Source organism: Coprococcus sp. BIOML-A2 (genome assembly GCF_009875795.1).
In the GTDB taxonomy this organism is placed as follows: Bacteria; Bacillota; Clostridia; order Lachnospirales; family Lachnospiraceae; genus Coprococcus; species Coprococcus aceti.
In genome coordinates this window covers 514661-602506 of sequence record NZ_WWSI01000002.1, presented here as the reverse complement: position 1 = coordinate 602506, position 87846 = coordinate 514661, and the positions used below count along the sequence as shown (strand labels likewise).

General features: G+C 43.3%; 80 protein-coding genes and 1 tRNA gene (1 of these 81 running past the window's edge). 15 read left to right on the top strand and 66 right to left on the bottom strand.

Translation table 11 applies throughout. From position 1 onward, the window contains the following. Window positions 1-88: 88 nt before the first annotated feature. From GT575_RS06990 to GT575_RS06975, 4 genes are all read right to left on the bottom strand, one after another. The gene (locus GT575_RS06990) at window positions 89-268 is read right to left on the bottom strand and encodes a hypothetical protein (protein ID WP_055232879.1); all 180 of its coding nucleotides are present in this window, start codon (window positions 266-268) and stop codon (window positions 89-91) included. Window positions 269-521: 253 nt separating this feature from the next. Beyond that, entirely contained in the window at window positions 522-3158 is a 2637-nt protein-coding gene (gene ppdK, locus GT575_RS06985; protein WP_119999173.1) for a pyruvate, phosphate dikinase, read from the bottom strand. Between the two features lie 436 nt (window positions 3159-3594). After that, window positions 3595-4839 carry an aspartate aminotransferase family protein gene (locus GT575_RS06980; protein ID WP_022216005.1) on the bottom strand — a complete coding sequence of 415 codons (1245 nt, stop codon included), beginning with the start codon at window positions 4837-4839 and terminating at the stop codon, window positions 3595-3597. A gap of 53 nt (window positions 4840-4892) precedes the next feature. Then, the gene (locus tag GT575_RS06975; protein WP_022057995.1) at window positions 4893-6290 is read right to left on the bottom strand and encodes a glycine--tRNA ligase; all 1398 of its coding nucleotides are present in this window, start codon (window positions 6288-6290) and stop codon (window positions 4893-4895) included. Between the two features lie 347 nt (window positions 6291-6637). Here GT575_RS06975 and pdxR point away from each other — a divergent pair, with 347 nt between their 5' ends. Continuing rightward, window positions 6638-8044: a MocR-like pyridoxine biosynthesis transcription factor PdxR gene (pdxR, locus tag GT575_RS06970; protein WP_015534136.1), complete on the top strand. Its 1407-nt coding sequence runs from the start codon at window positions 6638-6640 to the stop codon at window positions 8042-8044. A gap of 69 nt (window positions 8045-8113) precedes the next feature. Here the strand turns inward: pdxR and recO are convergent, their stop codons facing one another. The 8 genes from recO to GT575_RS06930 form a co-directional block, all read right to left on the bottom strand. Next, complete coding sequence (recO, locus tag GT575_RS06965; RefSeq protein WP_022216007.1) at window positions 8114-8857, bottom strand: DNA repair protein RecO; 744 nt, start codon at window positions 8855-8857, stop codon at window positions 8114-8116. 97 nt (window positions 8858-8954) lie between these two features. Then, a complete protein-coding gene (era, locus tag GT575_RS06960; protein WP_015534137.1) occupies window positions 8955-9854 on the bottom strand; it encodes a GTPase Era in 900 nt (299 codons plus the stop codon). Between the two features lie 140 nt (window positions 9855-9994). Next, complete coding sequence (locus GT575_RS06955) at window positions 9995-12904, bottom strand: insulinase family protein (protein WP_055144205.1); 2910 nt, start codon at window positions 12902-12904, stop codon at window positions 9995-9997. A gap of 36 nt (window positions 12905-12940) precedes the next feature. Beyond that, the gene (locus GT575_RS06950) at window positions 12941-13444 is read right to left on the bottom strand and encodes a cytidine deaminase (RefSeq protein WP_161171773.1); all 504 of its coding nucleotides are present in this window, start codon (window positions 13442-13444) and stop codon (window positions 12941-12943) included. A gap of 185 nt (window positions 13445-13629) precedes the next feature. Further along, window positions 13630-14298: a DUF4190 domain-containing protein gene (locus GT575_RS06945; protein ID WP_243147851.1), complete on the bottom strand. Its 669-nt coding sequence runs from the start codon at window positions 14296-14298 to the stop codon at window positions 13630-13632. 165 nt (window positions 14299-14463) lie between these two features. Beyond that, window positions 14464-16095, bottom strand: a complete 1632-nt coding sequence (gene groL / locus GT575_RS06940) for a chaperonin GroEL (RefSeq protein ID WP_004853959.1) — start codon at window positions 16093-16095, stop codon at window positions 14464-14466. A gap of 80 nt (window positions 16096-16175) precedes the next feature. Beyond that, window positions 16176-16463, bottom strand: a complete 288-nt coding sequence (locus GT575_RS06935) for a co-chaperone GroES (protein ID WP_015534141.1) — start codon at window positions 16461-16463, stop codon at window positions 16176-16178. A gap of 170 nt (window positions 16464-16633) precedes the next feature. Beyond that, a complete protein-coding gene (locus GT575_RS06930; RefSeq protein ID WP_161171771.1) occupies window positions 16634-17509 on the bottom strand; it encodes a DNA-3-methyladenine glycosylase family protein in 876 nt (291 codons plus the stop codon). A 147-nt stretch (window positions 17510-17656) separates the two neighbouring features. On the opposite strand from GT575_RS06930, the gene GT575_RS06925 reads away from it, so the two are divergent. Next, window positions 17657-18376, top strand: a complete 720-nt coding sequence (locus GT575_RS06925) for a DUF6062 family protein (RefSeq protein WP_015534143.1) — start codon at window positions 17657-17659, stop codon at window positions 18374-18376. Window positions 18377-18430: 54 nt separating this feature from the next. Here the strand turns inward: GT575_RS06925 and GT575_RS06920 are convergent, their stop codons facing one another. Both GT575_RS06920 and GT575_RS06915 read right to left on the bottom strand, forming a co-directional pair. Beyond that, window positions 18431-19078: a hypothetical protein gene (locus tag GT575_RS06920; RefSeq protein ID WP_015534144.1), complete on the bottom strand. Its 648-nt coding sequence runs from the start codon at window positions 19076-19078 to the stop codon at window positions 18431-18433. A 96-nt stretch (window positions 19079-19174) separates the two neighbouring features. Then, window positions 19175-20851 carry a glutamine--tRNA ligase/YqeY domain fusion protein gene (locus tag GT575_RS06915; RefSeq protein WP_055144198.1) on the bottom strand — a complete coding sequence of 559 codons (1677 nt, stop codon included), beginning with the start codon at window positions 20849-20851 and terminating at the stop codon, window positions 19175-19177. A 201-nt stretch (window positions 20852-21052) separates the two neighbouring features. Between GT575_RS06915 and GT575_RS06910 the strand changes: the two genes are divergently transcribed. After that, window positions 21053-21125: transfer RNA gene (locus tag GT575_RS06910), tRNA-Thr, on the top strand. A 1800-nt stretch (window positions 21126-22925) separates the two neighbouring features. On the opposite strand, the gene GT575_RS15315 is transcribed toward GT575_RS06910, so the two are convergent. The 3 genes from GT575_RS15315 to GT575_RS06900 all read right to left on the bottom strand — a co-directional run bounded on the left by GT575_RS15315 (window position 22926) and on the right by GT575_RS06900 (window position 24489). Beyond that, window positions 22926-23054: a hypothetical protein gene (locus GT575_RS15315; protein WP_279284570.1), complete on the bottom strand. Its 129-nt coding sequence runs from the start codon at window positions 23052-23054 to the stop codon at window positions 22926-22928. Window positions 23055-23396: 342 nt separating this feature from the next. Then, entirely contained in the window at window positions 23397-24005 is a 609-nt protein-coding gene (locus GT575_RS06905) for a hypothetical protein (RefSeq protein WP_161171770.1), read from the bottom strand. A gap of 265 nt (window positions 24006-24270) precedes the next feature. Next, window positions 24271-24489 carry a hypothetical protein gene (locus tag GT575_RS06900; RefSeq protein ID WP_117784946.1) on the bottom strand — a complete coding sequence of 73 codons (219 nt, stop codon included), beginning with the start codon at window positions 24487-24489 and terminating at the stop codon, window positions 24271-24273. Between the two features lie 204 nt (window positions 24490-24693). On the opposite strand from GT575_RS06900, the gene GT575_RS06895 reads away from it, so the two are divergent. The 3 genes from GT575_RS06895 (at window position 24694) to GT575_RS06885 (ending at window position 25699) form a co-directional block, all read left to right on the top strand. Beyond that, window positions 24694-24864 (top strand): hypothetical protein, encoded by a 171-nt coding sequence (locus GT575_RS06895; RefSeq protein WP_161171769.1) that lies wholly within the window; start codon window positions 24694-24696, stop codon window positions 24862-24864. After that, complete coding sequence (locus GT575_RS06890) at window positions 24845-25282, top strand: HIRAN domain-containing protein (protein WP_161171768.1); 438 nt, start codon at window positions 24845-24847, stop codon at window positions 25280-25282. The genes GT575_RS06895 and GT575_RS06890 overlap by 20 nt, the downstream gene beginning before the upstream one ends. A gap of 147 nt (window positions 25283-25429) precedes the next feature. Further along, window positions 25430-25699 (top strand): hypothetical protein, encoded by a 270-nt coding sequence (locus GT575_RS06885; RefSeq protein WP_161171767.1) that lies wholly within the window; start codon window positions 25430-25432, stop codon window positions 25697-25699. A gap of 212 nt (window positions 25700-25911) precedes the next feature. On the opposite strand, the gene GT575_RS06880 is transcribed toward GT575_RS06885, so the two are convergent. Continuing rightward, on the bottom strand, window positions 25912-26109 hold the full coding sequence (locus tag GT575_RS06880; protein ID WP_442872220.1) for a BRO-N domain-containing protein: 198 nt from the start codon (window positions 26107-26109) through the stop codon (window positions 25912-25914). Between the two features lie 149 nt (window positions 26110-26258). Here GT575_RS06880 and GT575_RS06875 point away from each other — a divergent pair, with 149 nt between their 5' ends. Then, the gene (locus tag GT575_RS06875) at window positions 26259-27038 is read left to right on the top strand and encodes a site-specific integrase (protein WP_161171766.1); all 780 of its coding nucleotides are present in this window, start codon (window positions 26259-26261) and stop codon (window positions 27036-27038) included. A gap of 319 nt (window positions 27039-27357) precedes the next feature. On the opposite strand, the gene GT575_RS06870 is transcribed toward GT575_RS06875, so the two are convergent. From GT575_RS06870 to cysS, 5 genes are all read right to left on the bottom strand, one after another. Continuing rightward, window positions 27358-27537 carry a hypothetical protein gene (locus GT575_RS06870; RefSeq protein WP_015534147.1) on the bottom strand — a complete coding sequence of 60 codons (180 nt, stop codon included), beginning with the start codon at window positions 27535-27537 and terminating at the stop codon, window positions 27358-27360. 200 nt (window positions 27538-27737) lie between these two features. Then, complete coding sequence (locus tag GT575_RS06865; protein ID WP_055144193.1) at window positions 27738-28328, bottom strand: sigma-70 family RNA polymerase sigma factor; 591 nt, start codon at window positions 28326-28328, stop codon at window positions 27738-27740. 11 nt (window positions 28329-28339) lie between these two features. Next, entirely contained in the window at window positions 28340-29122 is a 783-nt protein-coding gene (gene rlmB / locus GT575_RS06860) for a 23S rRNA (guanosine(2251)-2'-O)-methyltransferase RlmB (RefSeq protein WP_015534148.1), read from the bottom strand. After that, window positions 29112-29669, bottom strand: a complete 558-nt coding sequence (locus GT575_RS06855) for a Mini-ribonuclease 3 (RefSeq protein WP_055272798.1) — start codon at window positions 29667-29669, stop codon at window positions 29112-29114. The genes rlmB and GT575_RS06855 overlap by 11 nt, the downstream gene beginning before the upstream one ends. Further along, window positions 29654-31045, bottom strand: a complete 1392-nt coding sequence (gene cysS, locus GT575_RS06850) for a cysteine--tRNA ligase (protein WP_055272796.1) — start codon at window positions 31043-31045, stop codon at window positions 29654-29656. The genes GT575_RS06855 and cysS overlap by 16 nt, the downstream gene beginning before the upstream one ends. 276 nt (window positions 31046-31321) lie before the next feature. Between cysS and GT575_RS06845 the strand changes: the two genes are divergently transcribed. Further along, window positions 31322-31624: a DUF1292 domain-containing protein gene (locus GT575_RS06845; protein WP_015534151.1), complete on the top strand. Its 303-nt coding sequence runs from the start codon at window positions 31322-31324 to the stop codon at window positions 31622-31624. 11 nt (window positions 31625-31635) lie between these two features. Here the strand turns inward: GT575_RS06845 and GT575_RS06840 are convergent, their stop codons facing one another. The 13 genes from GT575_RS06840 to rho all read right to left on the bottom strand — a co-directional run bounded on the left by GT575_RS06840 (window position 31636) and on the right by rho (window position 44229). Then, complete coding sequence (locus GT575_RS06840; RefSeq protein ID WP_161171765.1) at window positions 31636-33633, bottom strand: ATP-dependent helicase; 1998 nt, start codon at window positions 33631-33633, stop codon at window positions 31636-31638. A gap of 96 nt (window positions 33634-33729) precedes the next feature. Next, entirely contained in the window at window positions 33730-34233 is a 504-nt protein-coding gene (locus GT575_RS06835) for an SEC-C metal-binding domain-containing protein (protein ID WP_055144187.1), read from the bottom strand. 80 nt (window positions 34234-34313) lie between these two features. Next, a complete protein-coding gene (locus GT575_RS06830; RefSeq protein ID WP_015534154.1) occupies window positions 34314-34526 on the bottom strand; it encodes a hypothetical protein in 213 nt (70 codons plus the stop codon). Window position 34527: 1 nt separating this feature from the next. Continuing rightward, window positions 34528-35844, bottom strand: coding sequence for a replication-associated recombination protein A (locus GT575_RS06825; RefSeq protein WP_022216021.1), 1317 nt, complete (start codon window positions 35842-35844; stop codon window positions 34528-34530). 96 nt (window positions 35845-35940) lie between these two features. Continuing rightward, window positions 35941-36336 (bottom strand): response regulator, encoded by a 396-nt coding sequence (locus GT575_RS06820; RefSeq protein WP_015534155.1) that lies wholly within the window; start codon window positions 36334-36336, stop codon window positions 35941-35943. 18 nt (window positions 36337-36354) lie between these two features. Further along, a complete protein-coding gene (locus GT575_RS06815) occupies window positions 36355-36942 on the bottom strand; it encodes a TetR/AcrR family transcriptional regulator (RefSeq protein WP_022216022.1) in 588 nt (195 codons plus the stop codon). An 82-nt stretch (window positions 36943-37024) separates the two neighbouring features. Next, window positions 37025-37924 carry a DUF5688 family protein gene (locus GT575_RS06810; protein WP_015534156.1) on the bottom strand — a complete coding sequence of 300 codons (900 nt, stop codon included), beginning with the start codon at window positions 37922-37924 and terminating at the stop codon, window positions 37025-37027. 213 nt (window positions 37925-38137) lie between these two features. After that, window positions 38138-39193, bottom strand: coding sequence for a histidinol-phosphate transaminase (gene hisC / locus GT575_RS06805; RefSeq protein WP_161171764.1), 1056 nt, complete (start codon window positions 39191-39193; stop codon window positions 38138-38140). A 1-nt stretch (window position 39194) separates the two neighbouring features. After that, on the bottom strand, window positions 39195-40271 hold the full coding sequence (gene prfA, locus GT575_RS06800; protein WP_015534158.1) for a peptide chain release factor 1: 1077 nt from the start codon (window positions 40269-40271) through the stop codon (window positions 39195-39197). A gap of 52 nt (window positions 40272-40323) precedes the next feature. Continuing rightward, window positions 40324-41187 (bottom strand): peptide chain release factor N(5)-glutamine methyltransferase, encoded by an 864-nt coding sequence (gene prmC, locus GT575_RS06795; RefSeq protein WP_015534159.1) that lies wholly within the window; start codon window positions 41185-41187, stop codon window positions 40324-40326. A gap of 15 nt (window positions 41188-41202) precedes the next feature. After that, window positions 41203-42159, bottom strand: coding sequence for a DUF1385 domain-containing protein (locus GT575_RS06790; protein WP_022216026.1), 957 nt, complete (start codon window positions 42157-42159; stop codon window positions 41203-41205). A gap of 87 nt (window positions 42160-42246) precedes the next feature. Then, window positions 42247-42453, bottom strand: a complete 207-nt coding sequence (gene rpmE / locus GT575_RS06785) for a 50S ribosomal protein L31 (RefSeq protein ID WP_004853176.1) — start codon at window positions 42451-42453, stop codon at window positions 42247-42249. Between the two features lie 153 nt (window positions 42454-42606). Then, the gene (gene rho, locus GT575_RS06780) at window positions 42607-44229 is read right to left on the bottom strand and encodes a transcription termination factor Rho (protein WP_055144179.1); all 1623 of its coding nucleotides are present in this window, start codon (window positions 44227-44229) and stop codon (window positions 42607-42609) included. A 277-nt stretch (window positions 44230-44506) separates the two neighbouring features. Between rho and GT575_RS06775 the strand changes: the two genes are divergently transcribed. After that, window positions 44507-45040, top strand: a complete 534-nt coding sequence (locus GT575_RS06775) for a DUF4364 family protein (protein ID WP_015534160.1) — start codon at window positions 44507-44509, stop codon at window positions 45038-45040. A gap of 100 nt (window positions 45041-45140) precedes the next feature. Here GT575_RS06775 and yihA read toward each other — a convergent pair whose 3' ends face one another. The 24 genes from yihA to GT575_RS06655 all read right to left on the bottom strand — a co-directional run bounded on the left by yihA (window position 45141) and on the right by GT575_RS06655 (window position 75907). Continuing rightward, window positions 45141-45737 carry a ribosome biogenesis GTP-binding protein YihA/YsxC gene (gene yihA / locus GT575_RS06770; RefSeq protein ID WP_015534161.1) on the bottom strand — a complete coding sequence of 199 codons (597 nt, stop codon included), beginning with the start codon at window positions 45735-45737 and terminating at the stop codon, window positions 45141-45143. Window positions 45738-45747: 10 nt separating this feature from the next. Then, on the bottom strand, window positions 45748-48051 hold the full coding sequence (gene lon / locus GT575_RS06765) for an endopeptidase La (RefSeq protein WP_161171763.1): 2304 nt from the start codon (window positions 48049-48051) through the stop codon (window positions 45748-45750). A 118-nt stretch (window positions 48052-48169) separates the two neighbouring features. Beyond that, the gene (clpX, locus tag GT575_RS06760) at window positions 48170-49480 is read right to left on the bottom strand and encodes an ATP-dependent Clp protease ATP-binding subunit ClpX (protein ID WP_022216030.1); all 1311 of its coding nucleotides are present in this window, start codon (window positions 49478-49480) and stop codon (window positions 48170-48172) included. Window positions 49481-49616: 136 nt separating this feature from the next. Further along, window positions 49617-50198: an ATP-dependent Clp endopeptidase proteolytic subunit ClpP gene (gene clpP, locus GT575_RS06755; RefSeq protein ID WP_015534163.1), complete on the bottom strand. Its 582-nt coding sequence runs from the start codon at window positions 50196-50198 to the stop codon at window positions 49617-49619. Between the two features lie 46 nt (window positions 50199-50244). Beyond that, the gene (gene tig, locus GT575_RS06750) at window positions 50245-51531 is read right to left on the bottom strand and encodes a trigger factor (RefSeq protein ID WP_015534164.1); all 1287 of its coding nucleotides are present in this window, start codon (window positions 51529-51531) and stop codon (window positions 50245-50247) included. Between the two features lie 267 nt (window positions 51532-51798). Beyond that, a complete protein-coding gene (locus GT575_RS06745; protein ID WP_015534165.1) occupies window positions 51799-52005 on the bottom strand; it encodes an alpha/beta-type small acid-soluble spore protein in 207 nt (68 codons plus the stop codon). A gap of 132 nt (window positions 52006-52137) precedes the next feature. After that, window positions 52138-53205: a butyrate kinase gene (gene buk, locus GT575_RS06740; protein WP_022216031.1), complete on the bottom strand. Its 1068-nt coding sequence runs from the start codon at window positions 53203-53205 to the stop codon at window positions 52138-52140. Between the two features lie 33 nt (window positions 53206-53238). Then, window positions 53239-54159, bottom strand: a complete 921-nt coding sequence (gene ptb, locus GT575_RS06735; RefSeq protein WP_022216032.1) for a phosphate butyryltransferase — start codon at window positions 54157-54159, stop codon at window positions 53239-53241. Window positions 54160-54262: 103 nt separating this feature from the next. Further along, the gene (locus GT575_RS06730; protein ID WP_161171762.1) at window positions 54263-57502 is read right to left on the bottom strand and encodes a SpaA isopeptide-forming pilin-related protein; all 3240 of its coding nucleotides are present in this window, start codon (window positions 57500-57502) and stop codon (window positions 54263-54265) included. Between the two features lie 235 nt (window positions 57503-57737). Further along, a complete protein-coding gene (locus GT575_RS06725) occupies window positions 57738-58220 on the bottom strand; it encodes an S-ribosylhomocysteine lyase (protein WP_015534167.1) in 483 nt (160 codons plus the stop codon). A gap of 2 nt (window positions 58221-58222) precedes the next feature. Next, a complete protein-coding gene (locus GT575_RS06720; RefSeq protein ID WP_022216034.1) occupies window positions 58223-58924 on the bottom strand; it encodes a 5'-methylthioadenosine/adenosylhomocysteine nucleosidase in 702 nt (233 codons plus the stop codon). Window positions 58925-58964: 40 nt separating this feature from the next. Continuing rightward, on the bottom strand, window positions 58965-61325 hold the full coding sequence (locus tag GT575_RS06715; RefSeq protein WP_161171761.1) for a transglutaminase-like domain-containing protein: 2361 nt from the start codon (window positions 61323-61325) through the stop codon (window positions 58965-58967). After that, complete coding sequence (locus GT575_RS06710; RefSeq protein ID WP_161171760.1) at window positions 61318-62379, bottom strand: DUF58 domain-containing protein; 1062 nt, start codon at window positions 62377-62379, stop codon at window positions 61318-61320. The genes GT575_RS06715 and GT575_RS06710 overlap by 8 nt, the downstream gene beginning before the upstream one ends. Before the next feature lie 41 nt (window positions 62380-62420). Next, window positions 62421-63347 carry an AAA family ATPase gene (locus GT575_RS06705; RefSeq protein WP_022216037.1) on the bottom strand — a complete coding sequence of 309 codons (927 nt, stop codon included), beginning with the start codon at window positions 63345-63347 and terminating at the stop codon, window positions 62421-62423. Between the two features lie 15 nt (window positions 63348-63362). After that, window positions 63363-65291 carry an EAL domain-containing protein gene (locus GT575_RS06700; RefSeq protein ID WP_055144168.1) on the bottom strand — a complete coding sequence of 643 codons (1929 nt, stop codon included), beginning with the start codon at window positions 65289-65291 and terminating at the stop codon, window positions 63363-63365. Between the two features lie 62 nt (window positions 65292-65353). Next, complete coding sequence (locus tag GT575_RS06695; RefSeq protein WP_055222819.1) at window positions 65354-66046, bottom strand: glycerophosphodiester phosphodiesterase; 693 nt, start codon at window positions 66044-66046, stop codon at window positions 65354-65356. Next, window positions 66039-66467: a hypothetical protein gene (locus GT575_RS06690; RefSeq protein ID WP_055144164.1), complete on the bottom strand. Its 429-nt coding sequence runs from the start codon at window positions 66465-66467 to the stop codon at window positions 66039-66041. The genes GT575_RS06695 and GT575_RS06690 overlap by 8 nt, the downstream gene beginning before the upstream one ends. A gap of 9 nt (window positions 66468-66476) precedes the next feature. Then, window positions 66477-68012 carry a Y-family DNA polymerase gene (locus GT575_RS06685; RefSeq protein ID WP_161171759.1) on the bottom strand — a complete coding sequence of 512 codons (1536 nt, stop codon included), beginning with the start codon at window positions 68010-68012 and terminating at the stop codon, window positions 66477-66479. Between the two features lie 73 nt (window positions 68013-68085). Next, window positions 68086-69627, bottom strand: coding sequence for an MATE family efflux transporter (locus GT575_RS06680; protein ID WP_243147850.1), 1542 nt, complete (start codon window positions 69625-69627; stop codon window positions 68086-68088). A 25-nt stretch (window positions 69628-69652) separates the two neighbouring features. Continuing rightward, window positions 69653-70648, bottom strand: coding sequence for an ROK family protein (locus tag GT575_RS06675; protein WP_161171758.1), 996 nt, complete (start codon window positions 70646-70648; stop codon window positions 69653-69655). Window positions 70649-70879: 231 nt separating this feature from the next. Next, on the bottom strand, window positions 70880-72271 hold the full coding sequence (locus GT575_RS06670) for a uracil-xanthine permease family protein (protein ID WP_022216044.1): 1392 nt from the start codon (window positions 72269-72271) through the stop codon (window positions 70880-70882). Window positions 72272-72338: 67 nt separating this feature from the next. Continuing rightward, on the bottom strand, window positions 72339-74633 hold the full coding sequence (locus GT575_RS06665; protein WP_161171757.1) for a xanthine dehydrogenase family protein molybdopterin-binding subunit: 2295 nt from the start codon (window positions 74631-74633) through the stop codon (window positions 72339-72341). A gap of 12 nt (window positions 74634-74645) precedes the next feature. Beyond that, window positions 74646-75116, bottom strand: coding sequence for a 2Fe-2S iron-sulfur cluster-binding protein (locus GT575_RS06660; RefSeq protein WP_161171756.1), 471 nt, complete (start codon window positions 75114-75116; stop codon window positions 74646-74648). After that, window positions 75107-75907 (bottom strand): FAD binding domain-containing protein, encoded by an 801-nt coding sequence (locus GT575_RS06655; RefSeq protein ID WP_161171755.1) that lies wholly within the window; start codon window positions 75905-75907, stop codon window positions 75107-75109. Before GT575_RS06655 ends, GT575_RS06660 begins: the two co-directional genes overlap by 10 nt. A 129-nt stretch (window positions 75908-76036) precedes the next feature. Here GT575_RS06655 and GT575_RS06650 point away from each other — a divergent pair, with 129 nt between their 5' ends. The 5 genes from GT575_RS06650 to GT575_RS06630 are packed head-to-tail and all read left to right on the top strand — an operon-like array spanning window position 76037 to window position 80308. Beyond that, the gene (locus GT575_RS06650; RefSeq protein ID WP_161171754.1) at window positions 76037-77155 is read left to right on the top strand and encodes an ABC transporter substrate-binding protein; all 1119 of its coding nucleotides are present in this window, start codon (window positions 76037-76039) and stop codon (window positions 77153-77155) included. Beyond that, window positions 77127-78140 carry a FecCD family ABC transporter permease gene (locus GT575_RS06645; RefSeq protein WP_243147849.1) on the top strand — a complete coding sequence of 338 codons (1014 nt, stop codon included), beginning with the start codon at window positions 77127-77129 and terminating at the stop codon, window positions 78138-78140. Before GT575_RS06650 ends, GT575_RS06645 begins: the two co-directional genes overlap by 29 nt. Then, window positions 78137-78961, top strand: coding sequence for an ABC transporter ATP-binding protein (locus GT575_RS06640; protein WP_055279897.1), 825 nt, complete (start codon window positions 78137-78139; stop codon window positions 78959-78961). The genes GT575_RS06645 and GT575_RS06640 overlap by 4 nt, the downstream gene beginning before the upstream one ends. After that, complete coding sequence (locus GT575_RS06635) at window positions 78958-79293, top strand: winged helix-turn-helix domain-containing protein (protein ID WP_055144136.1); 336 nt, start codon at window positions 78958-78960, stop codon at window positions 79291-79293. The genes GT575_RS06640 and GT575_RS06635 overlap by 4 nt, the downstream gene beginning before the upstream one ends. Further along, complete coding sequence (locus GT575_RS06630; protein WP_243147848.1) at window positions 79226-80308, top strand: NTP transferase domain-containing protein; 1083 nt, start codon at window positions 79226-79228, stop codon at window positions 80306-80308. The genes GT575_RS06635 and GT575_RS06630 overlap by 68 nt, the downstream gene beginning before the upstream one ends. A gap of 84 nt (window positions 80309-80392) precedes the next feature. Here GT575_RS06630 and GT575_RS06625 read toward each other — a convergent pair whose 3' ends face one another. The 4 genes from GT575_RS06625 to GT575_RS15540 form a co-directional block, all read right to left on the bottom strand. Then, window positions 80393-81085 carry a hypothetical protein gene (locus tag GT575_RS06625; protein WP_022216052.1) on the bottom strand — a complete coding sequence of 231 codons (693 nt, stop codon included), beginning with the start codon at window positions 81083-81085 and terminating at the stop codon, window positions 80393-80395. Then, window positions 81082-81471 carry an RNA polymerase sigma factor gene (locus GT575_RS06620; RefSeq protein ID WP_442872222.1) on the bottom strand — a complete coding sequence of 130 codons (390 nt, stop codon included), beginning with the start codon at window positions 81469-81471 and terminating at the stop codon, window positions 81082-81084. The genes GT575_RS06625 and GT575_RS06620 overlap by 4 nt, the downstream gene beginning before the upstream one ends. Before the next feature lie 172 nt (window positions 81472-81643). Continuing rightward, window positions 81644-81874: a type III toxin-antitoxin system ToxN/AbiQ family toxin gene (locus tag GT575_RS15545; RefSeq protein WP_015534180.1), complete on the bottom strand. Its 231-nt coding sequence runs from the start codon at window positions 81872-81874 to the stop codon at window positions 81644-81646. A gap of 261 nt (window positions 81875-82135) precedes the next feature. Further along, window positions 82136-82426 (bottom strand): DUF3021 domain-containing protein, encoded by a 291-nt coding sequence (locus GT575_RS15540; RefSeq protein ID WP_334296677.1) that lies wholly within the window; start codon window positions 82424-82426, stop codon window positions 82136-82138. Window positions 82427-82668: 242 nt separating this feature from the next. Between GT575_RS15540 and GT575_RS06605 the strand changes: the two genes are divergently transcribed. Continuing rightward, window positions 82669-82917: an acyl carrier protein gene (locus GT575_RS06605; RefSeq protein ID WP_055222831.1), complete on the top strand. Its 249-nt coding sequence runs from the start codon at window positions 82669-82671 to the stop codon at window positions 82915-82917. Window positions 82918-82919: 2 nt separating this feature from the next. On the opposite strand, the gene pglX is transcribed toward GT575_RS06605, so the two are convergent. Then, window positions 82920-85979: a BREX-1 system adenine-specific DNA-methyltransferase PglX gene (pglX, locus tag GT575_RS06600; protein ID WP_161171752.1), complete on the bottom strand. Its 3060-nt coding sequence runs from the start codon at window positions 85977-85979 to the stop codon at window positions 82920-82922. Window positions 85980-86004: 25 nt separating this feature from the next. After that, window positions 86005-87846 carry the 3' portion of a BREX system P-loop protein BrxC gene (gene brxC, locus GT575_RS06595; protein WP_161171751.1) on the bottom strand. 1749 nt of this gene lie beyond the right edge of the window, so 1842 of the gene's 3591 nt are visible here — the last part of the coding sequence; the start codon falls outside the window, past its right edge; its stop codon occupies window positions 86005-86007.

The window sequence follows — 87846 nt, the reverse complement described above, 5'->3', positions numbered from 1 at the left end:
TCAAGGTGGCTATGTAAACAGTACCAGAGAACGCAAAAAAGCCGCCTACTCTTAAAATCAATAAGAATAAGCGGCTTCGTAATTTGCCTTAGACATATTCAATTTTCATTCTCTTGGACGGTGCATTTATGACCTTAAAAATAAGCTCGTCAATACAATCCGTATATCTGCCTTGCTGAATGAGCTGATTTTTTAACTCTACAAGGCTATGTATCAAAAGTATTCTTTCGTGGCTATCCAAATACAGATGATTAAAATTCTCTCTCATAAGCACACCTCCACTTCTTTAGCTTCATTATATTTGAAAGCAGGGGAAAGGACAAATCTGCAAAAAGGGACAAAAAAATAAGCGTACCACTATTTCTAATGATACGCTTATCGTATTTAACTGTTAATCAAGGTCTATGAATACCCTTACAGTGGTATCTCTCCACTGATTTTTCCTTACATACTGTCCGTTAGCCTTTCGGTAGGCTGCTGCCTGCTCAAAACTAAGCGGCAATTCAAAGGAAAGAGAACTCCTACCTATTTGCGATAGCTGCCTGAGCAGCAGCAAGTCTAGCGATAGGTACTCTGAATGGTGAACATGATACATAATCAAGACCAATCTTGTGGCAGAACTCAACTGATGAAGGATCTCCACCGTGCTCACCACAGATACCGATGTGAAGCTTTGGATTAACTGGCTTACCAAGCTTAACTGCCATATCCATGAGCTTACCAACACCTGTCTGATCAAGCTTAGCAAATGGATCGTTCTCGAAGATCTTAGCATCATAGTAAGCATTTAAGAACTTACCAGCATCATCTCTTGAGAATCCGAATGTCATCTGTGTAAGGTCGTTTGTACCGAAGCAGAAGAAGTCAGCTTCCTTAGCGATCTCATCAGCTGTAAGAGCTGCTCTTGGGATCTCGATCATTGTACCAACCTCATACTTAAGATCTACGCCAGCAGCAGCGATCTCAGCGTCAGCTGTCTCAACAACTACCTTCTTAACGTACTTAAGCTCCTTAACCTCACATACAAGTGGGATCATGATCTCTGGCTCAACTGTCCAATCTGGATGCTCCTTCTGAACCTCGATTGCTGCACGGATAACAGCCTTTGTCTGCATCTTAGCGATCTCTGGATATGTTACAGCAAGACGGCATCCTCTGTGACCCATCATAGGGTTGAACTCATGGAGTGAGTTGCAAAGTGCCTTAATCTCCTCAACGCTCTTGTTCTTAGCAGCAGCAAGCTTCTCAATGTCAGCCTCCTCTGTTGGAACGAACTCATGAAGAGGTGGATCCAGGAATCTGATAGTAACTGGGTTACCCTCAAGTGCCTCATAAAGAGCCTTGAAGTCTCCCTGCTGATATGGAAGGATCTTATTAAGAGCTTCCTCTCTCTCTTCTACTGTATCAGAGCAGATCATCTCACGGAATGCTGCGATTCTCTCTGGATCAAAGAACATATGCTCTGTACGGCAAAGACCGATACCCTCTGCACCAAGCTCACGTGCCTTCTTAGCATCTGCTGGTGTATCTGCATTTGTTCTAACCTTAAGTGTTCTATACTTATCAGCCCATGCCATAACACGGCCGAATGTTCCTGCGATCTGAGCATCAACTGTCTTGATAACTCCATCGTAAATGTTACCTGTTGTACCATCGATTGAGATGTAATCTCCCTCATGGAATTCCTTGCCAGCGAGTGTGAACTTCTTGTTCTCCTCGTCCATAACGATATCGCCACAACCTGATACACAGCATGTACCCATACCACGGGCAACAACTGCAGCGTGTGATGTCATACCACCACGAACTGTAAGAATACCCTGTGCTGACTTCATACCTGTGATATCCTCTGGTGATGTCTCAAGACGTACAAGAACTACCTTCTCGCCTCTAGCTGCCCATGCCTCAGCATCGTCAGCTGTGAATACGATCTTACCACAAGCAGCACCTGGTGAAGCGCCAAGTCCCTTGCCCATTGGTGTAGCTGCCTTAAGAGCTGCTGCATCAAACTGTGGGTGAAGAAGTGTATCAAGGTTACGAGGATCGATCATTGCAACTGCCTCTTCCTCTGTCTTATGTCCCTCATCAACAAGGTCACAAGCGATCTGAAGAGCTGCCTGAGCTGTTCTCTTACCATTTCTACACTGAAGCATGTAAAGCTTCTTGTTCTCAACTGTGAACTCCATATCCTGCATATCATGGTAGTGATTCTCAAGAGTCTCACAAACCTTGATGAACTCTGCATAAGCATCTGGGAACTCCTGCTCCATCTGAGCGATTGGCATTGGTGTACGAACACCGGCAACAACGTCCTCGCCCTGTGCATTGATAAGGAACTCACCCATAAGCTTCTTCTCACCTGTTGCAGGGTCACGAGTAAATGCAACACCTGTACCAGACTCATTGTTCAGGTTACCGAATACCATAGGCATTACGTTAACTGCTGTACCCCATGAATAAGGGATATCGTTGTCTCTTCTGTATACGTTCGCACGTGGGTTATCCCATGAACGGAATACAGCCTCGATAGCTAACTTTAACTGCTCAACTGGGTCTGAAGGGAAATCTGTTCCTAACTGGTTCTTGTACTCTGCCTTGAACTGCTCAGCAAGTGTCTTGAGATCCTGTGCTGTAAGCTCTACATCGAACTTAACACCCTTCTCTTCCTTCATCTTGTCGATGAGCTGCTCGAAGTACTTCTTACCAACTTCCATAACAACGTCTGAGAACATCTGGATGAAACGTCTGTATGAATCGTATACGAAACGCTCGAATGCTGGATCTGGGTTGTGTGCTATCATAGCTGCAACAACGTCATCGTTAAGACCAAGGTTAAGGATTGTATCCATCATACCTGGCATAGATGCTCTTGCACCTGAACGAACTGATACAAGTAATGGATTCTCAAGATCTCCGAACTTCTTGCCGTTGATCTCCTCCATCTTCTTAACGCCATCCATAGCCTGAGCCATGATCTCGTCATTGATCTTACGGCCATCCTCATAGTACTGAGTACAAGCCTCTGTTGTAATTGTGAAACCCTGTGGAACTGGAAGACCAATTGCTGTCATCTCTGCAAGGTTTGCACCCTTACCACCGAGAAGATTACGCATGGTCATGTCGCCTTCGCTAAACATATAAACCCACTTGTTTGCCATTTGTTTGTTACCTCCTACGTAAACTTTATATTTCATGGTGTGAAGTCCCCGTGAAGTCTCCACACGCGCTAGACTGATTATAACATATATGTCAACATTAGCAAACTCTTTTTTCTATATTTTGTGTATAAACCAGTCCATTTTTACATATAGTTGAATTATATGTATATTCCATTATATTACGCTTAATTACAGCAACATTTGTGTGCCGACCTGAAACAGACTGGCAACTGATCTTCGCTGACCAGTATTCAAAAATTTTCAAATTGGCAAACTGCCCGCACAGCCCTATTCATCCCGTAAAAAACATAGGCTGCGGAAAACTCCGCAGCCTATGTTTAACTTTATATCATGTCGCCTATCGGCTTCATGTGGATATTCGCATTATATCAGTCTTACGCAATTACAACTGTCACAATGCACATTTTATTACAAATTACTCACCATCAATAGCTGCCTTGAGAATATCAAGACCTGCAATAAGATCCTCATCTGAGATGATAAGTGGTGGCATGATCTTGATGACCGCGTTGTCACGGCCAGCTCTCTCTATTACAAGCCCCTTCTTGAAAGCTCTTGCTGTGATGGCACCAGCTGTTGCATCGTCCTTAACCTCTACGCCCCAGAGGAGTCCGATACCACGTGTTGCAATTACATTTGGATCGCCGTCTATATTCTTCTCAAGATACTCTCTAACTATCTCGCCCTTACGTCTTGTCTCTGCCTCGATGTTGTTGTCAAGCATGAACTCAAGTCCTGCCTTTGCAGCTACCATTGAGAGCTGGATTCCACGGAATGTACCTGAATGCTCACCCGGCTTCCAGAGATCATACTCCGGCTTGAACATTGCAAGTCCCATAGGGAATGGGTATCCGCCGATTGACTTTGAAAGTGAGAACATATCAGGCTTGATTCCTGCTCTCTCAAATGAGAAGAATGTACCTGTTCTTGCACAGCCTACCTGTACGTCATCAACAACCATAAGGATATCGTTCTTATCACAGAACTCACGGAGTGCCTTGAGGTACTCTACTGAGAATACATTTACACCACCATCTGCCTGTACTGTCTCGATAAAGATTGCTGCAGGCTTCTCAACACCTGAATGATCGTCATCAAGAAGTGTCTGCATGAACTTGATCGTATCAAGCTCTGGGAACATGTAAGGAGCTGGAATGTGGTATACGTTGTCAAGTCCAACGCCTGCTCCTGCACGGCTTGCAGCATCACTTGTAAGTGATATTGAGCCAAGTGTCATACCATGGAAACAACCCATATATGCCCAGATCATCTCTCTCTTCTTGACCTTACGTGCAAGCTTTAAGAGCGACTCAACTGCATTTGTTCCTGTAGGACCTGCGAACATGATCTTGTAATCAAGTCCTCTAGGCTCAAGGACCTTTTTCTCAAAAAACTCGATGAATTCAGCCTTTGGTGCTGTCATCATGTCAAGAGAATGCATGATTCCATCGCTCTGGATGTAATCGATAACCTTCTCCTTTATATAATCATTGTTATGACCATAGTTCAGCGCGCCTGCTCCTGCGAAGAAGTCTATATACTCCTTACCATTCTCGTCATACATCTTGGCTCCCTTGGCCTTTGTAAATATCTCTGGGAAACTTCTGCTGTACGATCTTACATTTGCCTCGTATTCTGAAAATAACTCTTTACTATGCATCTTAATGCCTCCTGTAATTCAGTGTCCCGTATTATCTCCGGTCACACCATCAATTAATATTCAAATTTCTTCTCAAAGTAAGCCTTCAGATCTTCAATCTTGACTCTCTCCTGCTCCATGGTATCTCTGTCACGAACTGTGACTGCTCCATCCTCAACAGAATCGAAATCATATGTTACACAGAACGGTGTTCCTATCTCATCCTGTCTTCTATATCTCTTACCTATGTTGCCTCTGTCATCGAACTCACAGTTGTAGTACTTTGAAAGCTCTGCATAAATCTTCTCTGCACCCTCGTTGAGCTTCTTGGAAAGTGGAAGCACACCGATCTTAACCGGTGCAAGCTGTGGGTGGAAATGAAGGACTGTACGGATGTCTGGCTTCTCCTCTGTTCCGATGTTCTCCTCGTCATATGCAGCACACAGGAATGCCAGTGTAACACGGTCAGCACCAAGTGATGGCTCGATTACATATGGAATGTACTTCTCCTTTGTCTCGTCATCGAAGTACTCCATGGACTCTCCTGATGTATTCTGGTGCTGTGTCAGATCGTAATCTGTTCTGTCAGCGATTCCCCAGAGCTCACCCCATCCAAATGGGAATAAATACTCGATATCTGTTGTTCCCTTGGAGTAGAAACAAAGCTCCTCAGGTGAATGGTCACGGGCTCTCATCTCATCATCCTTGATTCCGAGATCCTTGAGCCAGTTGATACAGAAGCTTCTCCAGTACTCAAACCACTCCATATCTGTACCCGGCTTGCAGAAGAACTCAAGCTCCATCTGCTCGAACTCTCTTGTTCTGAATGTGAAGTTACCAGGTGTTATCTCATTTCTGAATGACTTTCCTATCTGGCCAATTCCAAATGGAACCTTCTTTCTTGAAGTTCTCTGTACATTCTTGAAGTTGACAAATATACCCTGTGCAGTCTCCGGTCTCAGGTATACAGTGTTCTTGGCATCCTCAGTTACACCCTGGAATGTCTTGAACATAAGGTTGAACTGTCTGATGCCTGTGAAGTTGTGCTTACCACATGTTGGACAGCAGATATTGTTCTTCTCAACGTACTCTTCCATCTGCTCGTTGCTCCATCCGTCTACTGCGCCCTCTGGAACAACTCCGTTTTCAGCCATAAAGTCCTCTATAAGTTTATCTGCACGGAATCTCTCATGACACTCTTTGCAATCCATAAGAGGATCAGCAAATCCTCCAAGGTGGCCTGAAGCAACCCATGTCTGTGGGTTCATAAGGATAGCACAGTCAACTCCTACATTGTAAGGGTTCTCCTGGATGAATTTCTTCCACCATGCTCTCTTAACGTTGTTCTTGAGTTCAACTCCGAGATTACCATAGTCCCATGTATTTGCGAGACCACCGTAAATCTCTGAACCTGGATAAACAAATCCTCTGCTCTTTGCCAATGCAACGATCTTGTCTAATGTCTTTTCCATTGTAATCCTCCAAATCATATTCGAATTTACATTTTTTTCGCTCTATCCGCCTTATTTTATACTCATTCAAATATTTTTGCAAGGTTCACGGCATATTTTGTAATATTATTTATACAAAGCTACTATAATTTGTGCCGCCAGACATCACCTTATGACTTCTTCTTATTGCTTACTCGTTATGACTCTTGTATAATAGCACCAGATTGGTTCTTTCTAAAGCTCCAATTTTAAGTATTTTTATAGTACCAATTTGCAGTATTAGAATATGAATAAATCAAGTCACACGCAAATATCCAATGATACAACGTATTTTTAACGCTTATAATATGCAGGAAAGGAACACGGAAATGATATCAATAGACAAGGCCTCCGATAAGTCTCTATACGAACAATTATATGAACAAATGAAATCCGAGATACTTAATGAGCACTATGCTGCAGGTGAAAAGCTCCCTGCAACAAGGCAGCTAGCCGCCGAACATAAACTGAGCCGCAACACAGTAGTATCTGCTTACAACCAGCTTGAACTTGAAGGATATATACGCTCCGTGACAGGCTCAGGCTACTATGTTGAGAACATCTCTGCATTTTCTCCGGACAAAAAGCCAAGACAAAGCCACAATATACAGCATTCTTCCAGACAATCAGGAAAGACATTTGACTACACGTTCAGCTACGGCAATCTGGACTACAACTGCTATCACTCCAGGGCATGGCGCAAATGCCTTATGAACGCCTGGGACATGATATCCATGGCCGATACCGCCTCCTACCAGATGTCACAGGGAAGTTACACCCTCCGCAGTCTTATCACCGAATATCTGTACATGTCCAGAGGTGTAAACTGCACACCGGAGCAGATCATTCTCACGAGCGGCCACCAGAGATCAATAGATATAATCACGCATATATTCAGTCCGTCAGACTATTCATTTGCCATAGAGGACCCTGGCTACAACGGAACATGGGAGATCGTCAGCCAGAGTCCGTTCAGGATCATCCCCATACCTCTTGAGAATGACGGTGTATCAATAGACCATATACAGAGGCTCAGAGACACGCTGTTATATGTGACCCCATCCCACCAATTCCCTATGGGAAGCATATTGCCTATCAGCAAGAGGCTGGAGCTCATAGAGTGGGCGGCTCAATCGGGAAGTTATATCATCGAGGATGATTACGACAGCGAGCTCAGATACCAAAGCAGACCAATTCCATCCCTGCAATCCATCGATAACAGCGACCACACTATATATCTCGGGACATTTTCCAAATCCATGTCACCGGATCTTCGAATATCATATATGGTGCTTCCAGCAGATCTGATGAAGGCATATGAATCCAGATATTCACACACCAACTGCACAGTTCCAACGGTTCTGCAGCTTGCACTTATTGAATTTATACAGAGTGGTAATTATCAGCGCCACATAGGCGCCATGAAGAATCACTATAAAAAGAAGCATGATTATATATTGAATTATGTGAAACAGAATCTTGAAGATGATGTGATCATGTATGGTGCCGGAGCCGGTCTCCACTTTGTGGCAGAGGTTAAGAACTCAAAGCTTACCCAGACAGAGCTCATATCAGCTTTTGAACAGAAAGGCATACGAATCTTCTCCACAGAACCATTCTGGATAAGAAAGAATCTCTGTCCTGAGAACCAGCTTCTGTTTGGTTTCAGCGCCATACCATATGAAAAACTTCCCGGCGCGATGAAGGCGTTCTCTAAAATAATACACTCTCTGTGATTTGTATTTTAGACAGGTAATATACAAAAAGAAGAGAATCTCACGTCATGTAGGATTCTCTTCTTTTTTTCATGGCAGCGAGTCTATGATCTCCACCGATTTGAACTTCCTGTCCACATACATATCCATGAACTGCTTCGACACTAGCTGTATCTCCGCCAGTACAGGATCTGACACATTGAAGTTGTACATCTTGCCAAGCGGTGCACCATTTATGTATTGTATCGTGTATACTGCGTCATCCGATAGATGAAGCGGATGTTTTGCCCGGCCTTTGCATCCATCGCAGAGCAGTCCACCCGATGCTGCATCGAATACATTTGACACCTCAGCCTTGCCACATACCGGACAGTGGAAGCTCTGTATTCCCTGTCCGAACACATCCATAAGCTTTATCTCGTACACGCACCTGATGAGCTTTGCTGGCATCTGCCCCTTCTCCAGAGCCTTAAGACTCACATACAGAAGATTGAGGTAATCTGCTGCCCTGTCTCCCTCATGGGTCATGAAGCCCATGACCTCGCAGAAATACGATGCATAACAGTATGCATCTATGTCCATGGTGAGCTGATGGAAATATTCATCCACATCTATATTCACAAGCCTGTATGAATCCCGCGCCGGGATCAATGTAAAACTTCCCATGACAAACATCTGTGTCTTGGACTGGAGCGGATTCGTTCCTCTCCTCACACCTGTTGCAAATACTGTGATCCTGCCCCGTTCTTTGGTGAGGACCACCATTCTCCTGTCATATTCGCTCTGGAGGCTGCTGGACAGTACAATTCCATGCAATGTTACTTCTTCTCTCAATTGTATATCCACCTCCATAACAAATTTAACATGACAAGATCGGCAAACTATGCACTGCCCGCAGCAACTGCACATTTACCGATCCTGTTTGCACACACTACTCGTCTCTAAACCCAAAGTTCCTTAGCAATGTATCTGTATCTCTCCAGTCCTTCTTGACCTTTACCCAAAGCTTCAGATTGACCTTGGTGTCAAGAAGTCTCTCTATTCCATATCTCGCATGAGTACCGATCTTCTTCAGCATGACGCCCTGCTTTCCTATGATGATTCCCTTGTGGGAGTCCCTCTCACATATGATTGTCGCATCGATATCGATCAGGCCGCCATCCGGTCTCTCTTTCATGGAATCAATCACAACTGCAATACCATGGGGAACCTCTTTATCAAGCTGACGGAGCGCCTGCTCCCTGATGAGTTCGGCAACTATCTGTCTCTCCGGCTGGTCAGTGATCGTGTCCTCATCATAATACTGTGGTCCATACGGAAGATACTTCATAATGGTATCTATGAGCTCATCTGTGTTCTTGCCCTTTAATGCCGACACAGGAACTATTTCCGCAAAGTCACAGGCATCTTTATAGGTATTTATCGCCTCAAATACCTTGCTCTCCTCCACGTTGTCTATCTTGTTCACAACCACAATTATAGGTGTCTTTACATGCTGGAGCTGTTCTATGATATACCGCTCTCCTGCACCGATAAATGTTGTGGCCTCAACTATCCAGAGAACCACATCGACCTCATCCAGCGTACTCTCAGCAACCTTGAGCATGTACTCTCCAAGCTTGTTCTTCGCCCTGTTTATTCCCGGTGTGTCCAGGAAGATAATCTGTCCCTTATCGCTGGTATACACGGTCTGTATCCTGTTTCTCGTGGTCTGCGCCTTGTTGCTTGTTATCGCTATCTTCTGTCCTATCAGTCTGTTCATAAGTGTCGACTTTCCAACGTTTGGTCTGCCTATGATGGACACGAAGCCTGATTTGTATTCTTTATTCATATATCTCCTTCATCCTGCATGCGCAGGCTAACCTACGCATACGCATCTAGCTTTACTATGTCATGACCCTAATTCGCCGCTCGCAAGTCATGCAAGCACGCCCACTCACTTGCGCTCATTATATCGACTGTCGGCTATACCTAGAAAATCGCAAGTACATCCTTGAAGTTGTCCTTATTCTCCTCTATCTTGCTCTCTCCGCCGATGGCGCAGATGATTCCTGAATCCGTAACAGCCTTCACAAGTGGTGCAAGGGCTCTGATGGCATCTCTGTCTGTGGAGAGGATCTTGTCACGCTCGCTCTGGATCTGCTCATCTGTAACACCCATAAAGTATCTCGCCATGTGGCTTATACCCTCCGCAACAGGAGTCGTCGGCGCATCTATCTGAGCCATGGTTCCAATGATATACTTGGTCATATCTCTGTCTGAGCACTCAAAGTTCTCCACGAACTTATATGCATTCTTGAATATGTCATATGTCTCCATGAGGTTTGGATCTCTGTATGAGCTCATATAGCAGGTTCCATTCCTGAGGAATGAGCACATGGCACCATATGCGCCGCCCTTCACACGGACATTTTCCCACAGATAACCATATGAGAATATGATTTTGAGAACGCTCAGTGAGCTGTCGTACTTGTATCCCGCATCCTCAAAATTACCCGCTATGGCAACATACTGAACCTGGCTGGCTGTCTTGAAGCCCTCATTCTTGAGATCCTTCTCAAAAGGCTTCACATCCTTATGTGCAGGTCTTGTAGAGAGTGCCATGCCAAAGTCCGCAAATGATTCCTCAAGCAGATCTGTCACGTCCTCATTTCCTGTATATGAAACCGTAAGTGCCCCCTTTCTGAGTACCTCTGCAAGGGCATACTGAAGCTTCTCAATGAAGTCATCGTACTTCTCATCGAAGTGATCCACTATGTCACACAGGAATTCATAATAAGCGATTCCACAGGTCTCATCCGTGAATCTTGCTCCCTCATCTATATAGGACATGGCTCTGGTGTATGCGGTCACATGTCCCGATGCAGCCATGCCATTCTTCATGCTGGACTTCTCCTCCGTCAGGAGCTCCTTCAGTCTCTTCCTGTCATCGATCTTAGATGAGAACATAATCTCCTTCATCAGTTCAACGGCATATGGAAGCTTCTCATAGAGTGCCTTCATTGACACGTAAAAGAACTTCTTGATATCCGTGTCACTGGCATATCCAACCATATCAAATTCTATTCCACCTATATTACTGTCTATCTCATTTGAAAGCTGTCCATAGGTATGCTTCTCTGTGTCAATATATTTAAACAGGCATGACAGCACAGCAAGATATGGCACAAGGTCATTATCTATATCATTTATATTGAAATAGAACCTCAGATATCCTATACCGTTTGTAAATATATCGTGGCTTACAACCGGAAGTCCGCCGATCTCAGACTCAACATTCTTGAGCTTCTCAGCCTCTTTGTCAATGTCATCTATCGCCAGAAGCGGAACCTTGGCAAGATCCTCTGCGGATGAAGGAGTCGCCTGATACTCCTTGAGCGCCTTTGTATCCTCCACGATCTTCTCAAGCTCCTCACGGCTGAGCGTAGCCTTGTATGCCGCAAGCTCATCAGCGATCTTCTTCTCATTCTCCTGGTCAAGACCCTTCTTAGGGTTCATGGTGAGATACAGGCCAAATGTATTATCAATGAAACATTCCTTTATAAGCTGCTCAAAGTATCCATTCTGAAGATCCTCTCTCAGCTCCTTATACACATCATTCATCTCAAAAAACATGAGTGCCTTGGTATCGTCATACAGCCAGCTGTTAAATGCATCCAGTCCGTACATAAGTCCCTTAGGAAACCTTCCAAAATTGGCCTCCTTGTGCTTGAACTCAAACTTGTTGATTGCAGCCTCAACCGCATCCTTATCTATACCATGGCTGAGTTCTTCAAATGTATCATCTATTATCTTTATGAATCTGTCCTTATCGTTCTTATCCGCGCCTCTTGCTATGATAGAGAATGTGGTCTGCTGACAGCCATTGTCAAATGAGCTGTAGACCTCCTCGCCTATACCCGCATCAGTCAGAGCTTTCTTCAGGACAGCTCCCGGCGCATCCATGAGCACGTACTCAAGTATTTCAAGGGCTGTAACCTTCTTCTTTTCGGTGCTGAGCCCTGTTATCTTGCTGTATGTGAGTATGGAATTGTTCTCCTCTGGATCAGTATCAGCTATGGAGTACTCCTTAGTGATATCCTTCATCTCGTCAAATGGCTTCTGAAGAGGGATCGCTGAATCTATCTCCTTGTAATCGTAATGTGACAGATACTCCTCATCTATAAATTCCAGCTCCTTCGCCATATCACAGTCACCATACAGATAAATATAACTGTTCGATGGATGATAATATGTCCTGTGGAAATCTCTGAATCTCTCAAGGGTGAGTGTAGGTATGGATACCGGATCACCGCCTGAATCATTGCCATATGGAGTGTCCGGCATGAGTGATGACTCTATCTCTCTGTACATAATCGACTCAGGACTTGAGTACACGCCCTTCATCTCATTATACACAACTCCGTTGTACTTCAGGTCTCCGTCCATAGAGTCAAGCTCGTAGTGCCAGCCCTCCTGCTTCATGATCTCATCATGTATATAGATATCCGGATAGAACACTGCATCCAGATACACACTCATGATGTTCTCAAAGTCCTTCTGATTGAAGCTCGCTATAGGATATACCGTCTTGTCTGAATAAGTCATGGCGTTTAGGAAGGTGTTCAGAGAACCTTTTGCCAGCTCAACAAATGGATCCTTTACCGGATATTTCTTTGAACCACAAAGCACTGAGTGCTCAATTATATGAGGTATTCCTGAATCATCATATGGAGGTGTCCTGAAGCCTATATTGAATACCTTATTCACATCGTCATTCTCAATGATGAGAACCCTTGCCTTTGTCTTTATATGCTCCAGCACATATCCCTTGCCATGTACCTCCGGTAGATCCTTCTCCTCAACTATTCTGTAAGCCTTTAAATCTTTGATATTTCCCAATTCATATTCTCCTTCTATATAAATTTTCAACGCTCACTATTCCATCTGTCCGGCACCAAACGAAGCCGGAAGAAACTCTGACAATCTTCTCATGTCGTAATCATCCTCTGAATGTGCTGCGATAACATACATATCCTCAGAAAATTCCGAGAGCACCTGTCTGCATATCCCACATGGATATGTTATTCCATTTATCCCTGTACTATTCAGGCCACCGACAATAGCAATCGCTTTGAAATCTTTATAGCCACTACTCACTGCATTACACACCGCTGCACGTTCTGCGCATATAGTTGCACCATACGAGGAATTTTCTATATTACAGCCCGTGAACACTCTGTATTCATTCGCATTTCTATCGCGGCTGTCTGTCTCTCTGCCAACGACTTCATCTGCATCCGAAGAATTCTCCCGGCCAGCCAGGAGTGCTGCCCCAACCTTAAACTGTGAGTACCTGGCATATGCCATTTCTCTCGCCTCTACCGCTTTCACAATAAGACGCCTGATGTCTGTATCTTCAATAATATAATCACTCTCCATAATACAGGACCTCCTTTCTGATACCTTCTACGCACTTCCATAATAATAACACTAATCCACCTTTAGATTCAATCACCCACACAGTATTAAACGTTCAAATATTATCAGCTTGGTGCACATAACAAGAGGCCGCCCGAAATCCGGCGGCCTCTCGATCACTTCTCTTTATTCAATTTATTACATTTTTAATAGCTTCCTGACTGTATCTGTCTGAGTATTTCGTCCACCATATCCTGATATGTGTCCGATGTAAGAACCAGGATAATACAGAACACCAGGAACACAAGTGCTATTGCGCTCATTATAATACCTGCGATAGCCATTCCCTTGCCAGGCTTCTTATCCTTAAGACTTATGATACCTGTTATCAGTCCCGCAATGGCTGTGGCAATTCCCACATATGTGATACAACATCCAAATGTAAGAGAAAAGATACCAAGCACCATAGATGCTATGGATACGCCTTTGCTCTCCTGTGGCTGCATATTATTCTGTGGATATGCCGGACCTCCGCCCATATTCATGTCCTGGTTAGCATAATTCTGTCCGTATGGATCTCCCGGCTGTCCGTAGCCCTGACCATACTGACCATATCCCTGTCCGTACTGGCCACCTGGCTGACCATAATTCTGTCCATACTGGCCGTCTGACTGACCATAGTTCTGGTCGTTCTGTCCATACTGGCCGTCTGACTGACCATAGTTCTGGTCGTTCTGTCCATACTGAGGCGCACCGGCATATGGATTCTGCTGTCCCGCCTGTCTGTTGTCTTCTGTTGGCTGATAGCCGCCAAAGCTGTTGTTATCTTCTCCCATCTCTTCCTGCCTTTCATTTATAACTTTTTTGTAACCCATACTTTCCCTTAGTCGAAAAATATCTGTTCTGATTATCTCACACATGCCGGTTAGTGTCAATTAACCTACATAAAAAAAGAAACACATCACCCGATTACGAATGATGTGATCCTTTTTTATCTTAGTCTTTGTATTTTACTGCGAAATCGTGTCTGACTCTATTCCTTAGAAGCCCATTCCGCCGCCCATTCCTGCTCCGCCTGCTGGCATTGCTGGAGCGTCTTCCTTGATATCAGCTACAACTGACTCTGTTGTGAGCATTGTTGAAGCAACTGATGTAGCGTTCTGAAGTGCACTTCTTGTAACCTTAACAGGATCAATGATTCCTGCCTCGATCATGTTGACATATGTCTCATTGTATGCATCAAAGCCCACACCAACCTCAGACTCTTTGATCTTGTTGATGATGACTGATCCCTCAAGTCCTGCATTGGCTGCGATGTGGAACAGTGGAGCCTCCATAGCCTTGAGAACTACCTTAGCGCCTGTCTTCTCATCGCCCTCAAGATCCTTTACAAGCTCTGCAACCTTCTTTGCAGCGTGGATGTATGCTGAACCACCACCTGAGATGATTCCCTCTTCAACTGCAGCTCTTGTGGCATTAAGGGCATCCTCCATACGGAGCTTAGCTTCCTTCATCTCTGTCTCTGTAGCTGCGCCGACTCTGATAACTGCAACTCCACCGGCAAGCTTTGCGAGTCTCTCCTGAAGCTTCTCTTTATCAAACTCTGATGTTGTCTCCTCAAGCTGAGCCTTGATGACATTTACACGACCTGCGATGTCTTCCTTAGCGCCCATACCATCAACGATAACTGTGTTCTCCTTTGTGATCTTAGCACTCTTTGCACGTCCAAGGTCATCAAGAGTAGCATCCTTGAGCTCATATCCAAGCTCCTCTGAGATTACCTTACCGCCTGTAAGAATAGCGATATCCTGAAGCATCTCTTTTCTTCTGTCGCCATAACCAGGAGCCTTTACAGCTACTACCTGGAATGTACCACGCAGCTTGTTGACGATAAGTGTTGTGAGAGCCTCACCCTCGATATCCTCAGCGATGATCAGTAGCTTTGATCCGCTCTGAACGATCTGCTCAAGAAGTGGAAGGATCTCCTGGATATTTGAGATCTTCTTATCTGTAATAAGTATATATGGGTTATCAAGCTCTGCAACCATCTTCTCCATATCTGTTGCCATGTAAGCTGAAATATAACCTCTGTCGAACTGCATACCTTCTACAAGGTCGAGCTCTGTCTTCATTGACTTTGACTCTTCGATTGTGATGACTCCATCCTTTGACACTTTCTCCATAGCGTCGGCAACCATCTGTCCAACCTCATCGTCACCAGCTGAGATAGATGCAACTCTTGCGATCTGATCCTTTCCGCTGATAGTCTCACTCATATCAAGAATAGCCTCAACTGCCTTGTCGCAAGCCTTCTTCATTCCCTTTCTGAGAACGATAGGATTAGCACCTGCTGCCAGATTCTTCATTCCTTCATTGATCATAGCCTGTGCAAGAACTGTAGCTGTTGTAGTACCATCACCTGCAACATCGTTTGTCTTTGTTGCAACTTCCTTGACGATCTGAGCACCCATGTTCTCAAATGCATCCTCAAGCTCGATGTCCTTTGCTATTGTAACACCATCATTTGTGATGAGTGGTGAACCGTATGACTTTGCAAGTACAACGTTTCTTCCTTTAGGTCCAAGTGTAACTCTTACTGTATCTGCTAACTGATTAACTCCTGCCTCAAGTGCCTTTCTAGCCTCAGCACCGTACTTAATTTCCTTTGCCATTTCTATCTACCTCCATGTTATATTACATATATATCATCCGCATATGTCTCCCACAGCTCACGCTGTCTGGATATATGCTTTTACTTCTCAACGATTGCAAGGATGCTGTCCTGCTTGATAACTATGTACTCTTCGTCGTCAAGCTTAACCTCTGAACCAGCGAACTTCTGATATATAACTGTATCTCCAACCTTAACGTCCATAGGAACCAGCTTGCCATCAACAACTGCTCCAGGGCCAACCTCTATAACCTCTGCATACTGTGGCTTCTCCTTTGCCTGGCCTGGTAATACGATTCCTGACTTTGTTGTCTCCTCTGCTACTGACTGCTTTAATACTACTCTGTCTCCAAGTGGTCTTAACTTCATGATATATACCTCCTGATTTATTTTTTCTTTTATTTTCTCATCTTCGTTCTTAGCACTCAATTTATGTGAGTGCTAACACTGTTTTATATTCTATCCATTTCTATAAAAAAATCAACCCTTATTTTCTAAAAAATATATAAAAATATGTCTGTCATCTACAGTAATACATATCACTTAAAAAGAGTCGTTCTTGCATAGTCAAACAGATACTGCTGCGCATATCCCCCGAGATTTCCGAACTTTTTCATGGCAAATGCCTCTATCTCCAGTTTTTTTGTGTCCTTGCCATCAAAGTACATGCTCTCCATGATCCTCTTCATCCACACATCCACAGGGAAAGCCTCACGTCTTCCAAGTCCAAAGAGCAGGACACAGTTGGCAACTTTCTCTCCTACTCCCTTTATAGTCATGAGAAGTTCCCTTGCCTGTTCTATGTCAAGTGCGTCAAGCTTCTCCTTTGTGACATTTCCCGAGTACACCGCCTCCGTCGCATTCATTATGTATGGAGCACGGAATCCGACCTTGCACTCCCTGAGCTCATCCTCTGTGACCTCATGAAGTCTGTCTACATCAGGGAACACATAAAATGCCTCGCCATTATATCCTATGACCTCATCACCAAATCTATGCGATATATTTTTCACACACTGTTTTATCTGAGGGATATTCTTGTTCTGGGATATGATAAATGATATAAGCGTCTCAAAGAAGTCCTGATTGAGTATACGTATTCCATCCTTCTCATTCACAGCCGTCTGAAGTGCGCTGTCCGCCTTTATGACACTCTCCTTGATGAGCCCGTAATCGTTGTCCATATCCAGATAAGGACGCCATATTCCTTCATAGTCTTCCATGGATGAACCATATATCCTGAGCACGCCGCCTGACTGTTCCATCTTCACAGCCCTGCCAAATGCTATGACCTCATACACTTCATCATCAAGCTTGTCAAAATGAAAGCACTGACCACACTCAAGTATCTGAGAAAGTCTGAAATCCTTCACTCCGTCTACCGTAACTATATTGCCATCACAACTTACATTCATCTTCCGTACACCTGCCATTTCATATTTGTATAATTGTGCTTTTTGTCTTATAAATTTCTCCAGGCTATTGTATAATACCTGTATATTATTTTCAATGTCACATAAGCAGTGTGGCAAAAACTGACACTATCACAAACAGGAGGATCTATGGCTGAACAGATATACACTATACCAGTAAACGATGCATTTGACAGCGGCTGCGAATGCCCTATGTGCCAGATGCAGAAGGATCTTGAACGAAATGCAATTGAATATACGATGGGGCCAAGCTACATGGAGGACGACAACCGTGCCATGACTGACAAGCTTGGTTTTTGCAGTCATCATCTGAGAATGCTCTATCAGGAAAAGAATCGTCTGGGTCTGGCACTCATGATGAACACCCATATGAATAAGACTATACAAGATATGAGGGCGCTGGCTGCCAAAGGTCCCGCCGCCAAAGCCGGTCTGTTCGGCAAGAACACACCAAATGCACCTGTTGTCGATTATATAGAGAATATGGAGAAAAGCTGCTTCATTTGTGGACGTATGGATGACATGTTCGTACGCTATGTAGACACTATCTTCCATATGTGGAAAAGAGATTCCGAGTTCAGGGACAAATTTGCTACGAGCAAAGGCTTCTGTACATACCACTACGGAATACTGTACAAGACAGGCCAGAACAAACTGAGCAAGGAACAGTATGCGCAGTTCATCGAAATCCTCAACAAGGTATACTTTGACAATATGGAACGTGTCAATGGTGACCTGAGCTGGTTCATAGACAAGTTTGACTACAGATACAAGAACGAGCCATGGAAGAATTCCAAGGACGCCCTCCCGAGAGGGATCATCAAGATTGGCCACACATTTGTAGAATAATAAACACATGACAATAAATAAAAGCCGCCTTACATATCTGTAAAGCGGCTTATTTTAACTGACTCTCCATGCAATGAGACCATCCGGAAGCGCCGGCTTTATCATGCCAGGCCTTCTGCCTGTGTTCTCTATGCCATGAGCCTGTTTCATTCTCTCATGGAGATATGCTCTGTATTCTGTGAGAAGCCCGGTAAATATCGGTCTGAGCTCAGGGCACCTTCTGAAATCCCCCGGCTTGACAAGTCCCGGTTTCTTGTGGAATATATCCACACCGGCATTTTTCAACACCGATGCCACGAACTGTGAACAGAAGAAACTGTATTCCCTCTCATACGCAAGATGGAAAAATACGCTGAATACACCCATGAAGTTATATCCGTATCTGTCCGGATGCTTCTTGAATCTGGCGAGCTCCTGCTGTATCCTGTCATACTGCTTACTCGTGACCTTCAGCTCATACACAGCGCATCTGGTTCCCTTGTGCTTTCCAAATATTCCCTTTTCTATGTTCTCACTGATAAATCCACTGTTAAATGGATTGTATACACCTTTCCTTGCAAAACTGTACATCTCATCAAGACTTATGTCCAGTGCCAGAGATGTGTGACAATACGGCTCTCTGGTCATAAGCTTTATGAGATTTGAAGGAACTGTTTTTGTCTTTGACAAAAGTATGTATACCTTCTTACTCTCATCTTTCATATTTTTGTTTCCAATCACCTATTTTGATGTACGCATATCCCCCCACAGGATAAGCGCCAATCCCCACATCATAAATTATAAACGCATCCCCGGTAATTACTTGCCCGGCTTGTAAGAACTCTTGAGTGACACGATCCTGTTGTATACAGGATGCTCCGCTGTAGAATCCTTTGAGTCAACACAGAAGAAACCATTTCTCAGGAACTGGAATGCCTCTCCCGGCTGAGCCTCCTCAAATGCCTTCTCAAGCTTACATCCCTGTTTGATAACAAGTGAGTTTGGATTGAGATTCAATGTACCATCGTCGTTGAGCTTCCCCTTCTCCTCATCGATGATATTCTCATACAGACGAACCTCTGCATCTATTGCGCTCTCTGCCGATACCCAGTGAATGGTTCCCTTGACCTTACGTCCCTCAAAGCCTGAACCGCTTCTTGTCTCTGGGTCATATGTACAATGTACTGTTGTGACATTGCCGTCCTCGTCCTTCTCAAATCCCACGCACTTTACGAAATATGCATTCTTAAGACGAACCTCGTTGCCAGGGAACAGTCTGAAATACTTCTTAGGAGGCTCCTCCATGAAGTCCTCTCTCTCTATATACAGATACTTGCTGAATGCTACCTTTCTGCTTCCGAGCTCCTCGTTCTCCTGATTGTTCTCGACATCGAGGTACTCAACCTGATCCTCAGGATAGTTGTCGATGACAAGCTTTACAGGATCAACAACTGCCATGTATCTCTTGGCTGTGAGCTTCAGGTCGTCTCTCACGCAATACTCAAGCATAGCGTAATCAACAGACGACTGGCTCTTGGATATTCCAACCAGCTCCATGAACTTCTTAATAGCTGATGGTGTGAAGCCTCTTCTTCTGAGGGCTGCAATACTTACAAGACGTGGGTCATCCCATCCGTCTACTATTCCGTCCTCGACAAGCTTCTTGATGTATCTCTTACCTGTTATGACATTTGTCAGGTAAAGCTTTGCGAACTCTATCTGCTTTGGTGTGCCCTCAGGTGAATCCTTGTAACCGAGCTCCATAACCACCCAGTCATACAGAGGTCTGTGATCCTCAAACTCAAGTGTACATATAGAATGTGTAACACCCTCGATGGCATCCTCGATAGGATGTGCAAAGTCATACATAGGGTAAATGCACCACTTGTCACCTGTGTTGTGGTGGTTCATTCTCGCTATTCTGTAGATAATAGGATCTCTCATGTTGATGTTAGGGCTTGCCATATCTATCTTTGCACGGAGTACCTTACTTCCGTCAGGGAACTCACCGTTCTTCATTCTCTCGAACAGATCAAGATTCTCCTCTATGCTTCTGTCTCTGTATGGGCTGTTCTTTCCCGGCTCAGTGAGAGTTCCTCTGTACTCTCTGATTTCATCTGCTGTGAGGTCACACACATATGCCTTGCCCTTCTTGATGAGCTTTATGGCAGCCTCGTACATCTGGTCAAAGTAATTTGATGCAAAGAACACTCTGTCTCCAAAGTCTGCTCCCAGCCACTTGACATCTGCAAGTATTGACTCTACGAACTCTGTCTTCTCCTTTGTAGGGTTGGTATCGTCAAATCTGAGATTAAACTGTCCGCCATACTGCTGTGCCAGTCCGTAATTCAAAAGTATTGACTTGGCATGTCCTATATGTAAATATCCATTTGGCTCTGGTGGGAATCTGGTAACGATCTTCGGCACCTTACCCTCTGCGATATCTTTCTCAATTATCTGTTCAATGAAATTCTTACCTGTCATCTCTTCAGCCATTTCCAAACTGCCTCCCGCTTTTTTTGATAATTCTAAATGTCTGCAACCGAATTTGCACACGATTACAGTTAGTTTACCATACTTTTACTGCTTGTACCACAATTATCTTTTGATTTGTCATTATTTTTCGCACAAATGTAAATATTTTACTTGATTTTTGATGTCCATTTTGTTATAGTTATTATTGCTTTTGAAAAGCAAGCTACTATAGCTCAGGTGGTAGAGCGCAACATTGGTAATGTTGAGGTCACGGGTCCGACTCCCGTTAGTAGCTTTTATAAAATCTTCAGTGTTTATGCCGCTTTGAGCGGTTTTTTTATTGTTTGAACTTCTATATAAATCATGCAAAAATCTGTTTTTGTCTACTATTTGTCTACTATTTCTAATTTTTTATGATCTGCTGCCTTAATCAGCATGTTTTCCCATCGGCAGCAGTCCAGATAATATCTATCAATCGGTCATGCGCCGGATCCATCGCTATCCTTGACGATGTAAGTTAGTCTTACACCGCTCTCCTTCACTGCTACCATTGTCACCACGCTGTTCCAAGCTAGGCGGCATTTTGTCGCTGAGTTTGCCATATTTTTTATCTTTTGTATACACTCTCCGTTTATAAGAAAAGGATGTCCATACTATGGACACACATAAAAAAGGGAAATGATGGCGCAACCCAAAATGCGGGGGTCACGTATCACTTCCCTATGTATGTAATTTATTATACACACATGCTCCACAATGTCAACATTTGTCAACATCTCAAAGTCGGCGTTTTACCGACTTTGACGTTAGCATTTGTTAGCAATTAAGGGTGTCGCATTTTGCTACTCCCTGAACAACCGTACCCAAGGTACACTTGTACTCTGACAGAACGATTCGTTCGGGGAGCTCTGTATATTGGTTTTTCTTGGCCTATATATTCTCTAATGTTGGGTTTTGCCAAGTTTTAGGGCTGCCCTAATTCGGGGTACTCCCTAGCTTCGTTATAGGTTCGAACCTTAACATTTATTAACATCTGACCTGTAGTTTTCTGTAGTAAAACTGAAGTTTTCTGAAGTAGTTTATGAATACCGTCACGAATCGTTACGGTATATACAGATGGGGGCACGAATCGTTACCCCATACACCGATGGCCTCGCCAGTACCGACCTCATACCTCAGATACCAAAACGGTACTTGAGATCCTGATTCAGGACTCCATCCAGAACGATACATTCGTATTCCCCAAATGGGAATACGGTCAGAACACACAAGGAGCACAGATGCAACACTGCCTAGATTAAATCTAGGTAGTCATCAAGCACTACCCCAATTTAGGGGAGTGAACAAAACGTTCACCCCTTCAGCACATGAAAAGTCCCTACAGGTCTGCAAATGTTCTTTTTGAATATTACATGTGTATATTGTTTTTTTCTTGGCCTATATATCCCCAGATGTAAAGTTTTGTAAGGTTGTATATATTCTTTGACTACAAGTTTTGACAAGCTCTATATACTCTCCAACCTTAACATTTATTAACACCCTATACACGGAAAACCCTGGAAGATCACACACGGCCGAACCTCATCACCATTACATCTCTCACCTGCTGCCGGATGTGCTATAGTTGCTGTGCACCTATAGATACGGAGCATTATAAGGGTGTACCAAATGTGACACAACCTACCAGCTATCTACTCATATTTCCTTGGCAGCAGATCATACATTTTTGTATATCGAACCTGCAATTTTATGTAATTTTTGTGTGATAATATGTGGATTTTATGCCAAAATCTGCATGTTTTATTCTGTTTTCTGCAATATATACGCCTCATTATTCTCCTATGCACAATCGAATCTAGTAATTTGTAGTATTCCCTGCTGCCTATGTAACACCAACTAGTATCATTCCAAATAAAAAGCACCCTGATATTACAGAGTGCTCAATCACTTATCTTTTCAAAACATTCCGGCGGATATAGATAATCCTCTCCACTATCATCAATTATCCTATACCAACCTCTTTCTACGGACACAACCTCATATATCTTACCTTCCGTCAAAATAAAAGAATTGGTTTTGCCTGTATATTTTATTTTCATTCTATCCATTCTATTAAATTTTTACTTTCTTCCTCTAGTTTCCTTAAAATCTCTTCTCTTTTCTCTGGAGACATTTCTTCATGTATTATTGTGTCTTTGACAATATCTCTATTTTTATCCATCATTGCATACCACCTATCTAAAATCAGCAAACATAACAGCTTGTTTATTTGCCGTATAAGCCATTTTATTTTTGAATACATACACTTTTCATGCATTTATATCCATATTTGCTATATAAGGCTATCAGCCATATCATTTCGCACACCAGTATATAGCTCGTGTACAGAGATGTCAAATGCACGCCATTGAATTATTGCTTTTTCTGCCATCACGCTATATACTACTAACAAATAAGAGCGTTCTGTTCCCCCATTTGCCTCTACCTTGTAGAGTTGCCGGGAGTGGAATAGCTCTTATTGTTTTGCTCATATGGCAGCAGTCCATATATCTTTCACATGATACACTCAACTGTTATCCCTATTGAACCAACCCATGAGCTTATCTATCACTTTTGGATCATCCGAATAAATAAATACTCCCTCGTCATCATTGAAAACTATATCAAACTCTCCCGCACTGCCTTGGCAATGAAAAGATTGCTCCAATGAACCGACTAATGATCTCTGCCGGTCACCGACAATATAGCCTGCTGTCTTAAGGTCATCTATAAATATGTCCTGTACATGCTCCGATGGCATTATATCAAAATTCAAAAAATATATATGTTCCTCGTCTCCTGCATCCTGGTATACTTCCATCCACAGAGATCTAATCTCCTGTTCGTCCATCTCGTCATAATCGCCATAAGGAGAGAACATGATGCTGCCATCGTCTATAGTTATAATGTCTCCATAATCCTTGTGGAATATTGCCATATCAGCACCGGCCAGCTTATCCTTCAGACTTTCAGATCCAAGCATTCCATTCTCGAACAGATCATCTATATTCTTGAACCTATATAGCTCCTCTGTATCACAGCGGCTTATCTCTGCCGGCTTGTAAGATATAATATAGTCATCTATGCGAAGAACTCTATCCTGTTTCAGTTTATGCAAAAACGTGCTTTTTAACATGCTCTCCCTCCTTTGTCTATGTAGTAAAATGGCCATTTGCTATCTGCATCCATTCAATCACTGTTTGATTTTATCACTTAGCATTTGTATATAGATTCTCGAATAAGAATCCATGGTCACCAGCTATATGTTCTCGATGATCTATTTTATTCCAAAATACACCAACTGGTATTCCTCCAGGATATGCCTTGCAATAGAATACATCTTCTGTCAATTTTCCTATAAAGTTTTTACAATCCATGCATTGTGAGAATATAACCATATATTACTTGCTTCTATCCCTCTCCATAGTCTCATCTATGGCTCGAATAACAAATGCATTCATACTCTCGCCCTGTTTCTCGGCATGTTCCTTTATTACTGCCTTCTGACCCTTTGGAACTCTTATTCTGACATCTTCTACCGTTTCTTTTAGATATTTGGCAGATGCTTTTCTTCTTGCGTCTGTTTGTCCAGTATATGCGCTTTTTTTATCTTCCTGCATAAGTCCTACCCTCTCCGTATAATATTCTCAATCTATTTCACCTTACAATCAAATTATATCATTTGTATATATATGTGTCCATATACACTTTACACAATCTTTTCAAGTATATGGGTACACATATTTGTTTATTATGTCAATGGATATATATGGGCACATATAGTATAATATATTCATAAGATACAGAAAGGAGCAACACACAACATGTTAATGAGATCAATAATCCTTGCTCTCTCATTATCAGATGAGAGCTACGAAGAGGCAAAGGCACAGATCAGGGAAAGCAAAACAATAAGCCAGCATTTTGCTGAAACATTTATAGAGCTCACCGAAGAGCTCAGAAAGGAAGGATCCTATGAAAAAGCACATTGTTAATATCCGTAGAGCCGTTTGTATAATGGCCAACGAATTGCACAAAGCCGGTTATAGCTTATCCAGAGCATTCAAGAAAGCATGGAGAACCGCCAAGGGAACAGCCATCAAGGCAGCAGGCGTTACTTATAAGGGCAGACAGGAGGTTTTAAAGTACCTCGCCCAGTTCAGACCTGAGAACCTCACTGTTACGCTTGAGAGAGAGCCACACAACACATTTGACCGAAACGCCATACGAATAGTGGTACATATCCCATATCTGAAAAAGAAAGCCAAGATCGGCTATGTGCCAAAGGCGTATAGTTCAGAGATTGCCAAACTTATGGACCAGGGCGTTAATGTCAAAGCCCGCCTGCTGTGTATTATAGGCGGTTACAGTTACAAAGAGACCTACGGAGCATTACTTGACGTTGCAATATAAAAATAGCCCTTCTGCTGGTGACACAACAGAGGGGCACATGATAAGAGGTATCAGGTGATACCATCCCACCAAATCAATGAGATTGTATCACCTGTTGCCCCAATATAAAAGCACAAATATAATATTTTAAACTCAGGAGGAAACAACATGGCAACAATACCAGTATACGGAAATATTGCAATCAATGAAGATGTGAGCGTTTATGACACCAACGACACCATGTGCATGATAGGGAGGGTTGCATTGGGCGACAATGTAAAATTCTCATATATACAAGATGTACTAGATGCACGCATGCCAAATGCATCGCCACGCTTGCGCCGTCTCATGTTTGAGTATGGCGTGGATGTGCTCGCATTGGGCTTTATATGTGGCAAAAGAGCCGATAGAGCAAGGAGGGCTAAAAGACGGCCATAATCCGCCCGGTAACTGCATATACAAGACAACGCAAAGGTGCTGGAACACCTGAGGGAAGTTACCCACAAACCGAAGGCTTATGACTAACGTTTCAACAAACTACATTAGGCCAACAAAAGGCAATGTACTCTTTTGAATAAACCCAAATGACATATGAATAACCGTGATTGCACAGAGGGCAGCAGGTCAAGTATCTGCTGCCTTTCTGTATGTTACAATAATGATCCGGCATTTGGCAGCTTACTGCCAAGAATCAAGCTGTAAAGTCCACTTTCGTTTATAAGGGTCAGTCCTCTAGTTGGAATATCAAAGGTCGGGAAATGCGACCTTTGGATTACTGTCCTATCATCCTCGTCTATATGAGTTGAAATTGCATCTTTGGTGTTGCTATACCCCAGTATTTCAGCCACATCCTTGCCGACAAACCAAGGCTCACCGTTCTCTATTACTGTTCTGAAATTTGTTTTTCCCTAGCGGCCTAAGTCTAACTTAGTGCGTTCGCCCAATTCCTCATAAAGCTTATAAATGGAATCTTATAGAGGACAATCCCTGCAAGCGTGTGGAACTTCCTTCTGTAGATAACAATGATGCAGAAAATTGCTTTAATGTTGAACAGGCCAAGCGATTCCTGGAATACCTAGAACAACCATATGAAGTGAAATACCGGCCACGGATGAGGAATGGGCGCATTGTGGCAGCAGGCTATACCACAACTATGACTACTCCAGAACAAATGATATTGTATTTCAATCTGGCCATATATGGCGGTTTCAGACGTGGTGAGCTCATTGCTCTCACATGGAATGATGTAAACTTTGATAAAGGCTATATATCTGTCAATAAATCATGCTCCAAGGTCAAGGGTGGCCAGATCCAAAAGGATCCTAAATCAAAAGCCGGTATAAGGTGCGTTCCTCTTCCACCAAACTGTATGTCCATGCTAAAAAACTGGAGACAGCATGAAAGAGAATATGCATTTAGTCTTGGCTCATACTGGAAAGGTGCGCCATTATCAGACTTCGGCTGCTGCCACCTGTTCATACAGGAAGATGGAAAACAGATGTATATTGATACACCCACCCACAAATTCAGGGAGATAATTCTTAGATACAATGACACCTGCAGAGACGAGAAGTTACTTCTCCCAGAAATACACCTGCATGGACTACGGCACACGTTTGCTACACTGATGATCTCTCTTGGCTATGATGTTGTGACCATATCGAAAATGCTTGGACATGCCAAGGTCTCAATAACTCTTGATGTATATTCTCACGCATTCAAAGAAAATGAGGTCAAGGCCAGCAATGACATGTACAAGCTCCTTGCAATAAATTAAAACTTTCTATTCCCCGGTAGGCTTACAGCCAATATATACCGGGGTTTTTTATGCCCTTTTTCTGTCTACTATTTGTCTACTGTTATCAAAAAAACTTAGGAAATATGAATTTACAATATTGAACGATATTGAACGGAGACCGCATAAAATATGGTTTCTTTGGTACACTATAGAACGCTATGAAACGTCCTGAAAAGTGGTACTAACAATTGGTAATGTTGAGGTCACGGGGCCGACTCCCGTTAGTAGCTTTTATTTTTTTGTCCGTATTTACGCCGCCTTGAGCGGCTTTATTTTTATCCACCGCAGACCGGATCACTTACTTTCCGCCCGCAGTCTCAGCTTCATATATTCCATCCCAGTCCGTCAAACTGTTCTTAAACATATCCACAAATGGTATATAAGTGAATACGATAAGAAGCAATACCGGCAAAGCCAGGAACAATACGATCGTTCCCACCTTACCTTTACCTTTTTTAGCTTTGCTCTCCGCTCTCATGCCACCACTCCTTAATCTGATGATCAATAAAAAATAATCATTTTTACCTTTTGTTACTTTCGATTAAGGTTGGCTATACATTTATTTTAGTTTATTTCAAGCTAATATGCAGGCTTATTAGCAAATTCTTTGCAAAAAAGGAAGCGGCACTATGCCGCTTCCTGTCTTTGATTAAACAACATAAAATTTTATTATTCTAATTACACATCCCTGAGCTTAGCTCTGATCCTCTGAACCGCATTGTCTATGGATTTTGCCGGTTTGCAGAGTCTCTCCCCTATCACTTCATAAGAAGCGCCTGTTAGATATTCGTCAAGAACACGCTTCTCAAGCTTAGAAAGCTTACTGTCGATGAGCTTTATAAGATCTGACTCACGCAGCTTCGCCATCATGATATCCTCAGGATTAGTTATGACACCCGAATCTATCTCATCAAGCGGGCTGGAGTAATCTCCCCCGCCATCGCCATAGATCGATATATAGTAGTTCAACGGTCCGTTTTTCTTGTTGTTTGAATTGTTCACCGCGGTAATGAGCTGCCTTCTCACGCACATGAACGCAAAGGTCTTGAATGTCGCGCCCTTGTCAGGTCTGTAATTATTCACAGCCTTGACCAGTCCGATCATGCCCTCCTGTATAAGATCCTCCTCATCAGCACCTATGATATAAAGGCTTCTGCTCTGTCCCGTTATCATTGGGCCATAGCGCTTGATAAGTGTCTCCATAGCATCGTTATCCTTTTGTTCATTTATAAGCTCCAGCAGTTCATTATCTGATAATTCCGAATACATATACTCTACCTTTACTTGTTCATCCTCTGTCTTACGACCTCATAAGCCAGAACTCCGGCAGCAACTGACGCGTTGAGTGAGTCTATGTCTCCCTTCATAGGAACAGATACGACATAATCACACTTCTCCTTGACCAGTCTGCTGACGCCGCTTCCCTCATTACCTATGACAAGTCCAAGGGAACCTGTGAGGTTACACTTGTACATGAGTTCTCCGTCCATATCCGCACAGGCGAACCACATGCCTCTATCTTTCAGCTCCTCTATGGTCTTGCTGATATTTGTCACCTTTGCAACAGGTGTATAATTGATAGCTCCCGCTGATGCCTTTACAACTGTAGCTGTGATTCCGACTGCACGCCTCTTAGGTATGATCACACCGTGGGCACCACAGAGATTCGCTGTTCTGATGATCGCACCAAGATTGTGTGGATCCTCTATCTCATCAAGTATGAAGAAAAATGGATCCTCTCCTCTGCTCTCAGCCAGTGCAAACATATCCTCTATCTCTGCGTACTTATATGCCGCTGCATGTGCAATCACTCCCTGATGCTTGCCAGCCTGTGACATCTGGTTTAACTTTTCCTTTGAGAGGTAGTTTATCACTGTATCCTGCTTCTTTGCCTCTCTGACTATACTGTTCACAATTCCATCCCTGCATCCGTCAAGGACATACAGCTTATCTATGGTCTTGCCTGATCTGAAAGCCTCGAGGACTGCATTTCTTCCCTCTATGACAAATGCTTCCTCATCGCTCTCTGTCTTAATGTTATTCTCAAATTCTCTATTCTGCATCTTTTTCTCCATCTGTACTCTCTGTACTCTGTTCAAGTGTTGAGGTATCCTCTATTGTATCTTCCTGTACTGCTTTGCCCGGATCCTTGTGCTGCTGTTCTGCCCTGTCCGTTTCAACTGGATCATGGTTCAGTATGATCCTCGTGATCTCAAACATCCTGTCATACTGCTTATCAAGATACAGAAAGCCTATAAGGCACTCAAAGCCCGTTGCCATTCGGTACTGTCCCACAGTCGCATTCTTGGCTGTTGAATGAGTCTTGGTGTTCCTGCCTCTCTTGTATATCCACTCTTCCTCCTCGGTGAGCAGTCCGTTGTCCAGAAGATACATTATATATCCCGCCTGAGCCTCCGCCTTCACAAGCTGGCTCACCTCTTTGTGGTATTTGTATGCCTGCTTGTTATCCTTTGTGACAGCAAGGGTCTTTATGAGAAGATCAAACACGCTGTCACCTATATATGCAAGTGAAAGCGGTGAATACTCCCTTGGATTAGTGTATGTCACCCCGAGTATCTCAGTAAAGTAACTGTCTATGCTCTTTTCCATTTTACGCCCTCTCTGGTATCCTCAAGGATAATTCCCATATCACTGAGCTGGTCACGGATCTCATCTGCCCTAGCAAAGTTCTTTGCCTTTCTTGCAGACTGTCTCTCCTCGATAAGAGCCTCTATATCTGAATCAAGTATCTCTTTCTTCTTCTCTGTGATGATTCCAAGTATGTCGCAGAGCTTTGTCACTGTATTGAGCACAAGCTCCACAGTAGCCTTTGTTGACTCCTCTGTCACATTTACATTTGCATATTTTACGAGCTCAAATATAACTGAGATCGCATCTGCAGTGTTGAGGTCGTCATCCATGGCTGCCTCATATTTCTTCACAAATGCATCCATCTCGTCTGCAACTGCCTTATCTACTTCTCCTTCTGTTCCGCTTATAGACTTCAGTCTGTCAACTGCTGTAAGGATTCTCTCAAGGCCGTTCTTTGAAGCCTCAACAAGGTCTGCTGAGAAGTTGAGCGGACTTCTGTAATGGGCTGACAGCATGAAGAATCTAATGACCTGAAGAGGGTACTTCTCTGCTATCTCTCTGACTGTGAAGAAGTTGCCAAGTGACTTGGACATCTTCTCATTGTTGATCTTGAGGAAGCCGTTGTGCATCCAGTATCTTGCGAACTCTGTGCCATTTGCAGCCTCACTCTGTGCTATCTCGTTCTCATGGTGTGGGAATACAAGATCCTCTCCACCCGCATGTATATCTATTACATCTCCGATATATTTCTTGGACATAACCGAGCACTCAAGATGCCAGCCTGGTCTTCCATCGCCCCATGGTGATGGCCATGATGGCTCGCCCTCCTTCTTTGGCTTCCAGAGAACGAAATCAAGCGGATCCTCCTTCTCATCAACACCTGATACAAGAAGGTCTCTGTTACCTGAACGGAGGTCATCGATATTCTTCTTGGACAGCTTGCCGTAGTCCTTGAACTTTCTGGTTCTGAAGTATACGGTTCCATTCACCTCGTAAGCGTATCCCTTCTCTATAAGAGTCTTTACCATCTCAATCATATCCGGTATCTCTTCTGTTGCCTTTGGATGTGTTGTCGCCTCACGCACATTGAGAGCCGCCATATCCTTCTTGACCTCTGCGATATATCGCTCTGATATAACGCTGGCATCCACACCCTCCTCATTTGCACGCTTTATGATCTTGTCATCGACATCAGTAAAATTCGATACATAATTGACATCATAGCCCTTGTACTCCAGATATCTTCTGAGCGTATCAAATACTATCATTGGTCTGGCATTTCCTATATGGATATAATCATATACAGTAGGACCACATACATATATTCCCACCTTACCCTCGTTGATAGGCACAAACTCTTCTTTTCTTCTTGTGAGCGTGTTTAAAATCTTCATAAATATAATGTCCTTTCTATATTGGTCGATAATATATCTGTAAGCAAACAAAAAACTTCGTCCCAATATACATATGATATGCATATAGAGACGAAGTATTATCTCCGCGGTTCCACTCTGATTGTATTAAATACTACAATTCCTGTTCTTCGCCTTTTGTGTCTAGTATATGTGCGGGTGCAGGCTTTGTCAATAATTTCATTTTATAATTGTACTGGACATAGCACCAATTATTTACTAGAATAAACTGAATAAAACAATCAGGAGGATACCTATATGTCAGATATAAACAATAACGAAACCGACGAAATGGATATCGAGATGATCGATATAACATACGAGGATGGAACATCCTGCACATGTGAGATCATTGCCAAATTCGAGGTAAATGACATCTCTTATGCCGCTCTGCTTCCTGCAGATGACGAGGATGCCGATATCATCGTATACAGATACAGCGAGCAGGGAGACGATGTCACCCTCGACGAGATCACCGACGAGGCTGAGTTCAACGATGTCGCTGACGCCCTCGACGAGATCCTGGACGATCTGGAATTCAATTCAGATGACGAGGAATAATATCCGTACATCTATGCGTTTTCTATAAGCTCGTTATTTATCGTGTATTCAAGGCTGAGCGTCTTTGTTTCATGTATATCATCGAAGTGGACACACAGCTTTCTGTCATCTACATATGTGATGACTCCACGTCCATACCGCTTGTGGATTATGGTGTTTCCTGTTTTTATCAGAGACCTGTCCACAAGCATTTCCTGGACAAATCTCGAGGTCACCGCTTTTCTTCCATACATTTTCTGGGGAACATACACATACAGTCCATACTTAGCCCTCGTGACTGCCACATAGAACAGCCTGCGTTCCTCCTCTATATTTCCATCTCCGACCGATTTCTTATGAGGCGTTATGTCCTCAACAGCATCCATTATGAATACATATGAATACTCAAGTCCCTTTGAACAGTGCATAGTCGAAAGTGTGACTGTATCACCTGCCACACTGCCCTGCCTGCTCTGCTCTCTGAGCTGTTTTGTGTATTCGTCTATATACTCCATCCAGTCGTCGAAGCTCAGGAAGTCTTTTGCACTGTCCTGTATCTCCTCCAGGATATCAATATAATCATCCTCACTCACGCCCCTGTAATCAGCATATTCCCTCACATACGCATCCAGTCCAACCGCTTTCCTTATATAATTCACAGCCGCGTACGGTGCAAGTCTGCTTATCCTCTCCAGATCGTTCTCAAGGACATTTATGTTGTTGACTATCCTATACTTATCCTTATAATTCTGCCTCAACTCCTCAAAGTTCACCACCGGCGAATCAAATGCATCCCTGCTTATATACCTGTTCGGCTTATTGATGATCCTGAGGACCGTTCTCCTGTCCCTGCTGCCCCTTGCAAGCCTTATATAGTCAAATATGTTCTCAGCTAGGAAGTGCGTGAAGATATTTGGTATGTTATCCTTCATCAAAAATGGTATGCCATTTTCCATGAGCTTTGAAGCCAGCGCCCTCGGCTCGGTATTCGTCCTGAATATGATCGCCATTTCACGGTATGGAATACCAGCCCGGTTAAGCTCTGTTATCCTGTCTATGATCTTCTTATTCTGCTCCGTCATGCTGTCCGTCTTAACTATATGGACTCTGTCGCTCTGTCCCGCGGCAAATGCCGACCTGAGCTGCTTCTCATATCTGTCCCGGTTGTTCTGTATTATCCGCTTCGAGCACTCAACTATATCGTAGCTGCAGCGGTAATTGACATTCAGGTATTCTATGACCGTACCATGGAAATCCTCCGGGAACTTCTTCATTATAGCCGGAGCAGCCCCCCTGAAGCCATACACCGACTGATCATCGTCACCCACGGAAAATACGTTCTGTCTCTCTCCGGCTAGCAGCTTCACAATGTCATACTGGATCATATTTATATCCTGGAACTCATCTATGAGTATGTACCGAAACTTGTTCTGCCACATCTTAAGTATGTCTGGTCTCTCCGACAATAGCTCATATGTGAACACCAGCATATCGTCAAAATCTATCTTCCCGCATCTTCTCAGGAAATTCTCATACTCATCGTACACAACTCGGAAATCCTCAGGCTTCATCGTTGTGCTCTCATAGTTCTCAAGACTCACTCTCCCGCTCTTGACATTGCCTATCTCCCCGACAACATTCTTGGCAAAATCCTCCTGACTGTCATACCTAAAGCCGTGCCTGTCTATGCTGTCCCTTATGACTCCATACTTTTCTGAATCCGTAACGATATTCGCCGCTGTGTAATTATATGCATTTCTGAGCATCCAGAAAAATACAGAGTGAAACGTGCCAAAGGTTACCCCGCGGACGCCCGGACACAGCTCCTGAAACCGCCCCTTCATCTCATTTGCCGCAGCCTTCGTGAAGGTTATGACCAGAATATTGTCAGGTCTCACACCATGTTCTTCTGTAATGTATTTTATCCTGTGGGTGATGACCGTAGTCTTACCTGAACCAGGCCCCGCTAGCAGCAGCATCGGCCCATCGCAGTGTCTCACCGCTCTCTTCTGGGATTCATTAAATTCCATCTGTATATCCTTTCACGCAAATATAAAAGGCGGTCAAAAGTTTACCCTTTAACCGCCTTCTCATATCTGCCAGTTATATCAGCATGATATATATCATTACTTACCGCAGCACTTCTTGTACTTAAGTCCGCTTCCACATGGACATGGATCGTTTCTTCCAACCTTTGGTGCCTTGATGATAGTCTTAGATGACTTCTGTATCTTGTAGAGCTCGTCTCTCTTTGCCTTGGAGAATATTCCATCCCACTGAGGAAGAGTGTAGAGCCACTCTGCATTGCACTCAACCATGTTCATATAAAGCTTCTCATAATCTATAGGAAGCTTAACCTCTGAGTCCTCTGTCACATCATCAAGATTGTTTGATTCTGCAAGACTGTCATCTATTCCGTCGAGGAATCCGATCATATACTGAATAGTGAGTCCGTACTTCTCAGCAAGCTCTTTTACAGTTCCATGTACAGGGTCTGCAAGAGGATTAGCAAGAAGCTGCTCATATACGCCCTTCTCTGCCTGGAAATAACTAACCCAGAATTCCTTTCCCTCAGGTGTTCTGTCATCTAATCCGTATGCGTAATCACGCCATTCTTTTAATAAACTCATTTCATCTACCTCTTAAGTATTTTTTGAACTTTAAAGAGTATATCAAATTATGTAATTTTTTTCAACACATTTGTACTGTTCTACTTGTTCTGATCTCTCATATCTTCGCCCTTGCGTCTGAGCACCCTGGCGATGAGCCATATTCCCCAGCACACAACAGGAATGACCACATCAAGGAATATCATACCCATCAGATTATCACTTCCGGTTATTCCCATTATAAATGTAGCAACATACATTCCGATGAGCACAAGTACAAGCACTATAGCTCCAATTCTCTTCAATATATCCATATCAGTCTCTCTTCTTTATCTTATCAAAATACGCCTTGATATCTCTCTCATAACCATTGTCCGACGGCTCATAGAATACCCTGCCTGCAATCTTATCAGGAAGATACTGCTGGTCAACGTAATTATTCGGATAATCATGCGCGTATTTGTATCCTGAGTGTCCAAGCTTTGCTGCACCGCCGTAATGTGCATCTCTGAGATACACCGGAACCTGACCCGTGTCCTCATGCTTTACCGCATCCATAGCCGAAAATATCGCATTCACCACAGAATTGCTCTTCGGTGCACACGCAACGTAGGAAGCCGCATGGGCAAGTATTATCTGTGCCTCAGGCATTCCGACTCTCTCCACAGCCTGTGCACATGCCGACGCCACCACGATAGCATTCGGATCAGCATTGCCCACATCCTCACTGGCACATATCATGATCCTTCTGGCAATAAACTTTATATCCTCACCTCCGTAAAGCATCTTTGCAAGGTAGAATATCGCCGCATCAGGATCTGATCCACGCATGCTCTTTATAAATGCGGATATTATATCATAATGATTATCTCCGTCCTTGTCATATCTTATAGCTCTCTTCTGGATACATTCCTCCGCCACTTCAAGCGTTATGTGTATCCTGCCATCCTCGCTTCTCTCCGTCGACAGAACCCCGAGCTCTATGGCATTTAACGCACTTCTCGCATCTCCCGACGCCATGTCTGCAAGAAAGTCCTCGGCATCCTCATCAATGTCTGCATCAAATGCACCCATGCCATTTTCTGAGTACACTGCCTTGTGGATGAGCTTCTTGATGTCCTCCCTGGACAATGGATTGAGCTGGAATATATGGGATCTGGATATAAGAGCCCCGTTAACCTCAAAATAAGGATTCTCCGTGGTCGCTCCTATGAGTACCACCGTTCCATCCTCAACAAATGGCAGGAGATAATCCTGCTGTGACTTGTTGAATCTGTGGATCTCATCGATGAACAGTATAGTCCGTCTGCCATACATAGCCTTGGTATTCTTCGCCTCTTCCACAACCTTTTCCATGTCCTTCTTGCCCGCCGTTGTGGCGTTGAGCTGTCTGAACTCCGCTTTGGTTGTATTGGCTATGACCATGGCAAGCGTAGTCTTGCCGGTCCCCGGAGGGCCATAAAATATAAGCGAACTTATCTTATCCGCTTTTATCGCCCTGTACAAAAGCTTGTCCTTGCCTATAATATGTTCCTGTCCAACCACGTCATCAAGGCTGGTCGGTCTCATTCTTTTTGCCAGAGGAGAATCATCCTCCGAGAAATTCTCCCTCATATACTCAAATAAATCCATCTTTATGTCCCTGCCATCTAATATTCAGTGTCATAAGACACTTCGAAGCCCGATATCTTACAATAACGGGCTTCGCATGTATCAATATCATATCATCTACTTGATAATGTCCAGTTTCTTCAGCATGTCATTAAACTTCATGATATCAATCGGCTTACATATGTAATCATCATAATCGTCGCTGGCGAGATTACTGTCAAAGCTTGCCTCGTCAAGTGCGCTGGTCATTATGACCTTCGATCTGAGCATCCTTGACACTCCGTGCTTTCTCTCTGCACTTCTTATGGATGCCAGAACTTTATACCCATCTATCTTTGGCATCATGATATCAAGACACACCAGCTCGAACAGTTCGCCCTTCTCAAGAGCATTTACAAATTCATCAACCGCTGCGATTCCATCAGGTGTTATGACCACATCACCAAACTTACTCAAATACTTGGATAAAAATTTTGCATTTGCAACATCATCCTCAGCTATTAATATCTTCATGACAATTCCTCCCTAATTTTACAACCTAAGTACTTTCTCAAGATGACTGAGCATCTCCTTGATCTCACCCCTGAAACTCTTCCTTGAGTATTGGTTTCTCCGTTCAAGCAATCCCTCTGTAAAAATTCCGTTGAACATGAGCGTAAGTTCCTTCGGTGAGAAAACCGCTCGTATCTCCTTGCTGTCAATCGCACTCTGAAACAATGTGCATACAAAATCATTACGCTTCAACATACACTCAGAGATGATCTCTCTCGTCTCTGACATGTGAAGCAATTCTTCATAATGCAGCATTATCGCACCCATACCAATATAGTTATCATAATATGTTGCATATGTATCTGCATAATACTTGATCTTATCCAGGTATGTCCCGTCAAGTCTCTCAACAGTCCTCTGGATATTGACATCAAATGCCGCATATTCGTTCACAACCGCTATAAGTACCTCATCTATACCCCCAAAATACTTATATATCAGTGTATCAGATATATTCTGCTTTCGTGCAAGGTTCTTCGGTGTAAGAGCATGTAATCCCAAATCTCCAATTAGTTCGATAGCTGAAGCGACAATTTTATCTCTGCGCGAAATATAACTATCCTCCAATGTCTGTTCCTCCCATTACACATAATTTTGCCCTTAGAACACTGATTTTATTCTATGTCATGGGATATATTTTGTCAACATTTTAGACTATCAAGAGTTTTCCTTTTTCCCTGCTGTACATATACAGACTGTCAGACAGATAATCCATGGCAGACACTGTTACCTTGTTCGCCTCTCTTATGAGATCCTTGTAATAATCCTCTGTGTAATCCGCACTTGCCCTGATAAACAGCAGCTCATGCACACTGGATGGCAGGATATATATGTCATCACCCACCATATTCGCACACTCCTCAAGCATTCCATCATACAGTACGGCCGTGGCCCCATTGATACCGTGCGTGTTTGACAACATGTACAGTTCGTCCACATTGTCACAGTCGTCATCGAAATCTATCCCTTCATATCTGCCCTTCAGCGCATCAAAAAGGTTCTGCCTTACACACGGAAACATTCTCTGGGTGTTCTTAAGTGCATTCTTATACAATGTATCCAGACTGACTCTCCACCTCTTCACATCATTATTGTTGACTATCGTGGTTGCCAGGCCGTCGTTATCCAGACTCAGCACCCTTCTGAAAGTTATCGCAAGATCATTAAACTCTATAAATGGTGCACTCTCAAGCAGCCGGCTATTTCGCTCCCTGTTGACAAGCCGCAATATTATGTTGTCCATAACCTTCGTCTCATCCACCACATCGCGTATATCAAGCTTCCTGCACCTGCAGTTCGCCTCTCTGAGCCTGCATATATCTTCCATAACAACATCAAAATCCATCCCCTGCTCATAATCCCTGTAAAACGGATCAAGATATATCGTAGGACACACCTCTTCAGAGCTCTTGCACACATTCATCGCAGTGAGCTCCACCCCATTATTCTTCAAAACCTTATTGACCCGGATGTCTGATCCATCTCCCTGTCTGAGAAGTCTGCTTCTCATTTCATCCACTACTCTGGCTATAAATTCATCAAAATTCATTCAATTCTCCTTTTACAAACAAAATCAAACGAAACGTCCCGATATTTTTTCCTGAAATATTTCATGGGTGAATTCTATAGAAAAACTCTGCCAAATTCAATAGTTTTGGTGCGCTTTATAGTGGAATCCTGCGCTTTATAGTGGAATCCTGGCACAGTTGTTGCCGCCATATCAAGAAAAAACCGCCATGCCTTCGGCACAGCGGTCTGTTTATTATCTCTCCTGTATATAATTTGTAAGGAACTCTGTGAATTTATCCATCTCTTCATCCGTACCAATGGATATCCTCAGATAATTGTCTATACGTGGTTTGTCAAAATATCTGACATATATATGGGCATCCTTCGCAGCCTGGAATATCTCCTTTGCCGGAATATCCTTATGCATTGCAAATACAAAGTTTGCAGACGAAGGAAGGCATGTAAAATCAAGTGGCTTTATAGCTTCCACGAATCTCTCTCTCGTGGCGACCACCTTTGAAACAGTCTCCTTAAAATACTCATCGTCCTTAACTGACTCTGTTCCCATTATCAGTGATGGTCTGTTCATTGTATATGAGTTGTATGAATACTTTACGTCATTGAGGGCCTTTATCAGAACCGGGTTGCTTATTGCATATCCTATCCTGAGTCCCGCCATGGATCTCGACTTTGAGAACGTTCTTACAACCACAAGATTGTCATATTTGTCTATAAGGCCAAGTGCCGACTCGCCGCCGAAATCTATATACGCCTCGTCTACTATGACTATCGAATCTTTGTTGTGGCTGACTATATCCTCCACATTCTTTATGTCCTCGTATATTCCTGTAGGGGCATTTGGATTAGGGAATACGATTCCCCCGTTCTCTCTGTAGTAATTCTCCTTCACCAGCCTGAAGTTTTCGTCAAGTGCCGGTCTCTCGTAAGGGATACTGAAAAGCTCTGCCCACACATCATAGAAGGAATATGTAATGTCAGGGAACAATATTGGTTTGTCAGAGTTGAAAAATGTAAGAAACGACATGGCAAGCACATCATCCGAACCCACTCCCACAAATACCTGTGAAGGATCAACTCCGTGATACTCTGCAAGCACATCGACAAGTGCCGATGCTGTTGGATCCGGATATAATCTGAGTGTATCGATATCCACTATTGCATTCTTCACTCTCTGTGACGGGCCGTACGGATTCTCATTCGTATTGAGCTTTATCACATCTGTATCCTTAGGCTGTTCACCCGGAACATAAGGTTCTACTTTTCTTATATTGTCGCTCCACGCTGCCATATTATTCCTCCTCATTCACCTGTGCCAGCTTTGCTGTCTGGTCAGCCGCTATAAGACTGTCTATAAGTTCATTCAGATCTCCGTTCATGATCTGGTCAAGCTTGTATAATGTGAGCTTGATCCTGTGATCTGTAACTCTTCCCTCAGGGAAATTGTATGTTCTGATCTTCTCTGATCTGTCTCCTGTTCCTATCTGGCTTCTTCTGTCCGCAGCCTCTGCGTCATGCTGCTTCTGGAGCTCCATGTCGTACAGCTTTGATCTCAGAAGGGCAAATGCCTTTGCCTTGTTCTGGAGCTGTGATTTCTCTGTCTGGCTGTAGATCACTATTCCTGTAGGTATATGTGTAAGACGTACTGCCGAATCGGTTGTATTGACACACTGTCCACCGTTTCCGGATGCTCGCATTACATCTATCCTTATATCATTCTCATTTATCTCTACATCAACTTCCTCAGCCTCAGGCATAACCGCAACTGTTATGGTCGATGTATGGATTCTTCCGCCTGACTCTGTCTTAGGTATACGCTGTACTCTGTGTACACCACTCTCGTACTTCATCTTGGAGTACGCACCGTCTCCGGTGATCATGAACACAGCCTCCTTGAATCCTCCGATACCGTTCTCGTTGACACTCATAAGTTCAACCTTCCACTTAAACTGGTCAACATATTTCTGGTACATTCTGTACACCTCATATGCGAACAGAGCAGCCTCATCTCCGCCTGCACCGGCACGGATCTCCACGATTACGTTCTTGGAATCGTTAGGATCCTTTGGAAGCAGAAGAATCTTGAGTTCCTGCTCTATGGTCTCGAGATTCGCCTTTGCCTCATTCATCTCTTCCTTTGCCATCTCGCGGAGCTCCTCGTCGCTCTCCTCCTCAAGAATCTCAAGACTGTCCTCTATGGTAGTCTTTGCATCCTTGTACTCATGGTACTTCTCAACTATAGGTGAGAGATCGCTCTGCTCCTTCATGAGCTTTCTGAATTTGTTCTGATCTGACACAACATCAGGATCGGTGAGCTGATTATTTATCGTATCAAGCTTATCTACAAGTTCTTCTAATCTGTCAAACATATCTATACCTCTCTATATTCATTCTGTCACGCTGTCTCCTGCAGCGTTAAATCTACCGGTTATCTTCTCTGTCATATCTGCCGTACACCACCCGGTCATTACCACTCAGATCCTGTACAACATGTATATCGTCATAACCTGAATCTACAAGGAGGTACTGTACATCTTCTGCCTGATCATTGCCAATCTCGAATACAACATATCCTTCATCCTTTATATATTCTCTCGCCTTATCGGCTATTATTCTATAAAAATACAATCCATCCGCCGTTCCGTCAAGTGCCAGATGTGGTTCATGCTCCCTGACCTCCGGCATGAGTGTCTCTATGACATCACTTCTTATATATGGAGGATTCGACAGTATGAGGTCATATTTCCCGGATATCTGCTCAAAGAGATCCGTCCTGACCACTTCAAATCTATCATCCCCTGCACACAGTTTCGCTACATTTCTCCTTGCAAGACCGATCGCTGCCTCAGATACATCGGCAAGTACGATCCTGCTGTTCTTGTTCCAGAGTCCAAACGATACTCCTATGCAGCCCGAACCGCAACACATGTCCAGAACATCAACGTTATGGTCAGCGTCCTTTACAAGCTTCAATGCCGTCTCAACAAGAGTCTCTGTGTCCATCCTTGGAATGAGCACATCTTCTGCAGTATCAAAATCATATCCCATGAAATTCTGCTCACCTGTGATATACTGAAGCGGAATCCTTGTGCTCCTCTTTTCTATGAGCTTCATGTAGGCTTCCGATTTATCATCATCCACATCATCTTCTCTGGCCATGATCATATCCATACGGTTCATACCCGACAGGTACTGCCACAATATATCAGCGTCTATATCCGCATCAGGAACATCACTTTTCTCCAGCCTGTCCCGTCCCATTCTCAAAAGTTCACACAGCTTCATCTCTATCGAAATCCTTTAATCTTCTATCTCGCCCTTGTGCATGGCGTCCTGGTATGCCTCCCAGTCTATAACTGCCTCCACGGACTTTATCGCAACTGCTATCATGTCAAGATCCGGCTCCCTTGTGGTGAGTCTCTGAACCCACATTCCCGGAACTGACAGCGCATTTGCAAGCTTTGAATCACTCTTGCCAGCAAACATTATAAATTCGTATGATATACCGGCGATTACCGGAACCAGCAGCAGTCTTATGACAAGTCTGAGCCATGCCGTATCTGCGCTTATAAACATGAAAACAATTATGCTTATTATCATTACGATGAACAGAAAGCTTGTTCCGCATCTCTTATGATATCTTGAATACTTCTTCACGTTCTCCGGAGTCAGTGGCACCCCAGCCTCAAAACAGTTGATCGTCTTGTGCTCTGCCCCATGGTACATGAACACTCTCTGTATATCCTTCATAAGCGATATAAGTGCCACATATCCCAGGAATATTCCAAGTCTTATAACTCCCTCTATGGCAGACATGATGATCCTGTTATCTATAACCTTGTCTATGAGTTCCCCGATAAATGCAGGAAGCATCATGAATAACGCGATGGCAAATACAAGTGAAAATAACACTGTACCTATCATCGCCGCATCGTCCGCTCTTTTCTGCTGCTCAGGTGTCCTCTCTTTTTTCTTTTCTTTTTTCTCTTTCTCCGCCTTCTCAGGCTCCTCGTCATCGTAAAACGATGCTGAGTATGTGAGGGTCTTCACTCCTATCACGAGGGATTCCACGAAATTGACAACTCCCCTGATTATAGGAACTCTGAAAAATACACTTCTCGATGCCATGGACACATAATCCACAACTTTCACTTCTATATCTTTATCCGGTTTTCTGACTGCCACCGCATATCTGTCGCCATTTTTCATCATGACACCTTCCATGACAGCCTGACCGCCTATTCTTACTCTCTTCACGCCAATCTCCTATCGGTATATTTAACTGGATAATAAAAAAACAGCTTGAGATTATTGTAAAATAACCTCAAGCTATCAACGTTTTTATTAGTTGGCCTGAACGCCATACTTCTTATTAAACATATCAATTCTACCACGTGCTTTGATTGCCTTCTGCTGACCTGTGTAGAATGAATGACACTTTGAGCAAATTTCTACGTGAATCTCTTCCTTTGTTGATCCTGTAACGAACTCGTTACCACAGTTACATACAACCTTTGCCTGATAGTAATCTGGATGTATTCCTTTACGCATTCTTTTTCACCTCTTTACATATATATTTATATATGAGAACAGGCATAAAGCCAGGGTTCTTCATAACACAACTTCTGTATTCTAACATAGTGACCAGTACAATGCAAGCAGTTTTTTGATTTTTTTGACAAAATCATCTCAACAATCCTGCTGTTATTTTCTGAGAAGTGACTGCTTTACATAGTGGATAAATTCTTTGTTGTTTCTGGTACGAACAAACAGCTTTCTGACATCCTCAAGAATATCCTCTGATTTACTTCCCATGAGCTCCTTGTGAATGGCTGTGACAACCTCCTGCTCTTCCTTGTTGAGGAGAAGATCATCTCTTCTGGTGCCGGATTTTGCTATATCTATGGCAGGGAATATCCTCTTCTCTGAGAGCTTTCTGTCAAGCACAAGCTCCATGTTACCGGTTCCCTTGAACTCCTCAAATACAACGTCATCCATCTTGCTGCCCGTGTCGACCAGCGCTGTGGCAAGGATCGTAAGGCTTCCTCCCTCACGCATGTTTCTGGCGGCACCAAAGAATCTCTTTGGCATGTGAAGCGCTGCAGGATCAAGACCACCTGACAGAGTTCTTCCGCTAGGAGCGACCGTGAGGTTATACGCTCTTGCCAGACGTGTGATACTGTCGAGCAGGATCACGACATCCTTCTTGGACTCCACAAGTCTCTTTGCTCTCTCAATGACCATCTCTGACACTCTCTTATGATGCTCTGGAAGCTCATCAAATGTTGAATAGATAACCTCCACATTAGGGCCCTCTATGGACTCTCTTATGTCTGTTACCTCCTCAGGTCTCTCATCTATGAGAAGGACGAGCAGGTGCATATCCTCATATCTTCTGCTGATCTGCTTTGCGATCTGCTTGAGAAGAGTCGTCTTTCCTGTCTTAGGTGGTGAAACGATCATGCCTCTCTGTCCCTTACCTATAGGGGCAAGAAGATTGATCATCCTGATAGGGATAGGAGCACCGTCTCCGTCAAGCTCTATCCTCTCATTAGGGAAGATAGGGGTCATCTCCTCAAAGCTCTTGCGGGCCGCTATGACCACAGGATCCTCATCGTTCACGCTTGCCACATATAAAAGGGCACTGAACTTTTCTCCCTGTGTCTTGTTTCTTATATTACCTGTGACTATATCTCCTGTCTTGAGACCAAATCTTCTGATCTGTGCCGGTGACACATATATATCCTGATCTCCCGGAAGATAGTTTGCACTTCTTATGAAGCCATATCCCTCAGGCATGACCTCAAGTATTCCGTGAGCCTGTCTTCCACTGTCGAGCTCCGGCAGATACTCGTTCACGTTCTGTGCCGCCTGATTTGACTGGACTCTGTCCTGATTCTGGCCTCTGTCCTGGTATCTCTCCTGGCTCTGACCTCTGTCCTGATACCTTTCCTGGTTTCTGTCCTGATTCTGACCTCTATCCTGGTATCTCTCCTGATTCTGGCTGTGATCCTGATATGTAGCCATTCTTCTCATACGTCTCTGTCCATTGTTCTCCCTGAAATCATCACCTCTTGAGCCCTCAGAGTGATGTACTATCCTGGTTTTTCTGTATTCTGTGTCTCCGGCTGTCTCTCTGACCACATGCTCGGTCTTAGGCTCTGACACATTTTTCTTATTTTCCACTGAAACCGCTGTCACATGCTCCTCCACATATTTTATGAGGAACTGCGCAAGCTCCGCCTTCTTCATTCCCGAGCAGCCTTTTATACCATTATCCTTGGTAAACTGACGCAACTCTGCAAGAGAAGCTTTACTAAAATCCATATATAATTGTCTCCTTTCACTGAAACCAATGATTAACAAATAAATTAAGTATTATGGGAATATAAACACTCTAAGAAATAAGTAGTGTCTCTCAATGATACATCAAATTCAATTACGGTAAAAAAATAAAAATGCGCTAAGCACGCATATTATTCTCGCTCATTATAACATAAATAGAACAATTGTAAATATATTGATTTTAAATTTTACTAATGTTATCATATGAATGTTGTCCGTTCATCAGCACGGACAAACATTTTAACAAAGGATACACGATATGGGAACCGAATCTATTGTATTATATAAACTCATAGTGCTCTATATGCTTGACAGAGTTAACTTCACTCTGACCAATTCACAGATTTCAGACTTTGTTCTGGAGAAGGGCTACACCAATTATTTCACTCTTCAGGAAGCCATAAACGGACTTATAGAAAGCGAATTTGTATATGTATCAAGCATAAGAGGCGCATCCCATTATAAGATAACCTACAAAGGTGAGGAAGCCCTGAGCATGTTCGAGAACAGGATCCCATATGCCATCAAACAGGATATACTGGATTTCTTTGAGAAACAGCAGATCAACCTCAAAAAGGAAACTGAGATACAGTCTGACTACTACCTCAACGATTCCAATGAATATACCGTCTCCTGCGTCATCAACGACAGGAACGAGCCGCTGCTGGATATAAAGTTCAGCGTGCCTACCCAGGCCGTGGCTGTTGCCATATGTGACAACTGGCGTCAGAAAAGCACTGAGATATATGATATACTCGTAAAACAGTTATGGGCATCCAACACATCCAGCTAATATCAGCATAAAAATGACTGAGAATACCGAAAAGAATTATACTCCTCGATATTCTCAGTCATTTTTTTGTCTATTTATCTGACTATATGTTCATATTACTTTACTGCTGCTCCTGTGCCAGTGTCTCCTCTATGAGATTCCAGATCTCATCTCTTCCCTGCTTTGTCTGTGCGGAGAACGGTATCATCGTTGTTCCAGGAACAAGATCCAGTTTCTCACGTATGAGCTTCAAGTTCTTCTGAACCTGGCTTCTCTTGATCTTGTCCAGTTTTGTGCAAATGATCACCGGCTCATAGCCATTGTCCACGATCCAGTCATACATCATGCAGTCATTCTCCGATGGCACATGTCTTATGTCTATCAGCAGGAATACCTTTTTGAGCTGCGGAGAACCGTGAAGGTATCTCTCGATCATCTTGCCCCATTTTGCTCTTATCTCCACCGATACTTTTGCATATCCATATCCCGGCAGATCCACAAAGTACAGATTTTTATTTACATTATAGAAATTGATCGTCTGTGTCTTACCTGGCTGCGCGGATGTTCTGGCAAGCGACTTCCTGTTAAGCAATCCATTTATCAGAGATGATTTTCCTACATTTGACTTGCCGGCAAATGCGATCTCCGGGAGATCGTTATCAGGTAATTTACTTGTAATTCCACACACAGTCTCAAGCTCAGCGCTCTTTACTATCATATACTTCTCCTTATCTGACAAGGGCAAGGTCAAGCACCTGCCTCATGTCTTCCACTAAATGAATATTGACTCCCGATGTTATCTCTTCATCCAGCTCCAGATAATCGCTCTCATTTTTCGACGGTATCAGTATATCTTTAACACCGATCATCTTGGCTGCAAGGAGCTTCTCCTTCAGGCCTCCAATAGGAAGCACCTCTCCTCTGAGAGTTATCTCTCCTGTCATAGCTATTCTGCCATTAACCGGCACGTTAAATATGGCTGAATACAACGCTGTCGCCATGGTTATTCCGGCAGACGGACCATCCTTTGGAACTGCCCCCTCCGGTATATGGATATGGAAATCGTTCTTTGCAAAGTAATCGTCTCCAAGCGCCAGTGATTCCTTGAGGGATCTGATATAACTCATTCCCGCATAAGCGGATTCCTTCATAACATCGCCCATCTTACCTGTGAGCTGAAGAGTTCCTGTCCCCGGAAGCACATTGACCTCTATCTCCAGAGTGACACCGCCAACCGCCGTCCAAGCAAGGCCTCTGACAGCGCCAATTTTATTCTTCAGATTTCCATTCTCATCTTTATATTTGTATGGGCCAAGGAAATCCTGGATATTCTTCTTTGTGACTTTGACCACATCCATCTCACCGGTGAGTATCTTGCGGCAGGCCTTCCGACACACCTTGTCTATATTTCTCTCAAGACTTCTGACTCCCGCCTCTCTCGTGTAGTGGCTTATGATCTCCCTTATGGCACCGGCATCTATCTTGAACTGAGATTTTGTCAGTCCGTTCTTCTCACGGGTCTTCTCCACAAGGTACAGCTTTGCTATATGATACTTCTCATTCTCCGTGTATCCCGATATATTTATGACTTCCATTCTGTCGAGGAGCGGCCCCGGTATACCGGAGATGTCGTTCGCCGTTGCTATGAAAAGCACATTGCTCAGATCCACCGGCACTCCAAAATAGTGATCATTGAACTCTTTGTTCTGCTCACCATCAAGCACCTCGAGAAGTGCCGATGACACGTCTCCCTTGTAATCACTGCTCACCTTGTCTATCTCATCGAGAAGCATGAGCGGATTGTTCGTCTTTGCCTTTATCATGGATTGTACAATCTTTCCAGGCATAGCTCCCACATATGTTTTCCTGTGACCTCGGATCTCCGCCTCATCGTGGACTCCGCCCAGCGATAAGCGGACATATTTTCTCGATGTTGCACGGGCTATCGACCTTGCTATGGATGTCTTTCCTGTTCCCGGAGGTCCCACAAGACAAATGATCGGAAGGTCCCCCTTATTGCTCAATATATGAACAGCAAGATAATCAACGATCCTCTCTTTGACCTCCTCAAGGCCATAGTGATCTTTGTCAAGTATGTCTATGGCTGACTGCAGATCATTATTATCTTCCGTTGACACATTCCACGGATAGCTGAGCATCACATCGATATAGTTTGCCGACACACTGCTCTCCACTGCATTCTGAGGTATACCCTTATAGTAATTTATCTCTTTTTCTATCTTATCGTATACTTCCTGGCTGCAGCCCGCCTCATCGAGTCTCTTCTGGAATTCTCTGACATTTGCATCTACGCCGTCGTCACCAAGCTCCTTACGGATAACGGACATCTGCTCTCTGAGCACATACTTTCTTTGATTCTCAGCGGTCTCCTGATTGACCTTTTCCATGATCTCTTTCTTGATCTTGCCGATTCCGAGAACTTCCTCCATTATCTGTATCAACCTCATAGCGCGGCTTCTGACATCTAACATCTCCAGAAGCTCCTGCCTGTTGTCATCAGATATATTCACATAGTCGGCCATGCTGTCAACCAGCTTTCTGACAGACTTGAATGAACGTATCTCCCTGTACAGAACGTTGTTCTTCACTATACCCTCGTCAAATGCTTCCTTAAGCTTTTCCTTGAGTATGCTCTGTATAGCCTTCTCCTCATCCTCGCTGATGTCGTTAGTCTCCTCCACATCTGTCACGTGGCACACATAATATTTATCCTTGCTGTAATCCACAAGGCGCGCTCTCTTCTCAGTCTGTATGAGAACTCTCATGCCTTTGTTCTGAAGTCTGACAAACTGCTTTATCCTGGCTATGACACCTATCTCATAAAACGAAACTGTCTTATCGCCGTTCTTATGAACAGGATTTGCCAGAAATATACATTCCTCATTCTTGACTGCATGTCCCACCGCCTCGCAGGCTTCACGCGTTGTCGCATCAAGATAGAAGGACAATTCCGGCATAACCACGCCATCGTCAAGACTAATCATTGTCATCTCTAACATTTTCTCATTCATACCTGTTATCTCCGTATATATCATTAAAAAATAAGACGTTATCAACACTGCACATTTAAAGGCTTATAAGGGCGCAAATGTATGTCAGCGTTGTAACGTCTCATTTCGGCAATAATGACTATGCACTCTCGCCGTTATCTGTATTTGCCTTTTTCTTCCTTACCTTTTTCTTAGGAAGGTCTGTATCCTCTGATGGATCTCTGTAAGTCAGTACAGGTTCTTCATCGCCTGTTATGACACCCTTGGTAATAACACACTTCTCTATAGTTGGATCTGAAGGGATCTCGTACATAAGATTAAGTGTAGCATTCTCCATGATAGCTCGAAGTCCTCTAGCTCCGGTCTTACGCTCCATAGCTTCCTTTGCTATCTCTCTGAGCGCATCATCCTCTATCTCAAGCTGAACTCCATCAAGCTCAAAAAGCTTCTTATACTGCTTGCATATTGCACTCTTTGGCTCTGTCAGTATTCTCACAAGTGCATCCTCATCCAGAAGATCCAGAGTCACTGCAACAGGAACTCTTCCCACAAATTCAGGGATAAGTCCATACTTTACAAAGTCATGTGGCATAACCTGCTTGAGGAGCTGTCCAACGTCCTGCTCTGACTGCTCTATAACCTCTGCATTAAAGCCAATTGACTTCTGGCCAACTCTGTTCTCTATGATCTTCTCCAGTCCCTCGAACGCACCACCACATATGAATAATATGTTGGTCGTATCGATCTGGATAAGCTCCTGATGCGGATGCTTTCTCCCACCCTGAGGTGGAACTGAAGCCACAGTGCCCTCTATTATCTTTAACAAAGCCTGCTGAACGCCCTCACCCGACACGTCTCTGGTTATGGATACGTTCTCGCTCTTCTTTGTGATCTTGTCTATCTCATCAATATAGATTATTCCATGCTCAGCTCTCTCTATGTCATAATCAGCGGCCTGTATAAGCTTCAGAAGAATGTTCTCAACATCCTCTCCTACATATCCAGCCTCTGTGAGAGTTGTAGCATCTGCTATTGCAAAAGGAACGTTTAACAATTTTGCAAGGGTCTGGGCAAGATATGTCTTACCTGATCCCGTTGGGCCAACCATGAGGATATTACTCTTCTGTAATTCAACCTCAAAATCCTTCTGCGCAAGTATTCTCTTATAATGGTTGTACACGGCAACCGCCAGTACCTTTTTTGCCTCTTCCTGACCTATTACATACTCATCAAGAAATTCTTTTATTTCCTTTGGCTTTAACAGATTGATATCACCATCTGAATCAAGTCCTGCGTCAACCAGTTCTTCTTCTATTATCTCTGAGCATATCTCTACGCATTCATCACATATGTAAGCCCCAGGTCCGGCTATGAGTTTTCTAACCTGATCCTGTGTCTTATTACAGAAAGAACATCTGAGCTGTTTTCTCTCGTCACTACGATCTGCCATTACAATACCTCGATTATTCACTATTTATAATTGTCTGGAGCCAGTCTTTTCCAGAATCTGCGAATACACCGCCGGTTCTGCAGGCTGGCTCCAACCAACTGATACATCTTCTACATATCAGATATCTCTATCTGTATTATCTGTTTGTTATAACGCTGTCGATAAGGCCGTATGCACAAGCCTCCTCAGCAGTCATCCAGTTATCACGATCTGTATCTGCCGCGATAACATCAAGTGGTTTTCCTGTATTCTCACTCAGCATTTTGTTGAGTTTCTCTTTTGTCTTTAATATATGTCTGGCTGCGATCTCTATCTCTGTTGCCTGCCCCTGAGTTCCACCAAGTGGCTGATGTATCATGATCTCCGAGTTTGGAAGCGCATATCTCTTGCCCTTTGTTCCTCCTGCAAGAAGGAATGCTCCCATGCTCGCTGCCATTCCACAGCATATTGTTGAAACATCACACTTGATATATCTCATTGTGTCATATATTCCCATTCCGGCTGTAACTGATCCACCCGGGCTGTTGATATATAACGAGATATCCTTTGAAGGATCCTCTGACTCAAGGAATAACAACTGTGCTATAACAAGGCTTGCAGTTGCATCATTGACCTCATCTCCAAGAAAGATGATTCTGTCTTTCAGCAATCTAGAATAAATATCGTATGTTCGCTCTCCGCGGCTAGTCTGTTCTACAACGTATGGTACCAATGCCATGTTATCTACCTCCAATACATATCAAGCCAATCTGTCTGTTAAAATATTAAACTTCCTTTGACTCATCTACAAGAAGCTTTGCAGCCTTCTTAACTGCTACATCCTTCTTGATGCTGTCCTTCTCTGCGTCGCCCATGAATCCCTTGATATCCTCAAGCTTCATCTGGTACTGAGCTGCCATCTTTGAAAGCTCCTCGTCAACTTCCTCGTCAGTAGCCTCAATGTTCTCAGCCTTTACTACAGCCTCAAGAACTGCTCTCTGCTGGATTCTCTTGAGTGCGTCCGGCTTGATTCTCTCCATGAGAGACTCCTCTGTAACGTTTACGATCTGCATATACTGCTCAAGGCTGATTCCCTGATACTGAAGTGTCTGAGCGAACTCATCCTTCATTCTCTTCTGCATATCCTCAACCTGTGCATCTGCAATATCCATAGTTGCGTTCTCGATAACCTTGTCAAGAACCTTTGCTTCCTTCTCGTTTGCAGCGTCTCTGTTCTTCTTTGCAAGTATCTTCTGCTTTACCTCTTCCTTGTACTGGTCAAGTGTATCGCATCCGCCTACCTCGCTTGCGAACTCATCATTGAGCTCTGGAAGCTGTGACTCTGTGATAGAGTTGATCTTGCACTTGAATACTGCCGGCTTTCCTGCAAGCTCCTCAGCCTGGTAATCCTCTGGGAATGTTACGTTAACCTCAACATCCTCTCCGATGTTCTTACCAACAAGCTGATCCTCAAATGTATCGATGAATGAATGTGAGCCAAGAACGAGCTTGTAGTTCTCACCCTTTCCACCATCAAATGGAACACCATCAACAAATCCCTCGAAATCAAGAGTAACCTCGTCGTCAAGCTGTGCTGCTCTTCCCTCTACGAGTACCTTTCTTGCGTTCTGAAGCTGCTCCTTCTTGATGTCCTCAAGAACCTCGTCATCTGTTACTTCAACGTCGATCTTCTCAACTTCGATTCCCTTGTAATCGCCAAGTGTAACCTCAGGCTTTACAGCAACCTCTGCTGTGAATACGAAATCCTTGCCCTTGCCCATCTCTATTACGTCAATAACTGGCTGTGATGCGATCTCAAGCTCTGAAGCTACAGCCTCTTTTGGATAATACTCGTTGATCATTGCATTTGCAGCATCCTCATAGAATACTTCCGGGCCATACATCTTCTCGATGAATGCCATTGGCACCTTGCCCTTACGGAAGCCTGGAACATTGAATCTGTTCTTTGTCTTGTTGTAAGCTGCTGTCATTGCCTTGTCAAAATCTGCTGCAGGTACTGTGATTGTAAGCTTTGCCATGCTGTGCTCAAGCTTTTCTACTGTGAAACTCATCTTTTTATTTCCTCCTTGAAATGTGCAAATGGTGCCTTAAGCCCTACAATTAAGGCACTCAGATAGCATCCATTTATCTTTTTCTTGTTTATATGTGTGGACAAAGTCCACATCAATCATCGATTATATCATAATGTGCAAATGATTGTCCAGTCCATTATACTATTATTATAATAGAAAGTTTTCACGACACAAAAGACCTGATGTATGGATCATACACCAGGTCTTCTTTTTGTTCGTAGATCTAACGGAGATTATAAGCCAAGCTTATCTTCCTGACATCTGCTCTTCCTGTCTCTTGATCATCTGACGAACCATCTCGCCACCGATTGAACCTGACTGAGCTGATGTTAAATCTCCATTGTAGCCATCCTTAAGATCAACACCAATCTCCTTGGCTACCTCCATCTTGAACTTGTTCATAGCACTCTTTGCCTCTGGAACACTTGTCTTGTTAGAGTTTGAACTTGCCATAACCCTGTACCTCCATATTGAAATAATTATTTAAGACTTTCGTCTTGTTAGTATTATTAACAATATGGCTTATGTTATAATGGCAATTTCTGTTATGTGCTATGAACTTTTTATCTGAAAATCACTTTTCTCTTAATACTTCATTGGCTCCTCTTCGCCATTCATGACTCTGAGTGCGCCCTGAGCAAGTGCAAGGAGCTCATCCTCTCCTGCATATACTGTAAATGGAGCAATAAATCCTGCTCTCTTCTCAAGCTCTTCGCATGTGTGCTTTGAATATGCGATTCCACCTGTGAGGATGATCTGATCAACCTTTCCTCTGAGAACTGTTGCCATACCACCTATATCCTTGGCAACCTGCTGATAGAATGCATCCTGAACAAGCTTTGCATGCTCATCGCCCTCATTGACAAGCTTCTCAAGATCTCTTGCATCGTTGCTTCCGATGTAAGCGTTGAAGCCGCCCTTTCCAACGAGCTTCTTCATAACCTCAGCCTGTGTATACTCGCCTGAGAAGCACATCTTTACAAGTGCTCCTGAAGGAACGCCACCTGCTCTCTCTGGTGAGAATGCACCGTCACCGTCAAGTGCGTTGTATACATCTACTACCTTACCGTGATCATGGGCACCAACTGATACACCGCCACCCATATGTACTACGATGAGGTTCAGGTCTGTGTACTTCTTGCCAACTTCCTTTGCATATCTCTTGGCTACTGCCTTCTGGTTGAGTGCATGGAACACGCTTATTCTTGGAAGCTCAGGTACTCCTGAAAGTCTTGATGATGGCATAAGCTCATCAACAACGACTGGATCTACGATGTATGAAGGAACTCCGAGCTCATCACCGATCTCTCTTGCGAGGATACCGCCAAGGTTTGATGCATGCTGACCCTGCTTACCGATCTTAAGATCCTCAAGAAGGTCATCGCTTACTGCGTATGTACCGCCTGGGATTGGCTTGAGCATTCCACCACGTCCTACACATACATCAAGTGTCTTGATGTCAAAGTTCTTCTCAGCAAGGACATCAAGAATAACCTTCTTTCTGAAGTTCTTCTGATCTACTATCATATTGAAGCCTGCAAGCTCCTCTGTTGTATGTCTGAGTGTCTCCTCAAACAGAAGTGTCTCGTCCTCGAACACACCGATCTTTGTCGATGTTGAACCTGGGTTTATTATAAGAATCTTATATGACATTTTTTAAACCTCCAAATGTTTTTTATGTATGGCTTATTTGTTTGCCTTAAGTGACTCTGCAACAACTGCTGCAAGTGCTATTGAGTTGAGCTTAACCTCAAATGTATCTGATCTTGATGTAAGGATTACAGGAGCATCTGTACCTGTTATGATACATCCGTTCTTACACTTTGTTGTATGAACAAGTGTCTTGTATACAAGGTTACCTGCATGTATGTCTGGGAACAGAAGGATATCGGCATCTCCAACGATCTTTCTGTCTGTAGCTCCCTTATGGATAGCTGCCTCTGGCTCGATCGCAAGATCCATTGAAAGAGGTCCGTCAACGATACAGCCTGTGATCTCACCGTTCTCGTTCATCTTTGTGAGCTCAGCAGCCTCTACTGTTACAGGCATCTTAGGATTTACAACCTCTACTGCTGCAAGTGGAGCAACCTTTGGACAAGGTATTCCGCACGCATGAGCAACCTCTACAGAGTTCTCTATGATCGACTTCTTCTCCTCAAGTGAAGGATAAGTCATGAACGCAACATCTGTAAGGTACAGGAGTCTGTCAATACCAGGGATCTCAAATACACATACATGTGAAAGTGGCTTACCATTTCTGAGACCAACCTCTTTGTTGAGGACACTCTTCAGGAAATCCTTTGTTGAGAGAAGTCCCTTCATATACATGTCAGCCTTATGATCATGAACAAGTTTCACTGCCTTAAGTGAAGCCTCTATATCATCTGGCTCATTTACGATCTCATAACCTGTAAGATCCATACCGATCTGATCTGCGACCTCTCTGATCTTTGCCTCGTCACCCACAAGTATAGCATCTGCGATTCCCTTCTCCTTTGCTGCCTTTACAGCCTCAAGAATAGGCGCATCCTGTGCTACTGCAACTGAAACTGTCTTTCTGCTGCACTGTGAAACCTTTGCCAATAAATCATCAAAACTTTTACTCATCTTTCGCACCTCACGTGATATTTATTATTTATACAAGTCCATTTTGTATGTTATCACTTATAAATCTAAAGGTCAACCACATTGTCCCATGTTATTATTACTGTCATTTTGATTCTCCGGTAAATTTTTTCCTGTAAAATACGATTCCCGCAACCGAAACTACGGCAAAGCACATAAGCAGTATGACCTTCGAAACAGGATCCCGATCTCCGGTGTCCGGCGTATCAGGAGTGTTTGGTGTGTCGGGTGATGGATGTTCTTTTATTTTCTGATTTGTTATGATCACCGGATCATCCATGGTATATTCACTTTTTGATGTGTCTATCTGAATTTTTTTGTCTGTTTTTTCGTAACCCTCCGGGGCAGCTAACTCCTCTATGCTATACGTGCCTCTGGCAAGTCCGTAAAATACAGCCTGTCCATTTTCTTCCGATTCAGCTTTTGCGATCAGAGCCCCCCGGTCATCATATATGCCAAACACAGCCCCGGCAAGCGGACTGCCATCCTCCTGATCCGTCTTGAGTATATGCACCATGCCATAGTGATTTTTGACATTTATCACCGGTGGCTCATCTGCACTCTCCGGCACGCTTACCGGTATGGAATTTACCCCCGGGTCGGCAATATAACCCTTGGGAGTTCTGGTCTCCTTTATATAATACTCTCCCGGCTCGAGTCCGGTGAATTCTACACTGCCGGCTTTGTCAGTCTTTTTTGTCATGAGCTTTTCATGATCAGATGCCCTATACAATGTGAACTCCGCATCCGCAAGAGGTGTCTCCAGAATATCATCCGTCTTGTGGACACTTATGCTCCCTCTGATCTTCTCTTTTTCTTTTGTATAAACTGTCTGTGAAGCAAGGTTCACATCCTCATGTGAAGCTACGACCTCTCCCTCATAATCCTCATCCGTAAGCACCTCATAGCAGACAAGAGCCGAACCACTTATGCTGTCAGTCGAAAACCTGAAATTCACATCCACCGTCATCTCCTCTGCATCTGCGGTAAAACATTTCTCTGACGTTGATCCATCTGCCCCAAGCGGTCTGCCCGACTCCTGTGAGACAACGCTTCCGCTCAGTTTGTATCTGTGCCCGATATCCAGCCCTTTCATACTCACCGTGTCCGTGATATCTACAGTTTCCGCATCCGGATCAATGAACTTCGATCCGTCTTCACTGTTCTTCGCTACAGATTCTATCTCCGGCATCCTCTCATCAACTATGTCCCCAAGATCAAGCACGCACTCATCTGAATCTATTTTGAATTTTATCGGAGCAATGCTCTTATACTTTCCCTTATTTGCATCACAACGAAGCTCTGTCAATGTGTACTCTCCGTACGGCAGTGACCCTTTGGTCTTGTCCGGCTTTCCATCCCCAAACCAGATATCATCCGCAGAACTGGAGTATTCGCCATTGGCATCAGTTGTTATCTCCGCAGACTGGGTGCCATCGGAGTTCTCGACGAGGAATCTCACATTTGCGATCGCTGTCCCATCCTCGGCAACCACTTTTTTGAATTTGAAGTCACCTCTTACGACATGGTTCCCGACCACAAGCTCGTAGCCATTTACCAGACGAACAGTGTCGCCATCCTGTTCTATTCTGTCCAGATATATTCCATCTGAACTATCCTTTATAATATTGCCATTCTTTGTGCTTTTAAATATTGAATTCACAAGCGTGTACCCTTCTGGGGCTTTTGTCTCCTGAACCGTGATTGTTCCCGTCTGCAAAACCACATCCTCAAGGCCGCACTTACCGCTGTCATCCGTCTTAAGCGTCCAGCTCTGATCCGGCTTCTCTGGAAGCTCGTCCACGGAATTATAAAAATTCCTGTAATAATTGACTGTAAACTCAGCCCCTGACAAGACAGCATCTCCCTGAGATTTATCTCCCGTCTCCACATCCTGTTTGTATATGCTCAGATCAATCTTGCCTGAGATCACCTTGTCCCAAGTCTCCCAGCTTATTTCAAGCTCCGTGGATGTACTGACCTCCTTGCCATCCACGGACAGGAATTCTCCTTCTTCGTTTATAACGAGCTGTGCCACAGCACTGTTTCTCTCATAGTTGTACGGAGCCCTTTCCTCATATATCCTGTATGTTCCGAACGGCATATCTGTGATCTCATAGGTTCCAAGTCCGCCATATTCTGACATCACAACTATACCATGTCCATTCTCATCAGTCTCTATCTGAGCCACCAGAGTGCGCAGACTCTGTGTGCCGTTTTTCACTTCCATCTCAATATTGTACAGAGCTTCTCCCACACCGGCGCCGGAATCTCTGTCGGTCTTGTGCAGACTGAACTTTCCAAGAACAGGCTTCTCTCCCGTCCATTCAATATCTATAGAAATACTGCTTGAAGCTACCGTTCCAAATAACAACTGCTGGTCATCATCTACCTGAGTGGAATCTACAGTATACACTGTAACTCCGGGGATCCCTTTACCAGACTTTACTGTGCCCGTTCCCTTATGAGCCTTCTCAGCACTGAAAAAGAATCTGTCGCCTCCCATTATAGTTACCTTACCTGTCTTGTGGATGGTGAACTCCTTTTCTCCGCTTTTCCTGATATGGAGCCATGTATCCGCCGGTACCGAGATCCTCACTCCATTCTCAGCATCTGCCTTACACCTCATTATCCTGGTTCTTCTTCTCTTCTCACCAGTCTTCTTGTCCACATAACCGGTATAATCCTTAAGACTTACATAATTACCGTAATTCTCTTTGCTTCCATCATCTATTATCTCTATATCTGCCTGATCTCCTTGAAGGACGATCTCATCTCGCTTTGTCTCCGATATGTATTTATAGAATTCGTCTATAACGTCAAAATACTGTCCATGTCTTATATAATTCAAAGTCAGTGTCATGATGAGCTGTCTGTGATCTGCGGACACCCCCTTAAAACCAGACCACGCATATTCACTTCCCGGTCCATACAGAAACGCTTTCTGAAGCAGTCTGTCATTTGTCACGGAAAATGCCACCTTGTCCGTGCTCTTAACTTCATATTTCTTATGATCGCCGCAGTATGCCCTGTACTCTACACCATCCTTATGCACCGTGTAATGCCTCGTGTATGGCATCCCATTGTAAAACACCACATCGCCGCTTAGGATGCAGTCCACATCTTCATAACTTATCTCATATCCGGCCATAGCCGCAATTCCATCCGTTGAGGTGGCCATAACATCAGTATGCCTGCTTTTCTCCCCGGCATACAGTTCGTCAGCACTTGACCTTGTACTGAACCTATGATAAAAAACCACACCGGCCACACATACGGCCAGAAGAACAGCCAGCAGAATCTTATATACATACAATCTTTTCATAATCTCTTCCTTTCTGTTTGAGTTTCAGCCCATTCATAACCGTATCCGGTAAGAGCCGTCTTCATGAATCTGTTTAGCTGTTTTATGTGCACAAAAAAAGCTTACGTGCATTAAAAAGCACGCAAGCTTCATTGTCAATAGAATGGCAAACATTCCTCAACAAAGCGAATTTCCACTGAAAATCACCCGTTTTTTACATGGTCTGTATATTTTGATCTCATTTGTAAATTGGAATTTAACCCTCTGGATAATTAAGTCTGCTGTCATCTATATCATACAGAACCTGTGACAGGAATTTCTCTGCAAGATAGTTCGCCATACCGAGATTCATATCCAGGTAATTGCCGCACTCTCTTGGATTTGCTCCAGGGATCGGATCGTGATAATGTCTTATGAATTCGAACATTGATATCATAAGCTCCACTATATCCTTCGACTCATAATCGCCTGCGAGTATGAGATAAAATCCCGTCCTGCAGCCCATAGGTCCAAAGTATATGACCCTGTCCTTATACTCTTCATTATTTCTCAAGAATGTCGCACCGAGATGCTCTATGGTATGAACCTCCGCAGTGTTCATAACCGGCTCATAATTCGGCTTTGTCATCCTTATGTCAAATGTTGTGAGGATCTGATCCCCAGCCTTATCCTTTCTCGACACATAAATGCCCGGATTCAGGAGAAGATGATTTATCTGAAAACTTGCTATCTTATCCATGTCTACTTCACCTCATATCTCTTTATTATCTCTGTCATCATGTTTACACTGTTCTCTATAGCCTTTGCCGCAAATGTCGGATAATCCATCTCTGCACTGTCATCAGCCTTGTCCGATATGGCCCGGACAACAAGGTACGGAACCTTATTCAGCACTGCAACATGTCCTATGGCCGCGCCCTCCATCTCTGCACATCTTCCACCAAATGTCTCCACAAGCCATTTCTTCTTGTCCTTGCTCCAGATAAACTGATCGCCGCTCACCACTCTTCCAGTGAACACCTTGACTCCTATATTTGCTGCATCCACTGAGTCCTGTGCTATCTTAAGCAGCTCATCGCTGGTCTTGAACACGCTCAGCTCTGTATCAGGGATCACACCCGGCTCATATCCAAGGGCGGATACATCCATATCGTGCTCCACGGTATCCGTAGCCAGAACGATGTCTCCTATATCTATGTCAGCATCCAGTGATCCGGCTATTCCGGTGTTGATGATAGCTGACACTCCATACATGTCGATCAGCGACTGGGTACACATGGCCGCATTGACCTTGCCGACACCGCACTTTACGACCACGACATCCGTTCCTTCTATCTGTCCTTTGTAGAAGCTCATGCCACACTTGTCTGTGACCTGGAGCCCATCTATCATCTCTTTCAATCTTGCGACTTCCTCGTCCATCGCACCTATGATTCCAAGCATCTCTTATACCTCCATTATCCATTGCTACCTGTCAACTATACTACAACATTCGGAATATGTATATCCTCTTCATAAAAGGAACCTGTCTCCTAAAGCTCCTGAACAGCACCCGAAGTTCTCCCATACGCTGTACATATTCGTCCCCGGACACCTCGCCGCCATAGCTTATGCCTTCCATATATGCCGCAAGGTCCTCAGTCTCCGCCGGATCTGCGCCCTTACAGAAATATTCAAGCTGCTGCCTGTGATTTCCCGCCTTCGAAAAATCATCCGACGCAAGTCTTGCATAATCACACATATACCTATAATAAGCTATCACATTTCCAGTCTTATCTCTCCTGTGATAACCCACAAAACGAACTATCTTCCTGACTGCTATACGTCCCACAAACAAGAGCACTGCAAATGCTATACATCCCGCCAGAACATATATTATCCACACGGCATTTCCAAGTGAAAATGCTGTGCCGGTCGTATCTGTTCCGGTATCTCCGCTGTCATCACCTACGAGCCATCTTCCAAATCTGGACCAGAAATCATCCTGGGTCTCATCCTCATCTTCACTCGACGGAGGTGTCAGCTCCACGACCTGCCATCTGCCACGTATGAACGCCTCTATCCACGCATGAGCTCCGCCATCGTCCACATCCACCTGAACAACAGCCGTTCTTCCAAGCTCTGATGAGCCTGAATAATAATCATCGTAACTGAACTGTTCTTCATCGAGCATTGTTCCGTCAAGGACCTCGGTGTAATCCACGGCATACCCCTCCACATATCTTGTGGGTATCCCCATGTATCTCAGGATCAGCGCCCCCGCAGTGGCATAATTGGCACACAGGCCCTTCTTCGTGGTATCAAGGAAATAATTGACATAATCCTCATCCCTCGGCGTGGCTCCCGGATGCAGTGTGTACGGATAATTCTCCAGGAAGTATATATACACCTTCTGCAGCACATTATCCACACTGTCTTTTTCCGTGATTCCTGCGCTCTCACAGAATCTTCGTATTGAATCCATATTCTCCTCTGGAATCTCAAGATACTTGTCATCCACCGACGACATAACCGGCTCAGCCAGAGCGGATGGACTGTACTCCACACTGTACAATGAATCGCCCTCTTTGTAAGTATTCATGGCTTCTATATCAGTGTAGTAAGGGTAATATTTTAGATCTCCGGCGCCATCTATGTTCTGTATATCCATTCGTCCTCTGGCATGTCCTTCAGAATTGACCGGTGACGGATAGTCGCCATCCTTATCTCTGTCCCAATGATCCCAGCTATACTCATCACCAACGAACGCTTTCAGATAGATCCTGTTTGTGCTATATGGTGCAAATGTGATTATCAGATCCGTCTGTCCATCAAGTGTGACATCCGACACGCCTCCAAGCTTTCCATTCGCCAGTCCTCCGGTATTCGCCGAATTCCTTAGGGATTCAAATCCATACATGATGAGGTTTCCAAGCGGGCCTTCGATCTTGTTCTTCGCCGAGCTATCACGATACCTGTACAGATAAGTCTGCTGCGGCTTGACAAGGATAACCGCACTTCCCACCAATATACATACAGCCGCCACACCGGCCGCAAGCTGCAGAGACGCCCTGTCACTATGCCTGTAACTGAATCTTCGCTTCTTCTCATCATATTCAAACGTACTGTCCTTGTCAGTTATACGGAAGTGACCATTTCCCTTAAGGCAGATAACTCCCAAAAGTCCTGTGGATACCATGAACATGTAAATAACATCCGGCTCAAGCCTGAAAAACAATGGTAATATAAACACAGGAAGTGAAAACCACACTGCCCAGAACACACTCATATTCGTGTTAAGGAAAATGTTGAGGATTATTATCTCTACACAGCCTATAGCGATGGCTGCCACAGGAACAGTGAGCGCCCTGTTGGACAAAGTCTCGGAGAATACCTTAACCTCCTGGGCTCCATAATAATCAGTCACATGATCCAGAAACTCATTTACGATAGCATAAAATCCACTGTTTATATAACGTCTGAGGAGCATGATGAACAGGACAAAAGTGACAAGAAATATGACATATCCAACATCTCTCACCCACACCTTGCCTGATTTGAACAGACCACAGAAGTACATGGCCAGCAGCGCATACGCCAGAAATATAACGGGAACACCGTACGCCATATCTATACACGACAAAAAGCCGCACATTGAACCGCCTATGATAAATATCTCCAGCAGGCATTTTGCAGCAATACCTCTGCTGTCCGATTTTCTTCTGCGCAGCTTTCTTTTTCTGTAATCCGCGCCTTCTCTGCCTCCATCTGTGATCTCCGGATCGTTGAGCAGCCTTACACCTTCACAGAATTCTACCGCTTTCCTGTCTTCAGTTTTCTTTTTTCTACCAAAGATTCTACCCAATTATGTATCCTTTCACACGATCTCCATATGTAAACACTACATTGCCATCCGCTCTCATATCGCCGGAAACAACTATGATCCTTCTGTCAGAATCCAGATTCTTCTCAAGCATCGATAACCCATAGCCAAAATCTGCATACGCCTGCTCATAAAAGATCTTCTCCATCCATTCAGCGAGATCATCCCTGCTGTCTATCGAAGTCATGACTATATCGCCCTGCGCGCCGCTCCAGTAATAGAATGTAAACGGCAGTTGTTCATCCAACAGACTTACAGCCATGCCGTAGGCGGATTTCAGTACATCATTCAATATATGTGTCTCATCATCGGCAAGCTCTACCAATATCATGAGCTGGCTTGACGACATGCTCTCTCTGTCCTTTACCATCAGCACGTCTTTTTTTGCTGACAGCTTCCAATGTATATTCTGAAGCTTATCCCCCGGCTGGTATTCTCTCACATCCACAACCTCGGAGAAATCATGACCTTTTTTCCGGCTCTCCTCAGCCTCGTTCATCCCCTGTGAAACCGCGGTCATATCCGCCTCCACATCAACCTTTCCGGAAGGGAAAACCTTGTACTCTTTTACCGAGTTGCATTTGCTCTTTATCCTCACAAATCCAAGCCAGTCAGTAACACATATTCTGTCCGCTTTCACCTCCAGTGCACCTACATACGACTGGGCTATCTGGTAGTCCACCACATTCGCACTGCGCGAATATGCAGGTATGCACAGCGTATGCCTGCCATTTGTATGGAAAAGATCATTCTCCATGCTTATCTCTATCTCTGTGTTCATATTCGGAATAATGCTGCTGTTGTCGAGCACAACCGATACGAGAAATGGCGAGTCCACCGTAAGGTTCTGCTCCCCGCCGCCAAACTTTACAGTCAAATGCCTTGAAAGCACAAAGGTGCATACTATTGACACGACCGGCAGAACTATCATCAGTATCATAACTATGAAATTAAAATATGAATGCACAAAAAGAAGGATCAACAGATTTATAACAAACACGAGAATGTATTTGAATACATGCCATGCGTACTTCATCCGCTGATCCTCCTTTACTTATATCTCTTATGTTCTCAGTTCTAAGTCCTTGGAACCTTAACCTGACTTCTCACTTCATCCAGAGCCTCTGCGACAGTCATTCCATTAGCTCTGGCACGGGCTGCAAGCTTTACCCTGTGCCCAAGCACGTCGTTGAACACCTCTGCTATGTCTCCCGGCACAACATATTCTCTTCCAGAGAGCACCGCCATTGCTCTGCTCATCCGCAGAAGTGCATTTGCGCCTCGCGGACTTGCTCCCATCGAGAAGAGCTCACTCTCCCTGGTAGCCTCAACCAGAGTCACTATGTAATCAAATATTGAATCATGCACACTCAAAGTTCTCGCCTTATCCTGAAGACCTATCAGTTCATCTCTCGTCACTATTCTCTCTACACTGTCCATAGGTACAAATTCCTGACCTTTAAGTATCTGCACCGCAGCCTCGTGGGATGGGTATCCCATGGAAAGTCTCACCATGAATCTGTCAAGCTGGGACTCCGGAAGCATCTGCGTTCCCGACGAACCAACCGGATTCTGGGTTGCCATGACCGTGAAAGGCTGTGGAAGTTCCCTTGTAACAGCATCGACTGTCACATGTTTTTCCTCCATGATCTCAAGGAGTGCCGACTGAGTCTTAGGCGATGTTCGGTTTATCTCATCCGCAAGGAACAGATTACAGAACGCTGAACCCTCTCTGTACTCAAACTCACCGCTTTTTGCATTGTACATGGAAAATCCCATTATGTCACTCGGCAGAACATCCGGTGTAAACTGGACTCTGTTATATTTCATATCCAGAGTTCTGGCAAATGCCGTTGCAAGAGTGGTCTTGCCCACACCCGGGATATCCTCAAGCAGTATATGTCCACCCGCAAGTATGGCAGCATAGACCTTGATTATTATATCTCTTTTTCCCTTTACGACCTTCTCTACCTCATCAACGACCCGGTTCTCTATATCTGTCATACGCCGTCCTTTCTCTTAGCTCTGGTTAACTCTCTTCACCTCTGATATGAACTTATCCTGTGGCAATGGTCTTGAGAAATAATAGCCCTGAATGTAATTCACTCCAAGATTGCTGAACTCCCTGAGGGATTCCTCCGTCTCCACGCCTTCCACTACGATCTTCATATTCATATCCTTAACCATGCTTATGGTGTTCTTGACAACCTTCATCATCTTGTCATCTGTGTCTATATCCGCAAATGTCTTGTCCAGCTTAACTATCGCAAACGGCATGGATGCTATCCTCTTCATATTGGAATAACCTGTTCCAAAATCGTCAAGTGAGAATGCAATACCATAATCTGTGAGACTGTTGATATTGTCCATTATTGTCGTCTGAGCATAGGCAGCCGCAGTCTCAGTAATCTCAAGATTTATCTGCTCATTGCTGACTCCGTAACGCTCCATCACCGCCCGCACGTCTTCTGATAACTCACTGCTCATGCACTGGATGACCGACAGATTCACCTCAACATATTCCAGTCCGAGATTCTTGAATTTCTCTCCAGCTATGAAACGGCACACCTCTTCAAGAACGAACTTACCTATCTTATGGATCATTCCATTCTCCTCCGCAGCAGGGATAAATATCTCCGGCGAAATGTATCCATACATATCATCATTTAATCTCAGAAGTGCCTCAGCACTGTTATACTTTCCAGAATCTATGCTGTATATCGGCTGATAGTAAACCTCAAACCTGTTCTCGGCAAATGCCTTATCAAGTATCATGCCCATGTCCCGCATCAGATCATATCTTTCCTTGTTATAGATATCTCTGGCATAGAGAACACGGCCTGTATACTCGTGCTCAGCAAGCTCACCGCCAAACCGCATCACACTGTCAACATCCTCTATATCCTGAGGACATCTGGTGATACATATTATCGGCAATAGATTTATAAACATATCATTATACTTATATCCCTTCTTCAGCTTCTCGTTTATCCGCTCCGCAAAATCCTCAGCCTGATCCTTGATACGCTGGTTCATGACACATCTGAACATTCCGGTTCCCAGATAATACCACTCAACATCATATCCGTATGGTCTGCTCCACTCTAAAAAGTCTTCAGAGATCTCCCTGAGCAGCTTATGATATTCCTCAACTCCCAGAATCCCGCGAAGAGTCTTGTCATTCTCCATAGTTATCATAACTACCGTTATATCAAGGCCATTATCCAGAGAATTTCTCACGTCGTCCATGTATCTTGTGATCTTGTTCAGGCCCGTGGCACTGCTTATAATCTGCTCCGGACTCTGTATCAGCAACGCAACGAACAGTAATCCAATCGCATTTGCAAACATCTCAATCGGAATATCCGGGTTAAACATCTGAAATACGGCCGCAACAACAACCAATGGGAATATCGCTATGGTTGATACAAATCTTCCTCTTGTAAGTCTCCTGTGATATCTCGTAACAACCATGAAGCCCAGAATCATATAAAATATTCCGGCAGCATACAGAAATGTCATGAAAAACTCTCTTCTGTACTCTCCCTGTCCGCCTATGCTGAATACACACGGAGTGAAAAAATTAACTCCGAGCATGATCATGCACAGCAACGTTGGAAGTGCCAGTATGAAACTCTTAACTTTACCTCTGAATATATGTATGGCATCCACTATGTTCACCACATAAGCGGCATACATAGCCGATGAAACGACATGGAAAAAGAGATATCCCGTATGGAATATGTATTGGGTGACTACATGCCTTTCACCCATATTGTCAAATGCGATGGCGCCTATATCAAACGCTGTGGCAACCATTGCAATGGTCAGAACAAATTGAAACTGCCTGTTTAATTTGCCTCTGGTCATCTTCTTCATGATGACTGAGACCATGATAAGAGTAAACACGCAGAATGCCGCGTAATCAAAGTATAGTACTTTGCTCATATTATCCTCCTATGTACAACTCCTCCACCTATAGAATAATATAACAAATATTTCTAGGTCTTTCAACGCATTATATCCGGGCGGTCTGTTATCACTGCATCTACGCCCAGTCTGCACATACGTCTCATCCAGTGTGGATCATTCACAGTCCACACATATACCGGTATGTGCTTGCGCTTCATTCTCTTCACAAATTTCTTCGTGCAGAGAAGATAATTCGGCGATATAAAATCCGCTTTACACCGTCTCATTCTTCTCTCAGGAAAATACTCATTCAATCTGACACCGAGCTTAGCCTTTTTCTTACCGACGAGCAGTCCGGTCTTTATCCTCGGGTCTATGGCCTTCACATTGTACGACACTTTGTCCTTGAAGGATTTTATCGAGAACTCACCGTATCCAAATCTCCCCTTGACAAGATCTATGACACGCCTCTCGTATCCGCTCTCCTTTAATTCTATATCAAGACATATCTTTCCGCTGCAGAGTTCCAGGACTTCGTCAAGTGTAGGCACTCTGTAGCCTTCTTTTGATGCAATATCGTTGATCCTGTTGTATGTCATATCTCCTATCTTTCTGCCGTCTATAGTTCCATCATGAAATACTATGAGTATATTATCACTGGTTTTCCTCACATCGAACTCCGCCATATCCGCCTTCAGATCTATAGCTATCTGAAACGCTTCAAGTGTATTCTCATGAGGCGCAAGGGCACTCGCTCCTCTGTGTGCTATCACCATAGTCTCTCTATTCATGCAAATATACATCTCCATTCTGATCAATATTTAAATCATATATATCATCTATCGGTATCTCGGTTCTGTCTTCCATAACTATCTTTTTCCCATATACGTCAACATTGCGTATATATCCCGACACATGTTCGTATCTTCCACCGGCTTTTCTGTCATCCTTTACAAAATACTCTATACTCACACATTTTTTGTCTGCATTATGCATTATATTCAACAGTTTCTGATCAAGAACCATTTTCTGACTCTCATCCAGCTCCAACTTCTCATCGGTGAGCCTTGCAGTCTCCGCTATGGCTGCTCCATGTCCTGTGAGTGCGGCAAATGGGGCAAACTGTGCTGCTCTGTCATGGATAGACATGTGCGGATGAACAGAGGACACATGATGTGGAAGCTGTATTATATCATCGTAATTATCTTCCATAAGCCCCTCCTAAGCCTTGTGACCGCCTATCTGTCCGTTCCTCTCTATCGTCGTACCGCCCTCCTCAAGATTCATTCCCTTAAGGACTGCATTTTTGCCAAATTTCTTCTTGAGCTCTATCATCGCTTTCTGCATGCTCTGCTCCCGCTTCATATCCTGCTGCTTTTTCTCCGTCTCTGCTGCCCCGTCTCCAAAATCATCAAACAGACTGAGCTGCCTTGCTGACTGTTTCTCATGTGCCGCAGTATTCGATATGATATTGTTCGCCGTGACATATATCCTTCTGACATACAATAAAGGATCTACGATCTCTTCAAACAATCCGGTCACCGCATCCATGATGACCTGTGTAGATGATGTATACTCTCCAAGATTCACCGTTCCATGGGCACTTTTCGGTATCTTTCTCCCATACATATCTGTCTGTATCTCTCCGGAAAATTTCGCTCCCGCAGCGTTCTTTTTGAGATTATCTATATCATACCCCACTGTTATGACCATCTGATCTGTCTTGACATTCTTATCCACAAGATCCAGCACGAGCAGATCCGTCATCTCACGGATAATAAGTCTGGCTTTTTCATATTCGTATGGGCATGACAACACCTGTCCTGAACCTATGCTGTTTCTCTCCGGCTTGTAAGCCTTGATATCTGCAATGGTACAAGGCTCCCAGCCCCATGCATGATCTATGAGCAGCTCTGCATTTATACCAAATAATCTGTACAGCAGATCTTCGTTGTAATACTCATCGTCATGTCCCAGTGAGCATCTGGCGATATCACCCATGGTATAAAGTCCATGACTCTCAAGTTTTCTCGCATGTCCTTTTCCCACTCTCCAGAAATCTGTGAGCGGTCTGTGATTCCACAGCTTCTGTCTGTACGACATTTCATCAAGACTTGCTATCCTGACTCCATCCTTATCCGGGGCTATATGCTTTGCCTCAACATCCATCGCTATCTTACACAGGTAGAGGTTCGTTCCTATCCCTGCTGTTGCTGTTATACCGGTCTGTGCAAGCACATCCTGTATGATCGTCATGGCAAGATCGTGCGGACTCATCTTATATATCCCAAGATAATCCGTCACATCCATGAACACCTCATCTATAGAATACACATGCATATCCTCTGGTGCTACATACTTCAGATAGATGTTATATATATCCGTACTGTACTTCATGTAATATGCCATACGTGGCGGAGCGGCTATATACGAAACCGCAAATTCATTATGCTCCGCAAGCTCATTGGAATCGCAGCTCTCCCCGGAAAAGTTTCCACCGGGTGAAAGTGTTCTCCTGCTGGCATTGACCTCCTTAAGCCTCTGCACCACCTCGAACAGTCTGGCTCTTCCAGGTATACCATAGCTCTTCAGCGACGGGGAAACAGCAAGACATATGGTCTTCTCTGTTCTCGACGCATCTGCCACTACCAGATTGGTGGTCAGTGGATCAAGTCCGCGCTCAACACATTCAACCGATGCAAAGAAGGATTTCAGATCTATCGCAATATACGTTCTATCTTTCTTATCCCTATCCACAGCCAATCCCCCTGTCACTTCTTGCTCAGTCTTAATCTTCTCTTTCTGATGCTTATGTGCCTTGGGTCACATACTATACAGCAGCCGTCTCAGCAGCCTTCCCGCCGGCCCGTGTATGCCCCAGCACTTTCCTCGATACGAGTATGTATGCGATTATCATCGCCGTACCTGTTATTATCCATGAAACTATATACACGTTCAAAAGCATGCCAAAAGAATGATATCGCGCAAACACCGTATATATCCATATGATCCTGAACACTACTGAACCCACAACTGTTATAATAGCCGGCAGCATGGACCTGCCAAGGCCTCTGAGTGCCGCAGCTGTCATCTCATATGTTCCTGTCATCGCCTCAAGGAGCATGACATGCTTCATTCTTATAAGTGCATACTTTATAACCTCTGTATCTGTTGTATAAAATCTCACAAGAAAATCCCCTGAAAGCATCATGACACTGCTGAACACAGCCGTCATAAGCATGCCCTCTAACATGGCAATCCTGAGAGCTTTTCTGCATCTCTCCTTCTCACCTGCACCATAATTCTGGCTCACAAATGTCACTGCTGCCTGTGCGTATGCGGATATGACAAAATATGCAAAATATTCAAAATTAAGACCCGTGGATGAGCCTGCCACAGCATCAGGACCAAAGCTGTTGATTCCGCCCTGTATCAGCACATTTGACAATGAGAAAACTGCCGTCTGTATCGCTGATGGAGCTCCTATCCTGAGTATCTTTCCCAGGCACACTTTATCTATTCGTATATTCTTTATATCGAGTCTGAGTGGACCTTCCTCATGCATCAATATATACATGACTATTCCCGTACTGACAACATTTGATATGACCGTTGCCATGCCGACGCCTGCCACTCCAAGTTTACACACACACACGAAGAACAGGTTGAGTACAACATTGAGTACACCTGAAACTATCAGGCAGTAAAGCGGACGCCTTGTATCACCTATAGCTCTGAGCACAGCCGATCCAAAATTATAAAGTATGATAAACGGCATTCCCACAAAGTATATCCTCAAATAAAGTACAGCCTGATCCAGCACCCTCTCAGGGGTATCTATGGCCTCAAGAATCGGTCTTGCCACAAACATTCCCGCAACAAGCATAACTATTCCGCATATAAGGGCAAACTTCACGCTGGTATGCACACACCTGCTTATGGAATCTTTTTTGTTCTGGCCTATATAATGGGCCACAAGAACATTCACACCCACTGAAAGCCCCACGAACACATTCACAAACAGGGCAACAACCGCCGCATTGCTTCCAACGGCCGCCAGGGCATCACTTCCTGCAAATCTTCCTGCCACAGCTACATCTGCCGAATTGAAAAGCTGCTGCAGTATACTGCTGGCGGCAAGTGGCATGGCAAATATAAGCATCTTAAGCGCCAGTGAACCATTTAACATATCCATCTCGTGCGATTTTTTTCTATAATCGGTGTTCTTTTCTGTATTCGTTTCTTTGCCTTTTTCTTTGCTTTTTTCTATGCTTCTTTCTTTACTCTTTTCTGCGCTCATTCTGATGTCCGTCTCTTTTTCGTCATTGTGCTTCATTCTGATGTCCGTCTCTTTTCCGTCATTGTGTTTCATCCTGATATGATCTCCGTTTTCTTATCTAGTGGGCACCCTCATACTTCTGAAGATAGTTGAAAAGTGCTCCTATGAGATTGGAATCGTTGCCAAATTTGCACAGTCCAACCTGCATCTCATTATAGATCACTGAAAATTTTGCAAGCTTATCCACGTACTTCTTCACGCCCTGTATGAACCTCGGTTCCGCACTGATTCCACCTCCAAGGAGTATGATGTCCGGTGCAAGAATGACATGTATATTCATGCAGTGCTTCGCGATGTTCAGATACCAGTCCTCAAGCACATCTATGACCGCCTTATCACCGGCAGTCTCCCACTCATATATCATCTCACCTGACACTTCATCTTCCCTCATGCCCTTGACTGCTGCCACCTCTCTTCTGAGTGAGCTTACCGATGCCTGCATCGTCCAGGTGACATTGTCCGGAAGTTTTACATGTTTCTTTGTATTCTTGAGATTCGCCTCAAGCGGTACAAGTTTGTCTATATTGTCCCTGTTCACATCCTCAAACAGGTACGACATCTCACCGGCAACCATACCTCTGCCGTGGAGTATCTTTCTGTCTATGACTATTCCTCCACCGACACCTGTGCCAAATACCAATACAACAGCACTGTTGTAGTCCTTTGCATTTCCCTGCCATATCTCCGACAATGCTGCACATTTGCCGTCGTTCTCAAGCGCTACCTTAAGTCCATCGCATCTCTCGCTTACAAGCTCGCCTACATGTGCTTTGTCAAGGTATGGCAACGCTCCGCCGGCATAACAGATTCCGTTATCCACATCCACCTGTCCAGGAAGTGAAATAGCTATTCCCTGTATATCATATTTTATCTTATAGTCATCATATATGCCCTGAATTACGTCAAGAAATGCATCGAGTCCCTGCTGTATATTATCTAAACCATTCCCAAATCTTCCGGGAGTCGGAACCTTGTTCTTCTCCATAATCTCTGCATCTCTGTCCATCACACAATGCTTTATAAATGTTCCGCCTACGTCTATCACAAGGTACATAACTTCTCCTCCATACCGAATATGTTTTATTACTATATATTTTTCTTCAAGCTAAAAAATAGCAGTCTCAAATGTATATACAGTATATATTATACTATATCGAACATACATTCGAAAACTACTATTTTTATGTTAGCATATTTTTTTGTTATCAACAACTACTTTTGTAGCACAACTTTTTGTTATATATAACAGGGACGTTCCTTCTGTCACAAAGAACGTCCCCGATTACTACTTTTCTTTAGGCAGTATAATATTAAGCAGAATTGCAACCATTGCCGCAGGAACAATTCCTGAGCCTCCAAAAACAAGCTGGAGCAGCTGAGGAGCATTTGCTAGAATACCCGGATTGGCTCCCATTCCATAGCCCACACCCAGTGCTACTGAAACTATGGACAGATTGCGCGCGCTTAACGGTTCCTTTGTTATGAGCTGAATACCACTGATAACTATCGAAGAAAACATCATAACTGCAGCTCCACCAAGTACTGACTGAGGCATGATCGATACCAGTGCTGCAAGTTTAGGGCAAAGACCACATAATATCAGGAATATCGCTCCTGTTGCAAGCGCAAATCTGTTGACGACCTTAGTCATGGCTACAAGTCCCACATTCTGGCTGAATGATGTATTTGGAAGGACTCCAAACACCGCTGCAAGAGATGAACCCAGACCGTCACACATCACACCACCTGAAAGTTCCTTGTCTGTGGCTTCCCTTCCAAGGCCACCTTCCATAACACCTGATATATCACCGACAGTTTCCACCGCTGTTACAATAAACATTATGAGAACGGGAAGTATTGCACGCACATCAAACACCGGTTTTACAGGCATGAGCTGTGGAATCGCAAACCAGGAAGCATCTTTCACCTTGTCCCAGTTCAGCACCCAGGCTTTTGTATATTCCACACCATCAGCAGTTATACCTGTTCTCGGAAGAACAAGTCCCATTATGATCGCTGCGATATAACCTGCGATTATTCCAAAAAGAATAGATGACGAACTTAAAAATCCTTTTGTCCAGTGCTTAAAGAAAAGAATAACCACAAGGACAAATAATGCAAGCAGAAGGTTCTCCATGGAGCCAAAGTCTGCGGCATTATTTCCACCTCCAAACGAATTTATTCCCACCGATATAAGGCTGAGTCCAATGGATAAAACCACTGTACCTGTTACAACAGCCGGGAAAAACCTGCGCAGAGGTTTCAGGAAAAAACCAAGCACAGTTTCAAACAAGCCACCGATAATGGATGCGCCCATAATCGCACCATACGCAAGCACTCCACCGCCCATGGTTGCCGCCACACTGTTGAATACACCTATAAAACCTGAAGATGTACCCATAATGATCGGTACCTTTCCTCCAACAGGCCCTATTGAAAAAAGCTGTATCAGGGTGACAACTCCCGCGATAAGCATTGCGTTCTGAAGCAGTGAAAGCTGAAGATCAGCAAATTCACCACCGACCAGTCCGCATGCTCCTGTGATAATCAATAATGGTGTCAAATTTCCGACAAACATTGCAAGGACATGCTGAAGTCCAAGAGGTATCGCCTGGGAAAGAGGCATCCTTCCATCAAGCTGGAATGCTGTTTCTGAAAGTTTAAACTTATTTTTCATCTGTTGTTTTCTCCTGTATATTTTTTTCATATTGCAGATTCTGTTATTCTGCTTATGTTATCTCCAATCACTCTTCCGGCATGGACATAAGAATCTTCTCCGGTGTGATCGGCAGTTCTCTGTGCCATACACCTGTCGCCCTGTATATGGCATGTGCAATAGCCGGTGCCGGAGTATTGATAACTATTTCTCCTATCGATTTGGCTCCAAAAGGTCCTGTAGGCTCATAGCTGTTTTCAAATTCCACTCTCAAATGCCCCATATCAAGACGGGTTGGTATCTTGTATTGCATAAAACTCGACTCTATCGGGCATCCCTTCGCATTGTAGGTGATGTTCTCAAACAGAGTGTGTCCTATTCCCTGTACTATGCCTCCCTCTGCCTGAACACGTGCCAGTGCCGGGTTTATGGCTATGCCACAATCCACGACTGCAGCATAATCCAGTATCTTCACTTCTCCTGTATATCTGTCAAGTTCTATCTCAACCATTCCGACCATATATGGAGGTGGTGAAACCGGAGATGAATGAGAGACTGTGGCTACAGCAGCAATATCATTTGCAACCTGATCCTTAACACTTATATCAGCCAAAGAAACGCTTTGATCTGTTCCTGTCCGATATGCCCTGCCATTTTCGAAATACATTTCATCCTGTTCACATCCAAGCATTCCTGCTGCAATTGCGCACAGCTTCTTCTTCAATTTATCACAGGCAAGCTCCACAGCCTTTCCTGTTACATACGTAGTGGATGAAGCATATGAGCCGGAATCATACGGTGAAGCATCTGTGTCTGCTCCAAATACCGCCACGTCATCAACCGAGCAGTCCATACACTCCGCAACCATCTGTGCAAGGATAGTATCACATCCAGTTCCCATATCTGCAGCACCGATTATCAGGTTAAATGTACCATCATCCGCAAGCTTGACCGTTGCAGATCCTACATCCACATTCGATATACAAGAACCCTGCATGGCCATTGCCACTCCTGCAGCCCTGACTTTTCCGTTTCCCATGTCCCTGACAGGGTATTTATCATCCCAGTTAAATATCTCCTTGCATCTGGCCATACATCTGTCAAGAGCACACGCATTTGCCGTTTCCCCATAATACGCAGGCATCTTCATTCCCTCGCGCAGCATATTCTGTTCACGGATCACGGTCGGATCTATCCCCAGTTTCTCCGCAAGTTCATTCACCGCAGACTCAAGTGCGAAGATTCCCTGCGTAGCTCCATATCCTCTGTATGCGCCGGCCGCCATGGTGTTCGTATATACAACATCATATCCAAACCTATATGCCTCAAGCCCCCCTGTATATAACGGGATGGACTTATGCCCGCTAAGTCCGACTGTTGTAGGTCCATGCTCCCCATACGCTCCAGTGTTGGACAGCGTATACAGATCAAGTCCCCTTATATGTCCATCGCGGTCTGCTCCCAGACGGACTCTCACCTCCATCTCATGGCGCGGTGAACCTGCGATCTGACTTTCCTGTCTCGTAAATATGATCTTGGCCGCACGCCCGGTCTTCATGGTCACAAATGCAGGATACACCTCACTTACCGCTGTCTGCTTTGCTCCAAATCCGCCTCCTATACGTGGTTTTTCCACTCTGATCCTGCTCTTTGGAATGCCAAGCGCCCTTGACAGAATACGACGTACATGAAACACGATCTGTGTAGAAGAAATTACATGAAGCCTTCCATAACGGTCAAGGTGTGTATACGTTCGAAAAGTCTCCATCATAGCCTGGTTAAAGGCTCTCATATGATATCTGTTCTCCAGCACCTCATCGCAGTCAGCTATAACAGCATCAACATCGCCATCACCGCCTACATCGCTTGCTATCAGGTTGCGTTTCGGATCGCCTCCTACCTGAACCGGCGGGAACCAGTCGTCCTCAGGATGAACCAGTATATCATTATCCTTTGCCTTGCGGAAATCCAGAACAGGCTCTAAGATTTTATATTTTACCTTTATGAGTTTCATAGCCTTGATTGCTGACTTTTCATCCTCAGCTGCTATGATTGCAACCACATCGCCCACACACCTCACATGGCGGTCCATAATGAGTCTGTCATACGGTGACGGCTCAGGATATGTCTGTCCTGCTATTGCAAACCGGCTATTTGGCACATCCTGCCATGTGTAAATATCTACTATTCCGGGTATTTTTTTTGCTATGGAGACATTTATATCCTCCACAATAGCATTCGCATGTGGACTGCGAAGCAGTTTCACAACAAGTGCATCACCGGGAGTGATATCATCCACATATACCGGTTTGCCAAGAAGTAACTGCATAGAATCTTTTTTTCTAACGGATTTATTAACTACATTATATTTTTTATGTTCCATGAGTTCACCCCTTTACTGTCTGTCATCTGCAGGAATTCTACTGTCTAAGTAATTTCGGATTCCTCTCAGTTGTCCCTCATATCCGGAACATCTGCACAGATTCCCGGCAAGATATGCCCTGATCTCATCATCCGATGGGTCAGGATTTTCTCTGAGAAGAGCTATTGTATTCATCACAAAACCCGGGTTGCAGAAACCACATTGATCAGCACCCTGATCAGCAATGAATCCGGCAAATTCTGCCGCCTCATCCTGAAGGCCCTCAAGGGTCTGCACCTCGTGTCCATCTGCCCTGGCAGCAAGCATCGAACAGGAAAGGACAGGAGTCTGATCCATGAGCACTGTACACAGACCACAATTTGACGTCTCACAGCCGCGTTTCACACTATAACAGCCATGATCGCGCAGAAAATCTATAAGGAGCATATCAGGAGCTATATTTCCCGAGACTAATTTTCCATTTAATTTAACTTTTATTTCCACTGCTGCTCCTCCTCAATTTTTTTCAATAATCTCTGTCCAAGCACACGTATCAGGCGGCTTCTGTATTCTGCGCCAGCACGATGATTGCTTCCAACCGGAACCTTGTCAGAAACCCAATTGGCAAATGCTTTCTCTGTATCATCTGAAAGTCCCCCTGTGAGCAAGCCTTCTTCATCCAGAACAAGTATCGCCCTTCCAGGCCTTGCGCCCACAGCCAGACGGTATTCTCCATCCACGCATGATGCTGAACAGGCAATGACAGGGAAATCTGTTCTCTGATTGCGGACTGATGCATAAGCAAAAACCCCGGGAGTTTTCCTGATGATCAGATGTACAATCACATCCCTGTCCTGCTTCATGTTGACAAATTCCCTGAGAGGAATCATACCACCATGATAAAGCTCCACAAATGCATCCATAGCTAAAAAAACTGTCAGAATGTCCGAAAATCCGAAACGTCCCCATATGCTTCCGCCAATCGTGGCGAGATTTCGAAACTGAACCCCCACAATATCCTTCACCGCTTCGCATACTGCACCATGTGTATATTTGTTTAATCCGTCATGCAGTTCTATCTGACGGAGTGATGTCATTGCACCAATAATGAATTCGTCTTCTCTTTCTTCAATCTTATCAAGTCCCAGATCACACATATCTATGGCTGTCTGTATCAGGCGATCCTGCATTTTTGTCCAGAGCATTCCTCCGATAATACAGCTTCCCTTTTTCTGATTCAGTTCATATGCCTCATCAATACTTTGTGCGCGTACATAATTCTGTATTGTTACCATAAAAGCTCCTTTTAACATATAAACACAATTTTTCAAAATATATTATATTAAAACAGCTTGTCTTTGAAAAGATGCTTTGTTACAATACCGTTGTATTATTTCAAGAATAACGAAAGGAACATTGAATTCATGAAAACAAGTTTTAAAAAGCAACTATCTATCATCCTTATCTGTACCATGCTGGCAGTACTTACAGCCTGTGGTACAGACAGTGCTACGACAACACAGAGTACTACGGAAAGCACCACAGCTGCTTCAGTATCCGAATCAGCTTCCAGTGAAGAAGTATCTGAAGAATTATCTTCTGAAGAGTCTTCCACTGAAGCAGATGCTGAACAGACTGTCTACCCTGTAACAGTTACTGACCAGGCCGGCCGTGAAGTTACAATTGAAAAAGAGCCATCTTCTATCGTGAGTGGCTACTATATTTCTTCAAGCCTTCTGATCGCTCTTGGTCTCAAGGATAAGGTTGTCGGTATTGAGGCAAAAGCAGACAAGCGCCCTATTTATAAGCTTGCTGCACCAGAACTGACAGAGCTGCCTAATGTTGGAACTGCCAAAGAGTTCAACCTTGAGACATGTGCTGCTCTTTCACCTGATCTGGTTATTCTGCCAATGAAACTGAAGGATGCAGCCCAGAGCCTGACAGACCTCGGTATCACAGTACTGCTCGTCAATCCTGAAAGTCAGGATCTTATGACAGAAATGATCAACACCATAGCTACGGCAACTAACACCAATTCAGAAGCTGCAAAGCTGCTCGCATATATAGATTCTCAGAAGAATATGCTTACTTCAGCTCTGTCTGGCGTAGAACCTGAAAGTGTATACCTTGCCGGCAACTCATCATTCTTGTCTACTGCCGGTCCTTCTATGTATCAGTCAAGCATCATAGAGCTTGCTGGTGGAAAAAATGCAGCTGATTCTATCACAGACTCATACTGGGCCGAGATAAGCTATGAGCAGCTTCTTGCATGGGATCCTTCTTATATAATAATCGCATCTGATGCCGAATATACAGTAGATGACGTAATGAACGATCCAAACCTTGCAGAATGCACTGCTGTAAAAAACAGCCACGTATATGCTATTCCTGGAGATGTTGAGGCATTGGACAGTCCGGTACCTGCAGGAATCCTGGCATCTGTATGGCTTGCAGGAATCCTTCATCCTGATCAGGTATCAGCTGACACATATACAACTGAAATGACAAATTATTATGAAACATTCTATGGAATCAACAACTAATAACAAGCGTAAAAATAAAAACAAAGCAACAATAACTATTATACTGGGAGCTGTCATTCTGGCGGCTCTCAGTATATTTTCTTTTTTTGTCGGAAAATATCCTCTTACACTGAATGGATTGCTGCAAGGTGATGACATGCAGTGGCGTGTATTTCTCACGCTTCGCGCAAGCCGCGGAATCATCGGCTGTATAGGAGGATTTGTTCTCGGCATAGCAGGATTTGTATATCAGACTGTATTTAAGAATCCATTGGCTTCTCCAGACATCATAGGTGTATCCTCAGGTGCAAGCGCTGGTGCCGCATTTGGCATTCTGTTTTTGTCGGGAACAATGTCTGTAACCATATCCGCTTTTGCCGGAGCCATATGCTGTGTGATACTGGTTCTGCTTCTGTCATCTCTGACATATGAACGTGATGGAAAAAGCATAGTACTGGCAGGCATAGCAGTACACAGTCTTGCCCAGACCGCTCTTGTGTGTCTGAAGCTGACTGCCGACCCTGAAAAACAATTAGCATCAATTGAATACTGGATCATGGGAAGTCTTAATGGCATAAGCATATATTCCATTGGTTCAAATGTAATACTGTGCGCTGTCTGTCTGCTGATAATGTTCCTGTTGTACAGGCAGATCATAATGCTCTCCCTTGATGACGCAGAGGGCCAAATGCTTGGAGTGCATGTTAACCAGATGCGAATGCTGGTTCTTTTGATCGCAACCCTGGCAACTTCAAGTGTGATCAGCATGACAGGACTTATCAGCTTTATTTCTTTGCTTGCTCCGCACGGAGCCAGAATGCTGCTCAAAAATAACCGCTTATCAACTATGCTTCTGAGTGGTCTTATAGGTGGATGTCTTCTCACTTTCGGCGATATCCTTGCCCGCAGTGTATGTTCCACAGAACTGCCGGTCAGTATATTCACAAGTATCGTAGGAGCACCGTTTCTTATCTATCTATGCATAAGGAGGAAACCTGTAAAATGAGTATATTAAACATATGCGATCTGTCAGCCGGCTACCACCACAGCAGCCGCACCAACACCCCAGATGTGCAAAATGTGATAAATAATATCAGCTTTTCTGCAGAAGAAGGTACAATTGTTGGTATACTTGGCGAGAATGGCTGTGGCAAGACAACCCTTATCAAAGCTATTGCCAATTTGATTCCACATAGTGGCTGCTGCGAGTTAGATAATCTCCAGCTGGAACATATTCCTCACAAAAAACTAGCACAGCTATGTGGATATATCCCTCAAAAAAGCGGCATATCCATAGACATATCTCTCTTGGATGTTGTCATGATGGGATTTAACCCAGAGCTTAAGCTGCTTCAGCCCCCTACTGATACCATGAAAGGAAAAGCTCATGAAGTTCTTGCAATGGTCGGCCTTGATTCACGGATAAACGATAATTTCCAGACATTGAGCGAGGGGCAAAAACAGCTTGCCCTGCTGGCACGTACATTTGTGGCCAAACGGAAGCTTTTACTCCTGGACGAACCGGAAAGTGCACTGGACTTCAGACTGCGCTACCAGATCATGAAACTTCTGTGCAGCTATGTTGAACAAAACCGCGCGGTGTCTCTGGTAACGCTTCACGATTCATCACTTGCATTAAATTACTGCAACACTCTTCTGGTTTTATCTGAATCCAAGCTGATCGGTGAAATATATCCCGATAAAACACCCATTGAGGAAATGGAAATGCTTCTGTCCAAAGTTTATGGTACAATCAGTATCAGAGAACTTTGCAACCGTCAGGGAAAGCGCCAGCTTGTCATGATGAAGGAGGATGATATGCATTGAGAGCTGCTATTAAAATAACATTTTTTGATGATAATGATGAGAAATTCTTTGGTGAAGGTCCATACCGCCTTCTTTTGGCTATAGAAAAAACCGGTTCTCTCCGCTCAGCATCCCAGTCCATGGGTCTTGCCTACAGCAAAGCATTCCGCATGATAAAAAACGCTGAAGAAGCGCTGGGATTTCCACTTACAAGCCGCACAACAGGTGGCAGGTCAGGTGGGGGGAGCACGATAACACCAGAGGGAAAGGAATGGCTGAAAAAATATGAACAATACAGAGAAGCCTGTATTCAGGCCGGAAGCAAATTGTATATGGAGATCTTTTCTGACTAGCCAAAAGAAACATGTCGTTATTACCGGTGACAGGAAAAGTGGCAAATCAACACTTCTCTCTTCACTTTTCGACAGACAAATGCCCGGAATTACATCATGGGCCGTCCCAAAAGAAGGCGTGTACATGAAAAATAACTCTAGCGGTGAAGTTGTACGTATCGGCAGATTCTGCTCTGATGCCACAGGTTGCGAGAACCTCATGCAACCCATTAAAGATTCCTTTAACAGCACATGTATTGCTTTTTTAGAAAGCCTAGCAGACACAACAGCACCATGGATTACTGTAGACGAAATTGGATATCTCGAAAACACATCATACGATTATCAAAAAGCTTTCGAAAGGCTCATGAATAAAAAGCGGATCATTATGGTTGTTCGAAAACAGGATCTCTCATTTCTGAACTGGCTGTGCAGCCATAAAGATGTGTTCCTTGTTGACCTTGACAGACCATTTGGCAATTCCGGATGTATCATCATGGCTTCAGGGCAGGGAAAGCGCTTTGGCAGCAATAAACTCATGGCTGAATATCACGGACAGCCGCTCATAAAGTGGATACTTGATATAACAAAAGATTTGTTTTCCAGACGACTTGTTGTCACCATACACCAGGATATTGAAAAGCTTTGCACAGAATATAGTATACCGGTAATCCTTCACTCCTCACCATATCGGAATGATATGATCCGTCTTGGTCTGGATACAATTGGTTCCTATCTTGACCGCTGTGCTTTTATTCCTTCCGATCAGCCACTCATAAAGACGGAATCTATAGCATCACTATTATTATGTGCAAAAAATGAGCCATCATATATATGGAGAACGTGTTATGACAAAACTCCAGGATCACCTGTGATATTTCCAAAAGAATATTTTGATGAGCTTATGTCTCTCCCACAGGGAAAAGGCGGGAATGTCGTTGTCCACGGTCACGAATCTCAGGTGAGGCAGCTACCCGTCACCAACAAAACTGAATTGATGGACATTGACACACCAGCAGATATGGCGCGGCTGTAGGGACGTTCCTTCTGTCACCAAGAGTGTCCCCCTGTCTTATTCGTTACAGGGGGACACTCTTGGTGACAGAAGGAACGTCCCCGATTATTCTTGGATTTGACTCAAATCAAATGCACCGTTCTCAATCAACTTCAAAATTGTGTCTACCAAGTTGTTTTTTACAGTTTCACTTTCATTTTCAACGCCAGAATACTCTACATAAATAGTGTTCTCTCCCATATCAAAGGTTGCATAATATATTACGGTTTTGATACCTTGACTATTTGACTTTGTTACGAAATATCCTGCATTGATATCAACGCCGTCTACACTTGAAGTGATTGTATTTCCATCAATGATAGTATCTAATAGATTTACACCCTGTTTAGATACTACCATTCTTGTATCACCAATTTTTCCCTCAAGACCCAGAATATTATGATTGTCAGCATCAAAGTAAGCATCTGCGGTAACAGGCAAGTCTGCAAAAAGCATTTCAATCTCAACATCGCTCAAGGGTCTTGTTGTTACATTTAAGTTAATTGAAGATTGTGATAAGTCATTTTTAACAAAAGTAATTGTTTCTCCACCATCCAGCGTGGCAATATCGTTTTTTGTACCAAACAGATTGCTTTGATAAACTCCCACTCCAATCACAGCAACGAGTACGAAGCAAGCAGCAACAGACACCCATTTTTGCCGATTAGTTATTTTACTTGTTTTTTTCATAGGTTCAGCCTCCTTAATATACTGATTATCGACATTTCCCAATGCCCTTAAAAGTTTCTTTTCTTTCATACAGAGATACCTTCTTTCTCTAACAATTTTTTAAGTTCGTTCCTTGAACGAAATAATGACATCTTGATTTTGCTCTCGCTCATATCATATTCCGTTGCAATTTCTTTAATTGGCGATAAGTACCAATATCTTCTCATAAAGATTTTTCGCTGTTCTAATGACAGGGAAGAAAGAAAGCGGTTGAGAATATCCGTTAGAGCAATTTCTTCAACAATGTTTTCTGTACTATCCAACGATGGTATGCACTCTTGTATTTCATCAAAAATCAATGGCATTTGCCCGCCATTACGTTTCTTTGCATTGAGCAGTTCGTACCTGTCCAAAGATAAGTTGCGAGTAATCTTCCCTAAAAAAGTTTTTAGGACAGATGGACGGTTAGGCGGTATGCTGTTCCAAGCTCTTAAATAAGTATCATTTACGGGGAAAATGTGTCAAGCGTCACTTAAATTCAATAGATATTTATTCAAAGATTAGCTTTCATTTTTTGAAAGAATATAATAAAACAGCAAAAGACATACACCAACAAGTCTCTTAATATTCAATGCGGAAAATTACAATTCATACAATCTTTTTGAAATCAATTTTATCCCTCATTTTTTCATGCTTTTCCTTTGGCTTAGATAAGGGAACACAATACTTATGTTCATTACAAATAACAAGCACTCCAAGAAAAGGTCGCTCGTCCTTACCAATCTGAGGAGATACCGATAAAACTCTGTCATCTATATTATGTAAGTTTCTGATGTATTTCATATCAATACGATATACTTCTAATGGTGCTTGAATCATTCATTTCTTCTTTAAAATATTTCAAGGACTATGTTTCCATAGTCCTTGAATGTAGTGTCACCGTAGCGACCCTAACGCTTTTTGAACGTCCACTTATCGGCAGGACCCTCCTTCAATATTATTGAACCAAATGCCCTTCTTTTGTCAATGAATTTCTAAAAATTCATAATCTTTTTATATTTAGCACAAATCATTTTTCAGCCTCGTAGAGCGAAATACACCCACCGCACAAATCTTCGTTTTGTACTCTGTGTATTTCGACTAATTATTCTTTTGAATGCCTTCTTTTATCTTATAAATACGTATCTTCCAAATCAAATATTGTACTATCCAAACTACAACAAATATTGCAACAAAAATAGCAAAATAGCTTAATACACCTTTAACAGAATGCTCCATCCATTCGCAAATATATGCAACTGTCATCATAAGTACAGATACAATTCCAAAATAAATGCTTGTTTGTTTTAATAAACTCCACTTATCTATTTCCCAGATAACAGATGCTCCTGCAAATCCTGCTCCAAGAACGGCACTTAAAACAGTCTGTATGATAATCGCTGTTGAATTTCTATTTCAGATACCAGACCGCAAGTCTCTCCGAACAGGACATTGAACTGTTCTACTACTACCTTATGAAGATAATCTTCAAAGGCATTGCCGAGCCAGAAATGACTGTGGGCGAAATCATCGAATGCATCTAACTATTTTTTGGGGGCGGAGGTTCCTGACCCCCTTCGTGGGGACGGAGGTGCCTGACCCCATTTGATTAATTCAAGAAGGAGATTTTTAATATGAATAACAATATAACATTTTTAAACATTGTTGCCGAATACTGCAATACACCAGCTGATGAGATCACTAATGATATGCGATTCATAGAGGATTTGGGATTTAGCTCCCTTGATTTCATGACTTTTCTCGGAGACCTTGAAGATACATTTGACGTGGAAATCGATGAAGATGAGATCATCAATATTCACACTATAGAAGACGCCATCAAGTACCTTGACAACCTGACAAGCTCTTCTGCATCGGTTTAACATTAAAAATCTGGGACGACGGAGTATGTCCAATTTTGCCTCACATAAAAGAAATGGAGATATGATATATGGAAGAAAATATTCTGGAAATTGTTGAAAAAAGCTGTCGGATATATAGAGATGTAATAGCTGTTAAATATACTCAACGAATATCTACCAAATAAACATCCAACAAAAAATGAAATAATCTTTTTTACCTCTTTTTGATAATCATCTTCAACATAACTCTCTACATTCATTGATAACTTTTTAAATCCCATTATTTGGGAATATATTAAATTTAATTCATTTTCATTTTCATTTATTTCCCTTATTTTTATTTTTTTACTTTCAGCATAATCGTTGATTATTTTTTCTAATTTCCCCTTACATATTAGCGGACTTTTTTTAAATTGCCAGTGTGTTTCATCTTCTGAATATATTTCTGTACTTAATCGTATATTTTGATTTACAAGATAATTGATTTTTTCTAATTGTTGTTCGTCATACCTAAATGGTAAATTCATTATATCACTTGTCAAAATACTCAATGTTGGATTCAAAGCCTTTAATACTTTTGAGGGAATATTTGAATTTAAAAAACCTATGATATAATTATATTTATTTGAATCATAAACATACAACATTGGTGTTGTAGTTTTACAAATAGCATTTTCAATCACACTAAAGGCTTTATTCACGCCTCCTCCCATTTGAGACCATCCTATTCCCTTGCAATAATAATATTTAGTGTCACCTCTTCTAACAGATTTATTCACCTTTGAATCATCATACAAATCTTGCAATTTCAATACATTTTGAGCATTTCCATACCATTTAGAAAATGATCCTCCTTTACTAAATAACACATATTTATATAAATTCCCTTTTAAAGGTATAAATGTTATATCCTCAATTTTAACTTCATACCAATATCTTACAAAGAAATCATCTTCACCAGTTACAATTCCCGCTTTTGTAAATCCATAATTGGATAATGTTTTCCCATCTTTATATAAATTGAGTATTTCTTGAGGCAATGCATATCCAAATGCTTTTCCAGGTATACTATCAATACTATTCATCTTGAATTTATACATTTCTTCCTTCTTTAAATAACATTCTTCCTTTTTATCAGAAGAATTAGCTTTCGTTACATCTACTATATCAGTCTGATACCCATTTAAAGAACACTTTCTTATAATGTATGCTGCCGTTTGAACTACTTCACCACTTATTTCACTAAACGCTCTACTTCCAAGATGTAAAATACTAATCCAATTCCACCATTCTATATCATTTCTCATTTGCTCAAAACTAGGTGCAAACATAAAGTTATGCATAGTTATCATCCCAAGGATTCCATTTGGTTGTAAGTATTCATAACATCTATAAATAAAAATTGAATACAAATCGTATTTTGCATTTTCATTCTTATTAACTATGTAATTTGCCACTTTTAAAGGCATATTATCTGCTTTCATATATGGTGGATTTGTCACTACAGCATCATACTTACTAGCCAGATTTTTCGCTATTTTCACCAGTTTTCGTAAGATTTTCTGTGTTTCCTCACTTCCCATACTTTCAAATGTTATCTGACCATTATCATTCAAATCATTGACAAATCTATCCAACAATTTCCAATCGCAAACATCTACATTTAGAATTGAACCATATTCTCTCGCATCAACAAATGTATAAAGCAAATATATCATCTGCTCCTCTGCCCTTATTCTCTCTATTTCTGGCATTGATGTACCAAAGAATCGTAAATGCCTCTTTTCAATATCATCGCTTTCTATAATCGCATAGACTTTCGGTTCTGGTTTTGCATTCCTTCCTAGCAGGAATCGCCTGTTATATCCACGACCTTTCATCATGACTGCAAAATATGCCAACTGATATGCTCGCTGGTCGATATCCAGTCCATGGATATTATTCTCTACGATATCAAATGCCGCTTCTCTCTTATCATATCCGGCACTTTCATAGATATCCATTAGCACATCAAACATCGCAATCAAGATATGTCCACTACCCATGCATGGATCAATACAGGTAATGTCTGTTGGTTTCAGATCCTTATATGTAGTACGGATTTCTGCCAGTTTTACATTAACAGTTTCTTCCTGCTCTGCTTCCGGAAGATAATATTTCCATCCAAATTTCTCTGCTATTGCCTTTTCATCTGTACTTGGATCAACTGCTCGCAAATGTTCAATCCAGATTCTACCTACGGAGTTTTCAACCATGTAACGAACAATCCAGTCCGGAGTGAAAAGCTGTGTTGCTGCAGGTATTCTCTCTTTTGTTATCTTTACATTCTTTTTCAATTTTGCAAAAGTATCATCTTTTAATTCTGTATTGTAATACTGATATAGCCATCCTATAATCTCCACTTGTCCGGTAGGCTGTCCATCTTCTCCAATTGTATTTACATTAAAATCTTCTTCTGGAATTCCTCTCTTTTCATCTATAAGCATTCGTATTACATCATCTTCATTCGTAAATGAGATGTTAAGAAGCATTTCTGTATAGTCTTCTGTCTCTTCAAATAGTCCCGGTAACACTTCATGAAGCAGATTACACTGCTTGATAAAGAGCATTCTGAATAAATCATCCAGCCTATTATTCATTTTGGCATCAATGATTTCTACTCTTTCTTTATCAGTGAAATCCCAGTCAATATCAGGCGCCATTGTTACCACATCTGGCTCATTCTTTCCATCTTTTTCAGAAGAAAGCACACGAACTCTTACAGGATACATATAGTCATTGACTTCCATAAAACGGATAGCACAGATTCTGTTAAACCAGGTATATGCCACTTCTTCCACTACCGCTTCAAAGCCTTTTTCATGAATCTTGGCTACCAATTTTCTTCTCTGCTTACACTGTTTTTTGTTAAGTGTTACCTCGGTTCCTGCTGCTGTCTTGTATACCTCAAAATCAGTACCTTTTGTGATTGCTTCACTGCAATTATCCGGTGTGATTCCAAGCATACCGGCTTTATCCGTAACGGATGCTATCAGCTTATTTCTTGCATCTATTGCAAATTTCTTAATTGCATTTTTGTTCATGTGCTATATCCTCCAATCAAGCTCATCAGCTCAATGTAATTATTGTGTCTTCTTCCAGCTCATTCATCAGTTTCTGCTTCATCTCAGCAAGGAACTTATCAATATCCTGCTCTGACTCTATCGAATATGTTCTAGCCCCTGCTACATTGCTGATGGAAACATTTTTACGTCTCTTTGTCTTTTCTTTAGTCGGTGCAGGTGTAGGATTAATCGGCTCTTTACCGGATACTGCTGGTGCAACAGGTGGTTCCGGTGCAGGCTGATGTGCCCTCTCATATTCATCTATCTCATCTAGGCACTTGATTTTTAAAGTATCACTTTCCAGCTTAATGTTCTTAATTGTAGCAATATCACTGGACGTTCTGAGTTTCTCCCAGATCTCATCAAATCTCTGATTGATACGAGGACGGAGTACTTCCGCAAATGGCTTAGTATCCAATACTTCTTTCACTTTAAGGAAGTCGTCATGTACTAATGGATCCATGATAGCTGCTTCCTTTTCAAGCAATCCCATATGAAGCTCTTCAAATCTCTTATTTAATTCTGGTAATCTCTGGATCTTACCGAAAGGCTTGCTGTCCTTTACGATAGTCTCTATCTCTTCAACTACTTTTAACAGCTCCTGATCACTTACATAAGTCTTACTGTTGCCAAAATATGCAAGGTTCTTCACTGCCTCTTCAAAAATCTTTCTCTGGTCTCCCTTAAAGAAGTCAAATACAGGTGCAGTATCTTCTGCATCATCAAGCAGGTCATCTCTCTTCTTATCTACTGTCTTGAAGAACTCTGTAGGCTCATTAATATCAAGGATTTCTGCAAGTCGCTTTCTTGCCTCTTCCATCAGTCGCTTACAAGGATATTTCGGATTAATTCTGTACTCTACAAGGATGTCATCGTATACTTCGACTTTATCCTTTGCTCTGTTCTTGAAGCTGCTCATGATTTTGTCATCATCATCACTGGATACAGTAAATCCGAAGTAATCCTTCATAACTTCTTTTGCGGAGCGAATCTGTCCGTCAGTTGCTCTTTCTCTGATGTCTATCAGGAGTTTCTCTACATATTCACGTTTTGTAATATATCTTACCAGTTCATCCGAATTCGTTGAAAGTAATGACAGGCTCTGACTGTTAAGAGTAAGAGACACTCTTCCCAGCTTGAACAGCATTGCAACAAGCCACTGCACATCCTTTGGATCAAATCCATATGGTGCTGCACCAAACTTATCCTGTAATGACTTAAGGGATGTCTTCATATGTCTGGCATTATTTAATCCGATTACCTGTACCACCTCCTCTAAAGCAAGCTTATTCGGTGTGGTATCACTTGTGCCAAGGAAACTCATCTGACCATCGCTATGTTTAAAGATAGCGCTGATATCTGAAAGCTCCGGTGCTGTCTCCATATAGGTAAGCTTATTATATTTCATTGCTACGAGCTTACCGAGTGCTTCATTGATTCTTGTTGCCGGCTCCTTAGCTGAAATGGTTGCCTTATCGCCATTTACATAGATGTCAGCATTCTTTAATGCATCTTCAATAAAGATTCGGATTCTGTCCTTCTTCTCAATACGCTCATCCTCTTTTGCCCTGCGGATACTGTCAAAGCTGCCTCTGGCTCCGGACGCATTTTTATTAAGGAATTTATATATCTTTATGGATTCTGTAATCTCATCAAGGAATGTACTGTCATTAGGCAGCTTCACAATTACGCTGCTTTCCTGCGCTGAGAGCAGACGAAGTGCAGAGTCTGCATAATCTCCACCATAAGGTGTAATAACTGTCACTCCGATATCGTTAGACTGATTGCCTTTGAAGAATCGGTCATCCACCTTCTGGTTGAATGGAAATAAGTAACGACTGCTGTA

Excerpts from the sequence above, each read along its gene's own strand:
- GT575_RS06990 (WP_055232879.1), bottom strand. The coding sequence starts at position 268 with ATGAGAGAGAATTTTAATCATCTGTATTTGGATAGCCACGAAAGAATA.
- ppdK (WP_119999173.1), bottom strand. The coding sequence starts at position 3,158 with ATGGCAAACAAGTGGGTTTATATGTTTAGCGAAGGCGACATGACCATG.
- GT575_RS06980 (WP_022216005.1), bottom strand. The coding sequence starts at position 4,839 with ATGCATAGTAAAGAGTTATTTTCAGAATACGAGGCAAATGTAAGATCG.
- GT575_RS06975 (WP_022057995.1), bottom strand. The coding sequence starts at position 6,290 with ATGGAAAAGACATTAGACAAGATCGTTGCATTGGCAAAGAGCAGAGGA.
- pdxR (WP_015534136.1), top strand. The coding sequence starts at position 6,638 with ATGATATCAATAGACAAGGCCTCCGATAAGTCTCTATACGAACAATTA.
- era (WP_015534137.1), bottom strand. The coding sequence starts at position 9,854 with ATGAATAAAGAATACAAATCAGGCTTCGTGTCCATCATAGGCAGACCA.
- GT575_RS06950 (WP_161171773.1), bottom strand. The coding sequence starts at position 13,444 with ATGGAGAGTGATTATATTATTGAAGATACAGACATCAGGCGTCTTATT.
- GT575_RS06945 (WP_243147851.1), bottom strand. The coding sequence starts at position 14,298 with ATGGGTTACAAAAAAGTTATAAATGAAAGGCAGGAAGAGATGGGAGAA.
- groL (WP_004853959.1), bottom strand. The coding sequence starts at position 16,095 with ATGGCAAAGGAAATTAAGTACGGTGCTGAGGCTAGAAAGGCACTTGAG.
- GT575_RS06935 (WP_015534141.1), bottom strand. The coding sequence starts at position 16,463 with ATGAAGTTAAGACCACTTGGAGACAGAGTAGTATTAAAGCAGTCAGTA.
- GT575_RS06930 (WP_161171771.1), bottom strand. The coding sequence starts at position 17,509 with ATGAATGTAAGTTGTGATGGCAATATAGTTACGGTAGACGGAGTGAAG.
- GT575_RS06925 (WP_015534143.1), top strand. The coding sequence starts at position 17,657 with ATGGCTGAACAGATATACACTATACCAGTAAACGATGCATTTGACAGC.
- GT575_RS06920 (WP_015534144.1), bottom strand. The coding sequence starts at position 19,078 with ATGAAAGATGAGAGTAAGAAGGTATACATACTTTTGTCAAAGACAAAA.
- GT575_RS06915 (WP_055144198.1), bottom strand. The coding sequence starts at position 20,851 with ATGGCTGAAGAGATGACAGGTAAGAATTTCATTGAACAGATAATTGAG.
- GT575_RS15315 (WP_279284570.1), bottom strand. The coding sequence starts at position 23,054 with ATGATGGATAAAAATAGAGATATTGTCAAAGACACAATAATACATGAA.
- GT575_RS06905 (WP_161171770.1), bottom strand. The coding sequence starts at position 24,005 with ATGTTAAAAAGCACGTTTTTGCATAAACTGAAACAGGATAGAGTTCTT.
- GT575_RS06900 (WP_117784946.1), bottom strand. The coding sequence starts at position 24,489 with ATGCAGGAAGATAAAAAAAGCGCATATACTGGACAAACAGACGCAAGA.
- GT575_RS06895 (WP_161171769.1), top strand. The coding sequence starts at position 24,694 with ATGTTAATGAGATCAATAATCCTTGCTCTCTCATTATCAGATGAGAGC.
- GT575_RS06890 (WP_161171768.1), top strand. The coding sequence starts at position 24,845 with ATGAAAAAGCACATTGTTAATATCCGTAGAGCCGTTTGTATAATGGCC.
- GT575_RS06885 (WP_161171767.1), top strand. The coding sequence starts at position 25,430 with ATGGCAACAATACCAGTATACGGAAATATTGCAATCAATGAAGATGTG.
- GT575_RS06870 (WP_015534147.1), bottom strand. The coding sequence starts at position 27,537 with ATGAGAGCGGAGAGCAAAGCTAAAAAAGGTAAAGGTAAGGTGGGAACG.
- GT575_RS06865 (WP_055144193.1), bottom strand. The coding sequence starts at position 28,328 with ATGTATTCGGAATTATCAGATAATGAACTGCTGGAGCTTATAAATGAA.
- rlmB (WP_015534148.1), bottom strand. The coding sequence starts at position 29,122 with ATGCAGAATAGAGAATTTGAGAATAACATTAAGACAGAGAGCGATGAG.
- GT575_RS06855 (WP_055272798.1), bottom strand. The coding sequence starts at position 29,669 with ATGGAAAAGAGCATAGACAGTTACTTTACTGAGATACTCGGGGTGACA.
- cysS (WP_055272796.1), bottom strand. The coding sequence starts at position 31,045 with ATGAAGATTTTAAACACGCTCACAAGAAGAAAAGAAGAGTTTGTGCCT.
- GT575_RS06845 (WP_015534151.1), top strand. The coding sequence starts at position 31,322 with ATGTCAGATATAAACAATAACGAAACCGACGAAATGGATATCGAGATG.
- GT575_RS06840 (WP_161171765.1), bottom strand. The coding sequence starts at position 33,633 with ATGGAATTTAATGAATCCCAGAAGAGAGCGGTGAGACACTGCGATGGG.
- GT575_RS06835 (WP_055144187.1), bottom strand. The coding sequence starts at position 34,233 with ATGAGTTTATTAAAAGAATGGCGTGATTACGCATACGGATTAGATGAC.
- GT575_RS06830 (WP_015534154.1), bottom strand. The coding sequence starts at position 34,526 with ATGGATATATTGAAGAGAATTGGAGCTATAGTGCTTGTACTTGTGCTC.
- GT575_RS06825 (WP_022216021.1), bottom strand. The coding sequence starts at position 35,844 with ATGGATTTATTTGAGTATATGAGGGAGAATTTCTCGGAGGATGATTCT.
- GT575_RS06820 (WP_015534155.1), bottom strand. The coding sequence starts at position 36,336 with ATGAAGATATTAATAGCTGAGGATGATGTTGCAAATGCAAAATTTTTA.
- GT575_RS06810 (WP_015534156.1), bottom strand. The coding sequence starts at position 37,924 with ATGAATTTTGATGAATTTATAGCCAGAGTAGTGGATGAAATGAGAAGC.
- hisC (WP_161171764.1), bottom strand. The coding sequence starts at position 39,193 with ATGGCAGCGTGGAGCGACAATATAAGAAAAGTAGAACCTTATGTTCCG.
- prfA (WP_015534158.1), bottom strand. The coding sequence starts at position 40,271 with ATGTTTGACAGATTAGAAGAACTTGTAGATAAGCTTGATACGATAAAT.
- prmC (WP_015534159.1), bottom strand. The coding sequence starts at position 41,187 with ATGAAGCTGTGTGAACTTTTGAGAATGGGACGGGACAGGCTGGAGAAA.
- rpmE (WP_004853176.1), bottom strand. The coding sequence starts at position 42,453 with ATGCGTAAAGGAATACATCCAGATTACTATCAGGCAAAGGTTGTATGT.
- rho (WP_055144179.1), bottom strand. The coding sequence starts at position 44,229 with ATGGATTTTAGTAAAGCTTCTCTTGCAGAGTTGCGTCAGTTTACCAAG.
- GT575_RS06775 (WP_015534160.1), top strand. The coding sequence starts at position 44,507 with ATGGGAACCGAATCTATTGTATTATATAAACTCATAGTGCTCTATATG.
- yihA (WP_015534161.1), bottom strand. The coding sequence starts at position 45,737 with ATGATAGTAAAGAGCGCTGAGCTTGAGACTGTGTGTGGAATTACAAGT.
- lon (WP_161171763.1), bottom strand. The coding sequence starts at position 48,051 with ATGAATGAGAAAATGTTAGAGATGACAATGATTAGTCTTGACGATGGC.
- clpX (WP_022216030.1), bottom strand. The coding sequence starts at position 49,480 with ATGGCAGATCGTAGTGACGAGAGAAAACAGCTCAGATGTTCTTTCTGT.
- clpP (WP_015534163.1), bottom strand. The coding sequence starts at position 50,198 with ATGGCATTGGTACCATACGTTGTAGAACAGACTAGCCGCGGAGAGCGA.
- tig (WP_015534164.1), bottom strand. The coding sequence starts at position 51,531 with ATGAGTTTCACAGTAGAAAAGCTTGAGCACAGCATGGCAAAGCTTACA.
- GT575_RS06745 (WP_015534165.1), bottom strand. The coding sequence starts at position 52,005 with ATGGCAAGTTCAAACTCTAACAAGACAAGTGTTCCAGAGGCAAAGAGT.
- buk (WP_022216031.1), bottom strand. The coding sequence starts at position 53,205 with ATGTCATATAAGATTCTTATAATAAACCCAGGTTCAACATCGACAAAG.
- ptb (WP_022216032.1), bottom strand. The coding sequence starts at position 54,159 with ATGAGTAAAAGTTTTGATGATTTATTGGCAAAGGTTTCACAGTGCAGC.
- GT575_RS06730 (WP_161171762.1), bottom strand. The coding sequence starts at position 57,502 with ATGAAAAGATTGTATGTATATAAGATTCTGCTGGCTGTTCTTCTGGCC.
- GT575_RS06725 (WP_015534167.1), bottom strand. The coding sequence starts at position 58,220 with ATGGATAAGATAGCAAGTTTTCAGATAAATCATCTTCTCCTGAATCCG.
- GT575_RS06720 (WP_022216034.1), bottom strand. The coding sequence starts at position 58,924 with ATGCTTGGAATCATAGGTGCGATGGACGAGGAAGTCGCAAGATTGAAA.
- GT575_RS06710 (WP_161171760.1), bottom strand. The coding sequence starts at position 62,379 with ATGAAGTACGCATGGCATGTATTCAAATACATTCTCGTGTTTGTTATA.
- GT575_RS06705 (WP_022216037.1), bottom strand. The coding sequence starts at position 63,347 with ATGACAGATATAGAGAACCGGGTCGTTGATGAGGTAGAGAAGGTCGTA.
- GT575_RS06700 (WP_055144168.1), bottom strand. The coding sequence starts at position 65,291 with ATGAGCAAAGTACTATACTTTGATTACGCGGCATTCTGCGTGTTTACT.
- GT575_RS06695 (WP_055222819.1), bottom strand. The coding sequence starts at position 66,046 with ATGAATAGAGAGACTATGGTGATAGCACACAGAGGAGCGAGTGCCCTT.
- GT575_RS06690 (WP_055144164.1), bottom strand. The coding sequence starts at position 66,467 with ATGGAAGATAATTACGATGATATAATACAGCTTCCACATCATGTGTCC.
- GT575_RS06680 (WP_243147850.1), bottom strand. The coding sequence starts at position 69,627 with ATGAAACACAATGACGGAAAAGAGACGGACATCAGAATGAAGCACAAT.
- GT575_RS06675 (WP_161171758.1), bottom strand. The coding sequence starts at position 70,648 with ATGTACCTTGTGATAGACGTAGGCGGAACATTTATAAAGCATTGTGTG.
- GT575_RS06670 (WP_022216044.1), bottom strand. The coding sequence starts at position 72,271 with ATGAAAAATAAGTTTAAACTTTCAGAAACAGCATTCCAGCTTGATGGA.
- GT575_RS06665 (WP_161171757.1), bottom strand. The coding sequence starts at position 74,633 with ATGGAACATAAAAAATATAATGTAGTTAATAAATCCGTTAGAAAAAAA.
- GT575_RS06655 (WP_161171755.1), bottom strand. The coding sequence starts at position 75,907 with ATGGTAACAATACAGAATTATGTACGCGCACAAAGTATTGATGAGGCA.
- GT575_RS06650 (WP_161171754.1), top strand. The coding sequence starts at position 76,037 with ATGAAAACAAGTTTTAAAAAGCAACTATCTATCATCCTTATCTGTACC.
- GT575_RS06645 (WP_243147849.1), top strand. The coding sequence starts at position 77,127 with ATGAAACATTCTATGGAATCAACAACTAATAACAAGCGTAAAAATAAA.
- GT575_RS06640 (WP_055279897.1), top strand. The coding sequence starts at position 78,137 with ATGAGTATATTAAACATATGCGATCTGTCAGCCGGCTACCACCACAGC.
- GT575_RS06630 (WP_243147848.1), top strand. The coding sequence starts at position 79,226 with ATGAACAATACAGAGAAGCCTGTATTCAGGCCGGAAGCAAATTGTATA.
- GT575_RS06625 (WP_022216052.1), bottom strand. The coding sequence starts at position 81,085 with ATGAAAGAAAAGAAACTTTTAAGGGCATTGGGAAATGTCGATAATCAG.
- GT575_RS15545 (WP_015534180.1), bottom strand. The coding sequence starts at position 81,874 with ATGATTCAAGCACCATTAGAAGTATATCGTATTGATATGAAATACATC.
- GT575_RS06605 (WP_055222831.1), top strand. The coding sequence starts at position 82,669 with ATGAATAACAATATAACATTTTTAAACATTGTTGCCGAATACTGCAAT.
- pglX (WP_161171752.1), bottom strand. The coding sequence starts at position 85,979 with ATGAACAAAAATGCAATTAAGAAATTTGCAATAGATGCAAGAAATAAG.